Here is a 114,778-nt window from a genome sequence, read left to right on the forward strand (position 1 = left end):
CAAGGCCTGTCGCTGGCGGCCGGCACGGTGGTCAATGTAGTGGCCGTCTCGACGGGCCACATGCTGATGCTGTCGGGCAAGGCCATCGCCTATGTGCCGAATGCGGCCGGCAACGCCATCCTCCACCATTCGAAAGCGTGAACCCCATGAAACGCCTGACCGTCATCGTCATCAGCCTGGTCCTGGCCGGCGCCGCCCACGCGGGGCGCTCGTGCGAGGAAAAGCCAACGGACGCGACCACCCTCGTCAAATCGATGGACCTGGCGCAAAAGACCCTGCAGGCGCTCGACGCCTCGGGCGCGCAGGTGGCGCTGGTGGCGCGCGCCGGGCAGGACCTGTCGAAGTACAATTTGCGCTATTCGCACATGGCGCTGGCCTGGCGCGACCACCCGAAGGGCCGCTGGCTGGTGGTGCATGAACTCAATGAATGCGGCACGGCGCAATCGTCGCTGTACAACGAAGGCTTGGGCAATTTCTTCATGGATGATGTCTTCATGTATGAAACGCTGATCCTGATTCCCGGCCAGGATACGCAGCAGCAACTGGCGCGCCTGCTGACGTCGAACACGCCCAAGCGCCTGCATGAGGCCAACTACAATATGCTGGCCTACCCGTTTTCCACCAAGTACCAGAACTCCAACCAGTGGGTGCTGGAAACCCTGGCCGCCGCCAGCAACGAGCCAGGCAAGATCGAAACGCGCGCCGAAGCGCAAGCCTGGCTGCGCAGCGCCAGCTACGCGCCGCAAACGCTGAGCATACCGGCCGCCACGCGCCTGGGCGCGCGCATGTTCCGCGCCAATATCGCTTTCGACGACCACCCGTTCGAGCGCCGCATGACGCGCCAGATCGACGTCGTCACCGTCGACTCCATCGTGCGCTTCATGCGGCAGCGCGAACCGAAGGCGCAGGAAATCGTGGTGCGCGGCAACTAATCCGGCGCCAGACCGGACAGGATCAGGAGCGGCGGCTGCGCCAGCGGCGCCGCGCTGCACAACACGATGGACAGTTCAGCATGCGCCAGCGCCACGCAGCTGGCCGCCTCCACGCCCAGCTTGTAGCGCGCCTCCGCCTCGCTCCAGCGCCGGTAAAACGCCGCCCGGCGCTCTTGCGGCGGCAGCTGTTCCAGCGCCGCCGCCACGGCCGCGCCGAACGCCTGGCGCGCCAGCGCCAGCACGTCGCGCCGCGGGTCCTGCAGTTCGATATCGAGTCCCAGCTGCGTCGCGCCACTGAGCGCGCAGGCCACCCAGTGGCCGCTGTGCGAGATGCTGAAATGGACAGCTACGGCGGGGGCCAGCAGCCGCGGCGCCTGGCCTGGCCGCTCTTCCAGCGCGATGGCGGCCGGCGCCACCTGGAGCATGTCCCCCATGGCTGCGCGCAGCAAAGCACGCCCCAGCAGGAACTGGCGCCGGCGCTGCGGCCGCAGAAAGCCCGCGTATCGGGTCGCTTCAGCTGCACCCAGCCAGGCTTCATAGAGACCGATCTGCGCGAGATCAATGCGGCGGGAATCGAGCAGCCAGATGCTGGCGCCGGTACTGGGCAAGGCTGATGGCATGACAAGGTCTGGATAGGCAAAGGCGCAGTCTGCCACAAATTGCCAGCATGCATGCGGCAAAAAAATGGCAGCGCGGTTGCCCGTCGCTGCCACTATCAGCAGGCCTGCCAGCGCTTGCGCGCCGCGCCCGTCTTAGTTCGTCATTGCTGCTTCGACCGCTTTATTATCGGCGCCAGTCGGGCCGCCTTCGGCACGTACATAATTGGCCTTGATGTAAGCACTGGTCAGGTTGGCGATGCGGGTCAGCATCAGGTTATCGTGCACGCCAAACGTGAATCCGGCCGCCATCGCATCCGCACGCTGGAAGAACTCCGGCGTCGCAACCAGGGCGCCCTTGTTGTCGCGGATCATGACGCGCATGCGCACGCCCGAGCTGCCGGCCAGTGGGCCCAGCAGTACACGCTTGGCGCCGCTCTTGAACTGGATTTCTTCGACGATCGGCTCGATGATCAGCACGCGGCCATTGGCCGGGGCGGCATTCCAGCTGGTCAGCGATTCGGCCAGGTCCTTGCGGATATTCTCGTCGATCTTCGCCATGCCGGCCTGGTTGCCCTTGTAGCCTTCGGCAAAGACCGTCGGCTTGACTTCAATGCGGCCAAACGACGAGAAAGCCTCGCTCGGCGGCGGATTGGTCGTCGACGATGCCTTGATGCGCGTAGCGCAGCCTTGCAACATGGTCAAGGCCAGCACTGCGCCAGCCAGAATGACCGTTTTCGATACTTTTTGCATATTCTCTTTCTACTTTTTATTGAAATGGCTCCCTGACGCAATCGTTGCGTCTGATTGCGCCGCTTACCGATGTGGAGGACTACCCTGGTGCTTCCTGCTGCTTCTTGCTTACCGCTACTGCGCTGCTTACTTCGCTGCTTTCAACTTCACGAACTCCCCCTTCAAGGCCACGCCCGTCATCATGGTGCCTTCGTGGCACTCGAAGTCCGTGGCGCTGGAATTTTCCACGTTCTTGTAATTGCTGACGATATTGACGACGGCATCGGCGCCCACCGACTGGGCGCGCTTTTGCAGCGCCAGCATGGCCGACAGGAAGGCCCAGTTGCACGAGGTTTCCGCCGACTTGCCGACGCCATTGGTTTTCTGGCTCGTCTTGTCGCTGCTGATGCGCGTAGCAATCGGCGGCGTTGCCTGGTCGCCAAAATAGAATTTGACGGTATCGCCCAGGCGCGCCTGGGCATCGTTGGCGGTCATCGCATTGGCGATCGACATCATGTGTTTGGTATCGCCTGCCTGTGCCGGCAGGGCAACCGTCAGCACTGCGCTCATTGCCGCCAGGATAATCATTTTTTTCATGCTGTTTTCCTCGATTAGATAGAGATAGTACGAAAGGGGCCACACTTGCCGTTTGCGCCGGCACAAACGGGCGTCACGGCCGGTAGCGTTTAAAAATCAGCGACGTGTTGATGCCGCCAAAGGCAAAATTGTTTGACATCACATACTCGGATTCGATGGCCCGGCCTTCGCCGGCGATGTAGTCGAGCGGCGCGCATTGCGGGTCCACCTGCTGCAGGTTGATGGTCGGCGCAAACCAGCCTTCGCGCATCATCTCGATGCTGATCCACGCCTCCAGCGCGCCGCAGGCGCCCAGGGTGTGGCCCATGTAACTTTTCAGCGAACTGATAGGCGTACGGTCGCCAAACACTTCGAACGTGGCCTGCGATTCGGCAATATCGCCCTGCTGCGTGCCGGTGCCGTGCGCGTTGATGTAACCGATGTCGGATGGCTGCAGGCCGGCGTCGGCCAGCGCCAGCAGCATCGCCTGGCGCATGGTCGCGGCGTTGGGCTGGGTCACGTGGCAGCCATCGCTGTTCGTGCCGAAGCCCACCAGTTCCGCATGGATGGTGGCGCCGCGCGCCTGCGCGTGCTCGAATTCTTCCAGGATCAGGCAGCCGGCGCCCTCGCCGATGACCAGGCCATCGCGGCTGGCGTCGAAAGGGCGCGGCGTCGTGTGGCCGTCGTCATTGCGCGTGCTGGTGGCGAACAGGGTGTCGAAGACGGCCGCCTCGGTGGCGCACAGCTCCTCGGCGCCGCCGGCGATCATCGCCAGCTGCTTGCCGCCGGCGATCGCCTCGTAGGCGTAGCCGATGCCCTGGCTGCCCGAGGTACAGGCGCTCGACGTGGTAATGACTCTTCCCGTGACGCCAAAGAACACGCCGATGTTGACGGGCGCCGTGTGCGCCATCATCTTGATGTAGGTGGTGGCGTTGATGCCCTTGGTGGTGCGCTCTTCCATCATGCGGCCAAAGTCGCCGATGGCGCTCGGCGTGCCCGCCGACGAGCCGAAGGAAATGCCCATCTGCCCGCTCGTCACCATCGGGTGCCCGGCCAGGCCCGCGTGTTCCAGCGCCAGTTCACTGGCGCGCGTCGCCATCAGCGCGATGCGGCCCATGCTGCGCACGGCCTTGCGGTTGTACCGTTCCGTCAGCGCGAACGGCGCGGCCGGAGCCCCCAGCTGCGTATTCAAGCCTTCGTAATCGGCCCATTCCCCCATGCGCACGACGGCGTTGCGGTATGCTCCCAGGCGCTGGCGGATGGACGGCCAGTCGTTGCCTATCGGGCTGATGCCGGCCATGCCGGTCACTGCGACCCGGCGGCTCATGCCATGCCTCCATTGACGGAAATGACCTGGCGCGTGATGTAGCCCGCTTCCTCGCCGACAAGGAAACTGACGGCGGCGGCCACTTCTTCCGGCGTGCCGACGCGGCGCGCAGGAATCATCTTCAGCGCTTCGTCGAGCGGCACGTCGCTGATCATGTCCGTTTCAATCAGGCCAGGCGCCACGCAGTTGACCGTGATGGCGCGCTTGGCCAGTTCCAGCGCCAGCGCCTTGGTGGCGCCGATGATGCCGGCCTTGGCGGCGCTGTAATTGACTTGTCCCCGGTTGCCGATCAGCCCCGAGACAGACGCCATGGTGACGATGCGCCCCGGCTTGCGCCGCTGAACCATCGGCATGACCAGCGGATTGAGCACATTGTAGAAACCATCAAGATTGGTTTGCAGGACAATGTCCCAATCCTCGCCTGACATGGCGGGAAATGCATTGTCGCGCGCCACGCCGGCATTGCACACGACCCCGTAATAGCAGCCATGGTCGGCGATGTCCGCTTCCAGCGCGGCAGCTGCCGCGGCACGATCGCCGATATCGAACTGCAGCACGCGCGCCGCGCGTCCCAGCGCCGCCACCTGCTGCGCCACCGCTTCCGCTTCCGCGCGCGCGCTGCGGCAATGCAGCACCACGTCAAAGCCATCGCGGGCCATGCGCAAGGCGATCGCCTTGCCGATGCCGCGCGACGATCCCGTCACCAACACACTTTTACTCATGCTGCGCTCCATTCATACTCTCCTGCAGAAATTGCTTTGCATCCTCGGGCTGAAACACCGTGATCGTCGCCTGCGCCAGCACGACGCCCGCCCTCTCGATACGGCACTCGAAAGCGCCCAGTCCGTTCTCGCCTTGCAAGGCTTGCTGTACCTGCACCTGCAGCACGCTGCCAGCGGCAAACAGGGGCACCTGCGCTTCGTAGCGCCGCGCCCCCAGCAAGAAACCGATCTTCACGGGCGCGCCAGCCAGGCGGGCACGATAGCCCGCATGCGCGGCGATCGCCTGCGCCATGTATTCCATACCGACCCAGCTGCCGACACCGGCCGCCGACGCGTCATAAAACACACTGCCGGCATGGATGCGCACCTCGGCGCACAGGTTTTCAGCATCGGCCGAGAGCACCCGGTCAAGCAGCACCATGGCGCCGGAATGCGGGACAAGGTCGCGGATATCCGGAAAATTCATGCTCCCCTCCCGAACAGCAAGGCGGCATTTGAGCCGCCAAAGGCAAACGAATTGCTCAGCGCCCAGGCCAGCGGTCGCCCCAGACGCGCGCCGGGCAAGGCCAGGCGCAGCGGCGGCAGGGATTCATCAGGCACGCCGTCCCACAGGTGCGGCGGCAAGAAGCCCTCGGCGTTATCGTCCTGCATCGCCAGCCAGCACAGCGCCGCCTCGATGGCCGCCGCAGCGCCCAGCGCGTGGCCAGTCAGCGGCTTGGTGGAACTGGCCGTCACCGTGCCGCCGAACAGGTCGGACACCACGTGCGCTTCCATCGCATCGTTCTGCAGCGTGGCCGTGCCGTGCAAATTCACGTAGTCGACCTGCGCCGCCGTGATGCCAGCGCGCGCCAGGGCCTGGCCGATGGCCAGCCGCGCGCCGCCGCCTTCGGGATCGGGGGCCGACATGTGATGGCCGTCGGACGACTCGCCCCAACCACGCAGGGCCACGGCGGCACGTTCCGCCGTCATCAGGAACAGGGCCGCACCCTCGCCGATATTGATGCCGTCGCGCCCCGCACCCAGAGGATTGCAGCGTTGCGCGCTGACGGAGGCCAGTGCGGAGAATCCCGCCACGGTAAAGCCGCACAGGGTATCGACGCCGCCCGTCAGTACGGCGTCGCACAAGCCCATGCGCAGCAGGCGCGCCGCGCTGGCCATCGCCTTGGCGCTTGACGAACAGGCGCTCGAATGCACGAGGGCCGGGCCATCGATGCCCAGCTCTTCGGCCAGCATCAGCGCCGGCGATGCCATCTCCTGCTGACCATAGTGAAAGGCGTCCGGCAAACCGCCGTCCGTTACATGCCGGGCAATGGCATCTTCCGTCTCGGCGATGCCCGAAGTACTCGTACCGATCACCACGGCTACCCGGTCCGCGCCATAGCGCGCGATGGCATGTTCCACGGCAGGGCGGATTTGCGCCAGCGCCGCCAGCGCCATCCGGTTGTTGCGGCTGCGCGCCGCGATGGCGTGGTGCTCCACGCTGGGCAGGGCCACGTCGACCAGGCCCAGCGGCAGCACGCACCCTGGCGTGTACAACCCGGTGGGCACCACGCCGCTGTGCGCGGCGAACAGGCGTGCGCGCACTTCCGCGCGGCTGGCTCCCAGCGCGCAGACGATGCCGCAGTCATTCAAATACGCAGTCAAGCCAGCCATTCAGCTTCCTTCCGGGGCGTTCTGTATCGTCAGGCGATAGCGGTAGCGCAGGTTGTCGAGCACCACCGTGCCGCTCCAGCGCGGCATCGCGCTGTAATCGATCACCGTCACCGCTTCGTCATGCAGGAACAGGGTGCGGCGCAAGCCGCTGTCCTCGATGCGCCAGCCAGACGGCAAAGCCTGCTCGATGGCCGCGCGCGGCCACAGGGTCAGTTGCATGTCTTCCAGTACGTCTTCGGCGCGCACCTGTGCCGGCAGCATCAGGTGGCGCCAGGAACTCACTTCGTTGCCGTCGTAATGCAGCGACAGCACGCGCTGGCCGAAGGCCAGCCCCACCAGGTCGAGGTGCGACGGCTCCACTTCCAGCGCCGCATCGAGTTCGTCGATGCGCCCTGCCCGCTCCACGATCAAATGTTGCTGCACGCTGACGCTGGCGCCCAGCGCCTGCGGCGCCAGCTTCAGGCCCAGCCGCGCCGGCGCGGCGGGCGGCGCGCCGGCGCAGCCCGCCAGTACCGCCAGCATCAGCGTCGCTATCGATGATGTATATCGCAAAGCCATCAGGCCACTCCTGCGGCATCGGCCGCCTTTGTACTACGGTGATGGGAATCGGCTTCGGCAAAGCACGGCGACAACAGCCACACCAGCGCCGTGCCGATCAGCATGGTCAGGCCAAACGCCTGCAATGCCGCCGTCTTGCTCAAGGCCAGCAAGCCGAAAGACAGAATCGTATTCGCCGCCGACAGGCCCACGGCCAGCCATGGCGTGTCGTTGCGGCGACCAGGGTGCTCCTGCATGAAGATGCCGTAATCGACGCCGACGCCCAGCAGCAGCATCAGCGCCAGCACGTGGAACAGCTGCAGCGGCATGCCCAGGTAGCCCAGCAAGGCCAGGGCCGCCACGCTGGCCAGCGCCGTGGGCGCCAGGACGCGCCAGGTGCGGCGCCGGTAGCGGGGCAGCAGCAAGCCAAATACAACCAGGTAAGCGCCCAGCACCACCGCACCCATGTAGACGCGGTAGCGGCCCAGCACCGAGGAAATTTCACTCACCTTGTCGACCCACTGCACGCCGGGCAGACCGTCGGCCGCCTGCGCCAGCAGCGGGATGGCCGCGTACTGCATGCCTCGCAGGGCAACGATGGAGGCATAGCCGCCTTCTACCTTACCCAGCCATAGATGGCGCCATGGCTCGCTGGCCGGCACCTTCAGGAAGGCGTCGATCGACAGCGGCGCACCCGCCTGCGCCAGCTGCGCGCGCACTGCGCCGGCCCATTCCGGGCCCTCGTCAACGGCCTGCGCCAGCAAGTCGAGCGCGGCGCCCGGCTGCAGGATGGCGGTGTCGAGCAGCGTGCGCCGCGCCGCCTGCGTCTGCAGCGACGGCACCCAGTTCGACATGGCCTGGTAGCCGCTGATGTGCTTTTGCGCGATCAGCGGCAGCAGCCGCTGTTTCAACGCTTCCTCGCGCTGCAGCACGGCTTCCGCGCTGTCGCCACGCACCAGGTAGAACTGCACCGGCGTAGGCCCATCGAGCAATTTGCTCAATTTGATCTGGTCGCGTATCAGGTGCGCGGGCGGCGTTTGCAGCAAGCGGATATCGTCGTTGACACCCAGGCGGCTGATGCCGAAGAGCGCAAACAGGGCAAACAGCACGCCACCCGCCAGGGTGGCGCGGTTGGCCCGCAACAGCGGCCAGTGCGCGCGCGCCGCTCCATACTGTTTGACCAGCGCGCCGCTCTTCAAGGCGCCGCCTTTGACCAGTGCGGGGAACCAGAACACCACCGTCAGCCAGGCAAACACCAGGCCCAGGGCGGAAAAAACGGCCATATGGCGCAAACCGGGGAATGGCGTCAGGGCCAGGCCCATGTAGCCGATGACGGCGGCCAGCAGGGTCAGGCACAGGCCCGGCAGCAAACGGCGCAGCAAGGTGCGCGAATCGAGCGCCGGATCGGCCCCCAGGCGGTTGCACAAGAAATAAATGCCGTAGTCCTGCGCCACGCCGATCAGGCTGGCGCCAAACACCAATGTCATCAGGTGTATTTTGCCAAACAGCAGCCAGCACACGGACAGGGCACCCAGGCAGCCGATGCCGATCGACAGCAGGATCAGCGAGATAGGCTTGAACGAGCGGAAGGTGAACCACGTCAGCAGGATGATGCCGGCCAGGGACCCCAGGCCGATGGTCGACATTTCGCCCGCCGCCTGGCTGCTGGCCGCCGCCGCATGCAGGATCACGCCCGCGCTGATGATTTCCACGCCGGGCACGGCTTGCCGCGCCGCCGCTTCGGCTTGCGCCAGCGCAGGCAACACGCCTTCCTGCGCGCCCAGCGAAAAGGCGGGCAGGTTGAGGGTCATCGGCAGCAGCACATACTGGCGCTCGCCGTCGGCGACGAACAAATGGCCGTCGCGCGGACGCACGGGCGTTTCCTGTGCGCGCTCCTGCACCCAGCCGCCGAACAGGCCGAAGGGATCGTCCTGCCAGGCGCCCAGTTTCGGCCCGCCGAAAGGACTGTAGAGCTGACTCAACGCCGAATCGCGCCAGAACGCGGGCGCTTCCCAGCGCAGCTGCGTCTCCTGCGGCGCCGTCAGCAAGGTCAAGCGGTGCTGCTGGAACAGCGCCAGCCAGTCGTTCTGCGTCTGCTCATCGAGCGGCGTGGACTGGAACTGGCCCGCATGGCGCGCCAGCACGGCGCTGTAGGCATCTGCCGCGCGCCTGGCGTCGGCCCAGTCGGGCGCGCCGACCAGCACCACCAGGCGCTGCTGCGCCGCGTCGACCATGTGCGTAAACGAGGCCTGCAGCACCGGGTCGCGCTCCTGCACCGGCAGCAGGGCCAGGATGTCTGTTTCAGGCGCGATGCGCTTGCCCAGCCACAGGTAGGCGTTATGCGCGAGCAGCAGGGCCACCACCAGCGCCCAGGCGATGGCAAGCATGCGCCCGGTGTTGCGGCTGCGCTTCGTCAGCGCGCTCAAAACAGGGCCGCCTCTTGCGCCGTAATGGCAGCCGGTCCCGTCTCAATCGCCGAGAACACGATGCTCGTGCGGTCGCCGCTCGCCTCGCTGATGCTGATGTTTTTCACGAAGGCGCCGCCATCGAGGCGGATGTTGCCGATGGCCTTGGCCAGCGCCGGCTGGCGCGCCTTCAGCGCCACTTGCCAGGTGCCGCCGTCGATGCTGCCGTCCACCTCAAACAGGCTGTCGAGCTGCGCCAGGTCGCCGGCCAGCAGCGAAAACAGCACGCTGTTGATCATCTTGACCACCGGCTCCGTCTTCGCCTCCAGGCGCATGGCCACGCGCTCGCCCTGGAAATGCACGATCTCGTCGCGCGTCAGGCGCAGGGTATTCGGAAACGGCTGCAAGGTGCGCCACAAAACACCCTTGCCGGCGACCACGCAAAAGCGGCCATTCGACGCCAGCGGCTTCTTCATGCCGGCCAGCTGCTTGCTCTGGTCGAAGCGGCCGCACAGCTGCTGCGGCTTGGCCAGCATGGCTTCAATCTTCGCGACGGGCGCGGCCGCTTGCGCAGGGGACACCGCGGCCATGGCTGCCAGGCTGCAAGCAGCCAGCGCTTTACTGATGATGTGCTTCATACGGCTTCCAATCCCAATTTTTCAAACAGTACGGGCGGCGAGGCAAAGCACATCTCGCCGCTGGCGATATGCACAGCCACCTGCGTCGTGCTGGCGCGGTTCAGGCGCTTGCCCGTCAGGCTGTCGCTGACCATGTATTCGATCTTCAACCGGTTCTCCCACTCCACCAGGTCGGCGCGCAAGGTCAGGCGCTGGCCGAACGTGGCCGGCGCCACGTAACGCAGGTGCATGTCGATCACGGGCCAGGCATAGCCGGACGCCTTCATCTCGACGTAGTTGTAGCCGATGCTGTCGAGCAGCGCGCAGCGCACCACTTCCAGATATTTCACGTAGCGGCCATGCCAGACGATCTCCATCGGGTCGAGGTCGAAGAACTGCACCTGCATCTCCACTTCCGCGTGCCAGCGGCTGGGCGCGGCCTTCCTGCCGCGTACCTTGTGCGTCGGTGCCTGCATATCAGCCATGTTCGGCTCCGTACAGCGGCCATGCCTGGGCGCGCATGCGTTCGAGCAGCACGCGCAGTTCCGGATCGAGGCGGCGGTCTTCTTCCACGGGCGCGATATCGGCCGCCAGCGCTTCCATCATCGCTGTCAGCGCCGCTTGCGGCAGCACGTCGGGATTGGCCTTGCAGCGCAGCCAGACGCCCTGCCGCACCGTGATCAGCAGCGCCGCTGCCACCTGCTCGCACAGTTCCAGCACGCGCAGGCAGTCGCGCGCGGCGATGGTGCCCATGCTGACCTTGTCCTGGTTGTGGCATTCGGTCGAGCGCGAAAACACCGAGGCGGGCATGGTCAGCTTCAGTGCTTCGGCCGTCCAGGCGGAAGCGCTGATCTGCAGTGCCTTCAGGCCGTGGTTGATGGCCGCGCGCGGGCCGGTGGCGCCCGACAGGTTGGCCGGCAAGCCCTGGTTGTAGCGGCTGTCGACCAGCAGGGCCATCTGGCGGTCCAGCAGGTCGGCCAGGTTGGCCACCGTGTTCTTCATGCTGTCCATGGCGAAGGCGATATGGCCGCCATAGAAGTGACCGCCGTGCAGCACGCGCTCGCCTTCGGCATCGATGATGGGATTGTCGTTGGCGCTATTGAGTTCATTTTCGATCGACGAACGCAGCCACGGCAAGGCGTCGGCCAGCACGCCGATCACGTGCGGCGCGCAGCGGATCGAATAGCGGTCCTGCAGGCGCTTGCCGTTGCGCTCCCAGCTATCGGTCGGCAGGTCCTCGCGCAGCCACGCCGCCACCTGCTGCATGCCGGGATGCGGCTTGACGGAAAACAGCGTTTCGTCGAAGTGGTGCGCATTGCCATCGAGCGCGAACGAAGCCATGGCCGTGATGCGCGTCGTCAGGCGCGCCAGGTATTCAGCGCGCTCATACGCCAGACAGGCCAGCGCCGTCATGACGGCCGTGCCGTTCATGATCGCCAGGCCTTCCTTCGGGCGCAGGCACAACGGCGTGATGCCTGCTTCGCGCAGCGCCTGTTCCGCCGGCACGTGATCGCCATCGCGCCACACTTCGCGCTCGCCGCACAGCACCGCCGCCAGGTAGGACAGCGGCGTCAGGTCGCCGCTGGCGCCCACCGAGCCCTCCGACGGGATCAGCGGCAGCAGGCCAGCGTCGAGCAGGCGCGCGATCTGCGCCAGCAATTCCACGCTGACGCCGGAAAAACCCTTCGAGAGCGACGCCAGGCGCGTGGCCATGATGGCGCGCGTTTGCGCCGGCGTGAAGAATTCGCCCAGGCCGCAGCCGTGATAAGTGTACAGGTGGTGCGGCAGCTCGGCCACCAGCTCCGGGGGCACGGTGACGGTGCACGAATCGCCATAGCCGGTGGTCACGCCATAGATGGTGCCATCCTCGCGCAGCAGACGGTCGAGGAAGTCGGCGCCGCGCGCTATCGCCGCGCGAAAGACGGGATCGGTGGACAGTTCGGCGCTGGCGCGGCCATGCGCAATATCGGCAATGTCTTCAATGCACAGACGTTCGCGGTCGAAGCGGACGGCGCGTCGGGTGTTTTTCAGGTCAGCGAGATGCATCGGGTGTATCCAGTCTTGAAGTATCGGGGAGTTGCCAAAAATCGTAAAAATTGAACCATTCCAGCGGCGAACGCAGGCAGTGATACTGCAGGCGCGCCGCATAGTCGGCGGCCAGTTCGGCCAGCATCGCCTCGCGCGCCTTGCGCGGCAGATGCAGCGACTCGCGGAAAAGTTCGAAGTGCACCTCAGAACGCTGGCCGCTGCGCATCGAAAACAGCAGATACACCGGGCATTGCAGCACACTGGCCAGAACATAGGGGCCAATCGGAAACGCAGCCGGCTGCCCCAGAAAGGGCGCCACGGCCACGCGCGGCTGCGGCGAGACAGGGATACGGTCGCCGGCGATCACGACGAACTCGCCCTGCGCCACCTTCTCGGCCAGCAGCATGGCCGTGGCCGGCGTCATCTCCGTCACCTGCATGAGATTGAGCTGGCTGTCGGGGTTGAGCCGCTCCAGCATGCGGTTGAAGGCCTGCGCATGGCGCGTATGCACGAGCACCGTGAGCTTCAGGCGCGCATTGCGCTGCGACAGCACGCGGCACAGGTCCAGGTTGCCCAGGTGGGCGCAGATCAACAAGGCGCCGCGTCCCTCGTCCAGACAGCGGTTGACGCCATCGGCGCCATCGACGCCATGCAGACTCACGCTGTGCGTATCGAACAGGCCACCCCACAACAGCATCTTGTCGAGGATGGATTCGGCAAACGAGCCGAAATGGCGCAGCACCCTCAGGTCCTCCGCTCCGCCGCAGGCCGCGACGCGGCGCAGATAGGCGCGCGAGACGCGGCGCGCGCGGGCATTCGTCAGCACATACCAGGCCAGCACCGGGTACAGCACGACGCGGAACGGCCAGCGGCCAAACACGCGGCAGATCCAGAACAGCAGGCGCATGCCGGCCACGAAGCTCACTTCGTTGAAACCGGCCCAGTGGCTGCGCTGCCCGTTCGATGCTGCCGTCATCGCGCGCGCCAATGGCGGGCCAGCAGGCGCGGTGCGCGCCACAGCATGCCGAAAAACAGGCGCGCGTGCATGCGCGAAATGAGTACATTGTCGCGCCACAGCTCAAAATGCGAGACGCCGTCGCTGGGGTAACCCACGCGCGTGGGCAGATTCGCCATCGACAGGCCATCCCAATACAGACGCACCAGCACATCGGTGTCGAAATTCATGCGCTGCCCCAGCACGCCACGCTGCGCCAGCGCCGTCAGCGGCGTCAGCGGATAGACGCGGAAACCGCACATGGAGTCACGAATCTGCAGCGACAAGGTATTGATCCATACCCAGATATGCGTCGCATAGCGGCCGTAGTAGCGCGCATTGGGAACCGAGGCATCGTACACGGGGTAGCCGATCACCACGGCCGCCGGCGTGGCTCGCGCCTGCGCCAGGAAGCGCGGCACATCGTCCGTTTCATGCTGGCCGTCGGCGTCGATCTGCAGCGCATGGCTGTAGCCTTGCGCATGCGCGTGGCGGCAGCCCGTCAGCACCGCCCCACCCTTGCCCTGGTTATGCGCATGGCGCAGCAGAGTCACGCGCGACGGATGCGCGGCAGCCAGCGCGTCCAGGGTGCGCACGCCGGCGTCAAAGCTGCCGTCGTCGACGAGGATCAGCGGCACGCCATGCGGCAGCAGGCGCTGCACGACGGCGCCGATCGCGTGTTCATGATTGAACACCGGGATCACGATGCAGGGGTAAAAACGCACTTCAGTCACTGTGCGCTCCGGCGCGGCCAAAACGCAGCAGCGAATGACAATAGCCGATACCGTCGCGCGTGGTCAGCAACTCAAGGCCGGCGGCTTGCGCCAGGCGGATATAGTCGCTGCTCTGGTAAATCTTGCTGTTACCGCTGGCCATGGCCGTGAAATAGGGCGAGGTGTTGATCAGGCAGTAGGCCGCGATATCGTACTGCTGGCGGTCCCAGAAGGTATCCATGATCAGCACTTGCCCGTTTGGCCCCAGCGCTTGCGCCACGCGGCGCAGGATGCTGGCGATGGCAGCCTCGGAAAAGCAGCTGAGGAATTGGCTCATCCAGATCAGGTCCATGCCGGCCGGCAGGGGTGCCGCGTCGTCGAGCAGGTCGCAGGCATGCAAGTGCGCACGCTCGCGCAAGCCAGCGTCGGTCAGGGTACGGTCGGCTACCGCCAGTTGGCGTTCCAGGTCGACCAGGTGCAGTTCGACGCCCGCATGGTAAGCCAGCGCCGCAGTGGCGAACTTGCCCGTATTGGCACCGATGTCCAAGATGCGGCGTGGCGCCGTGGCGAAGACGTCCGGAAAGATCTCGGGAAACGAGGTATCCGAATAATGATGATCGAAGGCGAACCAGCTGCCCTTGGCCGGCTCCGACAGGGCTGACAAGCCCTGGTACAAGGTTGGCCAGTCGCCCAGCGCGGCCAGTCCCAAAGGCTGCTCGGTGTCAAGCGAGCGGTCCAGGTCGAACAAACCCTGGTAGCAAACGTCATGCATGAAGTCCAGGTTAACCTGGGTGATGCTGTCCGTGAGCATGCAAAAACCCACCTTGTCGAGCACATAAGCGCCGTCGCGCAGCGAAACGACGCCGGCCGACAGGCATGATTCCAGCGCCACCTTCAGTGCATATTCCGTCCATCGGCCGCTGGCGGCCATGTCGGTGATCGTCAGGCCGGTGTGGCCGGTATCGGCCAGCGCCTGCAACATGCCGCGCTTCCAGGCATAGCGCACGCATTGAAAGACGACGGGCCCGAAAGCGATTTTTTGCGCTTCAAAACGGGCGGCAAAAGCGGTCTGGCGTTCGGGTGAGAATTTTTTATCTAACATGCGCTCGCTGCTGGAGTGGGTGTATCGGAGCCGCCACCAGGAACGGCAGCGGCATTCGGGTGAAACAGGATGCGGCCGCTGGCATGCTGGCCGGCGTCCGACAGATAACGGAATTGCAGGCTGGCCTTGAGCGCGTCATACTCCAGCGCCAGCCGGACCGGCCGGTCCGGCAGCACCGGCTGCTGGAACTTCAAGGCATGCATGGCGCGAAAATGCGCGGGCAGCGCCAGATGCTGGCGCGCAAAGTGCAGTGCCCACTCCACCTGCACCACGCCGGGCAGCAAGGGTGCGCCCGTGAAGTGGCCATCGAAATAAAACAGATTCGCGGGCACGCGCAACTCGAACAGCAGCCGTGGCGTATCGCCCCCGGAAGCGCTCTCGATCAGTTCCACATGCGGCAAACGCGGCTGTTCCAACAGCGCGAGCAGCAAGGCCTGCGTCGTCTTGCCCTGCGCATTGATGGGCAATTGTTCCAGGTAGCGCCAGCGGCGCGGCAAGGCGACCGCTTCGACCTGCCCGCCCAGCGCCAGCTGCAGTTGGCGGTTCAAGGCCAGCTTGCCCTGCGCGGCAAGCAGCGCGCGGCCGGCGGCGCTGCAAACGATAAAGGCAGCCACTTTCTGCCGCTCGCCGGCCGGCGCGTCGCACAGCAGCACTCTTGCCTCGGCTACCAGCGGCGTGGCCAGCAAGGCCGCCTCGATGGCATTGAGAGAAATGCGTTTTTCTTCGATCTTCACGATGCGGTCGCTGCGCCCCAGCAGCTGGAATCGTCCCGCATCCGTCTGCCGCGCGTGATCCGCCAGGCGCAGCCAGCCATCGCCGGCCAGATGCGCCGAACGCACTTCCAGCGCGCCGTCATCCTGCAGGCGCCAATCCACGCCGGGAAAACCTTGCCAGCTCTCGTCGTCTGGCCGCTCAGGCGCACGCTGGCGCCAAGCCACGCCGCCCGTCTCCGAACTGCCATAGATTTCACAGGGCACGCGGCCAAGCAAACTCCCTGCCGCCAGCGCGCTATCCAGGGCCAGCGGACCGCCCGATGAAAACACGGCGCGCAGCTGCGCTCGCGCGCCTGACCAGTCCAGGTGTTCTGGCAGGCGTTTCAGGTGCGCGGGACTGGCCGCCAGCACGCAGGGACCGCGCGCCAGCAAGGCGGACAGCTGCTCCGGGTAGTCCGCGCTGTGCGCATGCACGGCACGCCCGGCGGCCAGCGGCCACAAGACCTTGAACAGCAAGCCGTAGATATGCTGGTGCGAGACCGTGGCAACAACGGCCGCGCCATCGGCATGGCTGCCAAACAGCTGCTCCAGCGTGGCCACTTCGCTGGCCAGTTGCGAGAGCTTTTTCGGGATGGCCTGCGCCGCCCCCGTACTGCCGGAGGTGTACACAACCAAAGCAGGGAAATCCTCGGCGAGCACTTTCCACGCCCGCGCCGGAGCACTGGCGGCCGGCGGCGACAGCGGCGCATGCCTGGCCGGGAACTGTCCCAGGAAGCCGTCCACCGACGCGGCCAGCGAGGCACAGCTGGCCGGCAATGTATCGGCTGTCAGCCAGACGGTTTTCCCCGCCTGCCAGGCTCCCAGCAAGGCGGCGCCAAACTCGATGCTATCGTCCAGATACAATGCGAAATCGTGGCCAGACTGGCACTCCAGCATGCCTGCCCAGGCTTGCATGCGTGCGGCAAAATGCCCGTGATCGAGCACGGCACCATCGCGCCAGCCCACGGCCAGGGCTGCCGGACGGGCATGCATGGCCAGCGCAAGGCGGGCCAGGGAAGCAACGGGAGAATGAGTTTCCGGCATAAGGACTTCAGACATGATGCAGACGCTTAAAACGCAGGCGGACCAGGTATTCGCCGCCAAATAACAGAGCCATCAGCACATACGCGACCACGCCCGTGTACAGCGACCAGACGGCATCGCTGGCCCACAAGGCGGTGGCCAGCGCAATGCTGCCGTTGACGATGAAAAAGCCGCACCAGACCTGCGTCACGCGGCGCGTATAGCGCACGGCGGCTGGCGGAAAGTCCTTCTCGCGAAGGCGCGCCAGGCGCTCCACCATGGATGGAGGCGCCCACAGACTGTAGGCAAAAGTGGCCAGCAGCACAGCATTGACCAGCACCGGATACAGCTTCAGTGGCAGCAGCAGATTGCTCCATAGCGCGATCGCCACCAGCAGCAGCGCGGCGGCCACCGACCAGCGTGCAGCAGGCTGCAGCTTCAATGCGGGCAGGCGGCAGGCGACGGCCAGCAACAACAGCAATGCCAGCCAGCGCGGTTCGACCAGGCCATGGCCGAACCAGATTGCCAGCGGATACAGTACTGTCAGCAGCAATGCGACGGCATTAAGCAGCACGCGTCATGCCGCCTGTTCCGACACCGACATCGCACGCAGCGCCTCGACCACGTCATCAATGGTGCGGATGGTCTTGAATACTTCCGGCTGCAGGCGCTTACCCGTCAGTTGCTTCAGCTTAACCGCCAGGTCGACCGCGTCGATACTGTCGATATCGAGTTCCGCATACAGATTCGACTGCGGCGTCAGCGCCGCCGGATCAAGCTCGAACATTTCGGCCAGCAGTTGCACTACCCATGCGTACAGTTCATCGCGGCTCATTGCGCTCATATCTACCATTTTTGCTGCTCCCTTACTTCTTTCTGTGAGTGTCAACCATGGCCGCCAGTGCCCGTACGGAGGCGAAGTGGCGGCGCGTATCGGCCGAATCGGCCGACAGGGAAATACCATATTTTTTCTGCAGGGCGACGCCAAGCTCCAGCGCATCGATCGAATCGAGTCCCAGGCCTTCAACAAACAGGGGGGCATCCGTATCGATATCGGCGGCGCTCATGTCTTCCAGTTGCAGCGCCTCGATGATCAGTTCCTTCACTTCTTGTTCAAGCATGTTGTTCCTGTTTCCCGCTAAAGTAATGTTGCAGATGATTGGTCAAAGTGCGCGCCGCGAGGACGTCGCTGGCGCCACCGCCGGTAAACTCGTCGATCGCCAGGTCGTCCTGCACTGCAATCTCGAAATGCGCGCGGCGGGCCGGTACACGCCACCACTGCTCGCCCTTGCCTAAAGTCCTGGGCAGGCAACGTATCAGCACCGGCGTCACGTCACGCCGCCCGCGCACGGCGATATTCGCCGCGCCCCGCTTGAGCAGGATCTCGCCGCTGCGAGGCGTGCGCGTCCCCTCCGGGAAGATGATCAGGTTGTTACCGCGCGCCAGCGATGCCAGGCAGGCCTCCACCAGTTCGGCACCGCCCGTATTGTTGATATAGCCTGCCGCACGCACAGGGCCGCGCGTAAACGGGTTGTTCCACAAATCAGACTTGACGATGCAATCGGCCTGCTTGACATATGCCATCAGGAAAATCGTGTCGATCAAAGTCGGATGGTTGGCCAGGATCAGCAAGCCGCCACGCTCCAGTTTATCCAGGCCGCGCAGGTCATAGCGCAGCACGCCGAGGAGTCGCATCAAGCCGATATAGAAACGAAAACTCCAGCGGATGATGGCGCGCGCGCCGGCGATGCGCGCCTCGCGCCGCCACACCAGCACATGCAGCATGGGAAACACCAGCACGCGCAGCAGCAAGCCGCCTACGCCGAAGGCGGCAAAACTGAGTCCGGTGGCGAAGATCCGCCAGCCCACGGAGACGCCGGTACGCACGTGCGCCAGCTTACGCATGGCGACTCCAGCACCAGACCTGGCGATTGGCGACGTGCTCGAACGTGCGGGCACCGCTCAGCATGAAGCGCTGTACGGCCAGACTGGCCGGCACCGCGGCGGCAGCGGCCGGCAAGGCATCGTCACTGCCACGGGTACGCCACGTCAGGCTGAAACCCTTATCCGGGGAAGATTCGGCCTGCAGCAGCCAGGCAAACGCATGCGGCTGCTCATGACAATCCTCGAAGACCTCGAAGGGTGCCGGCAAGGGACATTCCGCCAGCACCAGCAGGACCTGCGGCGCGCCATCGGCCAGCAAGGCACACGCTTCGATCACTGCGGCCTCAAGGCTGGCGGCGCCGGCAGCGATGGCCAATTGATTGGCCGTATCGGCGCGGGCGATGGAAAACAGGCCGGCACTGGCGTTATGCACGGCCATGCCAAATGCGGTCGGCGACAAGGGCTCGCCCTGGGCCAGCGCGGACAACAATTCGACGGCACGCGCCACTTCGCCATGACGCGAGGAAAAGACCAGGGGAACATCACGCTGCCCCGCCAGACAGGCATAAGCCACCTCGAGCGCCATCTTGCCCAACTGGCCGGCACGGCGGCGCAACAGCGGCGCCATCTGGCGCACACCAGGCTCGCCAATGACGTCGATCGGCGCGACGGACGGGCCGGCTTGCGCCCACACCTGCCATTGCTGCGGCGTTTCCATTCCCGGCGCCCAGGCAGCCTGTCTGACAATCGAAAAACGGACACCATCGGTGCGCATATACAATTTCCTGAGCTCAAAAAAAGGGCGAACTCACGTAAAAACTGCGCAAAAAGCCCAGCCGGCGTTCTTTTCAAATTATAAACGATGGAAGTAAAAATAACTAAAATAAATGGCCGCGTGGCAACTTTTTAAATACACACCCCAAAAAACCGGCATTCATAAAAATACGCCCACCGTTACTATTTGTAACACCCTACCCATTCTCTCCACATGGAAAAGCGGCATTCTTCCGCAAACTGGCGCGATTTTTCAAAATAAGAATTCTTTACCAACGCTAAAGACATGATGCCTACAATGACTGCAACAACGTTGTTTTTGGATAACATGTCTCGCACCGGCCCAGAGAGGCACGAGCGGGGGTGTGATGCCGGCGCCATGCATGACCGGAGAGTGCGCTAACGGAGGAAAATTCCAGCAAATATATTCCCGGACATACTCGCTCCACAGTGTGACGCAGCGCTGCGAACCGACTGCCGCCCGCATTAAATACAGCCATGGCGGAGGCAATTCAGAGCGTTTGCTTTATGCCTTTTTACGTGACGTGATTTAACGCTGCCGATGCCGGTTTTTCAACATGGAAAAGAATGGGCCAATCAACAATACCAGCACCACCATGCGCGCCACATGAAATGCCGTAACGATGGGCACGCCCAGGTGCAATGTCTTGGCCGTCAGCGACATTTCCGCAATGCCGCCCGGCGACGTGGCCAGGATGGCCGTACCCGGATGAATGGCCAGCCAACGCGACAGGCCCAGACCGAAGGCGGTCGCCAATAGCAGCATCAACAGCGTGCAGACGGCCACACTGGCCAGATAACGGGGAGCCGCATGCAGGAAGGCGGGGCTGAAGCGTGTGCCCAGGGCGATGCCGATGAAGAGCTGGCCCGCGCGTATCATCCACTCGGGCAGGCGTGACAGATGGATGCCGCACGCCGTCAGCAGCAAGGCCGCAAGCAAGGGGCCGATGACCCAGGCGTTGGGCAGCCTGCCCCGTTTCAAGGCGAGGGCCGCCAGCGCCGTGATGCCGACCAGCAGCGCCAGCCCGCCATAATCGACCAGCGCGGCACCCGGCACGAAGGTTTCATGCCCCGCCTCCAGGCCATGACTGCCCCAGTAGCGCACGCCGAAGGGAATCGTCGCCACCACCAGCATCATGCGCAGACTGTGCGCGGCGGCCACCTTGCCCACGTCGGCGCCATGGCGCTCGCTTTGCACTGCCATCTCAGAGGCGCCGCCAACGGCCATGGCAAAAAAGGCGGTGGCATGATCAGCGCCCGACAGGCGCCGCAGCAGCAGCGCGCCGGCAGCGCCGAGCGCCAGCGCGAACAGCACGGCGCCGGCGATCCACGGGATATAGGAAGACAGTGCGGCCAGCACGGGCGCCGTAAAGTACAGGCCCAGGGCCGTGCCGATGGCCCACTGCCCCGCTTCGCGCACGCGCACGGGGCAAGCCAGTTCGCGCCCCGCCAGGCGCAGCGCGGCCGTGGCGAACAGGGGGCCGATCATCCACGGCAGCGGCGTGCGCAGCCACAGGCTGATGGCGGCGCCCGCCAGACCGGCTGCCAGCGCGGCACAGACTGCGCGCCAGCGTGGCCACCATGGCACCGTTAAAACACCCAGAGCTTGTCAGCAGGCATATGCAGCCAGTACTTGCCCGCTTCAAGCTTGTGGCGCGAATACGCGCGCAGGTTGATGTTGTCCGCGCCGCCGCGCTCGAACAGGCATTCCCAACGGTCGCCCAGGTACATGCAGGTCAGGAGCGGCATCTCGATGGCGTTGTCCACCTGCGTGGCGCTGATCTTCACCTCTTCGACGCGGATCATCGTCGTCACTTCCGCGCCCACGTTCGCGCCGCGCGCCACGCCCTGCATGGAAGCGCCATCGACCAGCAGGCGCACCAGATTTCCCTCGCGCTGCACCACCTTGCCGGGCAGGCGGTTGTTACTGCCCATGAACTCGGCCGTAAACAGGGTGTCCGGCGTTTCATACATGCTTTGCGGCGTGCCCTGCTGCTCGATCTTGCCGTTATTGAGCAGCAAGATGCGGTCGGAAATGGCCATCGCCTCGCCCTGGTCGTGCGTGACCATCAGCGCGGACAGGCCCAGACGCACGATCAGCTCGCGCAGGAAGGCGCGCGCCTCTTCACGCAGCTTGGCGTCGAGGTTCGACAGCGGCTCGTCGAGCAGGATCACGGGCGGGTTATACACCAGCGCGCGGGCGATCGCCACGCGCTGCTGCTGGCCGCCGGACAGCTGGTGCGGGTAGCGTTCTCCCAGGTGCCCGAGACCCAGCTGCGTCAGCACTTCCTTGATGCGCGCGGCGATTTCCGTACTGCCCATCTTGCGCAGTTTGAGGCCGTAGGCGACGTTGTCGAAGACGGTCTTGTGCGGCCACAACGCATATGACTGGAACACCAGCCCCAGGTTGCGCTGCTCGGCCGGCATTTCGAAATGTTTCGCGCCGTCGAAGACATTGCGCTCGCCGATCTGGATGGTGCCCGCCTTCGGGCTCTCCAGCCCGGCCACGGCGCGCAGCAGGGTAGTCTTGCCGCTACCCGAAGGCCCCAGCAGGGCGACCACTTCGCCTTTTTGCAGGTGCATCGAGACGCCCTTCAGGATCTGGTTGGCGGATGGGCCGGTGCCATAGTCCAGGTGCAATTCATTGACGGTCAATTCATTCATGATGTGGTCTCAGTCTTCTATTAATTATGGAGTTTCACGCCAAAACGCAAGGCGATGCCCAGGCCGATGGCCACCAGGGTGATGTTGATGAAGGACAGCGCCGCCACCAGGTCGGTCGAGCCGCCCGCCCACAGCGATACCAGCATGGCGCCGATCACTTCCGTGCCTGGCGAGAGCAGGTACACGCCCGTCGAGTATTCGCGCTCGAAGATCAGGAAGACCATCAGCCAGGCGCCCAGCAAGCCGTATTTGATCAGCGGCAGGGTCACGTCGCGCGTCACCTGGCCGCGGCTGGCGCCGACGGCGCGCGCCGCCTCCTCCAGTTCCGGCCCCACCTGCAGCAGCGCGGTGGAAATCAGGCGCATGCCGTAGGCCATCCACACCACCGAATATGCAAGCCACAGGGCGAAGATGGTCGAACGCAGTTCGCGCAGCACGGGAATCACATGGCCGCTTAGCCACAGGGCCACGCCGTTGTCCATGCCTTTGAATATACCGTCAAGCCAGGCCGGCACGAACAGGAATACCCACAAAAAGGACAGGCCGGCCAGCAGCCCTGGCACGGCGCGCGGTACCAGCACGCTGTAATCGAGCAGGCGCGTGATGCCATCCTGCTTGCGGTGCATCGCCAGCGCGATGAAGCTGTAGCAGGCCACGGCCAACGCGCCGCCGACGACGCCGATCAGGATGGTGTTGACGATGCCGCGCACCAGCGAAGGCTGATCAAAAATGTCGCGGAAATGCTGCAAGGTCAATACGTCGGCCAGGTGCACGCCCTCGCCCCAGTACTGCACGAAGGAGCGCAGCACGATGCCGCTCAAAGGCAGGATGATGGTGAAGATCAGCCAGCCGGCCAGCAAGGCGAACGCCAGCCACTTCCAGCGGCCCAAGGGCATGGCCTTGCTGCGCGCACCCTTGCCCTTGATCGAGACATATTTGTTGGCCGATTTGAGCAGCCAGCGCTGTATCATCACCAGCGGCATGGTCACCATTACCAGGCACACGGCGACTGCCGCCATCAGGTGGTACGACGGCGTACCGAGCTTGTTCGTCAGCTTGTACAAGTAGGTCGGCAGCACCAGATGGCCTTCCGGATCGCCGAGCACCAGCACCAGGCCGAACACCTCGAAACCGAGGAAGAACACCAGCACGCCCGCATATGCCAGCGCCGGCATGATCATCGGCAGCGACACGTTCAGCATGACCTGGATCGGCGAGGCGCCAGCCACGCGGGCCGCCTCTTCCACGTCCGAACCCAGGCTTTTCAGGGCCGACGAAGCGTACAGGTAGACGTGCGGCACGTGCGTCAGGCCGGCGATGATCACGATACTGGTGAACGAGTAGATATTCCAGGGCACGAAGCCGAGCAACTCCTTGGCCCAGGTCGAATAAAAGCCCACGGGCCCCATCGAGACGACGTAGCCGAAGCCCATCACCATCGGCGAGACAAAGATCGGCACCAGCAGCATGGGGGCGACCCAGCCGCGGCCCGGCAAGTCGGTGCGCACCATCAGGAAGGCCAGCATGCCGCCCAGCGGCACGGCGATGACGGTCAGGCCGAAGGCCAGCATCAGGCCATTCTTGAAGGCCATGGCGAAATCGGGATCATCGAAGATGAAACGGTAGGAATCAAAGCCGAATTCGCGCACCGGCATGAAAAACGGCGCGTTCAGGAAGCTTTGGTAAAAAATCAGGAACAGCGGCAGAAAAATGGCGATTAACGTGATCGTCACGACCACGCCGCGCGACCAGTTCAGGCGCGACAAGGGAGAGCGCGACCGTGCTGGCGGCGGCAAGATAGCAGTTTGCATGATGAATCCAATGAATGAAGGGTGCGGCATCCGTCCGCGAACCGCGGTTCGCAGGCGGCCTGGGAACTCCGATAAAACCGTAGCGAGCGGCAGTGAGTTGTGGCTGAGAAGCGGAGCTGTGCGAATGCACAGTGAGCATCGGAGGCCGCAAATCGCGACGCGCAGTAGGTTTTTCGGAGGTCCCTATTTTTTGCCGGCTGTTTCTTTCCATTGCTTCAGGAAGGCCATGCGCTTGGCAGGTCCCAAAAATTGCAGGATGATCGGGTGCACGGGAATCGGCTTGACGTTGGCCGCGCCGATTTCCTTGATCAATTCAGCCGAGGTGGTCTCGCCCGTGACGTCGGCGCGGATGGCGAACAGCTTGGCGCCGTTCGAGATGATGGTCTGGCCGCGATGCGACAGGATGTAATCGAGCCACAGCTTGCCGGCGTTGACGTTCTTCGCGTTCTTGTTGATGAACTGCACACGCGACAGGATCAGCGTGTAATCCTTAGGCAGCACCACGCCGATCGATGGGTCGGTCTTGGCGCGCACCAGGGCGTAGGAGCCCAGCACGTTGTAGCCGATCAGGTTTTCGCCCGAGGAGATGCGCTCCATCATGGTGCCCGTCGACGACTGCACGCGCACCTTGGCAGTGCCAAAGGCGTTTTCCAGCGCCAGGAACTGCGGGTACTCCTTGGCATCCTGCGCCATGAACATGAAGCCCACGCCCGATTTCTCGATGTCGTAGGTGGTGACCTTGTCCTTGAATTTCGGCGTGGCGATCAGCTTGACGAAGTCGTCGTGGCTTTTCGGTACTTCCTTCGGGTCAAGCAATCGCTTGTTGTAGACAATGGCGGCCGGCTCGAACGTGGTGCCGTATGCCTGGTCGTCCCACATCGCCCAGCCGGGAATCTTCGCCGCTTCGACCGACTTGTACTTCAGGGCGTAGCCGTCCGAGGCCAGGCGCATCTGCAGGTCCATCGCGGACGACCACATCACGTCGGCCGTGTTGCCGCCTGCCGCCACCTCGGAAATGAAGCGGTTGTACACCTCGGTGGAATTCATGTCGTTGTATTCGACCGAAATGCCTGGATACAGGGCGCTGAAATCCTTGATCAGGGGTGCGGCCGCCTTGCTGTCGGTCGCGCTGTAAATTACCAGCTTGCCTTCCTTCTTGGCCGCGTCGATGATCTTCTGGTAGTCGGCAGGATAGCCGGACGGCACTTGCGCAAAGGCGGCGCCGGCCAGGCTGGCAAACGCGGTGGCAATGGCGACTTGAAGCAGGGTCTTGGTTTGCATGAGGTTGTCTCCGTCTATGAAATAGATATTTTTAAAGTGTGATGCCGTTCAGCGCATTAATCCGAGCTCGGTGGCCTGCCGCGCATATTCGTCGACCGCCTTCCTGACATACGCCGTCAGCTTCGCCCCCGTCAGCACGAACGGGTACAGACCGGCCTGCGCACGCCATTCGGCGAACTGCGGCGTGGCCATGGCCCGGTCGAAAGTGGCCACCCAGCGCTGGTAGTCCGCTTCGGGCACCTGCGGCCCCATCCACACGCCGCGGATGATGGGCCATACCACGTCGATGCCCTGCTCGCGCGCCGTCGGCACGTTCGCCAGCACGCCCGGCAAGCGTTTTTCCGACAGTACCGCCAGCACGCGTGCATGATTGGCGCTCGCGTTCAGGGTCGCTTCGGACGTATCGCCCGACACCACCTGCACGTAATCGGCCTGCATCGCCGTAAATACTTCGCCGCCACCTTCGAGTGCCACGAAGCGCAGTACTTTCGGGTCGATGCCGGCGTGACGCGCCACCAGCGCCATCTTCAGCCAGTCCTGGCTGCCGATCGTGCCCGAGACGCCGATCAGCACCGTGTCCGGATGCTGGCGCAATGCCGCGATCAGGTCGCCGAGCGTCTTGTAGGGCGAATCGCTGCGCACGGCGATCATGCCGTAGTCTGCGCCCAGCGCCGCCACCCAGCGCACGTCGCTTGCCTTGGCGTTGCCGAACTTGCCCTGCGCCAGATTGAGCAGCGAACCGCCCGAAAAAGCCACCAGGGTGTTCGCTTCCGCGCGGCGGCGCTGCGAGCCCATCGAATGCCAGGCCACCGCGCCGATGCCGCCAGGCAGATAAGTGATGCGCATCGGGCCTGCGACGCCCGCCGCGCTCCCCTGCGCCAGGCCTTTTTTCGCCAGCTTGCAAGTCAGATCCATGGCGCCGCCCGGCTTGGACGGCACCACGCACTCCGCTGGCGCGGACGCCTGCGCCCCGGACGCGGCCACGGCCACGGCGGGGAGCATGCACAACAGCGACAGGAACAGGGAGCGCGGCATCGTCATGGGCTTAGAAGCGATGCTGGATGCCGGCGATCACGCCGCGCTGCGTGTTGTCGAAACCGGCATCGTCGCGCGACAGGCTGACCAGCTGGTTATGCTTGGCCTTGGCGTAGGCGCCGGCCACGTACAGGTCGGTACGCTTGGACAGGGCATAGCGCACGCGCGCCACGTACATGATCGGATCGGCATCCGTATTGGCCGCCACGTTCTTCACGTCCTGGTAGTAGATGACGCCCGTCAGCGTGACTTGCGGCGTGGTCATGTAGCTGACACCGCCCCAGTACAAGGTACCGCGCACGTCAGCCTTGCCGGCGGCGGCCGGATCGAGCTTGTAGTCGCGGGCGACGGCCTGCACCTTCCACGGACCTTCGCTGTACATCGCGCCCAGGTGGTAAGAGGTCGTCTTGTCGCGCGCACCGCCGGCAATGGAATTGCCGTTGACGCGCTCATACGTGGCCAGCAGGCTCACGGGACCGGCCGTGTAGGTCACGCCGGAAGAGAACTTGGCGCTGTCCTGGGCGCCTGTCGCTTGCTCGCCGAAGCCATACGAGGCGCCGAACTTGAAGTCTCCGGCCTTGCCCGAATACTTGACCAGGTTGTCGAACGCGGTCGTCATGCCGTACTTGCTGGGGCCGCTGGCGTTGGCCGACGTGGCCCACGAGTAGTAAGGCGCATAGCCCATCGGATCGAACGGCAGCACAAAGTCGTACACGGTGGTGAACGAACGGCCCAGCACCAATCGGCCATAGCTGCCTTCCAGGCCGACATACGCCTGGCGCTTGAACAGCGCGCCATCGGCAGCGCCCGTATCCATCAGGATGCCGCCTTCCAGGTTGAAGACGGCTTTCAGGCCGCCACCCAGGTCTTCGCTGCCGCGGATGCCCCAGCGCGACGTATTCATGCCGCCGGAGCTGACGTGGCTGACCGAGCCTTTCGATGGCGAGGCATTGCTGGTATTGTCGACGCCGACGTCGAGCAAGCCGTACACGGTAACGTTCGACTGGGCGTGGGCAGCGCCGGCTGCGGCAAGAACAGCCATGGCAGCCAGCGAGAATGCGGTTTTCTTCATGTAGAGTCTCCCTCAGATATAGTTATTGGTGATAAGCCTGATCAATTTCATGAATCAGGATCACACTATATGAGCGCCATCCTTTCAATTGGCTTTCAGATGGACAGGTGTCGCTGGCCAGCCACAATGGACATCAACATATTCATCGCCTCCCCTGCCGCCAGGCTTACACTGCTTCATTTCAACGAATGGCGGAGACCATGCGCATATTATTAGTGGAAGACCATCTGGAGCTGTCGCACTGGCTGGCAAAGGCCTTGCGCGACGCGCACCTGACGGTGGAGACCGCCCACAACGGCGCCGATGCCGACGCCCTGCTGCACACGCAGGAATACTCGCTGGTGCTGCTCGACCTGAGCCTGCCCAAGATGGATGGCCTGGACGTGCTGCGCCGCCTGCGCGCGCGCGGCGGCACGCGCGGCAAGACTCCTGTCATGATACTCACTGCGCGCGGCGGCCTCGATGAAAAAGTGCAGGGCCTGAACCTGGGCGCCGACGACTACATGGCCAAGCCGTTCGAACTGGCCGAACTGGAGGCGCGCGTAAAGGCCCTGCTGCGCCGCAGCCAGGGAAACGAAGCGCTGGTGCATAGCTGCGGCGCTCTCAGTTTCGACACCGTCACGCGCATGTTCAGCTATGGCGGTGCGGCACTGGCCCTGACGCCGCGCGAACACGCGGTGCTTGAGGCCCTGATCACGCGCTCTGGCCGCGCCGTATCGAAAGAAAAATTGTTCGACGAAGTCTTCGCCCTGGCCGACGACGCCAACCTGGACGCCATTGAACTGTACATCCACCGCGTGCGCAAGAAGCTTGAAAGCGATGCGCCGGACGCCGCCGCCATCACCACCCTGCGCGGCATCGGCTACCTGCTGCAGCCGCGCAGCGCCATGGTGCCGGCAGCGTCAAAATGAGTGTGTCCCGCCTGCCGCTGGCCGAACGTCTGCGCCGATACTCCGCGCAGGGCCGGCCGCTGGGCAGCCTGCGCAGCCAGCTGCTGCGCTGGCTGCTCATTCCGCTGGTGATGCTGGTGCTGCTGGACGCCTTCTTCGTCTACCGCAACGCGCTCGATGCGGCCGACATGGCGTATGACCGCTCGCTGCTGGCGTCAACGCGCGCGCTGGCCGAGCGCGTTTCCATCGTGGGCGGCAAAGTGGTGGCGGAAGTGCCTTACGTGGCGCTCGACAGCTTCGAGACCGATACCCTGGGCCGCATCTACTACAAGGTCACCGGCATCAACGGCGAACTGGTCTCGGGCTATGGCGACTTGCCGCCCGTGCCGAAAAACGTGCCCCGCTCGCAGAATTACCCTGCTCTGGTGCGCTTCTACCACGCCGACTATCACGGCAAGCCGATCCGCATCGCCGCCCTGCTGCAACCCGTGTATGACGACTCGATGCGCGGCATCGCCCTGATCCAGGTGGCCGAAACGCTCGATGCGCGGCGCGGCCTGTCGAACCAGATCCTGTTCGACACCCTGAGCTGGCAGGCGGCGATGATACTGGTGATGGGCGCCCTCGTGTGGTTCGCCGTGCGCCTGGTACTGCAGCCGCTGATGCGATTGAAAACGGAAGTCGAGACGCGCACGCTGTCCGACCTGTCCGACGTCGACCCGGCGCTGGTGCACAAGGAGATGCGCCCGCTGGTGAGCGCCATGAACGGCTCCATGTCGCGCCTGCAGCAGCTGATCGCCAGCCAGCGCCGCTTCATCGCCGACGCCTCGCACCAGCTGCGCACGCCCCTGACGGTGCTGAAAACCCAGGCCGAACTGGCCTTGCGGGCCTGCGACCGCCAGAGCGGCACCTCTCCCGGTGCGGCAGACGTGGCCGCGCTGCGCGACATCGTGCGTTCCATCGCCGTCACCACCGATTCGACCGTGCTGCTGGCCAACCGCCTGCTGACCCTGGCGCGCATCGAACATGGCGGCGACAGCCTGGCCATGGACACCGTACCGTTACGCGACGTGGCGCAGCAAGTGGGCCTGGAAATGGCCATGAGCGCCGTCAGCAAGAATATCGACCTGTCGCTGGAAGCGCGCGACGAAGCCCCCGTGCATGGCCAGGCCTTGCTGTTGCACGAACTGGTGGCCAACCTGGTCGACAATGCACTGCGCTACACGCCGCAGGGCGGCAACGTGATCCTGCGCGTGCGCGTGATGACAATGAATGGCGATGGCCGTGAAACGGTGCTGGAAGTGGAAGACAGCGGCGCCGGCATCCCGCCTGCGGAACGCGAACGCGTATTTACACCGTTTTACCGGGTCGGCGCGGCGCTCGAGAGCAATCCTGGCGGCGCCGGGCTGGGCCTGGCCATCGTGCGCGACATCGCCGCCCTGCACGGCGCACGGCTGGAACTGGCGACGGCGGCCAATGGGCACGGCTTGAAAGTCAGCGTGCTTTTCAGCGCTGCCACGTGAAGCATTGCATCGATATGCCTTCGATATCGAACGTTGCTCAAAAACAACACGTAGTTTATTTCTAATATTTTTTAAATAATTGCCTTACGTAAACATATTCATCCCTATACAATTCGGTTCCCATTAAGCGGCGAGGCAGTCTCTCCGCATTAATTATCTAGGATCAATATGAAAAAGCAATTGTTTGCAGTAGTTGTTGGCGCCGCCCTGGCATTCCCTTTGTTCGCTCAAGCAGAAGGCGCATACATCGGCGCTAACGTCGGCCGTTCGGAATTGAAACTGTCTATCGATCAAGACGGTTCGAACAAGAAGAGCAACACCGGCTACAAAGCGTACGCTGGCTACGATTTCACGCAAAACTTCGGCGCAGAAGCCGGCTATGTCGACTTCGGCAAGGTAAACCGCACCATTGACGGCACGACGCTGGAAGCAAAAAGCCATGCATTCTACGTCGCCGCGACCGGCACCCTGCCGCTGAACGAACAGTTCTCGCTGTTCGCCAAGGCTGGTGTATCGCAAAACCGCACCAAAATCAGCATCAGCGACGCGAGCGGTAGCGAATCGAAAAACAAGACCTCCGCCATCTTTGGCATCGGCGCGGCATACAACATCAGCAAGAACCTGTCGGCTGTGGCGGAATACGAAAACTTCGGCAAAGTTGCCAGCGAAGGCGGCGACAAACTGAAAGCCGACCTGCTGTCGATCGGCCTGCGCTACAAGTTCTAATTCGCGCTTGCGCGAACCAGCATCCCGCCGTTTTGACGGCGGATAATAAAAACCGGCTGCAAAGCCGGTTTTTTTATGGGCGCGTGGCGCGTCACCGGTGCCGATGTTAAGATCGCGCCCTGAGATTTCAATGAAAGCCTGCCGCCATGATGACCAAAGAAGATGTAAGCGAACTGTTTGCCAATATCGCCGAGAACGCGCCGTGGGACCTGTCCCAGCCACTGCTGTGGGGCTATTACTTCACCAATCCCACGTCCGAACCGCTGGAGCAGGCCGCCTCCCTGCTGGCGATTCAGGGCTACCGCCCCGTGGAGCTGTACCAGCCGGAACTGGACGACCCGGCCGCCGCCCCCGTGTGGGTGCTGCACGTGGAAAAGGCCGAAGTGCACGGCGTCGACAGCCTGCATGCGCGCAATGGCGAACTGATGCAGTTTGCGCAGGAAAACCAGCTGGCCAGCTATGACGGCATGGATGTGGGGCCCGTCGGCGCGCCCGATGTGCCGCAGCTGTAAGACAGTTTAACGATAAAAAAACGGCGCCCACGGGCGCCGTTTTGCATGGATCGCCGCAAACGGTCAGCTGAGGTTTTCCAGGCGGATCTTGGTGACGGTGCCCACCACGCTGTGCAACGCTTCCATTTTCGCGATGGCGGCCGTGACGTTCTTTTCCTGCGTCTGGTGCGTCAGCATGATGATGTCCGTATGCGTCTCGCCTTCGGCCGGCTCTTTTTGCAGCATGGCGTCGATCGAAATGCTGCGCTCGGCCAGGATGCGCGTCAGGTCGGCCAGCACGCCCGGCTGGTCGGCCACGTGCATGCGCAGGTAGTAGCTGGTGGTGATTTCCGACATCGGCAGGATGGCGATGTCGGTCATGGCGTTCGGCTGGAACGCCAGGTGCGGCACGCGGTGTTCCGGGTCGGCCGTGGCCAGGCGGGTAATGTCGACCAGGTCGGCGATCACCGACGAGGCGGTCGGCTCGGCGCCGGCGCCACGGCCCGAATACAGGCTGGCGCCGACGGCGTCGCCGTGCACCAGCACCGCGTTCATGGCGCCTTCGACGTTGGCGATCAGGCGCTTGGCCGGGATCAGGGTCGGATGCACGCGCAGCTCGATGCCTTCCACGCCGTTGACGGTGGCGCGCTTGGTGATGCCCAGCAGCTTGATGCGGTAGCCCAGCTGCTCGGCGTAGCGGATATCGACGGCATTGAGGTTGCTGATGCCTTCCACGTAGGCCTTGTCGAACTGCACCGGGATGCCGAAGGCGATGGCCGACATGATGGTGGCCTTGTGCGCGGCGTCCACGCCCTCGATGTCGAAAGTAGGGTCGGCTTCCGCGTAACCGAGTTCCTGCGCCTGTTTCAGCACGGTGGCGAAATCGAGACCCTTGTCGCGCATTTCGGACAGGATGAAGTTGGTGGTGCCGTTGATGATGCCGGCGATCCATTCGATGCGGTTGGCCGTCAGGCCTTCGCGCAGCGCCTTGATGATGGGGATGCCGCCGGCGACAGCCGCTTCGAAGGCCACCATCACGCCCTTGTCCTGGGCGGCGGCGAAGATTTCGTTGCCGTGTACGGCCAGCAGGGCCTTGTTGGCCGTGACCACGTGCTTGCCGTTGGCAATGGCCTGCATCACCAGGGTTTTTGCCAGGTCGTAGCCGCCGATCAGTTCGACGACGATGTCGATCTCGGGGTCGTTGACGATCAAGTAGGGGTCATTGACGACCTTGCAGCCGCCGGCGACCAGCGTCTCGGCGCGCGCCACGTCGCGCACGGCGACGGCGACGACTTCAATGCCGCGGCCCGCGCGGCGCTTGATTTCTTCCTGGTTGCGTTGCAGGACGCTGAACGTGCCGTAACCGACATTGCCCAGGCCCAGCAGGCCGATCTTGATGGATTTCATAGTTGTGCTTGACTGCTCATAAGTGGCGCCCCCCTTGGGCGGCGCCAGGTTGATCGGTATGGTTGATCGAGATTGCTGCTGCTGGCCGGTTCAGCCCCGGCCGTGACGCTTGCGATAGCCTTCGAGGAAGCGGGCAATGCGGCCCATGGCCTCGGTCAGGTCATCGGAATTGGGCAGGAAGACGACGCGGAAATGGTCGGGCGCGATCCAGTTGAAACCCGTGCCCTGCACGATAAGGACCTTGGCCTCGGCCAGTAATTCATAGGCAAACTGCTGGTCGTCGGCGATCGGGTAGATCTCCGGGTCCAGGCGCGGGAACATGTACAGCGCAGCCTTCGGCTTGACACAGGTGACGCCCGGAATATCGGTCAGCAGCTTGTGCGCCAGGTCGCGCTGTTTCAACAGGCGCCCGCCGGGCCCCACCAGGTCTTGTATGCTCTGGTAGCCGCCAAGCGCCGTCTGGATGGCAAACTGCCCCGGGGCGTTGGCGCATAGACGCATCGAGGCCAGCATGTTGAGGCCCTCGATGTAATCTTTTGCGTGGCGCTTTTCGCCCGAGACCACCATCCAGCCGGAACGGTAGCCGCAGGAGCGGTAATTCTTCGACAAGCCGTTCATGGTAATGAACAGCACGTCGTCGGCCAGCGAGGCGATCGACACGTGCTCGGCTTCGTCGTACAGCACCTTGTCGTAAATCTCGTCGGCGAAAATGATCAGCTGGTGCTGGCGCGCCAGTTCGACGATCTGCAGCAGCACGGAAACCGGGTACAGCGCGCCCGTCGGATTGTTCGGGTTGATGACGACGATGGCTTTTGTTTGCGGCGTAATCTTGCGGCGCATGTCCTCGATGTCGGGATACCACTCGTTGCGCTCGTCGCATACGTAATGCACGGGATTGCCGCCGGACAGGCTGACGGCGGCCGTCCACAGCGGATAGTCGGGCGCCGGCACCAGCACTTCATCGCCGCTGTTGAGCAGGGCGTTCATCGACATGACGATCAGTTCCGAGGCACCATTGCCCAGGTAAATGTCGTCGATGGTCACGCCGGCGATATTCTTTCCTTGCGTGTAGTGCATGACGGCCTTGCGCGGCGCGAACATGCCCTTCGAATCCGTATAGCCGGCCGCGTTCTGCAGGTTGAGCATCATGTCGCGCACGATCTCGTCTGGCGGATCAAAGCCGAATACGGCAAGGTTGCCGATATTGAGCTTGGTGATCTTGTGGCCTTCTTCTTCCATTTGCCTGGATTTTTCCAGGACCGGGCCGCGGATGTCGTAGCAGACGTCCGCCAATTTATTCGATTTCTGAATCGGTCGCAAAATAAATCCCTGTCGTGATGCGGCGCTGCCGGCCTTACGCTTGCGGCGTAACACCCGCGCCAGAACTATGAACCCATGAGACTGCAATGCGAAAACAACCATTCTCGCCGAAAGCAGGCCATTTTATCAAATTAAACATGGCGAACTGCAGCATTTCGCGCCGATTCTGCCACGCCGGGCGCCGCGAACGGCCATTCCGGCCGGAGCACCTTCATCTTCTCTTAATCTTTACCCACTACCATGGCGCCAGCACCGTCTGCGAGCGCGGCGGCAAACATTGCAAATTGGAAAGAATGTTGCATTGCATTCGCTCTTTTCTGTCATTTATGGCATGCTTACGCCCTTCGTCGCAGCACGCATCCAGACGGCGCGCGCTCCGATCAACCGACACGACCATCCCATCGCCATGAAACTTCATGCCAGCAGCACCCAACAATACCAAACCGTCACAGGCTACGACGAAAATGGCGTTGAAATCAATGCCCTGCCGTACAACTACAGCCTGATCGTCATGCCGGAAATGCCGCCACGGGCGTGGGATGTGGACAGTTTCGAGCAGCTGAGCGAGGCGCATTTCGCGCAAATCCTGGCCGACGCGCCCGACGTGGTCATCCTCGGCACGGGCGAACGCCAGCGCTTCGTGCATCCGAAGCTGACGGCCGCGCTGACCATGCGCCGCATTGGCGTCGAATGCATGGATAGCCAGGCTGCCTGCCGCACCTACAACATCCTCATGGGCGAAGGCCGCAAAGTCACGCTGGCCCTGATCCTGGCCCCAGGCGCAGGCAAGAACGCATGAAAATCAACGTCAACGAACTGCACTCGTCACGGGTGCTGATGTGGTCCCTGCTGGGCATCTTCATCATCGTCACCCTGTACGCGCTGGGCATCCGCACCCTGGTGCCGCCCGACGAGGGCCGCTACGCGGAGATGGCGCGCGAGATGTTCGTCAGCGGCGACTGGATCACCACGCGCCTGAACGGCATCAAGTACTTCGAAAAACCGCCCCTGCAAACGTGGATGAATGCGCTCAGCTTCGCCGCCTTTGGCCTGGGCGAATGGCAGGCGCGCCTGTGGACTGGCCTGTGCGGCATCATCGGCGTGTGCATGACCGCCTACGCAGGCAGGAAAGTCTTCGGTCCGCGCGTGGGGCTGTATGCCGGCCTGGTGCTGGCGTCGAGCCTGTTCTGGCTCGCTTCCGGCCAGATCAATTCGCTGGACATGAGCTTGTCGGCCATGATGACCATCGTGCTGACCAGCCTGCTGATCGCCCAGCGTGACGAGGCCGGCCCCGCCGAACGGCGCAACTGGATGCTGCTGTGCTGGGCAGGCATGGCGCTGGCCGTGCTGGCCAAGGGCCTGATCGGCATCGTGCTGCCGGGCGCCGTGCTGGTACTGTACTCGCTGTGCGCGCGCGACTGGCGCATCTGGACCCGTTTGCACCTGGTCAAAGGCCTGCTCGTCTTCTTCGCCATCGCCACGCCGTGGTTCGTGCTGGTGGCCCTGCGCAACCCCGAACAGCCGCATTTCTTCTTCATCCACGAGCACTTCCAGCGCTTCCTGATGAAGGGCCACAAACGCGAAGGCGCCTGGTATTACTTCCTCGTGCTGCTAATCCCGGGCATCATGCCCTGGCTGGGTGTATTGCCACAAAGCATAGCGGCCGCCTTCAAGCGCCAGGAAGGCGCCTTCCAGCCCCGTTTGATGGTGCTGATCTGGGTCCTGTTCATCACTTTCTTCTTCAGCTACTCGACCTCGAAGCTGCCCGGCTACATCGTGCCCGTCTTCCCCGCCCTGGCGCTGCTGATCGCACTGTTCCTGGAGTCGGCGTCGCGGCGCCAGCGCATGCTCGCTGCGGGCTTGCTGTGCGTGCTGGGCGCGGCCATCCTGATCGGCGGCCCGATCGCCTTCGGCAAGGCCAGCGCGCGCGATCCGGCCGCCCTGATTGCACTCAAGGGCTACCAGCCCTGGCTGATGGCGGCCGGCTTCTTCGCCCTGGCCGGCGGCGCCCTGGCCTTGCTGCATGCGCGCCAGTTGCGCCGCGACATGACGATACTGACCATCGCCGGCGCCGGCTTCCTGGCCACGCACTGCATCCTGGCCGGTTCCGAACTGTATGGCCAGAACCGCGCCGGCACCGATATGCTGCCGCAGATCCAGGCCGAACTGAAGCCCGACACCAAGGTCTACTCCGTCGGCATCTATGAACAGTCGCTCACGTACTACCTGCAGCGCACCGTGATCCTCGTCGACTACTGGGATGAGTTCACCTTCGGCCTGAAACAGCAGCCCGAACTGTCGATACCGACCATTGAGCCCTTCATCGAACAGTGGACGCGCGACGCGGCTGCCGGTGTGCGCGACGTGGCCATCATCAGCCTCGATCGCTACAAGGAACTGCAGCAACGGGGCATCCCCATGCGCGTCGTGGCGCAGGATGCGCGCCGCATGGTTATTGCCAATCAGTAAAGAACAACGTGCATGACAGGGCGCGTACCGGAACGGTCCGCGCCCGCATCGGAAGCTGATCACCCCCAAAAAACGGCTGCGCCGCTCCGGCAATATAGATTTAGAATAAGCATGACGGCCCGCGGACAACGGTCTCGCTGGCGGCCTCGGCAACAACCCATACAGCATAGTCAACCCAAGAACAGCGCCCCATGACCTCTACCCTGCCCTTTTTGCCTTTTTCCAAACCCACCATCGATGAAGCAACCATCGCCGCCGTCGGCGAAGTGCTGCGCTCTGGCTGGATCACCAGCGGACCGAAAGTACAAGCCTTTGAAGCCCAGCTGTCCGAATACTTCGGCGGGCGCCCCGTGCGTACGTTCAATTCGGGTACTTGCACCATGGAAATTGCGCTGCGCATCGCCGGCATCGGCCCCGGCGACGAAGTCATCACCACGCCCGTGTCGTGGGTGGCGACAGCCAACGTCATCATCGAAGTGGGCGCCACGCCCGTGTTCGCCGATATCGACCCCGTCACGCGCAATATCGACCTCGACAAGCTGGAAGCGGCCATCACGCCCCGTACGAAAGCCATCATCCCCGTTTTCCTGTCCGGCCTGCCGGTCGACATGGACCGCCTGTACGCGATTGCCCAAAAGCACAACTTAAGAGTCGTGGAAGACGCGGCGCAGGCGTTCGGCTCCGAATGGAAGGGCAAGCGCATCGGTTCGTTCGGCGATTTCGTCTCGTTCAGCTTCCAGGCCAACAAGAACATCACCACGGGAGAAGGCGGCGCGCTGGTCCTGAACAACCTGGAAGAAGCGAAGCTGGCCGAGAAATACCGACTGCAAGGCGTCACGCGCAGCGGCGTCGACGGCATCGATGTCGATGTGCTGGGCGGCAAGTACAACATGAGCGACATCATGGCCGCCATCGGCCTGGGCCAGTTTGCCAACATCGATGCCATCACGGCCCACCGCCGCGCCCTGGCACGCCATTATTTCGCGCAATTCGGCAACGATTTCGAAGCGCAGAGCGGCGCCCAGCTGCCGGTGCAGGACTTTGAGAACAGCAACTGGCATTTGTTCCAGATCATCCTGCCCGACAATGGCCCCGGCACGCGCGCCGCATTCATGCAGGCGATGGCACAGCAGAACGTGGGAACGGGCTATCATTACGCACCGATCCACCTGTTTACCATGTACCGCGAACGCGGCTTTACCGAAGGCATGTTCCCTGTCTCGGAAAAGATCGGCCGCCTGACCGTGACCCTGCCGATGTTCTACGCCATGACGAAACAGGACGTGGAACGTGCCGTCGCCACCGTCAAATCCATCCTCATCAAATAAGTAACGCGCCGATGAAACCTGAACTGTCCATTATCATTCCCATCTACAACGAGCAGGATGGCCTGGCCGCCCTGTTTGCGCGCCTGTATCCGGCCCTCGATGCCTTGCAAACAAGCTACGAGATCGTCTTCATCAATGACGGCAGCCGCGACAATTCGGTCAGCATCCTGGCCGAGCAATTCCGGCAGCGGCCCGACGTCACGCGCGTGGTCTTATTTAACGGCAATTACGGCCAGCATATGGCCATCCTGGCCGGTTTTGAAGCCTCGCGCGGCCAGATCATGATCACGCTCGACGCCGACCTGCAAAATCCGCCCGAGGAAATCGGCAACCTGGTGGCGAAGATGCGCGAAGGCTACGATTACGTAGGCTCGATCCGGCGCAAGCGACAAGATTCCGCCTGGCGCACGCTGGCCTCGAAAATGATGAACCGCCTGCGCGAAAAGATCACGAATATCAAGATCACCGACCAGGGCAACATGCTGCGCGCGTATGGCCGCAACGTGATCGACCTCGTCAACCAGTGCGCCGAAGTGAACACCTTCGTGCCCGCGCTGGCCTACACGTTTGCCCGCAAGCCCACGGAAATCACCGTCGAGCACGAAGAACGGGCCGCCGGCGAGTCGAAATACTCGCTGTACAGCTTGATCCGCCTCAATTTCGACCTCGTCACGGGCTTTTCGCTGGTGCCGCTGCAGATCTTTTCCATGCTCGGCATGGCCTTGTCGCTGGGCTCGGCGATGCTGGTGTTCTTCCTGCTGGTGCGCCGCTTCCTGCTGGGCGCGGAAGCCGAAGGCGTGTTCACCCTGTTTGCCATCGCCTTCTTCTTCATGGGCGTGATCCTGTTCGGCATCGGCCTGGTGGGCGAATACGTGGGACGCATCTTCCAGCAAGTGCGCGCCCGTCCCCGCTATGTGGTGCAGACCATCTTGCAGGACGGCATGACCCAGGCGGAAACCGAGGCACAGCCGTACGTGCGCCTGGAACAACGCCAGGTGGGGCGCTGATGGGCGCCCCGCGCGCCGTCGTCTTCGGCTACCACAACGTCGGCGTGCGCTGCATCAAGGTGCTGCTGGCCGGTGGCGTCGATATCGCCCTCGTCGTCACGCACGAAGACAGCCCCACGGAAAACCTGTGGTTCGAGTCCGTGGCGGACCTGTGCCGGGCCGAAGGCATCCCCTATGTCACGCCGGGCGACGCCCGCGCGCCGGAGCTGCTGGCGCAGGTGCAGGCGGCCACGCCGGACATGCTGTTCAGTTTTTACTACCGTCACATGTTGCCGGCCAGCATATTGGAAGTCGCGCCGGCCTACAATATGCACGGCTCGCTGCTGCCGCAGTTCCGTGGCCGCGCCCCCGTCAACTGGGCCGTGCTGCATGGCGCCACGGAAACGGGCGCCACCCTGCATGAAATGACGGTCAAGCCGGACGCCGGCGCCATCGTGGCGCAGACGGCCGTGCCCATCCTGCCCGACGACACGGCGTTTGAAGTGTTTGGCAAGGTAACTGTTGCCGCAGAGCAAACTCTCTGGGGCGTGCTGCCCGCCTTGCTGGACGGCACGGCGCCGCGCCAGTTGAACGACCTGCGCCAGGGCGGCTATTTTGGCGGACGCAAGCCCGAAGACGGCCGCATCGACTGGAAGTTACCCGCGCAACAGGTGTACAACTTGCACCGGGCCGTCGCGCCACCGTATCCGGGTGCCTTCACCGAGGTCAACAATGTCGTTTACATCATCGAAACAGCCCGTTTAAGCAAGCTTTCAGCGGGAAGTTTGCCACCGGGCTTGGCGGTAGTGGATAATTGCATCTTTGGCGTCTGCGGTGACGGCCGCATGCTGGCCATTTCCGCGCTGAAGGCCGGTGAGGAGACGATTTCGGCCAAGCAATTGCAAGAAAGACTGACCACCCGCGTCAGCACACATTGAATATTACACTCGAGAATCTCACATGAAAAAAGTCCTCATCTTAGGCGTCAACGGCTTCATCGGCCACCACCTGTCGAAGCGCATCCTGGAAACCACCGACTGGCATGTCTACGGCATGGACATGAACACGGACCGCATCACGGAATTGCTGGACGACGAAAACTACAAGTCGCGCATGCACTTCTTTGAAGGCGACATCACGATCAACAAGGAATGGGTCGAGTACCACGTCAAGAAATGCGACGTGATCCTGCCGCTGGTGGCCATCGCCACGCCGTCGACCTACGTCAAGCAGCCACTGCGCGTGTTCGAACTGGACTTCGAAGCCAACCTGCCGATCGTGCGCTCGGCCGCCAAGTACGGCAAGCACCTGGTTTTCCCGTCGACCTCGGAAGTGTATGGCATGTGCCACGACGAAGAATTCGATCCGGAAAACTCGGAACTGATCTGCGGCCCGATCAACAAGCCGCGCTGGATCTACTCGAACGCCAAGCAGCTGATGGACCGCGTGATCTGGGGCTACGGCATGGAAGGCCTGAACTTCACTTTGTTCCGTCCATTCAACTGGATCGGCGCGGGCCTGGACTCGATCCACACGCCGAAAGAAGGCTCGTCGCGCGTCGTGACGCAATTCTTCGGTCATATCGTGCGCGGCGAGAACATCTCGCTGGTGGACGGCGGCGCGCAGAAACGCGCATTCACCTACATCGACGACGGCATCGATGCCTTGATCCGCATCATTGCCAACAAAAATGGCGTCGCCAGCGGCAAGATCTACAACATTGGCAATCCGACCAATAATTACTCGATCCGCGACCTGGCCGGCATGATGCTGAACCTGGCCGCCGAGTACCCGGAATACGCCGAAGGCGCAAAACACGTGAAAATCGTGGAAACGACCTCGGGCGCCTACTACGGCGCCGGCTACCAGGACGTGCAGAACCGCGTGCCGAAAATCACGAATACCTGCGAAGAACTGGGCTGGGCGCCAACGACGTCCATGGCCGATTCCCTGCGCAATATCTTCGACGCCTACCGCAGCCAGGTAGCCCAAGCCAAAGCCCTGATGGATTAATGTTGAGCAAGCCGTTCCTGACCCTGAAGATCGACGTCGATACCTATCGCGGCACCCGTGAAGGCATGGGCAATCTGGTGCGCATGTTGCAGGCGCACCAGGCCAACGCCACCTTTCTGTTCTCGCTGGGTCCCGACCATACAGGTTGGGCCTTGCGGCGCGCCTTGCGGCCCGGCTTTTTCAGCAAGGTGTCGCGCACCTCGGTGGTCGAGCACTACGGCTTGAAAACATTGATGTACGGCACCTTGCTGCCGGGACCCGATATCGGCAAGCAATGCGCGGCGCAATTGCGCGCCGTGCGCGATGCCGGTTTCGAGTGCGGCATCCACACCTGGGACCATACCCTGTGGCAAGACAACGTGGCCAAGCGCAACGCCGCCTGGACCATCAGCATGATGCGCAAGGCCGCCAACCGCTACGAGCAGGTGTTCGGCACCAAGCCGCACACGCACGGCGCGGCCGGCTGGCAAATGAATGTCAGCGCCTTTGTCGAGCATGACACGGCCGGCTACCGCTTTGCGTCCGATGGCCGCGCCATGCTCGACGCGCGCGGCGCCATGGAGCAGCCGGCGCAGGGTCCGCATCGCGTGCGCAACGGCAATACCATTCTCCAATGCGTGCAGTTGCCCACCACCCTGCCCACCCTGGACGAGCTGCTCGGTTGCGAAATCGATGGCAAAACCATCACAACCGGAAATGTTGCCGCGCATATATTGTCGCTGACGGCGGATAATCCGCGCGATCACGTGTATACCTTGCATGCGGAACTTGAAGGTCAGAAACTCGCCCCCATTTTCGAGCAACTGCTGGCTGGCTGGAAAGCCCAGGGCTACCAGTTTGCAGCGATGGGCGACTATTATGAAAAGATAAAAAATACGGACCTGCCCGTTTGCCCCATCACCTGGGATGAATTGCCAGGGCGTTCGGGACGCCTGATTGTGCAGGGCAAAGCGGCCTGAATGCTGTATCGTTGCACCTGGATGCGTTGCCAGATTAAAAACAGCGCTATGATCACCGTTCAGGAGAGAACCTGTGGCTGATAGCCAATCCCTCGTTAGCATTCCCGACTTCACCGCTGCCATGACCAGCGGCAAGACTTTTCAGTTGCTGGGCCGTCCGGCCAAGGCCACGGTCTTGTTTTTCTATCCGAAGGACAATACCCCAGGCTGCACCACTGAAAATATCGCCTTTCGCGACGCCTATGCGCAGTTCACGGCCGCCGGCGTGGAGATCTACGGCATCAGCCGCGATTCCCTGCGCTCGCACGAAAGCTTCAAGGCCAAGCTGGAACTGCCGTTCGAACTCATTTCCGACCCGGACGAAGCCGTTTGCCAGCTGTTCAACGTCATGAAGATGAAACAGATGTACGGCAAGACCGTGCGCGGCGTCGAGCGCAGCACGTTTGTGATTGACGCCCAGGGCCGATTGGTGAAAGAATGGAGAGGCGTGAAGGTCGCAACTCACGTGGAAGAAGTGCTGGAATTCGTAGCGCGTCTGAAGTGATCATCTGTTCTGATCGAATGCGCGTTGCCGGCATCCAGCCAGCTTAGTTCAACCGCAGTCCAGTTCACGGTACCTATCGCCATTTTGAGTCAACGAAGCGCCTCTACCCACTCCGCCAGGCGGGCCTGCAGCCCGCCCATGGCGTTCATGACCGGCCAAGCAGCCGGCCGTCCGGCAGTCACTCGTCCTGTTCCATTGTTGTTCCCAAGCATCCACCCCATGAGTAGTGCCGCCAGAAGCTGGCAGCCCATGGGCGATTCATTCCAGAAATTTTTTGATTGAGATCCTGATGCCACTGCCAAAATTACCGAGCAAGCCAGCCACCATCCTGGCCACCCAAGATTACCCAAGCGCAGGCGCAGCGCGCCCGGCCACCAAAACCCCGGCAGCCAAGAAAGTGGCTGCACCGATCATTGAAGCGGCGATCGCCGAAGTTGCCAAGCCGGTCCGCAATGCGGCCACGAAGATCAAGCAAGTGGCGGCCCTGATGGTCGCCAAGCCCGTGCCGGCGCCTGCCGCCGTAGCTGCACCTGCGCCCGCTGCCAAGGCCAAGCCGGCAATCAAAGCCAAGGCGCCCGCCGCCAAGGTCACGCCGATCAAGTCCGTCAAGCAGGCAGAGCAGCCGCACCCGGCCAAGCACAAGGCGGTCGAAGTGCAGCTCAAGTCATCCGCCAGCCGCGCCGCCGACCAGCGCGGCATCAGCAAGCTGTTCGTGCTCGACACGAACGTGCTGATGCACGATCCGTCGTCGCTGTTCCGCTTCGAGGAACACGATGTGTACCTGCCGATGATGACCCTGGAAGAGCTGGACAACCACAAGAAGGGCATGACGGAAGTGGCGCGCAATGCACGCCAGGTATCGCGCACCCTGGACGCCCTGATCAGCAACACGGACGACGACGCCATCGAGCACGGCATTCCCCTGTCCAAGCTGGGCAACAAGGATGCCAAGGGCCGCTTGTTCTTCCAGACGCGTCTGCAGAGCGCCGACCTGCCGGCTGGCTTGCCAGTAGGCAAGGCAGACAACCAGATCCTCGCCGTCGTGCGCTCGCTGGAAGCGGAACAGGATGGCCGCCCCGTCGTGCTGGTGTCAAAGGACATCAACATGCGCATCAAGGCGCGGGCCCTGGGCTTGCCTGCCGAAGACTACTTCAACGACCATGTGCTGGAAGACACGGACTTGCTGTATTCGGGCATCGTGCAGCTGCCGGACGACTTCTGGAACAAGCACGGCAAGGACATGGAATCGTGGCAGGAAAGCAAGAACGGCTACAGCTCCACGTTCTACCGCGTGACGGGCCCGTTCGTGCCGTCCATGCTGGTCAACCAGTTCATCTACCTGGAGCCGAAAAACGGCGAAGCGCCGTTCTATGGCCAGGTGAAACAGATCAACGGCAAGACGGCCGTGCTGCAAACCCTGCGCGACTTCAGCCACACGAAGAACAATGTATGGGGCGTGACTGCACGCAACCGCGAGCAGAACTTCGCGCTGAACCTGCTGATGAACCCGGAATGCGACTTCGTCACCCTGCTGGGCCAGGCTGGTACCGGCAAGACCCTGCTGGCCCTGGCCGCCGGCCTGGCGCAAGTGCTGGAAACCAAGCTCTACAACGAAATCATCGTCACCCGCGTCACGGTGCCGGTCGGCGAAGACATCGGTTTCCTGCCGGGCACGGAAGAAGAAAAGATGTCGCCATGGATGGGCGCCTTCGACGACAACCTGGAAGTGCTGAACAAGTCCGACTCCGATGGCGGCGAATGGGGCCGTGCGGCAACGCAAGACCTGATCCGCTCGCGCATCAAGATCAAGTCGCTCAACTTCATGCGCGGCCGCACCTTCGTCAACAAGTTCCTCATTATTGACGAAGCGCAAAACCTGACGCCGAAACAGGTCAAGACCCTGGTCACGCGCGCCGGTCCCGGCACGAAGATCTTGTGCCTGGGCAACATCGCGCAGATCGACACGCCGTACCTGACGGAAGGCTCGAGCGGCCTGACCTATGTGGTCGACCGCTTCAAGGGCTGGTCGCACAGCGGCCACGTCACCCTGGCCCGCGGCGAGCGTTCGCGCCTGGCCGATCACGCCAGCGAAGTGCTGTAAGTTGTAGCGGGCGGCGTCAGCCGTCCCAGTCATGCAAAAGCCCCGGCTGCAGCGATGCAGGCGGGGCTTTTTTCATAATGATAGCCTTTACGCTGTCCTGCTGTCTGAGTTCGAACACCTCACCATTTTTTTGCAGCAAGCCGCGCAGCAGCAAATCATCAATGCGTACGCGGATGGTGTCGCGCAACTGCGGGCTGGTGGCCTTAAAACCAAGCAGGCGCGCTACGTACTGGGCAATTTCGACCAATCCTGCGCCATAGTTTTTCTGTAGCGTATCAAGGATCGCCACATCGATTTCCTGCGGTGGTAGCATGTCGGGTTTACGCAAGGTATCGGAAACCACAGCGCCGCGGTCACGGATGCTGACGATGGTATCAGCCATGCTCAAAAAGCGCTCCGTCATGATCATGCCATCGAAGCGTATGGCGGCATGGATGGCGCGTTCCACCGCTGCCTGGATTCGCGCCCCGGTCCGTTTCAAGCCCCATGCAGCGCGCAGGCGCACCACGACTTCATCGACGTGCACGGGACCTTCCAGGGAGACAATCTGCTTGACCAAGTCGCTCAAGGCCGCTACCGGCATCTCATGCAACTCGTCGGCATAGGCAGGTTTGGCAGGGATCGCTTCGACATAGGCCGCCGGCCTGTTTGGTCCACTCCTTTCCAGGCCAATCTCTGCATGATCTTCTCGCGCCACGGTCACTACAGACACACCCGGCTTGCGCTCCTGCCGCCCATGGAGTTCAGCGCGCGCTGCCAACTCGGTCTTGGCGGCATCAATGGCCATCAGCAGGCGCTGCAACTCATTATTTGGCCTCTGAAACCAATCGAGTCCCCAAATGCGATGGATGATCCAGCCATGGTCTTCCAACACGGCCTGGCGCAAGCGATCACGATCACGCGCCGAACGCGAGCTATGGTAAGACTCGCCATCGCACTCAATACCCAGCAGGTAGCGGCCCGGATGCTGCGCGTCGGCAATACCCAGGTCGATAAAAAACCCAGCGATGCCGACTTGTGGATGGACTTCGTACCCACAGGCCTTAACGGCATCGGCCACTTGTACTTCAAACGGACTGTCATATTCGCGCCCAGATACGCGCGACAAGCCCAGCCTGCCCGTGCGCGCGAAATGCAGGAATAGCTTGAAGGCCACTACACCCCGTCCCTTGGCACGCTCAAGATCGATGTCTTCATCGGTAATTGAGGCAAAAACTTCGCAACGGCGCTTGGCGCGACTGATCAGCACATTGAGGCGCCGCTCACCGCCTTCGGCACTCAGTGGGCCGAAGCGCATGGCCATGTAGCCGAGCTTGTTGCGACCGTAGCCAACCGATATAAAAATCACATCGCGCTCATCGCCCTGCACGTTTTCCAGGTTCTTGATAAAAAACGGCTCGCTGGCATGCTGCTGAAAAAAGGGCTCCACATCCTGGTGTTCGCGGCGTAACAACTCCAGTTCATCCTGGATGGCTCGCCGCTGCTTGACCGAAAAAGTCGCCACGCCCAACGAGTGTTCCGGTGAGTTGCGCGCATGGTCGATAATGGCCATGGCAATGACCCTGGCCTCTTCCGCATTGGTGCCAGTGTTCCCGGAATCAAAGACGCCGTTAGCGACGTGATGAAACTGCAAGCCCATGCCCGCCTCTTGGGTGTAGGGACTGGGCACGATAAACAGCTTGTTTTCATAGAACTGGCTGTTCGACACTGCGATCAAGGACTGATGCCGGCTGCGGTAATGCCAGCGCAGCATGCGTTGCGGCAAGCCGCGTGCAGTAAACAACCCCAGGATGCTCTCGATATCGGCGACTTGCGCGTCATCGTCGCCATCTTCATCGGGTTCAGCGCTAGTCATCTTGGAAAAGAACTTGGTTGGCGGCAATTGCCGCTCATCACCCACCACAACCACTTGGCGCGACCGTGCAATGGCCCCCAGCGCATCCACAGGCTGGATCTGACTGGCCTCGTCCATCACCAGCAAATCAAAACTGAGTTGCCCAGGAGGCAGGAACTGGGCTACCGATAGCGGACTCATCATAAATACCGGCTTGAGCGCCTGAACGGCGGGTGCAGCGCGCTGCATCAAGCGGCGTATTGGCATATGCCCTTTACGTTTGGCCATTTCGCCGCGCAGCACGCCCAATGGGCCGATCGCACCGCCTCCGTGCGGGATGCGGCGGTGGTGTGCCAGCACTACTTCCAGACTGGATGCAGCAATGCGCTGACGGTCCATCTGCGCAAAATCTGCCGCTAGGCGGCTATGGAGGTGGCCGTCAAAATGGGCCAGCGCCTCGTCGCTGCGCACTTGGTCAGCAAAAAGCGCTTCGAAATACGCCATTGTGAACGTGCGCATAGCATCCCTCGGGATCAGCGCACCAGCTTCCAGTTGCGTCACAATTTCACCGATACCCAACTGGCGCGCCTTAGAGCAGCGATCGCGGTAGATCACCCACTTCGACAACTCTTCGGAAAATTCAATCCACACTGCCATGCGCCCAAGCAAAGCAAAGGCGGGTAAATCCAAGATAGCTGGCACCTGAAACAGCTTTTCGTTATTGGTGCATAACTCGCTATAGAGTTCGTCAAGTTCACTCACTAACTTATCCTGCACAGCTTCAAGCTCCAATGCGCGATGTAGCGGTACGGAGCGATTATCGTGACGCGAGACCATATAGCGCAGGCTAGACTTGGACGCCATCCATACTGTGCTGACGCGCAAATTCTGCCAGTCAGACAATAGGCCCTGCCAATGCGCGCCAAACGCAGCTCGGCCCAGTTCGCTACCCGCATCAATGCGTCGGCGCAGTTGCTGCGCTTCGATCAACAAGTCGAGGCGCGCTATTTTTCCTGAAAGATCAAGCGGTACATGTTGTATCACAGCTTGGCAGCCGGCTTGGCAAAATGCAAGCCGGGATACTTGCCCGACTACCGTTTCAAGGGCGGAGGCTTCCACGCTAGCCCATTCACGAAAAGCGGGTTCATCTTTCCAGCCGTTAAACCACATCGCGTCTAGCAAAGGCCGGATTTCCTGCAGCAGGCTCTCCAGCAGTGCAGCCCGACGGCTGATTTCCGGGCGGTCTGGCAACTTGCTGGCGATAATGCGCGGTTGCGCTCCCAAGCCACGCAAGCTACGCATCCATTCCACCAGCGCCAGCATGGGCGCCGCGCGCGATTGCCCCCCCTTCCAGTCGGCGCCAAACGCCCCGCTACCAAATGTGTTGTTTGACTCAATCCGCTCCAGCAGCTTTCTCGCTTCGCCCAAATGGTCGAGAATTTCAAGCTGTTCGGGCAGCGCTGTCTCCGGATTGCGCAACAGACCCTTGACCTGCTTGCTAGCCGCGCGCCACTCGCTGCTGACGAAACGCAGCAGGCTGTCGCCGTGGGCAGCCAGCGTCTGGCGCGCCCCAGACAGATCAAGCTGCCACGCATCGCTGCTGATTTTTCCTTCTAGTCGCTCCTGTAAGCCTTCCAACTCCAGCACGCATTGCGCAAGGTCGGCAGCCTGTTCCAAGCCTTGATCCCATACCGTCGAAACAAACACGTCAGGACTGACATCCGGTGCCGTCGCTACTTTCTGTGCCGTCAACGCTAGGCGGTTGATCTCGCTGTAGCTCGCCATTGGGCTGCCTGCATCGACACCGAGCAGCCGGCTGAGCAAAGCAACCTCCCCGTCGAGCCTGCTAAGCAGCGTTTGCAAGGCCACCGCCCGTTCGAATGCCTGGCCGTTCGCGTACGGCGGCAAGCCAACCAGTTGCTGGCGCAAGTCAAGCACGTCAATCTCCCACGCGTTTGCATGGATTTCGCCGATCAGAGCGGCCTGCACGGACTGAAATTGGAAGCCATCGTCGATCAGAGCCGTCAGGGCATGCGCCTGTTCGCTCCACTCTGGCGCCCGCAGGGCTTCATTGGCAAGATTGGGCGCCGCAGCAACGTCCCGCGCCAGCGCCACCAGATAAGTAAAGTCGCGCAGCACCGGCGGCGCCACCGTATCGAGCGACATGGCCAACTCTGCCTGTTGTTCAGCAAGTTCCTTGCAGCGCGCCCGCATGGCCGTGATGCGCAACACTAAGCGCTCCACGTCATTGGGAAGTATCATCTTGAGTGCCACGCCGCGCCATGGATGGTCGCCCGGCTCGCCAATATCAACGATGCGCTGCGCCAATTCCTCAACTACTGCCAGGCGCTGCTGCACCTCGTCGGGCGACCAGCTTTCAGGCTCTTGCAAACGGATATCCACCGGCTTGACATGCTCCAGGCGCAATTTGCTCAATTCGCCGATCACTTGGTAGGGCGTGAGCCTGGCAGCGGAGTGCTGCAGGTGCAGGCGCGCACTGTGTGCATTGAGTTGATCGCGCGCCACCAGCAACCGGCTGTTTAATGTGGTGGCCGCATCACCCTTGGGTGAGCCCAGTTCAGACGTACGGCGTAGCTCATCGAGAAACATTTTCTTATTAGCTTTATTACTGTGCAATTCAATGCAGGCATCGCCAACGCCGGCTTGATCCAGTCGCCGCTTGACCACTTCGAGCGCGGCCATTTTCTCCGCTACGAACAACACCGTCTTGCCATCGGCAATCGCCGACGCGATGACATTAGCAATAGTTTGAGATTTGCCAGTACCGGGCGGCCCTTGGATCACCAAGTTACGCCCAGCGCGCACGTCGTGCACGGCCAGCGTTTGCGAACTGTCGCAATCGACGATATGCAGCAAATCAGCCGGTGCGATATAGTCGTCTAGGTTGGCGTCTTCGGGAATGCTAGATGTACCGGCAGCAAAACCATCGGATAACAAACCGCGCATCAAGGGTTGATTCGTCAGCCCGCCTTCCGGCCACATGGCAGGATCGAGGTCGCGGTACATCAGGAATTTGGAAAAGGAAAAGAAACCGAGCACTATATCGTCAGCATCAACCACCCAGCCTTCTTTCGACTGCACAGCATTCCTTACAGCGTCGATGTAAGCCATGGGATCGAATTCATCGCCCGCCTCATATGCGGGCATTTTTAAATGGTGCACGCGTTCCAGAAAGGCTTCCAACGACAGATTCGATGAATGCTCTTCCTGGCGCCATTTCAATTTGAATTGCTCGGCGGCGTTGCCCCTTTCCAAGCTAACGGGAATCAGGATCAGCGGCGCGTATCGCACATTCTTCGCATTCAATGGATCCAGCCATTTCAAGGTGCCGAGCGCCAAGAACAAGATATTAACCCCCTGTTCTTCTTCCAAGGTCCGTGCATCGAGATACATGTCGAGCAGGCGCTTCTGCAGCCCCTTCACGGTCAGCCTAGTTTGCAGGCGCGTATCGGCATGCCGGTTCAGAACACCGCGCGCGTCGACACTGTCATCATGGGCTGGCGCCAATTCCGCAATTTCATCAGCATCAGCATTGTCAAGTTCAGTCTTGCTTGCTGCCCTTCCAGGCAAAAAGTTAAATGGGCGACTTTCAGATACCATCAACCGAAATATCTCGCTCGACTTCTCATCAACCACATCAATGGTGCGTGCAGTGGTAGATGAGCGTGGAATATTCAGCAGGCGGTTGCGTGCAGTCAGGTCCAGCAACTCCGTACGGGCGCGCTCAAGCTTTGCATCTGCAGACAGACTGCCTTGCAGAAAATCTGATTCAAAAGCTGGAGATACTATATCTGAGTCGTTCATTCTTGCCTCGCTACTTCATCATTAATCTTGGACTACTGAATTTTCACGCACAACTTTACTCCCTAATGTTCATTGACGAGCTTAAAGCGGCCGAATAGTACTGAATTTCTGTCAAGTCAATAAATATAGTTGCCAATCAGATACGGCTAAAGTTATTTACAACATTTATCAAGGATAAATTTCGAACTAGCGAGCGTATTGATTCTTTTAGCATGTTCTAATGTCGCCCCCTGCCCTTCAAAATATCAGCAATGTCTCCGGCCATACAATTCTTCCTAGCTATTGTCCTTTTCATGTTCCTCCACATTTCCGTCATGGCGGCCTGCGCCAGGCTGTTCGGCATCACGGTGCGCAGCATCAGCTACGGCGTGGGTCCCACCTTGCTGACCAGAGGAAAAGTCCACCTTAAGCTGCTGCCCCTGGCCGGCAATCTGGTGCTGAAAGATACGCGCGAGGAAACCTTGTATGACGACGATCCCGGCCTTGACGCCTACAACTTCCAGCCGCTGTGGAAGCAGGTGCTGCTGCCCCTGAGCGGCGTGACCGTGCTGCTGGCGCTGTCGCTGGGAATAGCGGGCGCGCAGGGTTGGGACAGCTTTAGCGCGGCATTCGGGCAGATATTTGCCGGCGCACTGGCGCCCTTGTCGACCGCGCAGGCACTGCTGGACGCGGGCGAGGCGTATGCCCGCGCGCACGCCTGTCCGCTGGTGTTCGCCGTGTTCTCGTTAAAACTGTGCGCCTTCAACCTGCTGCCGTTTGGCGGCTTGAACGGGGGCCAGGCGCTGCTGGCCATCGCGCGAGGCGGCAAGCCCTTTGTGGCGTGGGAAGAGACGGCGGCAAAATGGCTGTTGCTGCCGGGGCTGGCGATCTTGCTGGCATGGGCGGCGGCGTTTGGCCTGCATGCCTGGCAAGCCATGTCGTTGCAGGCCGGCTTGGCGCTTGGGCGCAAGCCGGCCTGCACACGTCAGTTCACCCTTTTGGCCGGCATGTCCTGCCCTTCCTGGCGCAGCATCAACTGATCGGTCTTGCCGCTGGCATCCTTGTTGAAACGCACCTCCGCATCGACTTCATTCGAAAAGAAGGCCGTCTCGCTCATCGGCAGCATGCTCAGTTTGCGGAAGCCCGTCACCTGGGCGAAGAACTTGTCGCCTTCGCGCGTCACTTCCAGGTAGACCTCGGGCGCCAGCGCATAGCGGCCCACGTAGCCGTCGAATTGCGCGGGCGTCATGGCAACCACGGCCCGCGCCGGCTTGACGGCGCTGGCCCGCTCATGCACGGACTTCGACTCGCCGCCATCGTTGAGGATCAGCTGCGCTTCGCCTTTCGGGCCACGCTCGAACTCGGCAGTAGTGAGCGTGTTTTCAATCAGAAAACCGTTGGGCGAGTAGGCCAGCATGCGCTGCGCCGGGTGTCCTGTACGCTGCAGCAACAGATTACCCTCGAAGTTGCGGATCGTATAGCCGGCCTTGTCATTTATGGCATACACGCCCGCGTAGGCGTCCAGGATGGCAGGCTTGAGCGTGATGAGCTTGATCTCGGGATACGGCCGGCCCACGGCGATGGCGGCCGCCTTGCGGGCCACCACGTCAGGGTCGACCAGGCCCGTGTCCGAGTTTTCCAGCACGGCCACGTAGACTTTTTCCTTCGGCAAGCGCATCGCATACGTGGCAAACCCATTGATGCCGCCGCCATGGTGGATGACGGGGGTGTTTTGCCAGGTGCCCACCTTCCAGCCCAGGCCGGAACGGGTCGCCTTGCCATCGTTCAGCCTGGCCGGCGTGAACGCCAGCTGCCAGGTGGCGGCCTTGAGCAGCTTGCCGTCGGAGATGGCCGCGTCCCAGCGCGCCAGGTCATCCACGGTGGAAACGAGGGCGCCGGCCGCATACGGCTGCGTCATGCTCAAAGGCAAGTTCGGCGCATAGGCCTCGCCCGAGCGGATATGCCCGGCCGCGCGCCTGGCCGGACGGCGCTCATGGCCTTCATAGGCCGTGTCGTTCATGCCCAGCGGCACGAAGATCCGCTGTTCCACAAACGTGGCATACGGCTGGCCAGAGACCTTTTCGATGATGGCGCCCAGCAGGAAATAGCCGGAACTGCTGTAGCGCCACTGCGTGCCCGGTTCAAAGTCGAGGGGATCGTTCTTGAAGAAATCGATCATCTGCGCCACGCTCACGTCTCTCGTGCTGTTGGGCACGAATTCCGGCTTGCGCGTGTAGTCGTGGATGCCGGACGTGTGCGCGAGCAGCTGTTCGATCGTGATGTTCTTGCCGTGGGTCGGATAATCGGGCAGGAATTTCGTGATGCTATCCGTGAGGGCCAGCTTGCCCTGGTCGGCCAGCAGCAGGATGGCGACGGCCGTGAATTGCTTGGAAATCGAGCCCAGGCGCAGCGACATGTCGGGCGCCAGCGGCGTGCCCTCCTTCACGCTGGCCAGGCCATACGCCTTGCGCAGCAGCGGCTGGCCATCCTTGACGACGATAACGACGGCGCCGGGATCGCCGGCCTTGTAATACGGCGCGATGCCGGCGTCGATTTGCGCGGCAAGCGCTTGCTGCTGCTGGCTCAGCGGCGCTGGCTGGCCGGCCCAGCCGGCGGGCGCTTGCAACAGGATCAGGGTGGCGAGGCAGATGCTGGAAGCTTTAAACATGCAGATCACTTTCACAGGAAGGATAAACAAGCTTGACCATGCCCCTGGCGGCGGCTATCGGGATGGTGTATTTGCTTTAGGAAATATTTCCAAATCGCTCACTCAGCGTAACAGAGGCGAGCTGAGCGATTCTATCCATTTGTCACATTGATCATTCATGCTGGCCCAGCGCTATGCATTTCGGCATAGCTGTCGTATGCTCGAAGCATTGCCTGACGGCCATCGCAAAGGATGCATCATTCTCACGCTCGATACCTGCGGCAAGCACCTGGCCCTGTGGGCCATTCGCGCCTACCGGCGCTACCTGTCGCCATGGAAAGGTTTTTCCTGCGCCTACCGCGTGCTGACGGGACGCGACAGCTGTTCCGCCTACGGCTACAAGGTCATCGTGCGCCATGGCTTGCGCCCGGGATGGGCGCTGTTGCAACGGCGCCTGCGCGCCTGTGGCGAACGCCACCGCCAGCACCTGGCGCTGCATCCGCAAGCGCGGCGCAGCCCGCGCCGCCAGGCCCAGGCCGGGTATTGCGACTGCGACGCGCCCTTGCTCGACTGCGCTTGCGATTGCGCCGACGTGGCCAATATGTTGCGCTGCGATTGGCCGGGCAGCAAGAAGAATCGGACATGGTTGCGTGATGAATATGCCTCCAGCGCCGAACTGAAGCGTCAGCAGGCGGAGCACCGCAAGAAAATCAGGCAGGGGCCAGGCAACTGACTCACGCGACATATCACAAATGAAATATTCATTCATGAAATGAATAATACCCATTATCACTGTGAATTGGCCGGAAGCGGATCGGCGGCCTATACTCATGCCGTCTCCCCTACACTGCTTCCCATGCACACCCAGCTCAGCCCGCACGCACTGCGGGCTTTTTGTTCCCGGCACCTGCCACTTCGCATTTCCCCATTTTTGATCAGTCACCGGGCCAGCATTTCCCCGCTTGCCCAGCCCCCTGCAGGGAGTCCGTCATGATCGTGCGCGAGCGCCCTTCGGCGCTACGGCTGTTTCTGGTGGTACGCGGCTCCGTCCTGCCGCGCATCCGCACCACCCTGATCGTCAATACCCTGATCGCCACCCTCGTCACCTGGTGCCATGGCACCTTGTTCGACCACAAGGTCATCCTCACCACCATCCCGTTTACCCTGATCGGCTTGCCGCTGGCCATCTTCCTGGGCTTTCGCAACACGGCCGCCTACGACCGCTACTGGGAAGCGCGCAAGCTGTGGGGCGAACTGGTCTTGCGCAGCCGCAACTTCTCGCGCCAGTGCCAGACGATGCTGCGCAGCGACACGCCGGCCCACGCCAGCCTGGGCCTCGATGACGTGCGCGTGCGCATGATTTACCGCACCATCGCCTTTTGCCATGCGCTGCGCCACCAGCTGCGCGACACGCGCGGACCGGCCGACCTGGAGCCGCTGCTGCGGCCCGGCGAGTGGGAAGCGGCGTGCCTGGCCGCGAACCCGTCCGACTACCTGATGCTGCAGATGGGCCACGACCTGGCCGACTGCGTCCGGCAAGGCCGCATCGACAGCATGCTGGCCGCGCAGATCGACAATTCGATTTCCGCCATGGTGGGCGCGGGCGCCTCGTGCGAACGCATCCGCAGCACGCCGATCCCGTTTTCGTATTCGCTGCTGCTGCACCGCACTGCCTATCTGTACTGTTTCCTGCTGCCATTCGGCCTCGTCGATTCTCTTGGCTTCATGACGCCCTTCGTCGTCGCCATCGTCGCCTACACCTTCTTTGGCCTGGACGCGCTGGGCGACGAGATCGAGGAACCGTTCGGCGAGGATGCGAACGATTTACCCCTGTCGGCCATGTGCCGCGCCATCGAGATCAGTCTGCGCCAGTCCTTGCAAGACGACAATGTGCCACCGCCCATGGAAGCCGTCGACTTCCTGCTGAATTGATCCGCGCGCCAGCTTTCCCCTTGACCTTACCATCGGGGGAAGGCTTACAGTGGAGACACTTAATCATTCAAGGAGTGCTTGCCATGTATCAGTTACAAGTAGAAAACATGAGCTGCGGCCATTGCGTCGGCTCGGTCACGAAAGCGGTGCAAGCCATCGATCCGCAAGCCCAGGTGCAGATCGACCTGGCCAGCAAGCGCGTCACGGTGGAATCGTCGAGTGAACTGGGCGCCATCAGCGCCGCCATCGTGGAGGCGGGCTACCCCGTTACCCGCGCGCAATAAGCGGCACGCAAAGCGACACGCACAACAGCCGGCCTTCGCGCCGGCTGTCTTTGCTTACCCGTCCAGTTCCGGATAATGGCGGAAGATGCCTTCTTCATTGAAGGCGATTCTGCGCTTCGACTGCAGGTAGCGGGCGATATTCGGCCGCGCCGCCACGACGTCGTGCAACTCAAGCAAGGCGGGGTATGCGGGCGCCAGGCGCGCCATGGCTTGCGGAAACGCAAAGCGCAGGCCGGCCAGCATCTGGAACAGCGACAGGTCGCCATACGTGAGCCGTGCGCCCACCAGATAGTGGCCGCGGCTGCGATTATTCAGCAGGACCTGGGTGAAATAATCGAGGAATTTCGGCAACCGTGTTTCGCGGAAATCCGCGCTGCGCAGCATGGCCGCCTGTTTCTGTTCCTCATAATATTGATTCATCGACAGCGGATGATGCGTGTCGTGCACTTCCGTCAGCCAGTCGGCCATCGTCAGTTGCAGCTGGTTCAGCCATAAACGGCCGCTTTCCGCGCGCGGCGCCAGGCCCAGGCGCCGGCCCAGGTAGAGCAGGATATTGCTGGTCTGGCCGATCAGCAAGTCGCCGTCGCGCAGCACGGGCGGCGCATAGGCCGCCTGTGGCGCGCTGCCGCCATCGAGACAGGCCAGCATGGCGGGAACGCCTTGCCCCTTGCGTTCAGGCAAACGGGCGATATCGCGGTAGTCGGCGCCCGCCTCTTCCAGGGCCAGGCGGATGAATTCGCCGCGCCCCTGTATCGTAGGCCAGTAGTACAGTTCGTAAGCCATACCCACCTCCGTTGATTTACCTCAATGGCAGCAAGCCTTCGCTTCCATATCGCCGGCCAGCCCCAGGCTTTGCAGGATGGGGCAATCAGGCTTGTCGTCGCCGTGGCACGATTGCGCCAGGTGGGCCAGCGTGTCGCGCATTTCCGTCAGTTCGGCGATGCGCTGGTTCAAGTCCGCGACATGGGCCAGGGCGATGCCTTTCACGTCCGCGCTGGCGCGCTGATCGTTTTGCCACAGCGACAGCAACTCGCGTATCTGCTCCAGCGAAAAACCGAGCCCGCGCGCGCGTTTGATAAAACGCAAGGCATGCAAGTCGTTCGGCGTATAAATGCGGTAACCGGCGTCGCTGCGCGCGCTGGGTTTTAGTAAGGCAATACTCTCGTAATAGCGTATCATTTTTGCCGATACGCCGGTTTCACTGGCGGCCTGGCCGATATTCATGCTCATGACTCCTTGGTATGCGCGTTGCCTGCATGACTGCGCGCTTTCCAGCGGCGCAGCAACAGGGCATTGCTGATCACGCTGACGGAACTGAAAGCCATCGCCGCGCCCGCTACCATGGGGTTGAGCAAGCCGAAGGCGGCCAGCGGAATGCCGATCAGGTTGTAAATAAAGGCCCAGAACAGATTCTGCCGTATCTTGCTGTAGGTGCGGCGCGAGATATCGATGGCGTCCGCCACCAGGGCCGGATCGCCGCGCATCAGCGTGATGCCGGCCGCATGCATGGCCACGTCCGTACCCGTCGACATGGCGATGCCCACGTCGGCAGCGGCCAGCGCGGGCGCATCGTTGATGCCGTCGCCCACCATGGCCACTTTCGCGCCCTCGCCTTTCAACACGACAATTTTAGCGGTTTTATCGGCCGGCAACATTTTCGCCGCCACCGTGTCGATGCCCAGGGCCTTGCCGACGGCGTCGGCGCTGCCCTGGTTGTCCCCAGTCAACATCACCGTGCGGATGCCCAGGCTGTGCAGATGGGCAATGGCCGCCTGCGCATTCGGCTTGACCTGGTCGCTGAAGGCGAACAGGCCCAGCAGTTCTGTTCCCGAGGCCAGCCAGGAAATCGTGTTGCCCGTGTTTTCCAGCGACGAGGCCTGTGCCGCCAGCGGCGTCATGTCGACGTGCAACTCCTGCATCAGCCGCGTGCTGCCCAGTTTCAGGTCCAGGCCATCGACATGCGCCGCCAGGCCGCGGCCCGGCAAGGCCGACAGGGCCGTGGCCGGCAAGGGGTCGATGTGGCGCGCGCCGGCCGCATCCAGCACGGCCGTAGCCAGGCTGTGCTCGCTGCCACGCTGGATGCTGGCCGCCAGCTGCAACAGCCGTGCATCGTCGATGCCGTGCGCATGCAGGGCCGCCAGGGCCGGCTTGCCCACCGTCAGGGTGCCCGTCTTGTCGAACACGACGGTATTGACGGCGTGCGCCACTTCCAGCGCTTCCGCATCCTTGATCAGGATGCCGTAGCGGGCGGCAACACCCGTGCCGGCCATGATGGCCGTCGGCGTAGCCAGGCCCAGCGCGCATGGGCAGGCGATGACCAGCACAGCCACGGCATTGATGATGGCGTTTTCCAGCTCGCCGGTCGCGAACCACCAGCCCAGCATGGTCAGCAGCGCCAGCAGCAGCACCACGGGAACAAAAACCGCGCTGACCTTGTCGACCAGATGCTGGATGGGCGCCTTGGCCGCCTGCGCATCTTCCACCAGGCGGATGATGCGCGACAAGGTCGTCTCGCCGCCCACGGCTTGCGTGCGCACCAGCAACAAACCATCGGCATTGATGGCGCCGCCCGTGACCTTGTCGCCCGGATGCTTATCGACCGGCAAGCTTTCGCCCGTGATCAGCGATTCGTTGACCTGGCTGGCACCTTCCACCACCACGCCATCGACGGCCACGCGCTCGCCGGGGCGGATGACCACCAGGTCGCCCACTTTCACCTGTTCCACGGGCAAGTCGAGCTCGACGCCGTCGCGGCGCACGCGGGCCGATTCCGGACGCAAGACTTGCAGCGCGCGGATGGCCGAAGCCGTCTGGCGCTTGGCGCGGCTTTCCAGCCATTTGCCCAGCAACACCAGGGTGATGACGACGGCCGACGCTTCAAAGTACAGGTGCGGCAGCATCTCGCCCGCCGTCAGCCATTGGTAGACAGACAAGCCATATGCGGCGCTCGTGCCCAGCGCCACCAGCAGATCCATATTGCCGCTGCCGGCACGGGCCGCCTTCCAGCCCGCCTTGTAGAAACGCGCGCCAAAATAAAACTGCACGGGCGTGGCCAGGGCGAATTGCGCCCAGCCTGGCAGCATCAAATGGATGCCGGCCCACTCGAGCAGCATGGGCAGCATCAGGGGGAAGGCCAGCACGGCCGCGAACGCCACTTTCATGCCGTCGCGGTTGGGGGCCACTGCGGGCGCGCTGGCCTGGCTGGCGGCGGGCACCGTGGCGGCATAGCCGGCCTTGTCGATGGCGGCGATCAGGGTGGCGGCATCCGCGCCGCCCGTGACCTTGATGCGCGCGCTTTCCGTGGCCAGGTTGACGCTGGCGGCCAGCACGCCCGGCACTTTCAGCAGGGCTTTTTCCACCCGGCCCACGCACGAGGCGCACGTCATGCCGGCGATGTTCAGGTCGATCTCGCGCTGCGCCACCGCATAGCCGGCCTTGTCCACCGCCGCCTGCAAGGTGGCCAGCGGAACGTTCTGGCTGGACGCCACCCTGGCCGTATCGGTGGCCAGGTTGATGCTGGCGCTGGTCACGCCCGGCACGGCCGCCAGCGCCTTTTCAACGCGGGCGGCGCACGAGGCGCAGGTCATGCCGTCGACCGTGAACGATTGCAAATAAGGGGAAGCTGGCTGCATGGCGCGGATCCTGTAGATAAGAGGTGATGTCTACAGGATCGTCCCTACCATGATGGGAAGGTCAAGCGAAACTTAGCGTACTTCGCAGTCGACGTTGTTCGACTTGCCCGGCGTGGTACTGCTGGCGGTCGGGGGCATGCTGGAATTGAACACGGGCGGCGGCGCAAACTTCATGCCCGGATTGGTCGGCAGCACCACCGGCGGCTGCCGGAAATTCGGCGTATAGCCGAACTGGTCGGCGGAAAAATTACTCGTACCCGATGGATTCGTCACATGAATCAGGCCATCGAGCACTTGCACATACAGGCCGGGAGCCCGTGGCGTCGACGATGCAGGCGCCGACACCACAGGCGTCGACAGTGCAGGCGTCGACGGGCCAATATACTCGGCAATAAATGTCGTGCCGCGAATGCCGATGGTGGCGGCCGGCGTCTTCATCTCGAAGCGCTCCTTGTTGCGCTTGCCCAGCAGCCCCGTGACGGAACGCAAGCCCCCCTTGAGCAGGCTGAAGATGGCGTGGTCGCCATCGGGCTGCTCGGCCGTGTAGCTGAATTGCTCGATCACGAAACTGGTATTCGGTTTCAAGGTGATTTCGCTATTGTCGATCAGCTTGATCAAGGCATAGGTCTCTTTTTCCGTCAGCAAGGTGTCGCCCTGCTCGACTTCGGACTTGATGGCCAGCAATTTCACCTTGCCGTCAGCCTTTTTCACCATCAGCGGACCGCTCAATTGCATGACGGTACCGGCCACCTGCCCAGCCCAGGCGTGCGCGCCCACGCACATCAGAGCCAGCCACAAAAAGGCATTAATTACAGTACATTTTTTTAGCAGCATCATTTTTTGTAAGTCCTGTTGAGTTACCTGTGGAGGCGGCACCATCCTTGTCGTCCGGTACCTTGTCATCCGGCTTGACTGGCAGCATGAAAGCGAGCGGGGCGTTGGCATGGTCGGCCTGCTTGATGACGTTCAATGTGCTATTGGTGATGACGATGATGACGGGCTGGTCGATGGTCGTGACGGGCAGGAAGATGGCATCCGCCATGGACACCGCGCCGTTCGGCGCCTGCAAGCTGACGTTGGCGCGCTGGCGGTTGATGCGCACACCGGAACCGCCCGTGATGCCGCCCGTTTTCGCCAGCACGCTCATGCTGGTCGCCGCCGGCAAAGTGAAGCCGGCCGTGTCCGCAAAGCGCACATTGCCTTGTGCGCTGGCGGAAAAATTACCGCCGCCGACGATCTTGGCGTTGCCGCCGACAAGGACGTCGCCGCCTGCCATCAGGCTGATGTCGCGCGCCGCCGCCAGCTGCGCGCCATCGCCCAGCACCACGTCGGTGCTGGCATTGAGCGCGATGTCATTGCCCGCGATCCTGCCGTTGACGGTAACGGGGCTGTGCGCCGTCACGCTGACGTTGCCGCCATTCGCATCGATATTGCCAGCCGTGACGCCGCCCGTATTGTCGATGGCGATATTGCCCGCGCCAGTGGTCAGCGTTCCCAGGGTCAAGATGCCCGGCGCCGAGGTATTGTTCAGCGCAATGCCGCCCCCGGCACGATTGCTGGCGCTAAAACTGCTGACCTGATTGCCCGCATTACTCAACACGATGCCGTCGCGCGCCTGCGCGGTCAGGCTGCTGGCGAGCACCGCACCGTCCTGGCCGATGGCGCCGTTCAGGGCGCTCAGCTGCACATCGTTGGCCGCCAGGCTGGCGAAGCGCAGGTCGCCAGCCGCTTGCGTGATGGCCAGCTGGCCCGCCAGCCGGATGGCGCCGGCAGTCTGATTAAAGCTGTTGGCGACGAGCAAGTTGCCGTTGCCGCTCAGCAAGCCGCCGCCTTGCGCGTAGCGGTCGGTCGACAGGCTGCCGTTCAGCAACAGGCTGCCGCCGTTGACTTCCAGGCTGGCCAGCAGGGAACTATCCGGCGCCTTATCACCGAGGGTCAGGCTGCCGCCCGTCAGCAGTAAGCCCGCGGACGCCGTCAGTTTTTTCAGAATGGTGTTGCCGGCCGCCGCGCTGTAGGTCACGATGCCCTTGCTGTTGCTAAAGTCGACAGCCAGCACGTTCGCGCCCTCCGGTACCACGCCGCCGTCCCAGTTGGCCGCATCGCTCCACAAGCCGCTGCCGCTGCCTACCCAGGTCGACAATTGTTTTTGCGCAATCGTCGCCTGCGTCGTACCGCCCGTTGAGGTCAGCAGGTAATTACCCGCATCGGCGCCGCCCAGGCTCAGGTTCGTCACGAATACCGTCTTGCCCGCGCCCGCATTCTTGTCGCTGAAGCTGGCCAGGGCCGACAGGTCCAGGCGGTCACCGGCAACCCTGTCATCGCCGAAACCCAGCGCGGCGCCCGTCGTGCCGTCATAGACCTTGTTGACGCCGTTAAATTGCACGTTGAGGGTGCGCGGCGTGATGGCGAAAGTCGTCGTGCCGCCCATGGTGATGTCGTACTTGGTCGACCACAGGCCCGTCGCAGCATAGCTGCCCACGTTGCGCGCGTTGCTGCCGTAGCCGAGGCTGCCATTCACGCCCGTGTCGCCGTCGATCAATCCCACATAGGCGATCGAACCGAGGAAGGCGGCCAGCTGGCCATCGTAGACCTTGCCCGTGGCATTGCCCGCGAGGTTCACTTGCAGCGGCTTGAGGAAAGCCTTCAGCATCGGCGTCGTGTAGCCTTCGTACATGCGCCACACGCTGCTGAAATTGTAGTCGCTGAAGCTGCCCTGCTGCCGCATCTGCGCCGTGCTGCGGCCGCTGGATCCGCCGCCACCGGTCTGCACCAGCGATGTTTCATAATTGAAAAAACCATAGCTGAACGGGGAACCGGCGGACACGCGGCCGGCCACCGCGCCCACGGACGCGTAGCCGTCGCCGCTCACGGCGCCGCTGCTGAAGACATGGCTGACGCTGCCCGTGCTTTCACCGACCAGCCCGCCCATGTTTTCCATGGACAGGATGGGATCGGCGGTAACGGCCCGCCCCACGGCGCCGCTGGCATATGCATCGTCGATGCTGCCGCCGTTCAAGCCCACCAGGCCGCCGATGCTGCGCGCGCCAGTGACATTGCCGGTGGCATAAGACTGGCTCAGCGCGCCCTGGTTGTTGCCGACCAGGCCGCCGATCATCTCGCGCGCGCCCGTCACCACGCCGGTGGCGTACGAAGTCGCGATGCTGGCGCCGGACGCATTCGAGCCCGCCAGGCCGCCGATGGCGCCGCCGTTGTCGGCATTGACGCCGGTGACGGCGCCGCTGCTGGCCGACAGCGTGATGGCGCCGCCGTTGCTGCCCACCAGGCCGCCGACATTGCGCTGGCCGCTGACGGCGACGCTGCTGTTCACGCCGGATATAGTGCCGCTGACGACCTCGCCGGCCAGCGCGCCCACGTTCGCCCTGCCGGTGACGCTGCCGCCGCTCAGGGTCAGGTTGCGCAAGGTGCCGCCCTGCACGGTGCCAAACAGGCCTGCCGCCGGTCCTGGCACCAGGCTGCGGTCGATTTTCAAATTGCTGAGTGTAAATCCGCCGCCATCGAACATGCCGGAAAAACCGATGCCGCTGCCGGCGATCGGCACGAAGCCCTGGCCATCGTTCCAGTTCGCCGTGCCGCTGGCGTCGATATTGCCGGCCAGGCGATAGCTGTTGCCCAGACCGAGGCTGGCGATGCCTTGCAAGCCATAGATATCGGCGAGCAGATAAGGTGTGGCGGCACCGTCGCCGCCGGCCACGCGCAGGAAACTGGCGCCGCTGCCGATGGTGAAGTTTCTGGCGCTAAATTCTGGCAGGGCCGCCGCGTTTTGCACCCAGACGCCGCCGTCGAGCACAAAGCTGCCGCCCACCGTCACGGCGCCCGTGGCCGTGATGGCGGAACCGGAATTGAGGTGCAGATCGCCGGTCCTGGCAAGCGCATCCGATATCCGCAAGCCGCCCGTATTCGTACCGTCGCCGATGGTCAGCGACGCGGCCGAGATGCCGGCCAGCTCAACCGCGTTCAAACTGAGGGCCGTACCCGATTTGGTGCCCAGGTCGATGCTGCGCGCACTGCTCAGGGGCTTGATGATGACATTTGCGCCGCCCGCCGTGCCGCCGACGTCGATGCCGCCGGCAACGGTGATATTGTCGGCCTGCAGGGTCACCGTCTGGCCGGCGATGCCGCTGCCAGCAAGCTGGCTGGCGCCGCCCGACAGATTGATGCCGCCCAGCGCGTCATTCGCGCGCAAGCTCAGATTGCCGTTACCGACATGGACCGTGGCGGCTCCTTCGATGCTGGCGCCGGATAGCGAAATGTTGCCGCCGTTGCTGGTGATGGCCGCGTTCAGATTGACGTTTGATCCCAGGCCATAGTTGCCGCCGGTGCTAGCAGGGTCATTCGCCGACAGGGTCACATTGCCGCCGTTGGTGGTGATGGCGGCGTAGACATTGATGGTTTCACCCGCCTGCGCCGTCAGGCTGACGCCGGAATTGAGCATGTTCACCGAACTGCTGAAATTGATGCGGTGCAGGGCTTGCAAGGTGACGTCGCTGGTGGCGCCGGAGATCGTATCGGCGCCGATGCTGGTGCTGCCGCTCGACGGCATGTCGCTGAACTGATCGACATTGGCAAGGCTGCCGCCTGCGCCCTGCACCACGTCGATATCATACGGATCGAGCAGCCAGTTGCCGCGCTTGCCGCGCGCCGCGCTGGTATTGACGCGGATGCCGTCGACGGCCAGGTAATGGCCGGACGTTTCCACGAAGCCGCCGTCGCCGCCCTGCGCCCCGCCGCGCGCGGAAATGCTGCCGTGCACCTGGGCCGATTCATTGCCCCAGGCGATGACCTTGCCGCCGTTGCCGCTGACAATCGCATCGGCATTGACGCTGGCATCCTTGCCGACGAGCACTTGCCGCGCATTTTGCACGGCCGCGTTCTTGCCCTGGTAATCGCCGCCCAGCAAGACCGTGCCGCCACCCGTGGCGCCGCTGGCATCGACGCGCGCATTGCCTTGCAAGCCCACCTGGTCGCCCAGCACGCGGATCTCGCCGCCCTTGCCCGCCGCGCCCGTGGCGCTGGTGATGCTGCCCGCCTCGAGCAACGCCTTGCCGCTGGCCTTGAGCACGATCTTGCCGTTCTCGCCCATGACGGCGCTGTTTGCATTGAGCACGCCGCGCTGGCTGACCAGCGCGCCGGCCATGCCGATGCTGCCGCCCTGGGCGATGATCTGGCCCAGGTTCAGGGCCTGGTCCGCCGGCGCCGACACCAGCACGCGCAATTCCGGGTTGCCGGGGTCGGCCAGCTGCACGCTGCGCCCGGCCGACAGGATCACTTCGCCATTCGGCGCCGTGATGACGCCGGTGTTTTCCACGTTCGGCGCGATCAGCAGTACCTGCCCGCCCTTGCCGGCATTGATCACACCCGCATTGCTGACACCGCCGGCCGCGCCGCCCGCCGTAAACTGGCGCTTGCCAGCCAGGAAATCCTCATTCGACATACCCAGGCTGGACGCGACCAGGCCGTTCACGTCCACTCTCGCCCCATGGCCGAAGACGATGCCGTTCGGGTTGATCAGGAAGACCTTGCCGTTCGATTCCAGGCTGCCGAGGATCTTGCTGGGGTCTTGTCCCGTAATGCGGTTGAGTACGGCGCTATTGCCGTTTTGCTGGATGAAACGCGTGATTTCACCCGCATGGATGGAAAAACTCTGCCAGTTGATGATGGTGTTGGGCGTGTTCGTAATCGAGAACACATTGCCCTGCTGGTTGAACGTGGCTTGTCCATTGACCACCTGCGGCAAGGCGGGGTTGGCTTGCGCTGCGCCGAAACAGCCGGCGAGCAGCAGCGCCAGCGCCGTGCGCCGCAACGGCGGACCGCAGGGCGGCAACGGCAAGGCGGAAAAGGTGGCGTTATTGTGCATGGTGTTCATCCTGATGCTAGTAAGCCAAGGCGAGTCGGAAATGCAGGCGGTTGGCGCCGCGCTGGCCCGTGTCGCCGCCGTTGACGACGTGCGCGTAATCGAGTTGCAGATTGGCGTAGCGGCTCAGCAGCAAACGCACGCCGAGTCCCCCGCTGGCGATGCCTTGCGAGGCGCTTTCGCCGGGCAGCGCATGGTTGCGGCGCAGCCAGGCCGTGTCATAAAACGCCAGCGCGCGGCACTGGTAGCCGAGGGCCTGGCCGCACCAGTTCGGCGTGTACAGCTCCAGATTCAGGCTGGCGCCGGAATCATTCGCTACCTCGCGCTCGGCGAAGCCGCGCACGGACGCGGCACCGCCGGCGCCGAACTGCTCGCCAGGCACCAGCGCGTCCGGCGTGACCTGGGCATTGAACAGGGCGCGCCATTGCCAGTCGTTGGCCAGCACGCGGCCCGAGCTGGCGCTCAGCCGCAAGGTATTGTAGGCGGCCTTGGCATGCGCGCGCACGCGGTCGAAATCGGCTTGCGCACCGTGTTTTCCACCAGGAATGTTATGCGTGAAGGTGACAGCCACGCTGGTCTCGCCTGCGGGCAGCGACCAGGCGCCGATATAGCTGACGCTGAGCGGGTGCACGGTAACATCGGCGCCCAGCTCCATGCCGAACAGCTGCACGCTGTTGCGGTAAGCCTTGTAATCGATGCCGTACACGAGCTTGGGCTCGAAATCGTCGCGGCGGGCGAAGTTCTGGTTGTAGCGGATGCCGGCCATGCTGCCCTGGCCGCTGACGGCCAGATCAAAAATGCCAGCCGAAACGCTGCCCGAATCGACGTTCGAATAGCTGGCGAAAAAGTCCATCGAATCGCCCAGCGCGTACAGCGGCAAGTGGTAGCCGGCGCCATACACGCCGACCTTGTCCGGTTTTTCCAGGCTGCTCGTGTATTGCAAACTGGCAACATGATCGCGCCCGAACAGATTGGCATGCTGCAGCACCACGCCCGCGTGCGTCTTGCCCGTTTGCGTATTGCCCGTATTGTCCACGTTGAGCATGGCTTTCCAGGGCTTCTCATCGGCTACCGTGACGCTGGCGTCGATGGCGCCCGCCGGTTCGTCGGCCTGCAGGCGCACTTCGATCTTGCGCGCCGGGTTTTCATTGGCCAGCTTCAGGCTTTGCGACAGGGCCGCCAAGTTCGGCGTCTCGCCTTCGCGGAGATGCGGCAAGGCGCGCCGCACATTGGCCTCGTCCACATAGGCATTGCCGCTGACGGCAACCTTGCCCAGCGGTGTTTGCAGCACGCTCAGGCGCACCACGCCCCGTTCCAGCTCCTGTTCAGGCAATTGCACCTGCACGGCGCCGTAGCCGCGCGCGCGATAGGCGTTTTCCAGCGCCTCGACGGCGCGCGCCAGGTAGGAAAAATCGCGCTGCGGCCCCGCAAACGGCGCCAGCAAGGCCTGCACGTGGACGTCGCTGAGCAAGGTGTTGCCCTGCACCTCAAAACGGCTGATGTCGAAGCGCGGCACGCCGTCCTCCTGCGCAGCAGGCGTGGTGTCATCCATGGAAACGGCAGCGCCGGCGGCGCCGACGGCGAACAGCAGCGCGGAACCCGCAAGCAGGTGCACCAATCGATATGTCATGTGAAGGATTTCTTGTGTAACCGGACAAGCGCGCGGTCCCGCGGGCGCCAGGGCACTGTATCCGGCAATGGATTGAAGACAAATTTTAGACGGCTTTTAGTTTCCAGTCAGAAATTTCTAACGTTTTCCCGCGATTTTCACGGCAGCAGCACCATACATCATGCATACAAGCGCGAAAAATGATGCAAGCGACAACATTTTCCGGTCACATCACGGCCTTATTTATTACGCAATACGGTCACGCCATCCCAGTGGACTGGCGGCGGCGCAAGGCGGTACTGCGCCAGCCGCCCCGCGTACAGGCGGTACAGACCGTCTTCGGGGAAATCCGTCTGCAGGCTGGCCACGGCGGCCGCGGCAGCGTCCCAGTCCCGCGCGCGCAACAGCGCCAGGGCCTCGCTCCAGCGCGCCAGCTGGGCCAGTTCCTGCGCATCCGCATCGTCGCGCATGCCGCGTGGCTCGAAAATGGCCACGGCCTCCTGCTTGCCCAGCACCCTGACCAGGTCCAGCTCGCGATACAGGAAGGCGGGAGCCGCCGCGCGCGTGGCGGCCCCCACGACGATGCCCACGCCATATTGCTTGCTGGCCCCCTCCAGGCGCGCGGCCAGATTGACGTTGTCGCCCATCACGGTATAGGCGCGGCGAATGCGCGAGCCCATGTCGCCCACATGCATGGCGCCCGTATTGATGCCGATGCCGATGCGCAGCGGCGGCCAGCCGCGCGCGCAAAACTGCTGGTTCAGCCGCGCCGCGCTGCGCTGCATCAGCAGCGCGCTGGCCACGGCCCGGCTGGCATGGTCGGCAAAGGCCACGGGCGCGCCCCAGAACGCCATCACAGCGTCGCCGATGTATTTGTCCAGAGTGCCGCCGTGGCTGTCGCGGATATCCTGCGACATGGCGGTCAGGTACTGATTGATGTATTCGCGCAGCGTGGCAGGCGCCAGCTGCTCGGAAATGGCCGTAAAGCCGCGCACGTCGGCAAACAGCACCGTCAATTCGCGGTTCTCGCCATCCATCGTGTAACGCTGCGGGTTGTCCGCCATCTCGGCCACCAGTTCGGGCGCCACGTATTCGCCGAAGCGGGCCACCAGCGCGCGTCCCTTGCGCACCTCGAAAAAATAGCCCCAGGCCAGGTTGACGATGAACAGCGCGACGATCAGCAGCAACAGCACGGCACCGCCCAGCACCAGGTCGTGCACGGCGTACAGGTACAGGTTGATGCCGATGGCGGCCGCCAGCGCGCCCACGGCAGCCAGCATGACGCCGGCCGGCGGCAGCACGGCCAGTGCGCCGGCCAGCAGCAGGCCAAACAGCACGATCTGCACCAGTTCGAGCGCCGGCGCGTAGTCGGGGCGTGCCTTGAAGCGCCCGTCGAGGATGGACTTGATCAGGTTGGCATGCACTTCCACCCCCGGATATTCCGCATTCACGGGCGTGGCGCGAATATCGTTCAGGCCAGGCGCGGTGGTGCCCACCAGCACGATGGCGCCCTTGAGCAGCGCGGCAGGCACCGTGCCGGCCAGCACGTCGGCAGCGGAGACATATCGGAAGGCGCCGCCGGCGGGGCCGCCCGTGCCGCGGTACTGCACCGTGGTGGTCAAGGCTTCGCCGACGGGAATCGCCATCGCGCCGCGCGGCGCAAACAGCACGACGTGTTCCAGGCCGCCATTCGCCAGTTCGCGTGCCGACAGGCTGTCGGCCGTGCCCGTGAAACGGGGGGCGATGGCGCGCGCCTGCAGGTAGACGGCGGCCGTGGCCAGCGACAGCGAAGGGTAATAGCCATCGCCGATACGCTGCAACAGGGTCGAGGAACGCACCACGCCATCGGCGTCGGTCAGCGCCGTGAAGATGCCGGCGCCGCGCGCGGCCGCCTGCAGGGGCGCGATATTGGCTTCGTAGCCGCGCGCCACGTAGGCCGTGAGCGTGCGCCCGTTCAAATCGGCGACGGTGAAGGCGGGCTTGGGCAGCACGCCCTTCCTTTGCTGCGCCGAGACGCTGTAGCCGAGCACCACGGGCTGGCCGCGCATGGCATCGGCCAGCAGGCCGTCGTAGTCCATGGCCGGACGCAGTTTTTCCAGCTGCGCCGGCAAGCCGGGCACGCCGGCCAGTTCGCCGCGCGCCAGCCTTTCCAGCACGGCGTAGCCGGAGCTGGTGTCAGGCTCGGGAAAGGAAATATCAAAGCCCAGCGCTGCCACGCGGTAATGGCCGGTGAGCTGGCGCACCAGGCGCGCCTGGACGTCGCGGCCCCAGGGAAAGCGCCCTATCCGCGCCAGGCTTTGTTCATCGATATCGACGATGACGATGCGGCCGTCGAGCTGCGGCTTTTCCGCGCGCATGCGCCAGTCGCCCAGCATGGCGTCCAGACGCGCGATGTTTTCGTTGCCTGCCAGACAGGCGATGGCGGCGCCCAGGATCAGGAGCACGCCCAGCAGCCAGCGCGCGCCATGCCTGCGCAAGGCCGGCGACAGCTTCAAGGGGTGTAGCCCGGGATGGACGCCTCGTCGACGGCATCGATCTGGCTCGGATGCAGGTGCTTTTCAGCAAAGGTCAGATACACCTTGCTGCGGATGAAGACGTCGAACAGCTCCGGGTCGATATGCCCGTTCAGGCTGAAATTGCCGAGGATGCGCAGGGATTCGGACAGCGGCTTGCCTTTTTTATACGGCCGGTCGCGCGCCGTCAGCGCCTCGAAAATGTCGGCGATGGCCATCAGCCGCGCCGGCACCGACATCTGCTCCCTGGTCAGCCCCCGCGGATAGCCCTTGCCGTCCATGCGCTCGTGGTGACCGCCCGCATACTCGGGCACCTTGCTCAGGTGCTTGGGCCATGGCAGCGCCTCGAGCATGCGGATCGACACGCTGATATGGTTGTTGACGATGGCCCGTTCGGCCGCCGTCAGGGTGCCGGCGCGGATGGTCAGGTTTTCCGTCTCGTCGGCGTCGAGGAAATCGCTCAGTTCGCCGTCGGCCGCGCGCCAGCGGCGCCGCGCGATCTGCCGCACTCTTTCCTGGTCGGCCGGCGCCATGCTTTCACCGCCCACATTGACGCGGCGGATGAACTCGCGCTCTTCGCGCAGCGCGGCCTGTTCCTGCGCCAGCGCCTGCATGATGGCGTCCTTCTGCTGCGGCTGCGCCGCCTGCTGGCGCAGGGCGGCGATCTCGGCGTCGCGCAGCAGCACTTCGTAGCGCGTGTCGATCAGGGCGATGCGATCAAAAATGGTTTCCAGCTTGGTGGCCTTGTCGACCACGTGCACGGGCGTGGTGATCTTGCCGCAATCGTGCAGCAGGCCTGCCAGCCACAGCTGCTTGCGCTCGTTCTCGCTGAGGCGAAACTGGGCCAATGGCCCCGTATCGACAGCATGGGCGGCGTCGGCCAGCAGCATCGTCAGTTCGGGCACGAACTGGCAATGGCGGCCCGTGTACGGCGACTTTTCATCGATGCCGATATTGATCAGGGTGACGAGCGACTCGAGCAGCTCTTCGAGCTGCGAAATGAGCAGCTGGTTCGTCAGCGCCACGCCAGCCTGCGCCGCCAGGGCTTCGATGAAACGCTGGTCGGTCGGCGAAAAGGCGCGCACCTGGCCCGTCTCGCCATCCTTGGCATTGATCAGTTGCAGCACGCCGATCAAGTCTCCCTCGTGGTCGCTCATGGGCACCGTCAGGATCGATTGCGTATGGTAGCCATGATGGCGGTCGAATTCGCGCATGCCGGAAAAATTGAAGGCCTCGTCGCGGTAGACGTCGGCGACATTCACGCAGCGGCGCAGGTTGGCGGCATACGCGGCCACCGATGCCAGGTTGGCCTGGCCGGCGGCGTCGAACAGGGGCACGCCGGGCAAGCCGATGTCCGCCCCTTGCATGATGCCCAGGCTGTCGTTGACGCTGATGTGGAAATCGAGCTGGCGGCCGTCCGCGGCGGGCCGGTACAGCGTGGCGCCGTCGGCGCCGCTCATGTTTTTTGCCAGCATAACGATGCGCTGCAACAACGGTCCGAGATCGCGCCCCTGGCCTCCCTGTCCATGGCCGAGCGCGACACTGAGCTCGGTCAATTGCTCCAGTCTGTGGGCGATTTTCTCAGGGTGCAGCTGAGGCATGTTGGCAGCGATCAGGTAATGGGCAAGCAAAAAAAGGGGAAGTCGGCAAGCGCCAGTGTAACGGCCGTCCCGCGCACTGTACATTACTTAGTCACAACAGAATGAAATAACTTGCCGTGTTGCAACACTCACAAATGTTGCCGCCAATCTCATTAATTAGAATAGAATCAACAATAATTACACTGTAACAAGGTACTGAATGAAATTCACGTTCAGGGGCGTACGCGGCTCTATCCCCTCCCCCGGTCCGCGCACGGCCCGCTATGGCGGCAACACCACGTGCATCGAAGTGCGCACCGACGACGACAGCCTGATCATTCTCGATGCGGGCAGCGGCATCTTTTCACTGGCGCAGCAGCTGCCGGCGGGCCAGCCCGTCGATGCGCACGTCTTCATCACGCACAGCCACTGGGACCACATCCATGGCTTGCCCATGTTCTCGCCCCTGTTCGTGGCCGGCAACCGCATGCGCCTGCATGGCGCCATGGACGCCATCAGCGGGCGCGGCATCGAGCATGTAATGGCGGTGCAGCTGCAAAACAGCTACTTTCCCGTCAGCGAAGCGGCCATGGCGGCCCGCATCGAGTACCGCACCCTGGCGCCCGGCGACACCGTCGAAGTGGGGAGCGCGCGCGTGCGCGGCGCGGAAATGAACCATCCGGTCGTCAACCTGGGCTATCGCATCGACTGCGCCGGCGCCTCGCTGTTTTTCAGCGGCGACCATGAACCGTTCTACAACCTGCATCCGCCCGGCCATGCCGAACACGCGGCCTGCGCGGCGCGCAACGCGCAGCGCCAGGCCGGCATCGATGCGCTGGTCGCCGGCGTCGATGCGCTGATCATGGACTGCTCCTACACGCGCGAGGAATACCCGGGCAAGCAGGGCTGGGGCCACGGCACCTTCGACGCGGCCTTCGACCTGGCCCTGCGCTGCGGCGCGCGGCGCCTGTACTGCACCCACCACGAACCGACGCGCAGCGACGCGCAACTGGAAGCCGTGTTCGCCGACGTGATGGGCCGCTATGCGAGCCGGCTGGGCAGCCTGCAGGTCTTCCTCGCCAGCGAGGGGCTGACGGTGGAACTGGCCGGCGCATAAAAAAAGGGAACCTTTTGGTTCCCTTTTTTATACATGCGCCCAGTTGACCCAAGGCCATCTGAAAACCGTAGCGAGCAAGCCCGATATCGGACTGAGTAGCGGAGCTGTACTTTAGTACAGTGAGCAACGGATATTCGATAGTGGGCTGCGCAGTAGGTTTGCAGAGGTGCCTTACATGATGTGGTGGCCAATCCACCAGGCGACTGCCGCGACAAACGCGGAAGCGGGAATCGTGAAGATCCAGGCCCAGACGATATTGCCAGCCACGCCCCAGCGCACGGCCGACATTTTTTGCGACGAGCCGACGCCGACGATGGCACCCGTGATCGTATGCGTGGTCGACACGGGAATGCCCAGCGCCGTCGAGACGAACAGGGTGATCGCGCCGCCCGTTTCGGCGCAGAAGCCGCCGACCGGTTTCAACTTGGTGATCTTCTGGCCCATGGTCTTGACGATGCGCCAGCCGCCGAACAGGGTGCCGAAGCTGATCGCCGTGTAGCACGAGATGATGACCCACATCGGCGGCATCTGGTCGTTCGCGCTGGAATAACCTGCGGCGATCAGCAGCATCCAGATAATGCCGATGGTTTTTTGCGCATCGTTGCCGCCGTGGCCCAGGCTGTAGGCGGCGGCCGATGCCAGTTGCAGGCGGCGGAACCACTTGTCGACCTTGCGCGGCGTCGAGCGGACGAATATCCACGACACGAGCAGCATCATGATGGAGCCGAACACAAAACCCAGCACGGGCGCGATGACGATGAAGGCCACGGTTTTCCACAGGCCGGCCGCGACCAGCGCGCCCGTGCCCGACTTGGCGACGGCGGCGCCCACCAGGCCGCCGATCAGCGCGTGCGAGGACGACGATGGAATGCCGTAGTACCAGGTAAACAAATTCCAGAAGATGGCGCCCATCAGCGCGCCGAAGATCACGTACTGGTCGATCACGGCCGGGTCGATGGTGCCCTTGCCCACCGTGGCGGCCACGGTCAGCTGGTGGAACACGAAGATGGCGACGAAGTTGAACGTGGCGGCCATGGCAACCGCGGTCTGCGGTTTCAATACGCCCGTCGAGACCACCGTGGCGATCGCGTTGGCGGCATCGTGGAAGCCGTTCATGAAGTCAAACAGCAGCGCGAGGACGATCAACAGGCCTAGCACGTAGATGCTGATTTGTATGGTCATTGTAGTTTCTTTTCTGATTCTGGTTCAGGACAGGCCCAACGCTTACGCGTTTTCGACGATGATGCCTTCGATAATATTGGACACGTCTTCGCAACGGTCGGTCACGGTTTCCAGAATTTCGTAGATCGCTTTGAGCTTGATCAGGTTGCGCACGTCCGGTTCGTCGCGGAACAGCTTGGACATCGCGGCGCGCATCACATGGTCGGCGTCCGATTCCAGGCGGTCGATCTCTTCGCAGATGGCGACGATCTTGCGCGAATTATCCATGTTGTGCAGCATGGCGACGGCGTCGCGCACTTTCTCGGTGCAGGCCAGCACCAGTTCAGCCAGGCGCTTGGCTTCCGGCGTGACGGCTTTCAGGTCGTACAGCGAGACGGTTTGCGCGGCGTCTTCCAGCAGGTCGAGGATGTCGTCCTGGCGCGTGATCAGCTGATGGATGTCATCGCGGTCGATCGGCGTGATGAAGGTCTTGTGCAGCATTTCCACGGTGGCGTAGGTGACTTTGTCCGCCTGTTTCTCGATGCTTTCGATCGCATGCACGCGGTTTTCCAGGTCGTCGAAATTGGTCATCAGGCCGAGCATCTCTTTTGCGCCTTTGACGCACAGTTCCGCGTGCTGGTTAAACAATTCAAAAAACTTGCCCTCAGTGGGCATCAAGCGTCCAAACATGTCATTCTCCGTTAAGCATTGAGTCGTGTTATTTACTACAGAAAGCCGCCCCGTATGAGGGGGCGGCCGATGGAATTGCCAGTGCTGCTGAGTCTTAGTCGCCTTGGTAAAGCGCCAGGCCACCACTGTAATTGCCAAATTTGGTGTACTGCCCCATGAAGGTGAGGCGGATGCTGCCGATTGGACCGTTACGCTGTTTACCGATGATGATTTCGGCCGTTCCCTTGTCCGGCGAGTCGGGGTTATACACCTCGTCGCGGTAAATGAACAGGATCACGTCGGCATCCTGCTCGATAGCGCCCGATTCGCGCAAGTCGGACATCACGGGACGTTTGTTCGGGCGTTGCTCCAGCGAGCGGTTCAGCTGGGACAGCGCGATCACGGGACAGCCGAGTTCCTTCGCCAGGCCCTTCAAGCCCCGCGAAATCTCGGAAATTTCCGTGGCGCGGTTGTCGCCCGGGGTATTGGCCGACATCAGCTGCAAATAGTCGACGATGATCAGGCCAAGCTTGCCGCATTGACGCGACAGACGGCGCGAGCGGGCGCGCAATTCGATGGAATTGAGCGCCGGCGTTTCATCGATGTACAACTGCGCGTCGTTCATCTTCTGGATTGCATTCGTCAGGCGCGGCCAGTCTTCGTCGTTCAGGCGGCCCGTGCGCAGGCGGTGCTGGTCCAGCTGGCCGACGGAGCCGAGCATACGCATGGCCAGCTGGGCGCCGCCCATCTCCATCGAGAACACGGCCACGGGCAAGCCGCTGTCGATGGCCACGTTTTCGCCGATGTTGACGGAAAACGCCGTCTTGCCCATCGACGGACGTCCCGCCACGATCACCAGGTCGCCCGGCTGCAGACCCGAGGTCATGCGGTCGAGGTCGATGAAACCGGTGGGCACGCCCGTGATTTCACTCTGGTTGTCGCGGCTGTACAGTTCGTCGATGCGCTCGACCACTTGCGTCAGCAGGGGCTGGATGGCGGTCCAGCCCTGGGCGCCGCGCGCGCCTTCTTCGGCGATGGCGAAAATCTTCGATTCGGCCTCGTCAAGCATCTGCTTGACTTCCTTGCCTTGCGGGCTGAAGGCCGTGCCGGAGATATCGTCGGCGACGGTGATGAGCTTGCGCAGCACGCCGCGGTCGCGCACGATTTCGGCATAGCGCCGGATGTTCGCAGCCGATGGCGTATTTTGCGCCATGGCGTTCAGGTAAGCGAGTCCGCCCACATCCTCGGCCTTGCCGAGCTGGGTCAGGGTTTCAAAAACAGTAATGACATCGGCTGGCTTGGAAGCGTTAACCATCTTGACGATTTGCTCGAAGATGATGCGATGGTCATAGCGATAGAAATCCTCCGCATGCATGAAGTCGGCAATGCGGTCATAGGCGGCATTGTCGCGCAGCAGACCACCGATGACGGATTGTTCTGCTTCGATCGAATGCGGCGGAATACGGAGGGAATCCAGTTGCGGATCAGAGGGGGCGTTCATGGCGCGAATTATACCCGCTTCGGCGTGCCGGCAAAAATAAAGGGCTGAAAATGAGCGAAAAAAAGGCCACAAAAAAGCCGGGCGAACCCGGCTTTTCATAGTGCGGCAGCGCTTGCGGGCCAGGCCCGCAGACGATTACGCGTTCGCGTCTGGAACGACAGCGATCACCACTTCCACGACCACGTCGGTGTGCAGAGCAACCGAAACGTTGTGCTCGCCAACGATCTTCAGCGGGCCGGTAGGCATGCGGATTTGTGCTTTTTCAACAGCAAAACCTTGCTTGGTCAGCGCTTCAGCGATGTCGAAGTTGGTGACGGAACCGAACAGACGGCCATCGACGCCAGCTTTTTGAGCAACTTGAACGGTCAGGCCGCTCAGTTTTTCGCCCTGGGCTTGCGATGCGGCCAGTTTGGCGGCAGCAGCTTTTTCCAGTTCGGCGCGCTTGACTTCGAATTCAGCCACAGCGGTTGCCGTGGCACGACGTGCCAGGCGTTGCGGGATCAGGAAGTTACGTGCGTAACCGTCCTTGACTTTGACGACTTCGCCGAGGTTACCGACGTTTACAACTTTTTCTAACAGAATGATTTGCATAGTTCTTCTCCAGGAATATCTGACCGATTAAGCGTGGTGCAGATCGGTGTATGGCAGCAGCGCGAGGAAGCGAGCGCGCTTGATTGCGGTGTCGACTTGGCGCTGGTAGTGCGCTTTGGTACCGGTCAGGCGTGCTGGCATGATCTTGCCGTTTTCCTGGACGAAGTCTTTCAGCGTGTCGACGTCTTTGTAGTCGACTTGCTCAACGTGAGCTGCCGTGAAGCGGCAGAACTTCTTACGTTTGAACAATGGGTTTTGCTGTTTGCGTTTTTCTTTAAGCTTGAGCTTATTTTTGTCGAACTTTTTACCGAATGCCATGTCAGGCTCCTGTATCTAAAATGCGCTAGTCGGGAATGACTGCACTAAAATCAATGATGTGAAACACCAAACTCTTGCTGTTGCGGCTCTTTCTGGCCAGGAAACCCGTGAACTGATAGACCCCGCCCAAGCTTGCCTGGCTGAACCGGCCTGAAATTTCGCCAGCGGCAAGCGCGGCAACATCAAACTCGGTCAAACGGGCAATTCCTGCTTCCATCTGCTGCGAACTGTGTTGCAATACTGCATTCACAATCGGCAGCCCTGCCGGGGTATAGCGCAATATTTCGCGCTCGGCAATGATGGCGGTAACTTGTAGCTGGTTCAGCGCACGATCCTGGTCAGAAATTAAGCGGCTGCGGCTGGAGCGGCTGCTGGTGCTTCGGTGCGGTGGCTTTTGGCCGCGTCTTCGCGTTGTACCGATTTCATCATCGGCGAAGGAGCTGTTTCAGCTTTCTTCATTTTAACGGTCAGGTGACGCAACACGGCATCATTGAATTTGAATGCTGTTTCCAACTCGACCAGGGTCTCGTTGTCGCATTCGATGTTCAGGCAGATGTAGTGTGCTTTAGGCAGCTTTTGGATCGAGTAAGCCATTTGACGGCGGCCCCAATCTTCCACGCGGTGAACCGAACCGCCGCGGGTGGTTACGCTGGCTTTGTAGCGTTCGATCATCGCGGGCACTTGCTCGCTTTGGTCCGGATGGACGATAAAGACTATTTCATAATGACGCATGCAAACTCCTTCAGGTCGGATTAATAATCGCCCACCCCGGCGTCAAGACGGGTGTGGGAAGGTCAGCCGAAGATTATAACCGCCTTTTGCGAACTATTCAATGATTGCTTGCGCCGCGCCCGCCAGCGACCGCCGTTCTTGCCCGAACAGCAGGTTTTCTTTCAAAATCGCTGAAAAAGGCCGAATTCCGCTTGCATAGTGGGCGATACTGTACAAAAATACAGACTGTTCATATAGACAGCATTTTAGTATGCACCCACCGCTCATGATCAAGCTGACAGCACGACAAGAACAAATCCTGAACCTGATCAAGGATGCGATTGAAAACACGGGCTTTCCGCCCACCCGTGCCGAAATCGCCAATGAACTGGGTTTCAAATCGGCCAACGCGGCCGAAGAGCATCTGCAGGCCCTGGCCCGCAAGGGCGCCATCGAGATCTCGCCGGGCACTTCGCGCGGCATCCGCCTGATCGGTGCGGCGGCCGAGGCGCTGCCGAAGGTAGCGCCGGCCCTGCTGATGTCGCTGCCCCTGATCGGCCGCGTGGCGGCCGGCTCCCCCATCCTGGCGCAGGAAAACCTGGAAGCGAGCTACAACGTCGACCCGGCCCTGTTTTCGGCCAAGCCGGACTTCCTGCTGAAAGTGCGTGGCTGGTCCATGCGCGACGCCGGCATCATGGATGGCGACTTATTGGCCGTCAAAAAGGTCGACAGCGCCAAGAACGGGCAGATCGTCGTTGCCCGCATCGGCGACGAAGTCACCGTCAAGCGCTACAAGAAGACGGGCTCCGTCATCGAACTGTTCCCGGAAAATCCCGACTTCAAGGTCATCACCGTATCGCCGGAAGACGAATTCGCCCTGGAAGGTTTAGCCGTAGGTTTGATGCGCAGCTGGCATTAAGTTGCACGCCGGGGTCAGACCCGCCGGGTCTGACCCCAGTTTTTAGTTGCCCCCGTCTCATGCCTGACACGCAAGTTTCAATGCCCGACAAAACCGTCGCGAGCGGAAGGGAAAGGTGGCCGAGAAGCGGAACCATACTCAGTACGGGGGCGCCGAGCCGGTGAGCATCGCAAGCCGCCTATACCGACGCGCAGCAGGTTTGGCTGGACATCATTCCTCAAGCGCGCTGCTGAAATCCTCGAGCAGATCCACCTCGTCCTCGATACCGACGGAAACGCGGATCAGCGACTCGGCGATGCCCATGCTGGCGCGCCGCTCGGCCCCCATCTCGTAGAAAATCGTGTGGGCGACGGGAATGACGAGGGTGCGCGTGTCACCGAGGTTACTGGCTGGAATGGCCAGATTCAGGCGATTCAGGAAATCGAAGCAATCGATGCCATCCTTCAACTCAAAACTGAACAACGAACCATAGCTGCGGAACAGGTCCGTCGCCAGCGCGTGCTGCGGGTGCGACGGCAAGCCCGGATAGTGCACGGCAGCGACGCGCGGGTCCGCCTGCAGCATCGTCGCCAGCGCCAGGGCGTTCGAGCAGGTGCGATCCAGGCGCAAGGCCATGGTTTCCGCGCCGACGGCGAGATGGTGCGCCGCTTCCGGGCCCAGCGAGGCGCCGAAATCGCGCAAGGCCTTGGCGCGGATCTGCGCGATGCCCCACTGGGCCGGCGCCGCCTTCTTGTAATTCTCGAAAATGTTCGGATACTGTGTCCAGTCGAACACACCCGTGTCCGTCAAGCTGCCGCCGAGCGCATTGCCGTGGCCGCCGATGGATTTCGTCAAGGCGTTGACCACCAGGCCCGCGCCCACGGCTTTCGGGCGGAACAGGTAGGGCGTCGTCATGGTGTTGTCGACGATGTACAAAATGCCCTTCTCGCGGCACAGGTCACCGATTTTTTTCAGGTCAGCGATTTGTGTGCGCGGATTGGCAATAGTTTCCACGAAAACAATCCGCGTGGCCGGCGTGATGGCGGCCGCCACATTCGCCACATCGGTGGCGTCGACGAAGGACACGGCCATGCCCTGTCCCGTTACCGTTTGCCACAGGCTGTTGGTATTGCCGAACAGAAAGGCCGACGACACCACGTGGTCGCCCGCGCGCAGCAAGGACTGCACCACGGCGCCGATGGCGCCCATGCCGGTGGCGAAGCACAGGGTCGCCACGCCGTCTTCCATCTTGTTGACCTTGTCTTCCAGCGCGGACACGGTCGGGTTACCCTGGCGGCCATAGCGAAAGCCCGGCTCCTTGCCCTGGAAGACGGAGGCGAGCTGGCGCGCGTCGCCGTAGCCGAAGGCAACGGAGGTGTGCACGGGCTTGTGCAGCGAGCCGTGCTCGATGCCCTTGCGGCGGTCGTTATGCAGGATGGTGGTGGTAAAGCCGTAGTTTTTTTTATCGTTCATGATCGCGGAGCAAAAAAAGCCCGGCGCTAGCCGGGCAAGATAATTACGCTTCTGTCGTTGCCAGGTTCAGGTTCAGCTGGGAACGGGGCGTATCTTCGGGCGCTGCCGCCTTCGGATGGTGGCGCGCATATTCGAGGCGGTCCAGGTATTCCTGCGACACGTCGCCCGTCACGTAGACGCCGTCGAAGCATGACGCCTCGAAGTTCGTCAGGGCCGGGTTGACGTCGGCAATCGCCTGCTTGAGGGCGCCGATGTCCTGGTACACCAGGTAATCGGCCGTGATTTCGCGGCACACTTCTTCCGTCGTGCGGCCGTAGGCGATCAGCTCGTCACGCGTCGGCATGTCGATGCCGTATACGTTCGGGTAGATCACCGGCGGCGCGGCCGAGGCGAAGATGACCTTCGTCGCGCCCGCTTCGCGCGCCATCTGCACGATTTCACGGCTGGTGGTGCCGCGCACGATGGAGTCATCGACCAGCAAGACCACTTTGTCCTTGAATTCCGATGGAATCGCGTTGAGCTTCTGGCGCACGGATTTCTTGCGCGCCGCCTGGCCCGGCATAATAAAAGTGCGGCCGATGTAGCGGTTCTTGATGAAGCCTTCGCGGTACTCGATGTTGAGCGCCATGGCCAGCTGGATGGCGGCCGGACGCGAGGAGTCGGGAATCGGCATGACCACGTCGATATGCACGCCAGGCAACTCGGTGCGGATTTTTTCCGCCAGGTATTCGCCCATTTTCAGGCGCGTGGCGTACACGGAGGCGCCGTCGATGACGGAATCGGGACGGGCCAGGTAGACGAATTCGAACACGCACGGATTCAGGCTGGCGTTATCGGCGCACTGAGCGCTATGCAATTGCTTGTCGGCATCGATGAAGACGGCTTCGCCGGGGCCGATGTCACGCACGAAGCGGAAACCCATGCCTTCCAGGGCCACGGATTCGGAGGCGATCAGGTATTCAGGCCCCTGCTCCGTTTCATTGATACCCAGGCACAGCGGGCGGATGCCGTGCGGGTCGCGGAAGGCCAGCAAGCCCACGCCGGCGATTTGCGCCACGGCGGCATAGCCGCCCTTGACGCGGCGGTTCAGCACGGTGACCGCCTTGAAGATGGCGTCGGGGTCCAGGTTCAGGCCCGTCGTCGCTTCCTGGATTTCATGCGCCAGCACGTTGAGCAGCACTTCCGAGTCGGAATCGGTATTGATGTGACGGCGGTCGTTCTTGAACATTTCCTGCTTCAACTGCTCCCAGTTGGTCAGGTTGCCATTGTGCGCCAGCGTGATGCCGAACGGCGCATTCACATAAAACGGCTGTGCTTCCTCTTCGCTCGACGAACCGGCCGTCGGGTAACGGCAGTGGCCGATGCCCGTAGTGCCTTGCAGCGAACGCATATTGCGCGTACGGAAGACGTCACGCACGAGGCCGTTGGCCTTGTGCATGGAAAACATACTGCTGTGATTTGTCGCAATCCCTGCCGCATCCTGACCGCGATGTTGCAAGAGCAACAATGCATCATAGAGCAATTGATTGACAGGTTGATGGGAAACGACGCCGACGATGCCACACATGGTGTGCTCCTAAACTGTGCTACTGATTTTAAAAAAAATTCAAAATTTCACATGCTGCGCGTAGGCGGCAGGCAGATAAGGCTTGATGGCGCGCGCGCCCTGCTCCGCGAGCGGGCTGAGCAGCGCGTTTTTCCAGAAGGGCTGCTGCGGTACGGAAGTCATGCCGCACAAGATGACGGCGGTCAGCACGATCACAAGGCCCCGCGCCAGGCCGAACAGGCTGCCCAGGGTACGGTCAGCCAGGCTCAGGCCTGTCACCTTGACCAGCGCGTCGACCGTCATGGACAGCAATCCCATCAAAATGCGCACGCCGATGAACAGCACGACGAAAGCCAGCAACAGACGGATGGCTTCGCCCGGCACGGCTTCCGGCAGGAATTTCGCCAGGGTGGCGCCATAGGCGTTGGCAATGACGAACGCCACGATCCAGCTGACCAGCGACAGTATTTCCTTGACCAGGCCGCGCATCATGCTGATCAGCACGGACGTGGCCAGCACGAACAGCACCAGGTAATCGAAGATCGTCACGCGCGTTCAGCCTTGCATCGTCACACCGGCACCAGGCTGCCGCCCAGGCCCAGTTTTTGCAGCTTGGCGCGTGTCTTTTCCGCATCGTCACGGCTGCCGAACGGCCCCACTCTTACACGGATGCGCTCGCCCGCCGGGCTGGAGACTTTCTGCGTGTACGACTTGATGCCTGCTTCCCGCAGCTTCTCCTGCAATTCGTCGACCTTGTCCTGCGTCGCCAGGGCCGCCACCTGCACCACGAACTTGCCATTGCCGGCATCGTGCGCTTTTTCCTGTGGCTTATCGAGCGGCTTGCCCTCCAGAATTGCCATGGCGCGCGCCGCATCGTCGGCCGACTGCGCCGGCTTGGCCGGTTTCGGCTCCGGCTTGGCTTCCGGTTTTACTTCATGTTTGGGTTCCGGCTTCGGTTCAGGCTTGGGCTCGTGCCTGGCTTCCGGCTTGGGCTCGTGTTTCGGCTCCGGCTTCGGCTCCACCTTGACAGGCTTGGGTTCAGGTTTCGGCTCGACATAGGCCGGCTTCACCGGCGCAGGCTCGGCAGCTGCCAACACGGGTGCCGGCGCCGGCTTGGGCCTGGCGACTGGCGGCAGCGGCGCATCGACAATTTCCTCGGACTGGTCCAGGCCAGTGTTTGCAGCCGCCTGGGCTGGCATGGCCGGCACCGGGGCCGGCGCAGGCGCAGCAGCCGCCTTTTCTTTCGAGGGGATGTCGATGGCGATGTCGTTGACGGGCGCTTTCGGTTCGGAATCGAGCAGCATCGGCAAGCCGACGGCGACGCCCAGGGCCAGGGCGATGGCCCCGACCAGGCGGCGGCGTGCGCGCTTTTTTTCAGGCAAGACCGGGTCCGGCGTTTCCTTGCCGCCACGGCGCGATCCGCCGCCACCGGAGGTGTTGGCAGCGCGTTTGCGGGTCGGCGACTGTGCTTCGCCAGGGACATAAAAGCCGCTGTCTTCGCCAGAGGATTCTTGCTTGTTTTTAAACAGTTTCGAGAACAAGCCCATGCGTGATTTTCAGTCGAGTGCGTTTCAGTGAAGTGAGGATTTTCGGGCCTTCATCACGCCGGCAACGGTGAGGAAAGAACCAAAGACCACAATTCTATCATTCTCACCGGCCCGGCTCATTGCATTTGCAAAAGCTTGTGCCGGATCATCGAAAATAGACACAGTATGCTCGCTGCTGTCGGGTTTATCTTCCAACATGATCTGCACCTTGGCGGCCAGCTCGGAGGCCGTGGCCGCGCGCGGCGACGGCAGGCCCGCCAGGCACCAGTGATCGACGTGCTCGCTCATGGCGGCGAGCACGCCATCGATATCCTTGTCGTGCATGGAGCCGAACACGGCATAGGTGTACGGGTGGAATCCCATATTGCCCAGGTTCTGGTTGAGGGCCGAGGCCGCGTGGGGATTATGCGCTACATCAAGGATCACGCTGGGACGGCCAGGCAAGACCTGGAAGCGGCCCGGCAGTTCCACCGTCACGAGGCCCGTGCGCACTTCCTGCGCGCCCACGGGCAGTTTCAATTTCAGCACTTCCAGCGCGGCCAGCACGGCCGTCGCATTGAGGATCTGGTTGGCGCCGCGCAAGCTCGGGTAGGCCAGCGAATTGCGGCGCTGTTCGCGCCCGCCATAGTTCCACTGCTGCTTGTCGCCCGAATAGTTGAAATCGCGGCCCATCAGCCACAGGTCGGCGCCGATGGCCTCGGCATGGTCGATCAAGGATTGCGGCGGCACGGGGTCGCTGCAGATGGCCGCCTTGCCCGGGCGGAAGATGCCGGCTTTTTCAAAGCCGATCGCTTCGCGCGTGTCGCCCAGGTAATCCGTGTGGTCGATATCGACGCTGGTGACGATGGCCACGTCCGCGTCGATCACATTGACGGCGTCCAGGCGCCCGCCCAGGCCCACTTCCAGGATGGCCACGTCGAGCTTGGCCTGCGACAGCAGGTGCAGGATGGCCAGGGTGGTGAATTCGAAATACGTGAGCGGCGTGTCGCCGCGCACGGACTCAACAAAGTTGAAGCTGGCGACAAGCTGTTCGTCGCTGGCCATCTCGCCCAGCACGCGGGCGCGCTCATTGAAATCGAGAAAATGCGGCTTGATGTACAAGCCCACTTTGTATCCGGCGCGCAACAGCACCGATTCCAGCATGGCGCAGGTGGAACCCTTGCCATTCGTGCCCGCCACCATGATCACGGGGCAAGTAAAAGCGAGCTGCATGCGCGCCTTGACGGCTTGCACGCGGTCCAGGCCCATGTTGATCTGGGTTTCCGAATGGCGGGTTTCCAGCAGGGCGAGCCAGTCCGGCAAGGTGGTGGGGAGGTTTTGCATGGGAGACTTCTTGATGAGGAGACAGTGCGCGCGGCGCGCAGACGGTGTGGCGTGGCAACCAGGCGGGTCCGCAGGACACCGCCCGGCCTGTAACTATTTACGATTAAGCAAGCACTTCAACGGCCTGGTTCTGCAACAAGGCCAGCAGACGGGCGATTTCTTCGCGCATCTTGCGGCGGTCGACGATCATGTCGACGGCGCCCTTGGTGACGAGGAACTCGGCGCGCTGGAAGCCTTCCGGCAGTTTTTCGCGCACGGTGTTTTCAATCACGCGCGGGCCGGCGAAGCCGATCAGCGCTTTCGGCTCGGCGATGACGACGTCGCCCATGAAGGCGAACGAAGCGGACACGCCGCCCATGGTCGGGTCGGTCAGCACGCTGATGAATGGCAATTTCTTTTCCGACAACTTGGTCAGCATGGCCGTGGTTTTCGCCATCTGCATCAAGGAAAGCAAGCCTTCCTGCATGCGCGCGCCACCGGTGGCGGTGATGCAAATGAACGGCACTTTCTGCTCCAGTGCGATCTGCGCGCCACGCACGAAGCGCTCGCCCACGACAGAACCCATGGAGCCGCCCATGAACTCGAATTCGAAGCACGCCACGACCACTGGCAGGCTCATGATGGCGCCGCCCATGACAACCATCGCATCGGTCTCGCCCGTCGCTTCCATGGCAGATTTCAGGCGGTCCGGGTATTTCTTGCTGTCCTTGAACTTCAAGGTATCGACAGGCAGGATTTCCTGGCCGATTTCATAGCGGCCGCCCGCGTCGAGCAGGCTGTCGAGGCGTTCACGCGCGCGGATGCGCATGTGGTGATCGCATTTCGGGCACACGTGCAAATTCGATTCCAGGTCCGTACGGTACAGCACGGCTTCGCACGACGGGCACTTGACCCACAGGCCTTCCGGCATGGTCTTGCGCGCGGCAGCATCAGAACGCTGGATGCGCGGTGGCAGCAGTTTTTCCAACCAACTCATATTTTCTCCTTGGGCCCTTGCAGGGGTAGCGTCGGTGGACGCCCCCCGGCAGACGGTCAACGGCGACGCCCCGCGGGGCGCCACCAAAAATTTTATCTATTGCACAATAACAGGCATTCAGTGGCCGAAGTGTAGCCGTTTATCGCCGGGCTGTCGAACTTTGCCGCCAACACATCTTACGTAAAAGGCAAGATTACTCAGGCATCCAGTGCGGCGCGGATGCCAGCTGTAAAGCTGCGCACGGCGTCGACGGCGCCCCCTTCAGGGGCATTTTCAATTTCCTGGATGATGCGGCTGCCGATGACGACGGCATCGGCCACCTTGGCAACGGCCCTGGCTGTGGCGCCATCGCGGATGCCGAAGCCCACGCCGATAGGCAATTTTACATGCTGGCGGATGGCCGCGAGGCGCTCCGCCACCTGTTCCGTATCAATGTTTCCCGCTCCCGTGACACCTTTCAGCGACACGTAATAGCTGAAGCCGCCACCAACCTTGGCCACTTGCGCGATGCGTTCTTCCGTCGAGGTAGGCGCCAGCAAAAAAATCAGGTCGAGTCCCGCCGCCCGCATGGCGGCCGCGAACTGCTCGCACTCTTCCGGCGGATAATCGACGACGATGGCGCCATCGGCGCCTGCAGCTTGCGCTGCATCAATAAACGCGGCGCTGCCGATGCGCTCGATCGGGTTTGCGTAGCCCATCAGCACCACGGGCGTCGTCTGGTTCGTTTCGCGGAACTGGCGCACGTAGCCGAAGACGTCGTGGATGCCGACATTGAATGCCAGCGCCCGCTCGCAGGCGCGCTGGATGACGGGGCCTTCGGCCATGGGATCGGAAAACGGCACGCCCAGCTCCAGCACGTCGGCGCCGCCCTCGACAAGCGCGTGCATCAGGGGCACGGTGGCGTCGGGGCCGGGGTCGCCGGCGGTGATGAAGGTGATCAGGGCGGTCTTGTTGCTGGATTTTAATTGGGCGAAGGTGGTGGCGATACGGGACATGGTTATCTTTCTTGACGGTAAATAAATGGAATATTTTTCAAACCCAACAGCAAATGCTGGGGTCGGACCCTGAGGGTCCGCCCCCGGTTCTTGCTTTCGGGTTAAGAGAAATTCAATCCCATGCGCTCCGCCACCGTATGCATGTCCTTGTCGCCACGGCCCGACAGGTTGGCCAGCACAATCTGGTCTTTCGGCAAGGTAGCCGCCAGCTTGGCCGCGTAGGCCAGCGCGTGCGACGATTCCAGGGCCGGGATGATGCCTTCGATATGGCAGCAGTCGTGGAAGGCCTGCAGCGCCTCGTCGTCCGTGATGGACACGTATTGCGCGCGGCCGGAATCTTTCAACCAGGCATGTTCCGGACCCACGCCCGGATAGTCGAGGCCGGCCGAGACGGAATGCGTCTCGATGATCTGGCCGTTTTCGTCCTGCAGCAGATAGGTGCGGTTGCCATGCAGCACACCGGGGAAACCGGCCGTCAGCGAGGCCGAGTGCTTGCCCGTGTCCAGTCCTTCGCCGGCCGCTTCCACGCCGATCAGCTTGACGTCTTTCTGGTCGATATACGGGTAAAAGATGCCCATGGCGTTCGAGCCGCCGCCGATGCAGGCCAGCACGTAGTCGGGCTGGCGGCCCGTCATTTCCGGCATCTGCACCAGGCATTCCTCGCCGATAACGGACTGGAAGTCGCGCACCATCATCGGATACGGATGGGGGCCGGCCACGGTGCCGATGATGTAAAAGGTGTTTTCGATGTTGGTGACCCAGTCGCGCATGGCTTCGTTCAGCGCGTCCTTGAGGGTCTTCGAACCCGATTCAACGGGTATGACGGTCGCGCCCAGCAATTTCATGCGATACACGTTCTGCGCCTGGCGCTTGACGTCTTCGCTGCCCATGTAGACCACGCATTCGAGGCCGAAGCGGGCGCAGATGGTGGCCGTGGCCACGCCGTGCTGGCCCGCGCCCGTCTCGGCGATGATGCGCGGCTTGCCCATGCGCTTGGCCAGCAGGGCCTGGCCGATCACGTTATTGATCTTGTGCGCGCCCGTGTGGTTCAGGTCTTCGCGCTTGAAGTAGATTTGCGCGCCGCCGGCCATCTCGGACCAGCGCTTGGCGTGGTAGATGGGCGACGGGCGGCCGACGAAGTGTTTCAGCTCGTAGCGGAATTCTTCCAGGAATTCCGGATCGACGCTGTAGCGCGCGTAGGCGTCCTTCAGCTCGGCCAGCGCGTGCGTGAGCGTTTCGGCCACAAACGAGCCGCCGTAGGGGCCAAAGTGGCCGCGCGGGTCGGGAAACGGGTAATCGGCGGCGTGGAACAATGCGGCGGCTGCGCCGGGCGCTGTAGTATGGTCATTCATGGTGGTTTCCTCTGGCAATGATGGCATCGGCATCCTGCACCGCGGCGACGAACGCGCGGACTTTGGATGCGTCCTTGATGCCCTTGGACGCTTCGACACCACTGCTGATGTCGACGGCGTAAGGGCGCACGCGCACCACTGCGTCAGTCGCGTTTTGTACGCTCAAGCCACCACTTAAAACGACCCGAGGCGCGAGTTCTTCTGGAATGAGGGACCAATCGAATACCTTTCCTGCACCGCCATACGCATCCACATAGGTATCGAGCAAGAGGCTCGAGAACAAGGGACTGGCGGCGCGATAGCGCTGTTCGTATTCTAGCAAATCTTCAAAGCGGGTGTCGGTTTTCACCCTGAACACTTGCGTAAACGGTGTATTGACTGCGCCGGCCAGCGCGGCGCTGTGTTCCGGCGTCTCGTCGCCGTGAAATTGCAACAGGGACAAGGGCGCCACGGCCCGGGTCGCCCGCACTTCTTCCACGGTGGCATTGACGAACAGGCCCACTGCCGTTACATACGGGGGAATGGCGGCGATCAGGCTGGCCGCCTGCTCGGGCGTCACGTAACGGGGGCTTTTCGGATAAAACACGAAGCCGATGGCGTCGGCGCCCGCCGCCACGACAGCCTGGATGTCTTCAACGCGGGTCAGGCCGCAGATCTTGATGCGTGTGCGTGGCATGCGATTCCTTTATTGATGCAGCTCAAAACCAGGGCAAGGCGCTGCTGCTGTCTTGCGGCAATTCCCATTTCGGATCGTAGTCGATCTGCGCCAGGTACAGGCCGTCGGGCATGAAGGTGGGCGCCGCCGCGTGGCGATCCTTGCTTTCCAGCAAATGCCCGAGCCAGTCCGGCTTTTCGCGCCCCGTGCCGATGTACACGAGCGAGCCGACCAGGTTGCGCACCATGTGGTGCAGGAAGGCATTGGCCGTAATCGTAAAAATGACGCAATCGCCGCGCCGCTCGATGCGGATGTCGTGCATCAGCTTGACGGGCGACTTGGCCTGGCATTGCGCGGCGCGGAAGGCCGTGAAATCGTGCCAGCCCAAGAGCGGCTGCACGGCTTGCCGCATCAGTTCCACGTCCAGCGGGCGGAAAAAGAAGCCGGCGCGCCCTTCCACCAGCGGCGAACGGGTAGCGTTGTTATACAACACATAATGATAAGTGCGCGCGCGGGCGCTGAAACGGGCGTGGAAGAAGTCATTGACCGTCGGATCGCCTTCAAGTTCCTTGGCCCAGCGCACGGCGATGGACTTTGGCAGGAAGGCGTTGACACCGCGCACCCAGGAATGCACGTCGCGGCTCAATTCTGTATCGAAATGCACGACTTGCTCAAGCGCATGCACGCCCGTGTCCGTGCGGCCGGCGCAGGTGGTGGCCAGGCGCACGCGGGCGAACTGCTCCAGCGCATTTTCCAGCTGGTCCTGCACCGTCTGCCCGTCTTCCTGTTTCTGGTATCCATGCCAGGCCGTGCCGTCGTACTGCAGACCGAGGACGATACGCTTCAATGGCGTTGCTGTCGTAATATTTTGCATCGAAGCATTATACCGGCGCAAAGGCGGCCCCGCCTTCCGGCCACACAAGCGCCTGAGACGGCGTTCAGGGCAAGGCGCGCGGTCGAAGACAGTACGAACAGTACGGCAAGACCGCGCAACGCAGCCATGGACATCGTATCTGGTGCTTGCAAGCGAGCGAGACGGCGTTCAGGGCAAGGCGCGTGGTCGAAGACAGTACGAACAGTACGGCGAGACCGCGCAACGCAGCCATGGACGTCGTATCTGGTGCTTGCAAGCGAGCGAGACGGCGTTCAGGGCAAGGCGCGCGGTCGAAGACAGTACGAACAGTACGGCGAGACCGCGCAACGCAGCCATGGACGTCGTATCGACGCTTGGCTTAGCTGAGCAGCGCGCGCATGGTATTCGCCTTGGCGACCTGCTCTTCGCTGCCGCCCTTGATGACCTCGTCGATCAACTCGCGCGCGCCTTCCTTGTCGCCGATTTCCTGGTAAGCGATCGCCAGGTCCAGCTTGGTATCCATTTCCATGTGGATGGCCGACAGCGGGTCGTCCACGCCCACGCTGGCCGGCTTGTTGTCGTGCAGGTCCAGATCGATGCCGGACAGATCGAGTTCGCGCGCGGGCGGAATGGCGTCCGGCAGCGCGGCGGGCGCTTGCGCATCGTCAAACAGGCTGTCGACGGATGGCTCGGCCGCGGCGAGCGGCGCCGCTGGCGTCGCGGCAGGCGACACCGGCTCGTCCAGGTCGAAATGCGCGAGATCCACGTCCTTCAATGGGTCGGGCAGGGGCGCCAGGCCGGCGCCCACGCCATTCACGGGGCCCGCTGGCGGCTCCAGGTCCAGGCCGAAGTCCATGCTGGCGTCGTACTGGGCCTCGTGCGCAGGCGCGGACGGGGGCGTTTCCGGCCCCGGCATGACGATAGGGTCGCTGGTGGAGACAGGTTCGAAATCGAGGCTGTCGAGGTCAAAATCGAGCGGCTCGCGCGTATCGCGGGCGGCAATGCTGGCCACCGGCTCGGCCGGCGCCAGGTCCGCCAGCGGTGCGGGCGCAGGTGCTTCGTCCGGCAAATCCATGCTCTGGCCGCGCAAGCCATCGTCCACGCCCTTGCTCAGGCTGACGACGGCGTCGTCTTCCGTGTCGCCATACAGGGGATTGGCGGGGTCCAGCGCCAGTCCCAGCGCGGCGGCCTGCGGCCATTCCTCGCCCTGGCCCCGCGTCATGCTGTACAGCTCGCTTGCCTGGTCTTCAAACGCGCGCGCATCGTTGCGGGCCGAATAGATTTCCAGCAGCTTCAGGCGCGCCGCGTGGCGCTCCGGATGGATGCGCAGGGCTTCCTTGAGGATATCTTCCGCCTGGCCGTCGCGGCCGTAGGCGATATACACGTCGGCTTCCGCGACGGGATCCGTTTCATTGCCTTCGAGCACGCTGGCGCCTGCCGCGGCGCCGATGCCCGCGGCGGCGGCGCCTGCGCCGAACAGGTGATTGCTCGCTTCGGACTGCTGGTCTTCCGGCGCCAGGCCGGACAGCGGCGTCACCGGCGCTTCCGGTTCAGATACGGGAGCCTCGCTCTGCGGCGCGGGCGGCGCATCCTTGCGGCGGCGCGCAACCACCAGTGCGGCCACGGCGGCCAGCAGCGCGGCCAGGCCGATGCCGATGGCGCCCAGGTGGTCGTTGATCTTGTCGGCAATCGTCGGTTCCAGCGGCGACGGCTTTTTGACCAGCGGCACGGGCTTGGCCTTGAGAACGGGCGGCTGCGCCTCGGCCGGCGCGCTGGCGACGGCGCCGGCCGCTGCACCTGCCGATGCGCTGGCAGCGGCCTCGGCCGGCTTGGCGGGCGCCGGGGCGCTCTTGTCGGCCATGGCCTTGCTCTTGACCGCCATCAACTTTTCCAGGTCGCTGACGTTCTTTTCCAATTCTTTTACGCGCGCGGCCGCTTCATCGACCTGTTTCGCCTTAGCGATCTTGTCTTCCTCGCTGGCGACGGCGCTCTTGCCGGCCGACTTGGCCGCCGGTTCCGCTTTCGACAGTTTCAGCTTGTCTTGCGACTCGCTCACGGCCGTCGGCTTTTCCTGTACCTTGGTCGCGCCGATCTTGCCGGCCGTGCTTTGCGCCGCCTGCGCCGCCTTGGCCGGCTTGCTTTGCGCGACCTGGCCCGCCAGTTTGTTGCGGTAGGCTTCAAAATCGATGGCGTGCGCCGTCACCACGCCCTTCGCTTCGGCCGCGTCCGTCGCACGGATGGCGTCCGCGCCCGGCACGGCCAGGATGCGCCCGGCCTGCATGCGGTTCATGTTCTCGCCCTTGAAGGCATCGGGATTGGCGCGGTACAGGGCGACGAGCATCATGTCGAGCGACACGCCCGACGGCTTCAATTCGCTGGCGATGCGGCTCAGGGTATCGCCCGGCCTGACCTTGTATTCGCCAGCGGCTTTTTTCTGCGCCGCCGGCGCGGCAGCGGCGCCCGCCTTGCCTTTGCCAGGCTCGGCCGGTGCAGCCACCTGCGCGCCGCGCGTCTGGCGCGCCTCGGGCGTATCGAGCACGAACGCATACTCTCGCACCTGGCGGCCGCTCTTGCTGCTCAGTTCCAGCAGCAGGTCGACCATGGGTTCGGCCACGGCTTGCGCCGAGCTGATGCGGATGAATGGCTTGCCGTTGCGGTTTTCCACGGCGAACGTCAGCGCGTTCAGCGCGGGATTGAATTCCACGTTGGCCTGGCGGTAGGCTTCCGGCGGCGCCAGCTTGGCAAGCAGGCTGGCTGCCTCGCCGGGTTTGATGGCCGACAGTTCGACCTCGGCGCGTAGCGGCTGGCCGGCGGCGGACAGCACCGTGATCTTGCCCAGCTCGGCTGCGGATGCCGCCGGTGACAATAACACCGCACAGGCGACAGCGCTGGTGAGTGTTTTGATGGCAAGGGAGGCGACCCGGGGACGAGTGTTTACAGGCATAGTTGGCGGCATCTTAGTTGACGAGGGAAAACAGTTACTTTTCCAGAGGTATCAACATATCATCATGCCCAGAGCTATGCAAGCTCCGCATGGTTGAGCCTTGACGGGCTCAGGACGAAAAAAAAGCCGGGAAAACAGCCCCGGCTTGATCTTGATCAGCAATATCTTGCCATTACGCATCCAACAAAATGCGCAGCATGCGGCGCAGCGGCTCGGCCGCGCCCCACAGCAGCTGGTCGCCCACGGTGAACGCGGACAGGTATTCGCCGCCCATGCTCATCTTGCGCACGCGGCCGACGGGAATCGTCAGGCTGCCCGTGACGGCTGCCGGCGACAGGTCGCGCACGGACGCTTCGCGCGTGTTCGGCACGAATTTCACCCATTGATTGTTGCTGGCGATGATGTCGTTGATTTCATCGAGCGGCACGTCTTGCTTCAGCTTGATGGTCAGCGCCTGCGAATGGCAGCGCATGGCGCCGATGCGCACGCACAGGCCGTCGACAGGAATTTCCTTGCTGCCAAAGTCGGTGCCGCGGCCCAGGATCTTGTTCGTTTCCGCGCCCGCCTTCCACTCTTCCTTCGACTGGCCGTTGCCCAGGTCCTTGTCGATCCACGGGATCAGGTTGCCGGCCAGCGGCGCGCCGAATTGCTTGATTTCATCCGGGGAATAGCCGTGCTGGGTGGCCAGCACCTGGCGGTCGATTTCCAGGATGGCCGAAGCGGGGTTTTCCAGCAAGGCCTTGACGGAGCTGTTGATGGTGCCAAATTGCGTCAGCAGTTCGCGCATGTGCTGCGCGCCGCCGCCCGAGGCCGCCTGGTAGGTCATCGACGTCATCCAGTCGATCAGGTCGTGCTGGAACAGGCCGCCCAGGCCCATCATCATGCACGATACCGTGCAATTGCCGCCGATATAGTTCTTGACGCCCTTGCCCAGCGCATCCTTGATGACGTGCAGGTTGACGGGATCGAGCACGATGACGGCGTCTTTTTCCATGCGCAAGCTCGAGGCCGCATCGATCCAGTAGCCGTTCCAGCCCGCTGCGCGCAGCTGCGGGAAGACCGCGCTCGTGTAGTCGCCGCCCTGGCAGGAAATGATGATGTCGCACTTGGACAGTTCGGCGATGTTGTTGGCATCCTTGAGGATGGTTTCATTCTTCGCCATGGCCGGCGCGGCGCCGCCCGTGTTCGACGTCGTGAAAAACACCGGTTCGATGTGGGCGAAATCGCCCTCTTCCTGCATGCGCTGCATCAGGACCGAACCGACCATACCGCGCCAACCTACCAAGCCAACTAATTTCATTACCATTCCTCAAGATGAGACGGCGACTGCCGTCATTGAAATATTTTATCCTAATGCCTTGACCACCGCATCGCCCATGGCCTCGGTACCGACCAAAGTGGTGCCCGCTTCGTGGATGTCGGCCGTGCGCAGGCCCTGCGCCAGCACCTTCTTGACGGCGCCTTCGATGCGGTTTGCCTGCTCTTCGCGGTTCAGCGAATAGCGCAGCATCATGGCGGCCGACAGGATCGTCGCCAGCGGATTGGCGATGCCCTTGCCGGCGATATCGGGCGCCGAACCGTGCGAGGGCTCGTACAGGCCCTTGTTGTTGGCGTCCAGCGAGGCGGACGGCAGCATGCCGATCGAGCCCGTCAGCATGGCGGCCGCGTCCGACAAAATATCGCCGAACATGTTGCCGGTCACCATGACGTCGAATTTCTTCGGCGCCCGCACCAGCTGCATGGCCGCGTTATCGACGTACATATGATCGAGCGCAACATCCGGGTATTCCTTGTGCACGTCGATGACGATGTCTTTCCAGAACTGGAAAGTTTCCAGCACGTTCGCCTTGTCCACGCTGGTGAGGCGCTTGTCGCGCTTTTGCGCGGCCTGAAACGCCACATGGGCGATGCGGCGGATTTCGCCTTCCGCATAGCGCATGGTGTCAAAACCTTCGCGCTGGCCCTTGAACGGCCCGTCCGGGCACTCGCGCACGCCGCGGGGCTGGCCGAAATAAATGTCACCCGTCAACTCGCGGATGATCAAAATGTCCAGGCCGGACACCACTTCCGGCTTCAGGGTCGAGGCGCCCGCCAGTTCCGGGTACAAGATGGCCGGACGCAGGTTGGCGAACAGGCCCAGGTTCTTGCGCAGGCCCAGGATCGCCTGCTCGGGACGGAACTGGCGCTCCAGGCTGTCGTATTGATAGTCGCCCACGGCGCCGAACAGCACGGCATCGGCCGCCTTGGCAAGGGCCAGCGTGCCTTCCGGCAAAGGATGGCCATGGGCCGCATAGCCGGCGCCGCCCACGGGCGCACTTTCCAGCTCGAACGATTCGCCCAGCACATTCAAGACCTTGACGGCTTGCGCGACGATTTCAGGACCGATGCCGTCGCCGGGTAAAATTGCAATTTTCATATTTTTATCGATTAAATGACGTTGGCGAGCCACGGTTGAGTGGCAAGGTGGCGCTCTTCGAAGGCGCGGATATCGTCGGCATGGCGCAGGGTCAGGCCGATATCGTCGAGGCCATTCATCAGGCAATATTTGCGGAAAGCATCGATCTCGAACGAGTAGGAGACGGAACCATTGCTGGTGCGCACGCACTGCTGTTCCAGGTCCACCACCAGCTTGTAGCCGGGGAAGGCCTTGACTTCATTGAACAGGTGCTCGACCTGGCTTTCCGACAGCACGATGGGCAGCAAGCCGTTCTTGTAGCAGTTATTGAAGAAGATGTCGGCAAACGAGGGCGCGATGATGGCGCGGAAACCGTACTGGTCCAGCGCCCACGGCGCGTGTTCGCGCGAGGAGCCGCAGCCGAAATTCTTGCGCGTGAGCAAGATCGAGGCGCCCTGGTAGCGCGGCTCGTTGAGCACGAACTCGGGGTTCAGCGGGCGGCGGCTGTTGTCCTGGCCCGGTTCGCCATGGTCGAGGTAGCGCCATTCGTCGAACAGGTTGGGGCCGAAGCCGCTGCGGTGGATCGATTTCAGGAATTGCTTCGGGATAATCGCGTCGGTGTCGACGTTGGCGCGGTCCAGCGGGGCCACCAGGCCTTCGTAAATCGTAAATTTATCCATGCTGTTTCTACTCGGTAAGACGGGCGGCGCGGGGCGCCGGCACGTCACGGTTTATTTTCCGCCGGCGCCGGTGACAACCTGGCCGACTTTCTGCACATCGCGGCCGATGCCGGAGACGGTGTTGCAGCCGGACAAGATAACGGTGGCGATGAGGAGGGCGAAGAGTTTTTTCATGATGATTTCTTGATAGTAAATAAGGGACGGGGAACGCTAGTGTAAACCAGCGGCGCCAGTCCCTGCCGTCATCGCAAAGCCCGCACGTCGACAAAGTGGCCGGCGATGCCCGCCGCCGCCGCCATCGCCGGCGACACCAGGTGCGTGCGTCCGCCCTGCCCTTGCCGGCCTTCGAAGTTGCGGTTCGACGTGGACGCGCAGCGTTCGCCCGCTTCCAGGCGGTCCGCATTCATGGCCAGGCACATGGAGCAGCCCGGCTCGCGCCACTCGAAGCCGGCATCCTTGAAGATGCGGTCGAGTCCCTCGCGCTCGGCCTGGTCCTTCACCAGGCCGGAACCGGGCACCACCAGCGCCAGGGTGACGTTCGAGGCGCGGTACTTGCCGCGCACCACGGCGGCGGCGGCCCGCAGATCCTCGATGCGCGAATTGGTGCAGGAACCGATGAAGACCTTGTCGATGCGGATGTCTTCGATGGCGGTATTCGGTTTCAAGGCCATGTAGACGAGCGCCTTTTCCATCGCATCGCGCTTGACGCTGTCTTTTTCCTGGTCGGGATCGGGCACGCGGCCATTGACGCCGATCACCATTTCGGGGGAAGTGCCCCAGGTCACCTGCGGCACGATTTCAGCGGCGTTGAGGGTAACGACGAGGTCGAAACGGGCGCCCGGGTCCGAATGCAGGGTGCGCCAGTAGGCGACGGCGCGGTCCCAGTGCGGGCCGGCCGGCGAAAACGGGCGGCCCTTGACGTAGTTGATGGTGGTGTCATCGACGCCGATGATGCCGGCGCGCGCGCCCGCCTCGATGGCCATGTTGCACACCGTCATGCGTCCTTCCATCGACAGGGCGCGGATGGCCGAGCCGCCGAACTCGATACAGTAACCGGTGCCGCCGGCCGTGCCGATCTTGCCAATGATGGCCAGCACGATATCCTTGGCCGTCACGCCGGCCGGCAGAGCGCCGTCGACCTGCACCAGCATGGACTTCGATTTCTTTTGCAGCAAGGTTTGCGTGGCCAGCACGTGCTCGACTTCGGACGTGCCGATGCCGTGCGCCAGCGCGCCGAAGGCGCCATGCGTGGACGTGTGCGAATCGCCGCAGACGACCGTCATGCCGGGCAGGGTCGCGCCCTGCTCAGGGCCGATGACATGCACGATACCCTGGCGCTTGTCGTTCATATTGAAGTAGGTCAAACCGTAGTGCCTGGCATTCTTGTCCAGGGTTTCCACCTGCAGGCGCGAGACGGGATCGGCAATGCCGTCGACCCGGCTGGTGGTGGGCACATTATGGTCGGCCACGGCCAGGTTGGCGGACACGCGCCACGGCTGGCGTCCCGCCACGCCGAGGCCGTCGAAGGCTTGCGGACTGGTGACTTCGTGCAGCAAGTGCCGGTCGATGTACAAAATTGTCGTGCCATCATCTTCGGTCCGAACAACGTGGGATTCCCAGAGTTTGTCGTAAAGCGTCTTCATCATGATTTATGCAGCGTTGCCACAGCCTGTAGTAAGTGATCAAGTGAACCAGGTCATACGGTGATCCACAAGGATTATGCCATATATTGGGCGATACAGAACCGAAACAGGCAAAAGCGTGGGATTGGCGATACAAAGTTCGGCGACTTTGTTGGATATGAGCTGGAAATTGCCGATATCGGCATATCGGCGACATGGCGACCCCATCTGCAGGCAGGCCGCCGAACGAGCCACGGCGCGGCAAGAAATCGATACTTTTTCTTTAATCTTTCGTGTATTGTATTTGACAACAATTTCAAGGAAGATAGCACTGATGAATCTGCGTTTTTTTGCGACCACCCTCTTGACCACCTTGGCCACTAGCCATACACAAGCCGCCACATCCAGCGAGACCTGCCTGCGAGACTTGCGCGCCCTTCCCGGCTTCTTGCTGGAAAACGATACCGGCGCGCGCCAGCACCTGGCGCAAAAGGGGCAAGCCTATTTCGACAATGCACTGGCCAGCGCCAGCGAGGCAGCGGCCAAAGCGAACGATGAGGCTACTTGCAACCTGGCACTGGGCGATTACCTGAGCAAGTGGCGCAAAGGTCATTTGCAAATTGTGCCAGGCAATGCATGGAAACATGAGCAGCCTGCCCCAGCACCTTCCTCGGCCGCCGCGCAGACGGCCGCCATTGATGACAGGATGCCATCACTACAACTGCTGTCATCGCAAACGGCGCTGCTGACACTGCCCAGTTTTTTCCCGGAGTACGCCAAAGTCATCGCCGATTTACTGGCAAGCAAGCGCGACGAGTTGGCCAGCCGAGCCAACTGGATCATCGATGTCCGGCGCAACAACGGCGGCAGCGACAGCAGCTATGCGCCTTTGTCGCCATGGATAGCTTCAGGCGAGAGCGTCAACGTGGGCGGAGAATGGCTGTCCACGCCGGCCAATATTGGCAATCAGGAAAACATCTGCGCGCTGTACGCCCCAGGCGATGCCACCTGCACGATCTACATGGCCCAGGCCGTCATCCGCATGCGCAGCGTACAGCCGGGCCAGTTCGTGGCGCAGAGCGCTGGCGGGCCTGTCAGCTATGCAAGTTTTCCCGGCCAGGCTGTACAGCCGGCACGGGTGGCAGTACTGGTCGACCGCGATTGCGGCAGTTCCTGCGAAGAATTCCTGCTGGAAGCGCGACAAAGCTTTCGTGTCAAACTGATCGGACGCAGCAGCGGTGGCGCGCTCGATTACTCGAATCTGCGCCTGCAAGCCCTGCCTTCAGGACTGCGCCAGTTGGCTTACGCCACCTCGCGCTCGGCCCGTTTGCCGCAGCTGCAGGTGGATCTCGGAGGCATCATGCCAGACATCTACCTGCCGCCGCCGAAGGACGAGGCAGAGCGCGCTCAGGAAGTACTGCGCGTGCAGCGCTGGCTGGAAGGCGGGACGTTACGCCCCGACGGCGTTTGATGACACCATGAAAAAAGCCCGCTATGCCTAGCGGGCTTTCCAAAGAATACAGCGATAGTTACAACGACCGGCAAAACCGTAGCGAGCGGAAGGGAGAGGTGGCTAAGAAGCGCAACCGTACTCCAGTACGGTGAGCATCGCAGGCCGCCTATACCGACGCGCAGTAGGTTTGGTCGGGCGTCCTCATGCAGCCATGCGCACGCTTCCCCTGCAACCATCCATCAGGAAAGATAGGCCCACGACCAGCACCAGCTCGCCCTCGGCCGAGCGGGCCGTGCCGGTAATGCCTTCCACGGTGATGGCCGTCATCGGCTTGATCACCAGGTCGGCCGTGCCGTCGACGGCTTCCACGGCGAGAATGTACGGCTGTGGCGCAGCGACAACAATGCCCACGCGTTCGCTGCACGATTCGTACCCCAGGGCGCCGGCCAGCGAGCGCACGGGCAATGGACGGCCCTGGTCTTTCAGCACGGGCGCGCCGCCCACCTCCATGAACGTTTCCGGCAACTCGACGACGCGCTGCACCACCGCCATCGGCAGCGCCAGCGCGGCGCCCGAGGTCGACACGAGCATGGTCGGCACGATCGACAGTTCGATCGGCAGGCGGATGGCGAACTTGGTGCCCTTGCCCAGCATGGATTCGATGTGGATGGCGCCGCGGTTTTTCTCCACGGCCGTTTTCACCACGTCCATGCCCACGCCGCGCCCGGACACGCTGGACGCCACTTCCTTGGTCGAGAAGCCCGGCAGGAATACCAGCTGGAAGCATTCGTCGTTGCTCAATTGGGCGTTTTCGCTGATCAAGCCTTTTTGCTGGGCCTTGCTGCGCAGGAAGACCGGGTCCATGCCCTTGCCGTCATCCTGCAGCACGATCATGACGCTGTTCGCTTCCTGCCAGGCTTTGAGCGAAATATACGATTTGGCGGGCTTGCCGGCGGCCAGGCGCGCTTCCGGCGATTCGACGCCATGGTCGAGCGAGTTGCGCAGCATGTGCACGAGCGGATCGTACAGGCTGTCCACCACGACGCGGTCGACTTCCGTCTCCGCGCCCTCGATGGTCAGTTCGACATCCTTGCCCAGGTCTTTCGCCAGTTCGCGCACCAGGCGCGGGAATTTCTGGAACAGGCGGCCGACCGGCTGCATGCGCGTGGCCAGGGTGGCCCGCTGCAGTTCCGTCGAGTAGCGCGAGGCGCGTTCCAGGGTTTCCGCCAGGGTCGCCATCAGGGTGGCGGCCTGGCCTTCGAATTTGAACTGCAGCAAGCGTTCGAGCAGCACGGCGGCCTGGTTGGCGGCCTGCACGGATTCGCCGGCCACTTCCAGCAGGGCGTCGAGCTTGACGGCGTCGACGCGGATGCTGTCTTCCTTGACGGGCGCGGCATGGCGCACGTCCGGGCGTTCTTCGCGGCGTTCCGCGCCATCCCAGGCCTTGGCGGCGGGCTTGGCGGCCGCAGCTGGCGCAGCGGCGGCAGGCGCGGCAGCAGCAGCAGCAGCAGCAGCAGCAGCAGGTGCGGCGACGGCGGCGGCAGCTGGCGCGGCGGCAACCTGGCTGCCCGCCGGCACGACGGCGTTGTACATGGCTTCCCAGTCCAGGCCATCGGCGCCGACGGTCGCGGCGGCAGCGGCGGGCGCGGCTACAACGACCTCGGCCACGGCCACTTCGGCAGCCACGGCGGCGGCAGGCGCCGGCGCATCCATGCCCTTGCCTTCGATGGCGTTGGTGAGGATGTGTTCCAGCTCTTCCGGCATGGCCGGGAGGCTTTCCGGCGCGGAACCGTTGGCCAGCTCCGTCAGCTGGTCAGCCACGAAACCGGACGCTTGCAGCGCCGCCTCAATGGCGATCGGGGTCACCGGCGCGGCGCCCGTGCGCAGGGCGTCGAACAGGTTTTCCGTCAGATGGCAGGCCGCCACCAGCGCGGGCAAGCCCATGAAGCCGGCACCGCCCTTGATGGTGTGAAAAGAACGAAACACGGCATTCAGTGTTTCCTTGTTGTCCGGATCGCGTTCGAGACGCAATAAGTGCTCTTCAACATTAACCGCAAGATCCATCGCCTCAACGACGAAATCCTTGAGCATATCGTCCATTAGAATCCCAAATCCGCAAGAAGGTCGTCTACATTATCCTGGTCCAGCGCCACCGACGGCACGGACGGGCCCTGCATCAGCGGCACCGGCTTTTGCGCCAGTTTTTCGCGCACTTCGGCCGGCGCGTTGTCCCGCAGCAACTGGGCCAGCTCGTTTTCCACCGTCTTGGTGATGTTGACCACTTTTTTGATCAGCTGGCCCGTGATGTCCTGGAAGTCCTGCGCCATCATGATTTCCAGCAAGCGCGCTTTTTCCGCTTCCGTCGCCTCGGCAACGGCTTGCGCGAACTGGCGCGAGTCGCCGGCCAGGGCCTTGAATTCCTCCAGGCTCAGCTTGCCGTCGAACAGGGCCGTCCAGCGGCCGTCCATGTCCTTGGCCTTCTTCGACAGCACGTCCTGCGCCGGCATGCCTTCGTCGAGCGTGTTCAGCACCTTGTTGGCGGCCTGCTCGGTGAGCGTGGCCACGTATTCCAGGCGGTCCTGCGCGTCGACGATCTGCGACGACGCTTCCGTCAGCGCCTTGTCGTAGCCCAGCTCGCGCAGGGAATCGTGCAGCAGGCGCACGATGCCGCCCAGGCGCTCGAACATCGGCTTGTCGGACTGGTCGACGGGGTCGGCCGCTTCGCCCGCTTCGCCGGCTGGCGCGGGCGCCGCTTCTGTGGCGGCCGGTTCGGCTGCCGCAGGCGGGGCTGCCGGCGCGGCTGCCGAGACGGAATCGAACAGCGCGTCGAAATCGTCCTCCGCAATCACGGCGGGAGCAGGCGCGGCGGCAGGCGCGGGCGCCGGCTCGGCCGCGCGTTGCGCAGATACTTCATCGAATAATGCATCGAAATCATCAGCGGCGTTGGTCATATCCCTGCTTCTCCATAATTTGTCAAAATTCCGCCTGAACTGTGCGTTTTACAGACTGATACCCACAATTTCTCGATTAAGATGATTTGAGGCAATACCGCTGCGATGGTGCGAGTGTAGCAGGGCGCTGCCCTGTTGGTAAATCTCAAAACGCGCTTCCTGGTGCAAAGCGGGCTTGCAAGAGCTTTTCCACCAGGAAATAATTGTTCCTGCCATTGTATTTTGAAATACTACCATTGACGTGCAGGCAAGACCACGCATCACTGAAGAAATCCTTGCGCCGTGCCACTCGCGCAACGCCGGCGCGCAGGCGTCATTGTGGGCAAAAACACGAGCTTTCTGCCAATGTTGTCTATACTGAAGGTGCAATAGTATTGATAATTATCAAGTCTTTACATGAATACAATGCTGCCGCCACGTCTACAATAGGGGATGTTGCGCGCGCCGGTCCACTGCTAAGGAGCTGCCATGTATAAGAAAATTCTGATCGCCACGGACGGCTCCACCGTCTCCAATCTGACCGCCTGCGCCGGCGTGGCCTTTGCCGAACAGATGCACGCAGACATCCTGGCCCTGTACGTGGCGCCCGAATACCAGTATCCCGTGTACATCGAAATCATTCCGCCCAGTTATCCCAGCGAAGAGGAATACCGCATCGCCATGCGCAAGGCGGGCGCCGATCACTGGCAGCCCATCCTCGACGCGGCTGCCAAACGGGGGCTGGAAGCGACGGGGCTGACGGCGTTTTCCGACAGCCCGGCCCTGAAGATCGTGGAGGTGGCGCAACTCCAGCATTGCGACCTGATCTTCATGGGTTCGCACGGCCGCAGCGGCTGGGGCCAGTTGTTGCTGGGCAGCGTCACCAACAAGGTGCTGTCGCATTCCAAGCTGCCCGTGCTGGTGCACCGGCTGATCAAGGAACCCTCGCCACAATGAGGGGTCACATGGCAACAGGAGCCGGCCGCGCGAGCACAATTAGAAACAGGCGGACATGCGGCCGTTTTCAGTTAATATGACAACCTTTCTCGTTTCTTAACATTTGGCCGTCCATGTACGGCCAGAGCTGATTGCACGCCTATGATACGCATTGTGATTGCCGACGACCACACCATCATGCGCGAGGGATTGAAGCGCATCCTCGACGGCGCGCCGGACATCGATATCGTGGGCGAAGCCATCGACGGCTTCGAAGTCCTCAACCACGTGCGCCAGGGCGGCTTCGACCTGCTGCTGCTCGACCTGTCCATGCCGGGCCGCAGCGGCGTCGACCTGATCCGGCAAATCCGCAGCGAAGCGCCCAAGCTGGCCATCCTGATCCTCACCATGCACGAGGAAGAGCAATATGCCGTGCGCGCCATCCGCGCCGGCGCGCAAGGCTATCTGACCAAGGAAAGCGCGGGCACGCAGCTGGTGGGCGCCATCCACAAGGTGGCCTCGGGACGGCCCTACATCAGCGCCGAGGTGGCCGAGCAGCTGGTGCTCAACATCATGATGCCGAATGAAAGCCTGTTGCACAAACAGCTGTCGGACCGCGAATTCGAAGTCTTTTCCCTGCTGGTGGCGGGCAAGTCGATCACGGAAATCGCCAACAACCTGCATCTGAGCGTCAAGACGGTGAGCACGCACAAGACGCGCATCATGCAAAAGATGGGCATGAGTTCGCTGTCGGAAATGGTCCAGTATGCCGTGGCCCACCGCCTGCTGTCCCCCTTCAAGACCTGAGCCAGACGGCGTAGGCCGCGCGTAGGAACAATCCTACGCCCGCTACCACAGCTCCTACTGCCATATTCAGCCACTGCTGATATTAATTCCATACGGTTGTTGGCATACTGAAACCAGTAATCAAGTTGCTGGGAAGTTATTTCATCACACAGCAAGTCTTCAGCGAATTGAGCATTACCTGCCAGGACGCGCGCCGCCGGCCCTCTGCCGTGCCCGCCGCCTTGCGCACTCCGTCAGTCAACTCTGAATTACCTGTTACCAGGAGATGAACATGCTGTCCACGCAAACGTCTGAAAACCGCCCCGCCTCACCAGCACTGCCCCCTTCCACGCCGATGGAAGCGGGACGCCAGCGCCAGGGGCGGCTATGGTCGAACCTGAAGGAAGTGTGCGACCTGCTGCATATTTCCAGCGCCTGCACCATCGCCGCCGACGAGCTGCTGTTCCAGCACGTGCAATTCAAGACGGGCCAGCGCGTGCACACGATAGGCCAGCCCTTCGACACCCTGTACATCGTCAATTCAGGCTTCCTGAAAACCGTGCTCATCGATGAATTCGGCAATGAACAGGTACTCAGCTTTCCCATGAAGGGCGACATGCTGGGCGTGGACGGCATCCACTCGCGCCACTACTCGTCCGAAGCCGTGGCCCTGTCCGACTGCGACCTGATCCTGCTGCCGTTCAAGAAGCTCACGGCGCTGGGCCGTGTCCACCTGGAACTGGAAAACGTCATGTATGGCGTGATGAGCCGCGAACTCGTGCGCGAACAGGCGATGATCGGCATGCTGGGCGCCCTCAGCGCCGAAGCGCGCGTGGCCCGCTTCCTCGTCTCGCTGGCCGACCGCTTCGGCCAGATGGGCTACTCCAGCAAACTGTTCAACCTGCGCATGACGCGCCACGAAATCGGCAGCTACCTGGGCCTGACCCTGGAAACGGTGAGCCGCACCCTGTCCGCCTTCAATGAAATCGGCCTCATCACGGTCGACCAGCGCACCATCGGCATCAAGGACCCGGACGCCCTGAAGACCCTGCGCCGCCTGCCGCCGTCGCGCTCGCGCGCCAAGCAGCTGGCCGCCGCCAAGCTGAAAGCCGATACGGCAGCGGCCGCCGACGCCTCGGCGCAATTGCTGGCCACCATTTAGCGCCCCCTTTCCTCAAGCTTGGCACAGGCTTGACCCGGCCGAGGCATGCTAGGCCTCGCCGGGTCTTTTTTGCTGTCCGCACCCTTCTTCAGCCCGCTGGTGCCACCTTGCGCCACGCCCCCGCCAGCCCCCTCCCCGTCAGTCAAAAAAAAGCCTGCATCCGGCACAAATAAGCCTTGCTTTTCGGGCCACATTCAACAATAATGCAAATACGAATCATTCTCAACTGAGACAAAGAAAGCCAACATGCAAAGCTCAAAACCCGCCTTGATCCAGGATGCCGCCAGCGCACACGTCCGCCCTCCCGTCAGCGTGGCGCAACCGGCGCGCCGCATCACCAGCGAAGCGCTGCTGCAGCAGGGGCGCGAAGTGGAGATTGAACACAGCGGCAAGATTTACCGCCTGCGCGTCACCCAATTGAACAAGCTGATCCTGACTGCCTGATACTGTCCCGCAGCCACCCCACCCGCCAGCCAGTCGCGCCCCGCGCGCCAGCCAGCCAAACCACCGCACAGGAGCGTTTGATGGCGATCGATCATACTGACTCGATGTTTTCTTCAGCGAAGGGGCAACAGCCGGCATTGATGCTGTCGGCCGTGCTGCACCTGATGTCGCACTACCATGCGGGCAGCCCCTGCGCGAAGCTGGCCGCCGTCATCGAACGCCATCTGCAAGTGCTGTCCGGCGTGCCCGACCTGGGTCCCGTGCTGCAGGCAACCTGCCAGCAGCTGTCGCAGCAGTGGGCCGCCCTCGTGGCCCAGCACCGCCCGGCGCCGCCCAGGGCCACCCTGCTCGCCCGCCTGGCACGCCTGCTGAGTCCCAAGCGTCCCGTCTCGCCCCTGCCGCAATAATTTCTCCAACACTGCCCACCGCCCAACAGGATATCGCCATGTGTGACAAAGACCAGTCCCTGCCCGTCATCAGCAATTGTTCCAGCGGCGAGGCCGACACGGCCGCGCTCGCCTCTCGCCGCCGCCGGCTGTGGGAACTGTCGCATACCTGTCATTGCCCGCTGGTCGGCGTAGGCTTGCCGCTGGGCTACCTGCGCAAGCTGGTGGGCAAGATGACGGGCGGGCGCGTGCTGGCCGACGACTACGAAGTGCATGTGGGCGCCGTGACGGAATGCGGCGCGCGCAACCGCCTGTCCGAAGCACTGCAAAAGGAACTGGAACGCCGCTACGCGCCCGTGATCCTGCGCTTTCGCGGCGCCAAGACGACGCAGCAGGTGGCGCAGCAGTGGCGCACGGCCGTCGCCAACGGCGACGTGGCCGGCGCCTTCTGGGCCGGCCTCACGCACCCGCGCTGCGACGCCGAGCTGGAAGAGCAGATGTGCCGCGACCTGCACATGATCCAGCACCAGGCCGGCGCCTGCGTGCGCGCCGACATGGGCAAGTTTACGGCCTTGCAGGAAGAAAACGCGCGCCTGGCGCAGGAACTGGCCAGGCTGCAACAGCGCAGCCAGGCCATGCTGACGGAAAAGACGGGCGAGCTGGAGCGCCAGGAAGCCTTGCTGCTGCGCGCGCGTGCCGAATCGATCGGCAAAGATAGCCTCATCGACGGCTTGCGCCTTGATCTGGCGCAATTGCAGGCCGCCGTCCCCGCGCTGGAATCGCGCACGCGCCTCGTCGAGCGCCTGGCGCAGATGGATGAGCGCGAGAAGGAATTGCGCCAGCAAATCGCGGAATTGAAACAGGCCCAGCCGCGTCCGGGCGCCGCCGTGCCGCCACCGGCAACCAAGCTGGAAGTGCCCACGGGCGGCAAGCTGAAAATGCCGATCCGCCTCGTCGACCAAAGCGTCTTGTGCGTGGGCGGGCGCAGCGGCAATGTCGCCACTTACCGCGCCCTGATCGAACGCGTGGGCGCGCAGTTCGCCCACCACGACGGCGGCCTGGAAGACAATGCCAACCTGCTCGATTCCAGCCTGGCGGCGGCCGACCTGGTGATTTGCCAGACGGGCTGCATCAGCCACAGCGCCTACTGGCGCGTGAAGGATTATTGCAAGCGCACGGGCAAGCGCTGCGTCTTCATCGACAACCCCAGCATCTCCAGCCTGGCGCGCGGCCTGCAGGAAGTGAGCGGCGAGATGGAGGCGGCGCCGCTGGCCGCGCTGCAGCCGTAAGCGGGCTTGCCGAATAAAAAAGGACTGGCCCGGCCAGTCCTTTTTTTATGCGCAGTCGATCAATACACGTCGCGCCGGTAGCGCCCCTGGGCCGCCAGCGCATCGAGCGCGGGGCGGCCCAGCATCTCCTGCAGGGCCTGGTCGACGCCGCCCGCCATGCCGGCCAGGCTGCCGCAGACGTAGATGGCCGCGCCCTGCTCCAGCCACAGCCTGACTTCGTCGGCATTGCCGCGCAGACGGTCCTGCACGTAGGTGCGCTGCGCCTGGTCGCGCGAAAACGCCAGGTCCAGGCGCGGCAAATCGCCGCTCGCGTGCCAGTGTTCAATTTCTTCGCGGTAATGAAAATCGTGGGCCGCATTGCGTTCGCCAAAGATCAGCCAGTTGCGGCGCTGCCCGGCCAGCACGCGGCTTTTCAGGTGGCCGCGCAAGCCGGCGATGCCGCTGCCGTTGCCGATCAAAATTAAAGGACGCTGGGCATTGTCTTCCAGACGAAAGCGCTTGTGCTGGCGCAAGCGCAGCTGTACCACCTCGCCGACAGCCGCCTGCGCCGTCAGCCAGCCCGACGCCAGGCCCAGGCTGCCGTCGGGATGCGCATGTTGGCGCACCAGCAGGTGCACGCCGCCATCGCGCGGGATCGAGGCGATCGAATACTCGCGCGCTTGCGCCGGGTCAAGCGGCGGCGCCACCTGCACCAGGTCGCCCGACTGCCAGTCGGGCAGACTGCCTTCCACGGGCGCCAGTTCCACGTGATAGATGGGGCCGCCCTCGCTGCCCGGGTTGAGCAGCTGCCTGCGGGTCAGGCGCCAGTCGCCAAAGGCGGGCGCGCTCCAGTCGGGCGCGTCGCTGGTGCCGGCCAGGTGGCTCAGGTGCTGGAACCATTGCTCGATGGCGGCGCCGGCGCTGCGGTCGACCTCGATGCGCTCGAACAGGCGCGACGCGCCCTGCGTCGCCAGCCAGGCGTCGAGCGCGCGGCCGAAGCCGCAGAACTGGCCATAGCTGCGGTCGCCCAGGGCCAGCACGCAATAATGCAATTGCGGCAGCGCCAGCTCGCCCGTCATCAGGTGGCCCATGAAAGCGGCCGCATTGTCGGGCGCGTCGCCCTCGCCATAGGTGCTGACCAGGAACAAGGCACGTTCGGCTTGTTGCAGATCAATGGCCGTCAGTTCTGCCAGCGCGCACAGGCGCACGGGAATGCCGGCCAGCTGCAGGCTGCGCGCCGTTTGGGTGGCCAGCTCTTCGGCATTGCCCGTCTGGCTCGCATACGCCACCAGCCAGGCGGGGTTGTTGGCCAGCGCCGCCGTGGCGGCAGCGGCGGCGCGGCGCCGGGCGCGCGCGCGCAGCCAGGGCGCCAGGCACACGCCCGCGTAACTGAGGGACAGGGCGGCCAGCAAAGCCAGCCGCGTCGTATCGTGCGTAAAAATCATGAAAGGTAAGGGTTCATTCGTCGAGCATGGCCAGCATGCGGCTGCTCAAGGTTTCGCGGTAACCGTGCCCGTCGCGCTGCAGGAAGCGCGCGGCCAGGCCCTGCTCCTCGGCCAGCGCCAAGCCGGCCTCGACGCCCAGCACGGTCAGGGCCGTCGACCAGGCGTCGGCCGCCATGCATTGCGCATGCACGACGGTGACGGAAGCGAGTTGATTGGCGATCGGCATGCCGCTGCGCGGATCGATGGTGTGCGAAAAACGCGCCGTGCCGTCTTCGAAGAAACGCCGGTAGTCGCCCGACGTCGCCACGGACAAGCCGTGCAGCGCCAGCAGCATTTCCGGCGGATGCTGCGCATTATCGGCATTATCGGCACTATCGGCGGCGCCGTCGACCTGTTCCAGCATGACCCACCATGGCTGGCCGTCGGGCTTGCTGCCGGCGCCGCGCAGTTCGCCGCCCACTTCGACCAGGTAATGGTGTATGCCCTGGCTGTCCAGGTAGCGGGCCAGGCGGTCCACGCCATAGCCCTTGGCCACGGCGGACAGGTCCAGCTGCAAGCCGCCCGGTTGGCGGATGCGGCGGGCCGGCAAGTCCAGCTCCAGGCGGCGGCGCTGGCGCTGCGACAGCAGCAGGGCTACCGTGTCATCCTTCGGCGGCAGGAAACCTGGCTCGTCGTAACGGTGGCGGGGGCCGAAGCCCCACAGGTTGACGAGGGCGCCCGCGCACGGGTCGTACGCGCCGCCCGACGCCTGCGAGACGTGCATGGCAAAGCCCAGCACCTCGCAAAACGCGGCGGGCAGGCTGTGCCAGCTGCCGGGCTCGGCCCGGTTGAAACGGCCCAGGTCGGACTCCTCGCTCCAGTGGCTCATTTGCGCCACGACCAGATCCAGCTGCTGCTGCAGGCCCTGCTGCAAGTCGGCGCTGCCGGCGCGTCCCGGCATGGCGGACTCGAGCAGGCGCACGGTCCAGCTGGTGCCCATGGACAGGCCGCGCAAGTCCCGGATCGCGGCGCCGGGCGGCGCGACCTGATCGGAAATATGCTGCGGCAGCAGGACCCGGCGCATCGGCGCTCTCGTGACGATGCCGCCGCTTACTGCGGCAGCACTTCCACGGTGGCCGCGTAGGTCATGCGGCGCTCCGGCATCGCCGGCGGCTGGCCTGCAACGGCCGGGGCGGCCGCGGGCCAGGTGCTGCTCAGGTAATACATGCCGGCGGCCGGCACGGTGAACGTGATCTCGCCCTTGGCGTCCGTGCTCTGGCGGATTTCACCGAGCACGCCACGGTAGCGCACCCCGCCCGGCACCAGGCTGAAGGCCTGGTTCGCGGCCGGCTTGCCGTCGACCAGGAAGCGCCATGTGGCTTTCTCGCCCGCGCGCAAGTCGTTCGGGTGCGTGACGGGCACGAATTCCAGGCCCACGCCCGTCGGCTTGAACACTTCCGTGCTGGTCTCGCCATTGCTGAAGAAGGTTTCCAGGCGGGCCGCCGTGCGCGTGACTTTCACGTCTTTCGCGTCGGCCGGCATGTCCTTCTTGAACGTCTCTTCGTTGCCGCGGAAGCGCTTCTGCTCGCCGTTCACCGTGTAGCTGGCCATCACGTTCTGCGACACGATGGCCGCCTTGTAGGTGCCCGGCTTTTCCATTTTTACGTCGAAGACGCTACGCAGACGGCCCGTGACGGCATTCGCCGGCGCGACCTTGGCGCCGTCCGGGCCGGTCACTTGCAGCGCGTCCAGGCGCAGCGGCTGGTGGTCGATCTCGAACAGGCCGTCGGACACGGCCGCGTCCACCGTCACCCAGGCGTCCTTGCTTTCCACCATCGTGCTCGACGGCACCATCCAGCCGCGGTGGGCGTGGGCGTTCATGGCCAGGCCGGCCAGGGCCAGGGCGAGCAGCGGTTTATTCAGTTGCTTCAACATGGTAGGGGCGCCTTAAGGTTTGAGTTGGACGACGACATTGCCGAGTTCTTCCTTGCCCTTGGCAGGCACGGACTGGCCCGACTTCGGCGGCCACTGGAAGGGCACGCGCACCAGCTCGCGTCCGCCCGCTTCGCGCGCCGCTTCCACCACCAGCTGGTATTCGCCGGCCGGCAGCTTGTCGAGCACGGCTTTCGAGCCGGGGAAGGTCAGATTGTGCTCGCCCGGCGCGCGCGTGGCGCCGCTGACGCCGTCGACAGGCATGGCCAGGTCGCGGCCGCTCTTGCGCCACCACTGGCGCATGTCCTTCAGCCATTTTTCGCCCGCCTTGTCCTTCTTTTTCACGTCGTACAGCACAGCCAGGTTGCCGACGACCTTCTGGTCCGCCGTTTCCAGCCATGCCGCCACGTAGGGGCGGTGGTATTCCGCCACGTTCAGTTGCGGAATTTCAATCTTGAGAGCCAGGTCGGCCGCCATCGCCGACGTACCGATCAGGGGAAGGCCAAGCGCCAGGGAGTAGCGTAATTTCATGGTGTGCCTGTAAAAAGGAAAAAGAAAAACGATCAATGGATAAACAGCAAGGCGATCGCGCAGGGTATCAGGATACCGAGGCCAACCATCGGCCAGGTAAATGGCCGGTTGGCCGCGTGGAACTTCAAAATCAACAGACCCGTCAGGCAAAACACGATGCAGGCGCCGGCAAAGATATCGATGAACCAGTTCCAGGCCACGCCCGTGTTGCGGCCCTTGTGGACGTCGTTGAGCCAGGATACCCAGCCACGGTCCGTCAATTCGTATTCGGCGGCCCCGTCATCCAGGCCGATGCGCACCCAGGCGTCGCCGCCCGCCTTGGGCAGGGGCAAATACACCTCGTCGGCGCTCCACTCGGCGGGACGGCCGCCCGCGTTGAGCGACCATTGCTTTTTCAACCACGTTTCGGCGGCGGCCGGCATGGGCGCGTTGGCGCCGTCATGCCGGGCGGCATAGGCGGCCAGTTCGGTGAGCAGAGGGGCCGGCAGCTGCGCCTGCTGGCGCGTGATCGACGGTTTCGACTCGATCTGGCTGGCGTGGTTCAGGGTAATGCCCGTGATGGCGAACAAAAACATGCCCAGCAGGCAGAGCGCCGAGCTGATCCAGTGCCATTGGTGCAGATTCTTCAGCCAGACGGCGCGGCTGGCATTGTTCCTGGCCTTGTCGGCGGCGCCCGCACTATGCATGGGCCGCTCCCGGCAAGGGGCGGGCCAGCTGGCGCGACAAGTCAGTGTGCTTCATTCCCATCCTTCAATCAAAGTTCAAGCTGATACATTCAAACAAATGATAATGATTATCATTTATTAAGTCAATACATGGAGCACCCCGCCGGGCCGGCGTTTTGTAACAGCGTTGAAACAAAGCGCCTCCGCTACGTAAGCTGGCGTACAGAGCCGCGCGCTGCGCCCGCCTATGCTGTTGTTCAGGACAACCATCACGGGAGCACACCATGCAACACTATTCCAGCGAACAACTGGCCAGCATCGCGGACAGGATCAAGGGCGTCAAGTTCGGCATGCTCACCACCAGCGACGACACGCGCACGCTGACCAGCCGTCCCCTCACGCAGCAGCAGGTCGACGGCGACGGGCATATCTGGTTCTTTGTTTCCGACGAGGCCGGCTATACGCGCGACCTGCTGAACAACCCGCAGGTCAACGTCAGCTTCGTCGACACGGGCGACAGCCTGTATGTGTCCGTCTGCGGCCATGCGGCATTGCTGAAGGACCGCGCCAAGGCGGAGGAACTGTGGAGCCCGCTGGTGCAAGCCTGGTTCCCCGGCGGACTCGACGATCCCAAGCTGTCGCTGATCAAGGTGACGATACAGTCGGCCGAATACTGGGACAGCAGCGCCAGCAAGATGATGCAATTTTATGCAATGGCCAAGGCCGCCATCACGGGCGAGCCGCCGAAAGACCTGGGCGAACACGGCCGCATCGACCTGTAACACGGCCGCCCTATTTTACCCGGGTGTTATTGACTTTCAATTTAACCCGGGTAAAATTGCCTGCATATGCACTCATAGGAGCAAGCCATGCACGCCCCCACCCAACTGACCGCCTTTGCCGGCCCACGCAAAGTGGCCGCCGGCACATTACATGCCGTGGCGCAAACACTGAAGGAACTGGTGACGCGCGATCCCGATGCGCAGATCCTGATCTTCGATGACACGAACGGCAGCCAGGTGGACCTGAACCTGCATGGCAGCCTGGACGAGGTGCTGCAGCGCCTGCCGCGCGAAGCCGCGCCGGCGCCGCAGGACGATACTCCCGCTCCCGCGCGCACGGCGGGCCGGCCCAGGCTGGGCGTGGTGGCGCGCGAAATCACCTTGCTGCCCCGGCACTGGGAATGGCTGGCGACGCAACCGGGCGGGGCGTCCGTGGCCTTGCGCAAGCTGGTGGAACAGGCGCAGCGCGGCAACAAGGCGCACGATGAACAGCGCCAGGCGCGCGAAGCGGCCTATAAGGTCATGAACGCCCTGGCCGGTGACGCTGCCGGCTTCGAGGAAGCGAGCCGCGCCCTGTTCGCGGGCCGGCAGGAAGCCTTCCTTGAAAACGTGCGCGACTGGCCAGCCGACGTGCGCGAACACGTCTTGCGGCTGGCCCGGCGGGGCTTGTCAGACAGTTAAGGAAACGGACGGGGAAGCTCAGACGCCGGTGCTGCCCGTGGTGTCGGGCGCATCGTCGGCGCTCTGCCGGCTCTGGCCGGCCACGCCGGACTGGTGATGCGGCAAACGGTCGGCGCGCCGCACTTCGCCGATGGAAAACAGATCGTCGCCGATATCGAGGCCCTGCTCGCTATCGACCAGCACAAAGCTTTCGGCCGCCTCTGCCGCGCTTTGCTTGCTGCCCGCCGTGGACGGCGTGCCGCCTTGGCTATTGCCTGGATTCGGCGTGTTGGAGTTGCCCATCATCTTCTCCCGGAAAGTTGGCTGCGGGCTTGACTACGCGCTAGCCTGCCATCACAGCCATTTCATCATAGTCCATGTCTGCTGCATTGCATCACTTTTTGGCGCCGCAGGAAAAACCCTGCACAGGGCCGGCGGAAAGCCCCGCTTCCCGCCGGCCCTGCCCACTGATGGGCTTCACCCTACGGCGCGCTGCTACTTGTTGCGCGAGCCGGAGCCGGAACCCGCACTTGAACCGGAACCGCCGCTTTGCCGGTTGTCGCTGCTGGCATTGTCGCGCGAACCGCCGGAGCTGGCGGCGCTTTGCCGGTTCGCATCGTTTTTATGGCTTTGGCTGCCTGCGCGGCGCGCTTCCTCGGACGTGAATTCATGCGCCGTGCCTTTTTCATGCGCGGCGCGCCCCCCTTCGCTGGCGATTTCGCGCTGCTGGGCCGGATCCATGGAAGCGAAACCGCGTTTGCTCGTATCGCTCTGCTTGCTTCCGCCGCTGCTGCCGCTACTGCTGCTACTGGTTTTACTACCCTGCTGTTTATTGTCGCTCGATGTGGCCATGATGATCTCCTTGATCGATAGAATCAGAAAACAGTGCAAACCATGCAATTCTTCCCCTCGCATGGCAAGGGAATCCTCATCTTAGTGCGGGCATGGGCGGCAAGAAATAGGAGGATGGCAAGCGCTGATGTAGGATGAGTCCCGCCACTGGTGGCGCGGTTACAATAAAAAATATACCAAAAGTATATAACCCGGACGGTCACGGTGGCAGGCGGAAGATCGCCGCGTCGGCCGTCACGTAGACGCGCTCGCCAATGCCCGGCCGCACGGCGTGGCCGCCCGTGAAGGCGCCGAACGAGGGCAGGATGGCACGCGACGGCCCCAGCAGGAAACAGGGCAGGCGCAGGCCGCCCCCGCCGCCCGCGCGCAAGCGATACACGGGATGGACGTGGCCGGCCAGCACATAGCCGGGCGCCGGCGTCTCCGGATGATGGCAGAACGACAAATTTCCCACCGTATGCGGCTCGTCCGCCATGGCGATGCGCAGCGCGCCGGCCGGGTCGCCCGCGTGCGCATCGTGGTTGCCGCGCACCAGGGTCAGGCGCAAGCGGGGATGGCGCGCGCGCCAGGCCAGCATGGCCGCCACGGTGGCGGCCGCGTGCGCGGCCCGCGCATGCAGGAAGTCGCCCAGGAAGACGATTTCCTCGCAGGCGTAACGGGCCAGCAAGGCGTCGAGCGCCAGCAGGTTTTGCGTCGTCGTGCCGCGCGGCACGGGCACGCCCAGCGCGCGGAAGGCGGCCGCCTTGCCGAAATGGATGTCGGCCACGACCAGCATCCGGCGCGCCGGCCAATAGAGCGCTCTGTGCGCCAGCAGCCAGACGCTTTCGCCGGCCAGCTCCACCGCGCAATGCGCTTGCTCCTGGCCCTTCATGCGGCCGCCTTTTCCAGCGCGCTGACCAGCCGCGCTACCCGGTCCGACAGCCTTTCCGTCGTCAGCTGTTCGCGGAAGCGCTCGACCATCAGGCCGAAGGCAAACGGCGAGGCGCGCTCCAGCGGCTGCAGGGAAATATTGCGTTCATGCAGCTCGCGCAAGGTGGCGCGCAGCCGCGTCAGTTCCAGTTCCTGCTCCAGCACTTCGCGCTGCGCCTGCGTGAGCAGCAAATTGGCCGCGTCATGCTTGCGGAACACCTCGAAAAACAGCGAGGACGAGGCCTGCAGCTGGCGCGCGCTTTTCGGCTGGCCCGGATAGCCCTGGAACACAAGGCCGGCGATGCGGGCGATTTCGCGGAAGCGCCGCTGCGACAGTTCCGTTGCATTCAGGCTGGCCAGCACGTCTTCCAGCAAGTGTTGCGTGCTGAATAAGTCCAACCCCGCGCCCGTGGCCCCGTCGAACAGGGGGACATAATCGAGCTCGCTTCCCCCCAGCAATTCAAAACCGTAGTCGTTGACGGCAATCGACAAGGTGGTCGGTTGCGCGCGGGCAATGCGGTAGGCCAGCAGCGAGGCCAGGCCCAGGTGCACGGCGCGGCCCGCGAACGGATACACGAACAAGTGCCGGCCTTCGCGGCTGCACAGGGTTTCCACCAGCAGGTTGGTGCGCGTGGGCAGGGCCGACCAGCGCGCCTGGATGGCCAGCAGGGGCGCCAGCGCGCGCATTTCCGGCCCCTTGGCACGGCCCTCCCGCGCCAGCTGCAGCTGGTCGAGCACGGCGTGCGCCAGTTCCGACGACAGCGGCATCTTGCCGCCCTGCCAGCGCGGCACGGCGCCGCGGCTGCCCGTGGCGCGCCGCACATAGGCCGTCATCTCGTGCACGCGCACGAATTCCAGGATGCGCCCGCCAAACAGAAAATGGTCGCCCTGTTTCAGGCGCGCGAAGACGTCCTGCGCCTGGCGCAGATTGCCCAAGGTGGCCGACAGGCCCCACGTCATCAGGTTTTCCTGCCAGCGGCGCAGCCGGGCCAGCGCCAGCTGCACCTGCACGCCGCGCTTACTGCCCATCAATTCATGCCACTCGTCGACGATCACCGTTTCCAGCAAGGCGAAGCGTGCGTGCGCATCCGCCTGGCTCAGCATCAGGGACAGGCTTTCCGGCGTCGTGACGAGCACCTCGGGCCAGGCCTTGGCCTGCCGCGCCCGCTGCGCGGCGCTGGTATCTCCCGTGCGCGCCTCGATGCGCCAGCCGGGCGCCAGCGTTTCGCCGGACGCCTGCAGCGCGCGCACCGTGTCGGCCGCCAGCGCCCGCATGGGCGTGATCCACAGCACGCGCAAGCCCTGCTTGCGGCGCTTGCCCGCCAGGCGCTCGGCGCGCAGCAGGGCGCCGAACCAGACGGCGTAGGTCTTGCCGGAGCCCGTGCTGGCATGCAGCAGGCCGGATCGTCCCTGCGCGCTGGCCCGCCAGATGGCGCGCTGGAAAGGGAACACGGCCCAGCCGCGCCCCGTGAACCAGGCAGCGACGCGCTGCGCCGGCAAGCTCTTGCTCATGGACCGTCCTTCATCCGGCACCGGCCAGCATGGCTTGCAGGGTGGCCAGAGTGTCGGCGTCGGCGACGGCCTTGTCTTCGCGGCGGCGCAGGATGCGGGGAAAGCGCACGGCGATGCCCGCCTTGTGGCGGCCGGAGGCGGCGATGCCCTCGAAGCCGATCTCGAACACCATGGTGGGCCTGACGCTGCGCACGGGGCCGAATTTTTCTATGGTGGTCTGGCGGATGGCGGCATCGACCTGGGCGATTTCCGCATCCGTCAAGCCTGAATACGCCTTGGCGAACGGCACCAGCCTGCGTTCGCCATCGTCCGCTTCATCCCACACGGCGAACGTGTAGTCCGTGTACAGCGAGGCGCGCCGGCCGTGGCCCGCCTGGGCGTAGATCAGCACGGCGTCGACGGCGTAGGGGTCGATCTTCCATTTCCACCAGGTGCCCACGTCTTTCGTGCGCCCCACGCCATACGCGGCCGACGCGGCTTTCAGCATCAAGCCTTCCACGCCGCGCGCGCGCGATTCCGCGCGGATGGCGGCCAGCGCTTCCCAGCTCTCGGCGGCGATGCACGGCGACAGGCGCAGCGCGGGCGCATCCACTGCGGCGACGACGGTTTCCAGCAGCGCGCGGCGCTCGTGCTGCGGCAGGTGGCGGATATCCACGCCGTCCAGTTCCAGCACGTCATAAGCCACCAGCACGGCGGGCAACGCTGCCAGCAGCTTCGGCGAGACCGTCTTGCGGCCCATCCGTTGTTGCAAATCTGCAAACGGCGCCGGCACGGCGCCCGGCTGCCAGACGAGGATTTCGCCATCGAGCACGGTACCTTCCGGCAAGGCCAGCTGCGCCAGTTCGGGAAACCTGTCCGTGATCAATTCCTCGCCGCGCGACCACAGCCAGTTCACGCCCTCGCGGCGCAGCAGCTGGGCGCGCATGCCGTCGTATTTCCACTCGGCCAGCCAGCCGGCGGGCTCGCCCAAGGATTCCGGCGCTGCCTGCAAGGGGTGCGCCAGGAAGAAGGGGTAAGGCTGGCCGCCGCGCAACGCCTGCTCGCCATCGGACTGCGCGGCGATCAGTTTCAAAAATCCCGCGCCCGTGGGGCTGACCTTGCCAT

At 63.1% G+C, this 114,778-nt stretch carries 104 protein-coding genes (2 of these 104 running past the window's edge); 30 read left to right on the forward strand and 74 right to left on the reverse strand.

Annotation, left to right across the window (positions count from 1 at the left end):
• Both AC07VI_RS00300 and AC07VI_RS00305 read left to right on the forward strand, forming a co-directional pair.
• Window positions 1–141, forward strand: the 3' end of a protein-coding gene (locus tag AC07VI_RS00300) for a hypothetical protein (RefSeq protein ID WP_492995274.1). It extends 270 nt beyond the left edge of the window; only the last 141 of its 411 coding nucleotides appear in the window; its start codon lies beyond the left edge, outside the window; its stop codon occupies window positions 139–141.
• A gap of 5 nt (window positions 142–146) precedes the next feature.
• Window positions 147–932 carry a DUF2145 domain-containing protein gene (locus tag AC07VI_RS00305; protein ID WP_492995276.1) on the forward strand — a complete coding sequence of 262 codons (786 nt, stop codon included), beginning with the start codon at window positions 147–149 and terminating at the stop codon, window positions 930–932.
• On the opposite strand, the gene AC07VI_RS00310 is transcribed toward AC07VI_RS00305, so the two are convergent.
• The 27 genes from AC07VI_RS00310 to AC07VI_RS00440 form a co-directional block, all read right to left on the reverse strand.
• Complete coding sequence (locus AC07VI_RS00310) at window positions 929–1,552, reverse strand: 4'-phosphopantetheinyl transferase family protein (RefSeq protein ID WP_492995278.1); 624 nt, start codon at window positions 1,550–1,552, stop codon at window positions 929–931. The two genes, AC07VI_RS00305 and AC07VI_RS00310, sit on opposite strands and share 4 nt — an antisense overlap.
• Before the next feature lie 132 nt (window positions 1,553–1,684).
• On the reverse strand, window positions 1,685–2,281 hold the full coding sequence (locus tag AC07VI_RS00315) for a hypothetical protein (RefSeq protein ID WP_086144158.1): 597 nt from the start codon (window positions 2,279–2,281) through the stop codon (window positions 1,685–1,687).
• A gap of 126 nt (window positions 2,282–2,407) precedes the next feature.
• Window positions 2,408–2,857: an excinuclease ATPase subunit gene (locus AC07VI_RS00320; RefSeq protein WP_086144157.1), complete on the reverse strand. Its 450-nt coding sequence runs from the start codon at window positions 2,855–2,857 to the stop codon at window positions 2,408–2,410.
• A 73-nt stretch (window positions 2,858–2,930) separates the two neighbouring features.
• Window positions 2,931–4,163: a beta-ketoacyl-ACP synthase gene (locus tag AC07VI_RS00325; RefSeq protein ID WP_086144156.1), complete on the reverse strand. Its 1,233-nt coding sequence runs from the start codon at window positions 4,161–4,163 to the stop codon at window positions 2,931–2,933.
• On the reverse strand, window positions 4,160–4,885 hold the full coding sequence (gene fabG, locus AC07VI_RS00330; RefSeq protein ID WP_492995281.1) for a 3-oxoacyl-ACP reductase FabG: 726 nt from the start codon (window positions 4,883–4,885) through the stop codon (window positions 4,160–4,162). The genes AC07VI_RS00325 and fabG overlap by 4 nt, the downstream gene beginning before the upstream one ends.
• The gene (locus tag AC07VI_RS00335) at window positions 4,878–5,351 is read right to left on the reverse strand and encodes a hotdog family protein (protein WP_086144237.1); all 474 of its coding nucleotides are present in this window, start codon (window positions 5,349–5,351) and stop codon (window positions 4,878–4,880) included. Before AC07VI_RS00335 ends, fabG begins: the two co-directional genes overlap by 8 nt.
• The gene (locus tag AC07VI_RS00340) at window positions 5,348–6,538 is read right to left on the reverse strand and encodes a beta-ketoacyl-ACP synthase (RefSeq protein ID WP_492995284.1); all 1,191 of its coding nucleotides are present in this window, start codon (window positions 6,536–6,538) and stop codon (window positions 5,348–5,350) included. Before AC07VI_RS00340 ends, AC07VI_RS00335 begins: the two co-directional genes overlap by 4 nt.
• Entirely contained in the window at window positions 6,539–7,096 is a 558-nt protein-coding gene (locus AC07VI_RS00345; protein WP_492995286.1) for a DUF3261 domain-containing protein, read from the reverse strand. It lies immediately after the preceding gene.
• Window positions 7,096–9,462 carry an MMPL family transporter gene (locus tag AC07VI_RS00350; RefSeq protein ID WP_492996362.1) on the reverse strand — a complete coding sequence of 789 codons (2,367 nt, stop codon included), beginning with the start codon at window positions 9,460–9,462 and terminating at the stop codon, window positions 7,096–7,098. Before AC07VI_RS00350 ends, AC07VI_RS00345 begins: the two co-directional genes overlap by 1 nt.
• A 35-nt stretch (window positions 9,463–9,497) precedes the next feature.
• Window positions 9,498–10,118 carry an outer membrane lipoprotein carrier protein LolA gene (locus tag AC07VI_RS00355; RefSeq protein WP_086144153.1) on the reverse strand — a complete coding sequence of 207 codons (621 nt, stop codon included), beginning with the start codon at window positions 10,116–10,118 and terminating at the stop codon, window positions 9,498–9,500.
• Complete coding sequence (locus AC07VI_RS00360; RefSeq protein WP_492995288.1) at window positions 10,115–10,582, reverse strand: acyl-CoA thioesterase; 468 nt, start codon at window positions 10,580–10,582, stop codon at window positions 10,115–10,117. Before AC07VI_RS00360 ends, AC07VI_RS00355 begins: the two co-directional genes overlap by 4 nt.
• Window positions 10,575–12,143 carry an HAL/PAL/TAL family ammonia-lyase gene (locus tag AC07VI_RS00365; protein WP_492995289.1) on the reverse strand — a complete coding sequence of 523 codons (1,569 nt, stop codon included), beginning with the start codon at window positions 12,141–12,143 and terminating at the stop codon, window positions 10,575–10,577. The genes AC07VI_RS00360 and AC07VI_RS00365 overlap by 8 nt, the downstream gene beginning before the upstream one ends.
• Complete coding sequence (locus tag AC07VI_RS00370; RefSeq protein WP_086144234.1) at window positions 12,130–13,101, reverse strand: lysophospholipid acyltransferase family protein; 972 nt, start codon at window positions 13,099–13,101, stop codon at window positions 12,130–12,132. The genes AC07VI_RS00365 and AC07VI_RS00370 overlap by 14 nt, the downstream gene beginning before the upstream one ends.
• Window positions 13,098–13,853, reverse strand: coding sequence for a glycosyltransferase family 2 protein (locus AC07VI_RS00375; protein WP_492995292.1), 756 nt, complete (start codon window positions 13,851–13,853; stop codon window positions 13,098–13,100). The genes AC07VI_RS00370 and AC07VI_RS00375 overlap by 4 nt, the downstream gene beginning before the upstream one ends.
• Window positions 13,846–14,934: a class I SAM-dependent methyltransferase gene (locus AC07VI_RS00380; protein ID WP_086144150.1), complete on the reverse strand. Its 1,089-nt coding sequence runs from the start codon at window positions 14,932–14,934 to the stop codon at window positions 13,846–13,848. Before AC07VI_RS00380 ends, AC07VI_RS00375 begins: the two co-directional genes overlap by 8 nt.
• On the reverse strand, window positions 14,928–16,730 hold the full coding sequence (locus AC07VI_RS00385) for an ApeI family dehydratase (RefSeq protein ID WP_492995294.1): 1,803 nt from the start codon (window positions 16,728–16,730) through the stop codon (window positions 14,928–14,930). The genes AC07VI_RS00380 and AC07VI_RS00385 overlap by 7 nt, the downstream gene beginning before the upstream one ends.
• Window positions 16,731–16,737: 7 nt before the next feature.
• Entirely contained in the window at window positions 16,738–17,283 is a 546-nt protein-coding gene (locus AC07VI_RS00390; protein ID WP_492995296.1) for a COG4648 family protein, read from the reverse strand.
• A gap of 3 nt (window positions 17,284–17,286) precedes the next feature.
• Window positions 17,287–17,544: an acyl carrier protein gene (locus AC07VI_RS00395; RefSeq protein ID WP_034750398.1), complete on the reverse strand. Its 258-nt coding sequence runs from the start codon at window positions 17,542–17,544 to the stop codon at window positions 17,287–17,289.
• 31 nt (window positions 17,545–17,575) lie between these two features.
• Window positions 17,576–17,830, reverse strand: a complete 255-nt coding sequence (locus tag AC07VI_RS00400) for a phosphopantetheine-binding protein (RefSeq protein ID WP_071322591.1) — start codon at window positions 17,828–17,830, stop codon at window positions 17,576–17,578.
• Window positions 17,823–18,614, reverse strand: coding sequence for a lysophospholipid acyltransferase family protein (locus AC07VI_RS00405; RefSeq protein ID WP_086144147.1), 792 nt, complete (start codon window positions 18,612–18,614; stop codon window positions 17,823–17,825). The genes AC07VI_RS00400 and AC07VI_RS00405 overlap by 8 nt, the downstream gene beginning before the upstream one ends.
• A complete protein-coding gene (locus tag AC07VI_RS00410; RefSeq protein WP_226935348.1) occupies window positions 18,607–19,311 on the reverse strand; it encodes a beta-ketoacyl synthase chain length factor in 705 nt (234 codons plus the stop codon). The genes AC07VI_RS00405 and AC07VI_RS00410 overlap by 8 nt, the downstream gene beginning before the upstream one ends.
• Before the next feature lie 606 nt (window positions 19,312–19,917).
• Window positions 19,918–20,976, reverse strand: coding sequence for an AbrB family transcriptional regulator (locus tag AC07VI_RS00415; protein WP_253251898.1), 1,059 nt, complete (start codon window positions 20,974–20,976; stop codon window positions 19,918–19,920).
• A gap of 2 nt (window positions 20,977–20,978) precedes the next feature.
• On the reverse strand, window positions 20,979–22,052 hold the full coding sequence (locus tag AC07VI_RS00420) for an ABC transporter ATP-binding protein (RefSeq protein ID WP_492995300.1): 1,074 nt from the start codon (window positions 22,050–22,052) through the stop codon (window positions 20,979–20,981).
• 20 nt (window positions 22,053–22,072) lie between these two features.
• Window positions 22,073–23,863 (reverse strand): ABC transporter permease, encoded by a 1,791-nt coding sequence (locus tag AC07VI_RS00425; RefSeq protein ID WP_086144144.1) that lies wholly within the window; start codon window positions 23,861–23,863, stop codon window positions 22,073–22,075.
• Between the two features lie 183 nt (window positions 23,864–24,046).
• Window positions 24,047–25,144, reverse strand: coding sequence for an ABC transporter substrate-binding protein (locus tag AC07VI_RS00430; protein ID WP_086144143.1), 1,098 nt, complete (start codon window positions 25,142–25,144; stop codon window positions 24,047–24,049).
• 48 nt (window positions 25,145–25,192) lie between these two features.
• On the reverse strand, window positions 25,193–26,146 hold the full coding sequence (locus AC07VI_RS00435; RefSeq protein ID WP_086144231.1) for a Bug family tripartite tricarboxylate transporter substrate binding protein: 954 nt from the start codon (window positions 26,144–26,146) through the stop codon (window positions 25,193–25,195).
• A 43-nt stretch (window positions 26,147–26,189) separates the two neighbouring features.
• The gene (locus AC07VI_RS00440; protein WP_086144142.1) at window positions 26,190–27,251 is read right to left on the reverse strand and encodes a porin; all 1,062 of its coding nucleotides are present in this window, start codon (window positions 27,249–27,251) and stop codon (window positions 26,190–26,192) included.
• A 200-nt stretch (window positions 27,252–27,451) separates the two neighbouring features.
• Here AC07VI_RS00440 and AC07VI_RS00445 point away from each other — a divergent pair, with 200 nt between their 5' ends.
• The 4 genes from AC07VI_RS00445 to AC07VI_RS00460 all read left to right on the forward strand — a co-directional run bounded on the left by AC07VI_RS00445 (window position 27,452) and on the right by AC07VI_RS00460 (window position 30,902).
• Complete coding sequence (locus AC07VI_RS00445; RefSeq protein ID WP_086144141.1) at window positions 27,452–28,162, forward strand: response regulator; 711 nt, start codon at window positions 27,452–27,454, stop codon at window positions 28,160–28,162.
• Complete coding sequence (locus AC07VI_RS00450; protein ID WP_086144140.1) at window positions 28,159–29,664, forward strand: sensor histidine kinase; 1,506 nt, start codon at window positions 28,159–28,161, stop codon at window positions 29,662–29,664. The genes AC07VI_RS00445 and AC07VI_RS00450 overlap by 4 nt, the downstream gene beginning before the upstream one ends.
• 168 nt (window positions 29,665–29,832) lie before the next feature.
• The gene (locus AC07VI_RS00455) at window positions 29,833–30,390 is read left to right on the forward strand and encodes an outer membrane beta-barrel protein (protein WP_086144139.1); all 558 of its coding nucleotides are present in this window, start codon (window positions 29,833–29,835) and stop codon (window positions 30,388–30,390) included.
• A 146-nt stretch (window positions 30,391–30,536) separates the two neighbouring features.
• Entirely contained in the window at window positions 30,537–30,902 is a 366-nt protein-coding gene (locus tag AC07VI_RS00460; RefSeq protein WP_086144138.1) for a ribonuclease E inhibitor RraB, read from the forward strand.
• 63 nt (window positions 30,903–30,965) lie between these two features.
• On the opposite strand, the gene AC07VI_RS00465 is transcribed toward AC07VI_RS00460, so the two are convergent.
• Together AC07VI_RS00465 and AC07VI_RS00470 are read right to left on the reverse strand one after the other, a co-directional pair.
• Window positions 30,966–32,288: a homoserine dehydrogenase gene (locus AC07VI_RS00465; RefSeq protein ID WP_086144137.1), complete on the reverse strand. Its 1,323-nt coding sequence runs from the start codon at window positions 32,286–32,288 to the stop codon at window positions 30,966–30,968.
• A gap of 90 nt (window positions 32,289–32,378) precedes the next feature.
• Window positions 32,379–33,608: a pyridoxal phosphate-dependent aminotransferase gene (locus AC07VI_RS00470; RefSeq protein WP_086144136.1), complete on the reverse strand. Its 1,230-nt coding sequence runs from the start codon at window positions 33,606–33,608 to the stop codon at window positions 32,379–32,381.
• Between the two features lie 406 nt (window positions 33,609–34,014).
• Between AC07VI_RS00470 and AC07VI_RS00475 the strand changes: the two genes are divergently transcribed.
• From AC07VI_RS00475 to AC07VI_RS00515, 9 genes are all read left to right on the forward strand, one after another.
• Window positions 34,015–34,407: an Mth938-like domain-containing protein gene (locus tag AC07VI_RS00475; protein WP_086144230.1), complete on the forward strand. Its 393-nt coding sequence runs from the start codon at window positions 34,015–34,017 to the stop codon at window positions 34,405–34,407.
• Window positions 34,404–36,077 carry a glycosyltransferase family 39 protein gene (locus tag AC07VI_RS00480; RefSeq protein ID WP_086144135.1) on the forward strand — a complete coding sequence of 558 codons (1,674 nt, stop codon included), beginning with the start codon at window positions 34,404–34,406 and terminating at the stop codon, window positions 36,075–36,077. The genes AC07VI_RS00475 and AC07VI_RS00480 overlap by 4 nt, the downstream gene beginning before the upstream one ends.
• Before the next feature lie 191 nt (window positions 36,078–36,268).
• A complete protein-coding gene (locus tag AC07VI_RS00485; protein WP_086144134.1) occupies window positions 36,269–37,405 on the forward strand; it encodes a DegT/DnrJ/EryC1/StrS family aminotransferase in 1,137 nt (378 codons plus the stop codon).
• An 11-nt stretch (window positions 37,406–37,416) separates the two neighbouring features.
• Window positions 37,417–38,412 carry a glycosyltransferase gene (locus tag AC07VI_RS00490; RefSeq protein ID WP_226935350.1) on the forward strand — a complete coding sequence of 332 codons (996 nt, stop codon included), beginning with the start codon at window positions 37,417–37,419 and terminating at the stop codon, window positions 38,410–38,412.
• Window positions 38,412–39,329: a formyltransferase gene (locus tag AC07VI_RS00495; RefSeq protein WP_086144132.1), complete on the forward strand. Its 918-nt coding sequence runs from the start codon at window positions 38,412–38,414 to the stop codon at window positions 39,327–39,329. The genes AC07VI_RS00490 and AC07VI_RS00495 overlap by 1 nt, the downstream gene beginning before the upstream one ends.
• Window positions 39,330–39,351: 22 nt before the next feature.
• The gene (locus AC07VI_RS00500) at window positions 39,352–40,404 is read left to right on the forward strand and encodes a bifunctional UDP-4-keto-pentose/UDP-xylose synthase (protein ID WP_086144131.1); all 1,053 of its coding nucleotides are present in this window, start codon (window positions 39,352–39,354) and stop codon (window positions 40,402–40,404) included.
• Window positions 40,404–41,363, forward strand: coding sequence for a polysaccharide deacetylase family protein (locus tag AC07VI_RS00505; protein ID WP_086144130.1), 960 nt, complete (start codon window positions 40,404–40,406; stop codon window positions 41,361–41,363). The genes AC07VI_RS00500 and AC07VI_RS00505 overlap by 1 nt, the downstream gene beginning before the upstream one ends.
• 73 nt (window positions 41,364–41,436) lie before the next feature.
• Window positions 41,437–41,907, forward strand: a complete 471-nt coding sequence (locus AC07VI_RS00510) for a peroxiredoxin (protein WP_301178797.1) — start codon at window positions 41,437–41,439, stop codon at window positions 41,905–41,907.
• Window positions 41,908–42,196: 289 nt separating this feature from the next.
• Window positions 42,197–44,008: a PhoH family protein gene (locus AC07VI_RS00515; RefSeq protein WP_086144129.1), complete on the forward strand. Its 1,812-nt coding sequence runs from the start codon at window positions 42,197–42,199 to the stop codon at window positions 44,006–44,008.
• 16 nt (window positions 44,009–44,024) lie between these two features.
• Here the strand turns inward: AC07VI_RS00515 and AC07VI_RS00520 are convergent, their stop codons facing one another.
• On the reverse strand, window positions 44,025–49,667 hold the full coding sequence (locus AC07VI_RS00520; protein WP_492995308.1) for a DUF3320 domain-containing protein: 5,643 nt from the start codon (window positions 49,665–49,667) through the stop codon (window positions 44,025–44,027).
• A gap of 251 nt (window positions 49,668–49,918) precedes the next feature.
• Here AC07VI_RS00520 and AC07VI_RS00525 point away from each other — a divergent pair, with 251 nt between their 5' ends.
• A complete protein-coding gene (locus AC07VI_RS00525) occupies window positions 49,919–50,686 on the forward strand; it encodes a site-2 protease family protein (protein ID WP_367301820.1) in 768 nt (255 codons plus the stop codon).
• Here AC07VI_RS00525 and AC07VI_RS00530 read toward each other — a convergent pair.
• Window positions 50,632–52,314 (reverse strand): serine hydrolase, encoded by a 1,683-nt coding sequence (locus AC07VI_RS00530; RefSeq protein ID WP_086144228.1) that lies wholly within the window; start codon window positions 52,312–52,314, stop codon window positions 50,632–50,634. The genes AC07VI_RS00525 and AC07VI_RS00530 overlap by 55 nt on opposite strands.
• 196 nt (window positions 52,315–52,510) lie before the next feature.
• On the opposite strand from AC07VI_RS00530, the gene yidD reads away from it, so the two are divergent.
• The 3 genes from yidD (at window position 52,511) to AC07VI_RS00545 (ending at window position 54,509) form a co-directional block, all read left to right on the forward strand.
• Window positions 52,511–53,026, forward strand: coding sequence for a membrane protein insertion efficiency factor YidD (gene yidD / locus AC07VI_RS00535; protein WP_086144127.1), 516 nt, complete (start codon window positions 52,511–52,513; stop codon window positions 53,024–53,026).
• Window positions 53,027–53,283: 257 nt separating this feature from the next.
• Entirely contained in the window at window positions 53,284–54,225 is a 942-nt protein-coding gene (locus AC07VI_RS00540) for a bestrophin family protein (protein WP_086144126.1), read from the forward strand.
• A gap of 83 nt (window positions 54,226–54,308) precedes the next feature.
• Complete coding sequence (locus AC07VI_RS00545; protein WP_086144125.1) at window positions 54,309–54,509, forward strand: heavy-metal-associated domain-containing protein; 201 nt, start codon at window positions 54,309–54,311, stop codon at window positions 54,507–54,509.
• Window positions 54,510–54,563: 54 nt separating this feature from the next.
• Here AC07VI_RS00545 and AC07VI_RS00550 read toward each other — a convergent pair whose 3' ends face one another.
• From AC07VI_RS00550 to AC07VI_RS00585, 8 genes are all read right to left on the reverse strand, one after another.
• The gene (locus AC07VI_RS00550) at window positions 54,564–55,292 is read right to left on the reverse strand and encodes a glutathione S-transferase (protein WP_492995312.1); all 729 of its coding nucleotides are present in this window, start codon (window positions 55,290–55,292) and stop codon (window positions 54,564–54,566) included.
• A 21-nt stretch (window positions 55,293–55,313) separates the two neighbouring features.
• Entirely contained in the window at window positions 55,314–55,733 is a 420-nt protein-coding gene (gene cueR / locus AC07VI_RS00555) for a Cu(I)-responsive transcriptional regulator (protein WP_086144123.1), read from the reverse strand.
• A 2-nt stretch (window positions 55,734–55,735) separates the two neighbouring features.
• The gene (locus tag AC07VI_RS00560; protein ID WP_099420249.1) at window positions 55,736–58,141 is read right to left on the reverse strand and encodes a heavy metal translocating P-type ATPase; all 2,406 of its coding nucleotides are present in this window, start codon (window positions 58,139–58,141) and stop codon (window positions 55,736–55,738) included.
• 72 nt (window positions 58,142–58,213) lie between these two features.
• Window positions 58,214–58,939, reverse strand: coding sequence for a FecR family protein (locus tag AC07VI_RS00565; RefSeq protein WP_319017118.1), 726 nt, complete (start codon window positions 58,937–58,939; stop codon window positions 58,214–58,216).
• 7 nt (window positions 58,940–58,946) lie between these two features.
• Window positions 58,947–64,016: a beta strand repeat-containing protein gene (locus AC07VI_RS00570; RefSeq protein ID WP_492995315.1), complete on the reverse strand. Its 5,070-nt coding sequence runs from the start codon at window positions 64,014–64,016 to the stop codon at window positions 58,947–58,949.
• 16 nt (window positions 64,017–64,032) lie between these two features.
• The gene (locus tag AC07VI_RS00575) at window positions 64,033–65,643 is read right to left on the reverse strand and encodes a ShlB/FhaC/HecB family hemolysin secretion/activation protein (protein WP_086144121.1); all 1,611 of its coding nucleotides are present in this window, start codon (window positions 65,641–65,643) and stop codon (window positions 64,033–64,035) included.
• Between the two features lie 218 nt (window positions 65,644–65,861).
• Entirely contained in the window at window positions 65,862–68,117 is a 2,256-nt protein-coding gene (locus tag AC07VI_RS00580; protein WP_492995317.1) for a CHASE2 domain-containing protein, read from the reverse strand.
• Window positions 68,114–69,736, reverse strand: a complete 1,623-nt coding sequence (locus tag AC07VI_RS00585) for a GAF and HD-GYP domain-containing protein (RefSeq protein ID WP_492995319.1) — start codon at window positions 69,734–69,736, stop codon at window positions 68,114–68,116. Before AC07VI_RS00585 ends, AC07VI_RS00580 begins: the two co-directional genes overlap by 4 nt.
• A 199-nt stretch (window positions 69,737–69,935) precedes the next feature.
• Here AC07VI_RS00585 and AC07VI_RS00590 point away from each other — a divergent pair, with 199 nt between their 5' ends.
• Window positions 69,936–70,832 (forward strand): MBL fold metallo-hydrolase, encoded by an 897-nt coding sequence (locus tag AC07VI_RS00590; RefSeq protein WP_492995321.1) that lies wholly within the window; start codon window positions 69,936–69,938, stop codon window positions 70,830–70,832.
• Between the two features lie 171 nt (window positions 70,833–71,003).
• On the opposite strand, the gene AC07VI_RS00595 is transcribed toward AC07VI_RS00590, so the two are convergent.
• The 7 genes from AC07VI_RS00595 to rpsF form a co-directional block, all read right to left on the reverse strand.
• Window positions 71,004–72,014 carry an inorganic phosphate transporter gene (locus AC07VI_RS00595; protein ID WP_099375062.1) on the reverse strand — a complete coding sequence of 337 codons (1,011 nt, stop codon included), beginning with the start codon at window positions 72,012–72,014 and terminating at the stop codon, window positions 71,004–71,006.
• Between the two features lie 42 nt (window positions 72,015–72,056).
• On the reverse strand, window positions 72,057–72,683 hold the full coding sequence (locus AC07VI_RS00600) for a DUF47 domain-containing protein (protein WP_010400015.1): 627 nt from the start codon (window positions 72,681–72,683) through the stop codon (window positions 72,057–72,059).
• Window positions 72,684–72,777: 94 nt separating this feature from the next.
• A complete protein-coding gene (locus tag AC07VI_RS00605; protein WP_071322553.1) occupies window positions 72,778–74,163 on the reverse strand; it encodes a replicative DNA helicase in 1,386 nt (461 codons plus the stop codon).
• A 135-nt stretch (window positions 74,164–74,298) separates the two neighbouring features.
• Complete coding sequence (gene rplI, locus AC07VI_RS00610; protein ID WP_034783456.1) at window positions 74,299–74,754, reverse strand: 50S ribosomal protein L9; 456 nt, start codon at window positions 74,752–74,754, stop codon at window positions 74,299–74,301.
• 27 nt (window positions 74,755–74,781) lie between these two features.
• A complete protein-coding gene (gene rpsR, locus AC07VI_RS00615; RefSeq protein ID WP_010400024.1) occupies window positions 74,782–75,072 on the reverse strand; it encodes a 30S ribosomal protein S18 in 291 nt (96 codons plus the stop codon).
• Between the two features lie 25 nt (window positions 75,073–75,097).
• The gene (gene priB, locus AC07VI_RS00620) at window positions 75,098–75,397 is read right to left on the reverse strand and encodes a primosomal replication protein N (protein ID WP_086144118.1); all 300 of its coding nucleotides are present in this window, start codon (window positions 75,395–75,397) and stop codon (window positions 75,098–75,100) included.
• A gap of 20 nt (window positions 75,398–75,417) precedes the next feature.
• Window positions 75,418–75,804 carry a 30S ribosomal protein S6 gene (rpsF, locus tag AC07VI_RS00625; protein ID WP_010400028.1) on the reverse strand — a complete coding sequence of 129 codons (387 nt, stop codon included), beginning with the start codon at window positions 75,802–75,804 and terminating at the stop codon, window positions 75,418–75,420.
• Window positions 75,805–76,069: 265 nt separating this feature from the next.
• On the opposite strand from rpsF, the gene lexA reads away from it, so the two are divergent.
• Window positions 76,070–76,702, forward strand: coding sequence for a transcriptional repressor LexA (gene lexA, locus AC07VI_RS00630; RefSeq protein WP_086144117.1), 633 nt, complete (start codon window positions 76,070–76,072; stop codon window positions 76,700–76,702).
• Between the two features lie 210 nt (window positions 76,703–76,912).
• Here lexA and AC07VI_RS00635 read toward each other — a convergent pair whose 3' ends face one another.
• The 16 genes from AC07VI_RS00635 to leuC all read right to left on the reverse strand — a co-directional run bounded on the left by AC07VI_RS00635 (window position 76,913) and on the right by leuC (window position 95,066).
• Window positions 76,913–78,154, reverse strand: coding sequence for a cystathionine gamma-synthase family protein (locus tag AC07VI_RS00635; protein ID WP_086144116.1), 1,242 nt, complete (start codon window positions 78,152–78,154; stop codon window positions 76,913–76,915).
• 43 nt (window positions 78,155–78,197) lie between these two features.
• Window positions 78,198–79,721 carry an amidophosphoribosyltransferase gene (gene purF / locus AC07VI_RS00640; protein WP_086144115.1) on the reverse strand — a complete coding sequence of 508 codons (1,524 nt, stop codon included), beginning with the start codon at window positions 79,719–79,721 and terminating at the stop codon, window positions 78,198–78,200.
• A gap of 39 nt (window positions 79,722–79,760) precedes the next feature.
• Window positions 79,761–80,249, reverse strand: a complete 489-nt coding sequence (locus AC07VI_RS00645) for a CvpA family protein (protein WP_086144114.1) — start codon at window positions 80,247–80,249, stop codon at window positions 79,761–79,763.
• Between the two features lie 20 nt (window positions 80,250–80,269).
• A complete protein-coding gene (locus AC07VI_RS00650; protein ID WP_099375061.1) occupies window positions 80,270–81,247 on the reverse strand; it encodes an SPOR domain-containing protein in 978 nt (325 codons plus the stop codon).
• A 24-nt stretch (window positions 81,248–81,271) separates the two neighbouring features.
• Entirely contained in the window at window positions 81,272–82,570 is a 1,299-nt protein-coding gene (gene folC / locus AC07VI_RS00655; RefSeq protein ID WP_086144112.1) for a bifunctional tetrahydrofolate synthase/dihydrofolate synthase, read from the reverse strand.
• Window positions 82,571–82,673: 103 nt separating this feature from the next.
• On the reverse strand, window positions 82,674–83,546 hold the full coding sequence (gene accD, locus AC07VI_RS00660) for an acetyl-CoA carboxylase, carboxyltransferase subunit beta (RefSeq protein WP_010400390.1): 873 nt from the start codon (window positions 83,544–83,546) through the stop codon (window positions 82,674–82,676).
• Between the two features lie 197 nt (window positions 83,547–83,743).
• Complete coding sequence (gene trpA, locus AC07VI_RS00665) at window positions 83,744–84,541, reverse strand: tryptophan synthase subunit alpha (RefSeq protein WP_086144111.1); 798 nt, start codon at window positions 84,539–84,541, stop codon at window positions 83,744–83,746.
• A 101-nt stretch (window positions 84,542–84,642) separates the two neighbouring features.
• Entirely contained in the window at window positions 84,643–85,893 is a 1,251-nt protein-coding gene (gene trpB / locus AC07VI_RS00670) for a tryptophan synthase subunit beta (RefSeq protein WP_099375059.1), read from the reverse strand.
• Window positions 85,886–86,569 carry a phosphoribosylanthranilate isomerase gene (locus tag AC07VI_RS00675; RefSeq protein ID WP_099420253.1) on the reverse strand — a complete coding sequence of 228 codons (684 nt, stop codon included), beginning with the start codon at window positions 86,567–86,569 and terminating at the stop codon, window positions 85,886–85,888. Before AC07VI_RS00675 ends, trpB begins: the two co-directional genes overlap by 8 nt.
• Window positions 86,570–86,591: 22 nt before the next feature.
• The gene (gene truA / locus AC07VI_RS00680; protein ID WP_086144108.1) at window positions 86,592–87,395 is read right to left on the reverse strand and encodes a tRNA pseudouridine(38-40) synthase TruA; all 804 of its coding nucleotides are present in this window, start codon (window positions 87,393–87,395) and stop codon (window positions 86,592–86,594) included.
• A gap of 385 nt (window positions 87,396–87,780) precedes the next feature.
• Window positions 87,781–90,273 (reverse strand): motility hub landmark protein FimV, encoded by a 2,493-nt coding sequence (locus AC07VI_RS00685; protein ID WP_492995328.1) that lies wholly within the window; start codon window positions 90,271–90,273, stop codon window positions 87,781–87,783.
• A gap of 244 nt (window positions 90,274–90,517) precedes the next feature.
• Window positions 90,518–91,645: an aspartate-semialdehyde dehydrogenase gene (gene asd, locus AC07VI_RS00690; RefSeq protein ID WP_492995330.1), complete on the reverse strand. Its 1,128-nt coding sequence runs from the start codon at window positions 91,643–91,645 to the stop codon at window positions 90,518–90,520.
• Between the two features lie 45 nt (window positions 91,646–91,690).
• Entirely contained in the window at window positions 91,691–92,761 is a 1,071-nt protein-coding gene (leuB, locus tag AC07VI_RS00695; RefSeq protein WP_086144105.1) for a 3-isopropylmalate dehydrogenase, read from the reverse strand.
• A gap of 11 nt (window positions 92,762–92,772) precedes the next feature.
• Complete coding sequence (gene leuD, locus AC07VI_RS00700) at window positions 92,773–93,420, reverse strand: 3-isopropylmalate dehydratase small subunit (protein ID WP_086144104.1); 648 nt, start codon at window positions 93,418–93,420, stop codon at window positions 92,773–92,775.
• Window positions 93,421–93,471: 51 nt separating this feature from the next.
• Window positions 93,472–93,594 carry an entericidin A/B family lipoprotein gene (locus tag AC07VI_RS00705; protein ID WP_010400408.1) on the reverse strand — a complete coding sequence of 41 codons (123 nt, stop codon included), beginning with the start codon at window positions 93,592–93,594 and terminating at the stop codon, window positions 93,472–93,474.
• Window positions 93,595–93,662: 68 nt separating this feature from the next.
• A complete protein-coding gene (gene leuC / locus AC07VI_RS00710; protein ID WP_492995333.1) occupies window positions 93,663–95,066 on the reverse strand; it encodes a 3-isopropylmalate dehydratase large subunit in 1,404 nt (467 codons plus the stop codon).
• 154 nt (window positions 95,067–95,220) lie between these two features.
• Here leuC and AC07VI_RS00715 point away from each other — a divergent pair, with 154 nt between their 5' ends.
• Entirely contained in the window at window positions 95,221–96,513 is a 1,293-nt protein-coding gene (locus tag AC07VI_RS00715) for a S41 family peptidase (protein WP_492995335.1), read from the forward strand.
• 183 nt (window positions 96,514–96,696) lie between these two features.
• Here AC07VI_RS00715 and AC07VI_RS00720 read toward each other — a convergent pair whose 3' ends face one another.
• On the reverse strand, window positions 96,697–98,595 hold the full coding sequence (locus tag AC07VI_RS00720; RefSeq protein ID WP_492995337.1) for a chemotaxis protein CheA: 1,899 nt from the start codon (window positions 98,593–98,595) through the stop codon (window positions 96,697–96,699).
• Entirely contained in the window at window positions 98,595–99,446 is an 852-nt protein-coding gene (locus AC07VI_RS00725) for a protein phosphatase CheZ (RefSeq protein WP_086144100.1), read from the reverse strand. Before AC07VI_RS00725 ends, AC07VI_RS00720 begins: the two co-directional genes overlap by 1 nt.
• A 468-nt stretch (window positions 99,447–99,914) precedes the next feature.
• Between AC07VI_RS00725 and AC07VI_RS00730 the strand changes: the two genes are divergently transcribed.
• The 6 genes from AC07VI_RS00730 (at window position 99,915) to AC07VI_RS00755 (ending at window position 104,428) form a co-directional block, all read left to right on the forward strand.
• Window positions 99,915–100,382, forward strand: coding sequence for a universal stress protein (locus tag AC07VI_RS00730; RefSeq protein WP_076566795.1), 468 nt, complete (start codon window positions 99,915–99,917; stop codon window positions 100,380–100,382).
• A 141-nt stretch (window positions 100,383–100,523) separates the two neighbouring features.
• A complete protein-coding gene (locus AC07VI_RS00735) occupies window positions 100,524–101,168 on the forward strand; it encodes a response regulator (RefSeq protein ID WP_034750556.1) in 645 nt (214 codons plus the stop codon).
• A 334-nt stretch (window positions 101,169–101,502) separates the two neighbouring features.
• Entirely contained in the window at window positions 101,503–102,309 is an 807-nt protein-coding gene (locus tag AC07VI_RS00740; protein ID WP_086144099.1) for a Crp/Fnr family transcriptional regulator, read from the forward strand.
• Between the two features lie 246 nt (window positions 102,310–102,555).
• Window positions 102,556–102,753, forward strand: a complete 198-nt coding sequence (hemP, locus tag AC07VI_RS00745; protein ID WP_071322532.1) for a hemin uptake protein HemP — start codon at window positions 102,556–102,558, stop codon at window positions 102,751–102,753.
• Between the two features lie 80 nt (window positions 102,754–102,833).
• Entirely contained in the window at window positions 102,834–103,160 is a 327-nt protein-coding gene (locus AC07VI_RS00750; protein WP_226935355.1) for a hypothetical protein, read from the forward strand.
• Window positions 103,161–103,198: 38 nt separating this feature from the next.
• Window positions 103,199–104,428 carry a DUF2325 domain-containing protein gene (locus tag AC07VI_RS00755; RefSeq protein ID WP_086144097.1) on the forward strand — a complete coding sequence of 410 codons (1,230 nt, stop codon included), beginning with the start codon at window positions 103,199–103,201 and terminating at the stop codon, window positions 104,426–104,428.
• 59 nt (window positions 104,429–104,487) lie between these two features.
• Here AC07VI_RS00755 and AC07VI_RS00760 read toward each other — a convergent pair whose 3' ends face one another.
• The 5 genes from AC07VI_RS00760 to AC07VI_RS00780 are packed head-to-tail and all read right to left on the reverse strand — an operon-like array spanning window position 104,488 to window position 108,980.
• A complete protein-coding gene (locus AC07VI_RS00760) occupies window positions 104,488–105,852 on the reverse strand; it encodes a sulfite reductase subunit alpha (RefSeq protein ID WP_086144096.1) in 1,365 nt (454 codons plus the stop codon).
• A 13-nt stretch (window positions 105,853–105,865) separates the two neighbouring features.
• On the reverse strand, window positions 105,866–106,915 hold the full coding sequence (locus tag AC07VI_RS00765) for an FAD:protein FMN transferase (protein ID WP_492995341.1): 1,050 nt from the start codon (window positions 106,913–106,915) through the stop codon (window positions 105,866–105,868).
• Window positions 106,916–106,941: 26 nt separating this feature from the next.
• Window positions 106,942–107,766, reverse strand: a complete 825-nt coding sequence (locus AC07VI_RS00770; protein WP_086144094.1) for a DUF4198 domain-containing protein — start codon at window positions 107,764–107,766, stop codon at window positions 106,942–106,944.
• 12 nt (window positions 107,767–107,778) lie between these two features.
• Window positions 107,779–108,294, reverse strand: coding sequence for a DUF2271 domain-containing protein (locus AC07VI_RS00775; RefSeq protein ID WP_086144093.1), 516 nt, complete (start codon window positions 108,292–108,294; stop codon window positions 107,779–107,781).
• A 32-nt stretch (window positions 108,295–108,326) separates the two neighbouring features.
• The gene (locus AC07VI_RS00780) at window positions 108,327–108,980 is read right to left on the reverse strand and encodes a PepSY-associated TM helix domain-containing protein (RefSeq protein WP_086144092.1); all 654 of its coding nucleotides are present in this window, start codon (window positions 108,978–108,980) and stop codon (window positions 108,327–108,329) included.
• A 263-nt stretch (window positions 108,981–109,243) separates the two neighbouring features.
• On the opposite strand from AC07VI_RS00780, the gene AC07VI_RS00785 reads away from it, so the two are divergent.
• Together AC07VI_RS00785 and AC07VI_RS00790 are read left to right on the forward strand one after the other, a co-directional pair.
• Entirely contained in the window at window positions 109,244–109,741 is a 498-nt protein-coding gene (locus tag AC07VI_RS00785) for a pyridoxamine 5'-phosphate oxidase family protein (RefSeq protein WP_086144091.1), read from the forward strand.
• A gap of 87 nt (window positions 109,742–109,828) precedes the next feature.
• A complete protein-coding gene (locus AC07VI_RS00790) occupies window positions 109,829–110,422 on the forward strand; it encodes a DUF2239 family protein (protein WP_086144090.1) in 594 nt (197 codons plus the stop codon).
• A gap of 18 nt (window positions 110,423–110,440) precedes the next feature.
• Here AC07VI_RS00790 and AC07VI_RS00795 read toward each other — a convergent pair whose 3' ends face one another.
• The 5 genes from AC07VI_RS00795 to AC07VI_RS00815 form a co-directional block, all read right to left on the reverse strand.
• The gene (locus tag AC07VI_RS00795) at window positions 110,441–110,707 is read right to left on the reverse strand and encodes a hypothetical protein (RefSeq protein ID WP_086144089.1); all 267 of its coding nucleotides are present in this window, start codon (window positions 110,705–110,707) and stop codon (window positions 110,441–110,443) included.
• 189 nt (window positions 110,708–110,896) lie between these two features.
• Complete coding sequence (locus AC07VI_RS00800; RefSeq protein ID WP_086144222.1) at window positions 110,897–111,253, reverse strand: KGG domain-containing protein; 357 nt, start codon at window positions 111,251–111,253, stop codon at window positions 110,897–110,899.
• A 199-nt stretch (window positions 111,254–111,452) separates the two neighbouring features.
• Window positions 111,453–112,124 carry a ligase-associated DNA damage response endonuclease PdeM gene (gene pdeM / locus AC07VI_RS00805; protein WP_086144088.1) on the reverse strand — a complete coding sequence of 224 codons (672 nt, stop codon included), beginning with the start codon at window positions 112,122–112,124 and terminating at the stop codon, window positions 111,453–111,455.
• A complete protein-coding gene (locus AC07VI_RS00810; protein ID WP_492995346.1) occupies window positions 112,121–113,674 on the reverse strand; it encodes a DEAD/DEAH box helicase in 1,554 nt (517 codons plus the stop codon). The genes pdeM and AC07VI_RS00810 overlap by 4 nt, the downstream gene beginning before the upstream one ends.
• A gap of 10 nt (window positions 113,675–113,684) precedes the next feature.
• Window positions 113,685–114,778, reverse strand: the 3' portion of a protein-coding gene (locus AC07VI_RS00815) for an ATP-dependent DNA ligase (RefSeq protein ID WP_492995348.1). The gene runs 538 nt beyond the window's last position; 1,094 of the gene's 1,632 nt are visible here — the last part of the coding sequence; its start codon lies off the right edge, out of view; the stop codon is at window positions 113,685–113,687.

The sequence above is a fragment of the Janthinobacterium sp. GW821-FHT03A03 genome (assembly GCF_059421435.1).

Excerpts from the sequence above, each read along its gene's own strand:
- AC07VI_RS00305 (WP_492995276.1), top strand. The coding sequence starts at position 147 with ATGAAACGCCTGACCGTCATCGTCATCAGCCTGGTCCTGGCCGGCGCC.
- AC07VI_RS00310 (WP_492995278.1), bottom strand. The coding sequence starts at position 1,552 with ATGCCATCAGCCTTGCCCAGTACCGGCGCCAGCATCTGGCTGCTCGAT.
- AC07VI_RS00315 (WP_086144158.1), bottom strand. The coding sequence starts at position 2,281 with ATGCAAAAAGTATCGAAAACGGTCATTCTGGCTGGCGCAGTGCTGGCC.
- AC07VI_RS00320 (WP_086144157.1), bottom strand. The coding sequence starts at position 2,857 with ATGAAAAAAATGATTATCCTGGCGGCAATGAGCGCAGTGCTGACGGTT.
- AC07VI_RS00325 (WP_086144156.1), bottom strand. The coding sequence starts at position 4,163 with ATGAGCCGCCGGGTCGCAGTGACCGGCATGGCCGGCATCAGCCCGATA.
- fabG (WP_492995281.1), bottom strand. The coding sequence starts at position 4,885 with ATGAGTAAAAGTGTGTTGGTGACGGGATCGTCGCGCGGCATCGGCAAG.
- AC07VI_RS00335 (WP_086144237.1), bottom strand. The coding sequence starts at position 5,351 with ATGAATTTTCCGGATATCCGCGACCTTGTCCCGCATTCCGGCGCCATG.
- AC07VI_RS00340 (WP_492995284.1), bottom strand. The coding sequence starts at position 6,538 with ATGGCTGGCTTGACTGCGTATTTGAATGACTGCGGCATCGTCTGCGCG.
- AC07VI_RS00345 (WP_492995286.1), bottom strand. The coding sequence starts at position 7,096 with ATGGCTTTGCGATATACATCATCGATAGCGACGCTGATGCTGGCGGTA.
- AC07VI_RS00350 (WP_492996362.1), bottom strand. The coding sequence starts at position 9,462 with ATGCTTGCCATCGCCTGGGCGCTGGTGGTGGCCCTGCTGCTCGCGCAT.
- AC07VI_RS00355 (WP_086144153.1), bottom strand. The coding sequence starts at position 10,118 with ATGAAGCACATCATCAGTAAAGCGCTGGCTGCTTGCAGCCTGGCAGCC.
- AC07VI_RS00360 (WP_492995288.1), bottom strand. The coding sequence starts at position 10,582 with ATGGCTGATATGCAGGCACCGACGCACAAGGTACGCGGCAGGAAGGCC.
- AC07VI_RS00365 (WP_492995289.1), bottom strand. The coding sequence starts at position 12,143 with ATGCATCTCGCTGACCTGAAAAACACCCGACGCGCCGTCCGCTTCGAC.
- AC07VI_RS00370 (WP_086144234.1), bottom strand. The coding sequence starts at position 13,101 with ATGACGGCAGCATCGAACGGGCAGCGCAGCCACTGGGCCGGTTTCAAC.
- AC07VI_RS00380 (WP_086144150.1), bottom strand. The coding sequence starts at position 14,934 with ATGTTAGATAAAAAATTCTCACCCGAACGCCAGACCGCTTTTGCCGCC.
- AC07VI_RS00385 (WP_492995294.1), bottom strand. The coding sequence starts at position 16,730 with ATGCCGGAAACTCATTCTCCCGTTGCTTCCCTGGCCCGCCTTGCGCTG.
- AC07VI_RS00395 (WP_034750398.1), bottom strand. The coding sequence starts at position 17,544 with ATGAGCCGCGATGAACTGTACGCATGGGTAGTGCAACTGCTGGCCGAA.
- AC07VI_RS00400 (WP_071322591.1), bottom strand. The coding sequence starts at position 17,830 with ATGCTTGAACAAGAAGTGAAGGAACTGATCATCGAGGCGCTGCAACTG.
- AC07VI_RS00405 (WP_086144147.1), bottom strand. The coding sequence starts at position 18,614 with ATGCGTAAGCTGGCGCACGTGCGTACCGGCGTCTCCGTGGGCTGGCGG.
- AC07VI_RS00410 (WP_226935348.1), bottom strand. The coding sequence starts at position 19,311 with ATGGAAACGCCGCAGCAATGGCAGGTGTGGGCGCAAGCCGGCCCGTCC.
- AC07VI_RS00420 (WP_492995300.1), bottom strand. The coding sequence starts at position 22,052 with ATGAATGAATTGACCGTCAATGAATTGCACCTGGACTATGGCACCGGC.
- AC07VI_RS00425 (WP_086144144.1), bottom strand. The coding sequence starts at position 23,863 with ATGCAAACTGCTATCTTGCCGCCGCCAGCACGGTCGCGCTCTCCCTTG.
- AC07VI_RS00430 (WP_086144143.1), bottom strand. The coding sequence starts at position 25,144 with ATGCAAACCAAGACCCTGCTTCAAGTCGCCATTGCCACCGCGTTTGCC.
- AC07VI_RS00435 (WP_086144231.1), bottom strand. The coding sequence starts at position 26,146 with ATGCTCCCCGCCGTGGCCGTGGCCGCGTCCGGGGCGCAGGCGTCCGCG.
- AC07VI_RS00440 (WP_086144142.1), bottom strand. The coding sequence starts at position 27,251 with ATGAAGAAAACCGCATTCTCGCTGGCTGCCATGGCTGTTCTTGCCGCA.
- AC07VI_RS00445 (WP_086144141.1), top strand. The coding sequence starts at position 27,452 with ATGCGCATATTATTAGTGGAAGACCATCTGGAGCTGTCGCACTGGCTG.
- AC07VI_RS00450 (WP_086144140.1), top strand. The coding sequence starts at position 28,159 with ATGAGTGTGTCCCGCCTGCCGCTGGCCGAACGTCTGCGCCGATACTCC.
- AC07VI_RS00455 (WP_086144139.1), top strand. The coding sequence starts at position 29,833 with ATGAAAAAGCAATTGTTTGCAGTAGTTGTTGGCGCCGCCCTGGCATTC.
- AC07VI_RS00460 (WP_086144138.1), top strand. The coding sequence starts at position 30,537 with ATGATGACCAAAGAAGATGTAAGCGAACTGTTTGCCAATATCGCCGAG.
- AC07VI_RS00465 (WP_086144137.1), bottom strand. The coding sequence starts at position 32,288 with ATGAAATCCATCAAGATCGGCCTGCTGGGCCTGGGCAATGTCGGTTAC.
- AC07VI_RS00475 (WP_086144230.1), top strand. The coding sequence starts at position 34,015 with ATGAAACTTCATGCCAGCAGCACCCAACAATACCAAACCGTCACAGGC.
- AC07VI_RS00480 (WP_086144135.1), top strand. The coding sequence starts at position 34,404 with ATGAAAATCAACGTCAACGAACTGCACTCGTCACGGGTGCTGATGTGG.
- AC07VI_RS00485 (WP_086144134.1), top strand. The coding sequence starts at position 36,269 with ATGACCTCTACCCTGCCCTTTTTGCCTTTTTCCAAACCCACCATCGAT.
- AC07VI_RS00490 (WP_226935350.1), top strand. The coding sequence starts at position 37,417 with ATGAAACCTGAACTGTCCATTATCATTCCCATCTACAACGAGCAGGAT.
- AC07VI_RS00495 (WP_086144132.1), top strand. The coding sequence starts at position 38,412 with ATGGGCGCCCCGCGCGCCGTCGTCTTCGGCTACCACAACGTCGGCGTG.
- AC07VI_RS00500 (WP_086144131.1), top strand. The coding sequence starts at position 39,352 with ATGAAAAAAGTCCTCATCTTAGGCGTCAACGGCTTCATCGGCCACCAC.
- AC07VI_RS00505 (WP_086144130.1), top strand. The coding sequence starts at position 40,404 with ATGTTGAGCAAGCCGTTCCTGACCCTGAAGATCGACGTCGATACCTAT.
- AC07VI_RS00515 (WP_086144129.1), top strand. The coding sequence starts at position 42,197 with ATGCCACTGCCAAAATTACCGAGCAAGCCAGCCACCATCCTGGCCACC.
- AC07VI_RS00520 (WP_492995308.1), bottom strand. The coding sequence starts at position 49,667 with ATGAACGACTCAGATATAGTATCTCCAGCTTTTGAATCAGATTTTCTG.
- AC07VI_RS00525 (WP_367301820.1), top strand. The coding sequence starts at position 49,919 with ATGTCTCCGGCCATACAATTCTTCCTAGCTATTGTCCTTTTCATGTTC.
- AC07VI_RS00530 (WP_086144228.1), bottom strand. The coding sequence starts at position 52,314 with ATGTTTAAAGCTTCCAGCATCTGCCTCGCCACCCTGATCCTGTTGCAA.
- yidD (WP_086144127.1), top strand. The coding sequence starts at position 52,511 with ATGCTCGAAGCATTGCCTGACGGCCATCGCAAAGGATGCATCATTCTC.
- AC07VI_RS00540 (WP_086144126.1), top strand. The coding sequence starts at position 53,284 with ATGATCGTGCGCGAGCGCCCTTCGGCGCTACGGCTGTTTCTGGTGGTA.
- AC07VI_RS00545 (WP_086144125.1), top strand. The coding sequence starts at position 54,309 with ATGTATCAGTTACAAGTAGAAAACATGAGCTGCGGCCATTGCGTCGGC.
- AC07VI_RS00550 (WP_492995312.1), bottom strand. The coding sequence starts at position 55,292 with ATGGCTTACGAACTGTACTACTGGCCTACGATACAGGGGCGCGGCGAA.
- cueR (WP_086144123.1), bottom strand. The coding sequence starts at position 55,733 with ATGAATATCGGCCAGGCCGCCAGTGAAACCGGCGTATCGGCAAAAATG.
- AC07VI_RS00560 (WP_099420249.1), bottom strand. The coding sequence starts at position 58,141 with ATGCAGCCAGCTTCCCCTTATTTGCAATCGTTCACGGTCGACGGCATG.
- AC07VI_RS00570 (WP_492995315.1), bottom strand. The coding sequence starts at position 64,016 with ATGCACAATAACGCCACCTTTTCCGCCTTGCCGTTGCCGCCCTGCGGT.
- AC07VI_RS00575 (WP_086144121.1), bottom strand. The coding sequence starts at position 65,643 with ATGACATATCGATTGGTGCACCTGCTTGCGGGTTCCGCGCTGCTGTTC.
- AC07VI_RS00585 (WP_492995319.1), bottom strand. The coding sequence starts at position 69,736 with ATGCCTCAGCTGCACCCTGAGAAAATCGCCCACAGACTGGAGCAATTG.
- AC07VI_RS00590 (WP_492995321.1), top strand. The coding sequence starts at position 69,936 with ATGAAATTCACGTTCAGGGGCGTACGCGGCTCTATCCCCTCCCCCGGT.
- AC07VI_RS00595 (WP_099375062.1), bottom strand. The coding sequence starts at position 72,014 with ATGACCATACAAATCAGCATCTACGTGCTAGGCCTGTTGATCGTCCTC.
- AC07VI_RS00600 (WP_010400015.1), bottom strand. The coding sequence starts at position 72,683 with ATGTTTGGACGCTTGATGCCCACTGAGGGCAAGTTTTTTGAATTGTTT.
- AC07VI_RS00605 (WP_071322553.1), bottom strand. The coding sequence starts at position 74,163 with ATGAACGCCCCCTCTGATCCGCAACTGGATTCCCTCCGTATTCCGCCG.
- rplI (WP_034783456.1), bottom strand. The coding sequence starts at position 74,754 with ATGCAAATCATTCTGTTAGAAAAAGTTGTAAACGTCGGTAACCTCGGC.
- rpsR (WP_010400024.1), bottom strand. The coding sequence starts at position 75,072 with ATGGCATTCGGTAAAAAGTTCGACAAAAATAAGCTCAAGCTTAAAGAA.
- rpsF (WP_010400028.1), bottom strand. The coding sequence starts at position 75,804 with ATGCGTCATTATGAAATAGTCTTTATCGTCCATCCGGACCAAAGCGAG.
- lexA (WP_086144117.1), top strand. The coding sequence starts at position 76,070 with ATGATCAAGCTGACAGCACGACAAGAACAAATCCTGAACCTGATCAAG.
- AC07VI_RS00635 (WP_086144116.1), bottom strand. The coding sequence starts at position 78,154 with ATGAACGATAAAAAAAACTACGGCTTTACCACCACCATCCTGCATAAC.
- purF (WP_086144115.1), bottom strand. The coding sequence starts at position 79,721 with ATGTGTGGCATCGTCGGCGTCGTTTCCCATCAACCTGTCAATCAATTG.
- AC07VI_RS00650 (WP_099375061.1), bottom strand. The coding sequence starts at position 81,247 with ATGGGCTTGTTCTCGAAACTGTTTAAAAACAAGCAAGAATCCTCTGGC.
- folC (WP_086144112.1), bottom strand. The coding sequence starts at position 82,570 with ATGCAAAACCTCCCCACCACCTTGCCGGACTGGCTCGCCCTGCTGGAA.
- accD (WP_010400390.1), bottom strand. The coding sequence starts at position 83,546 with ATGAGTTGGTTGGAAAAACTGCTGCCACCGCGCATCCAGCGTTCTGAT.
- trpA (WP_086144111.1), bottom strand. The coding sequence starts at position 84,541 with ATGTCCCGTATCGCCACCACCTTCGCCCAATTAAAATCCAGCAACAAG.
- trpB (WP_099375059.1), bottom strand. The coding sequence starts at position 85,893 with ATGAATGACCATACTACAGCGCCCGGCGCAGCCGCCGCATTGTTCCAC.
- AC07VI_RS00675 (WP_099420253.1), bottom strand. The coding sequence starts at position 86,569 with ATGCCACGCACACGCATCAAGATCTGCGGCCTGACCCGCGTTGAAGAC.
- asd (WP_492995330.1), bottom strand. The coding sequence starts at position 91,645 with ATGAAATTAGTTGGCTTGGTAGGTTGGCGCGGTATGGTCGGTTCGGTC.
- leuB (WP_086144105.1), bottom strand. The coding sequence starts at position 92,761 with ATGAAAATTGCAATTTTACCCGGCGACGGCATCGGTCCTGAAATCGTC.
- leuD (WP_086144104.1), bottom strand. The coding sequence starts at position 93,420 with ATGGATAAATTTACGATTTACGAAGGCCTGGTGGCCCCGCTGGACCGC.
- AC07VI_RS00705 (WP_010400408.1), bottom strand. The coding sequence starts at position 93,594 with ATGAAAAAACTCTTCGCCCTCCTCATCGCCACCGTTATCTTGTCCGGC.
- leuC (WP_492995333.1), bottom strand. The coding sequence starts at position 95,066 with ATGATGAAGACGCTTTACGACAAACTCTGGGAATCCCACGTTGTTCGG.
- AC07VI_RS00715 (WP_492995335.1), top strand. The coding sequence starts at position 95,221 with ATGAGCTGGAAATTGCCGATATCGGCATATCGGCGACATGGCGACCCC.
- AC07VI_RS00720 (WP_492995337.1), bottom strand. The coding sequence starts at position 98,595 with ATGGACGATATGCTCAAGGATTTCGTCGTTGAGGCGATGGATCTTGCG.
- AC07VI_RS00725 (WP_086144100.1), bottom strand. The coding sequence starts at position 99,446 with ATGACCAACGCCGCTGATGATTTCGATGCATTATTCGATGAAGTATCT.
- AC07VI_RS00730 (WP_076566795.1), top strand. The coding sequence starts at position 99,915 with ATGTATAAGAAAATTCTGATCGCCACGGACGGCTCCACCGTCTCCAAT.
- AC07VI_RS00735 (WP_034750556.1), top strand. The coding sequence starts at position 100,524 with ATGATACGCATTGTGATTGCCGACGACCACACCATCATGCGCGAGGGA.
- AC07VI_RS00740 (WP_086144099.1), top strand. The coding sequence starts at position 101,503 with ATGGAAGCGGGACGCCAGCGCCAGGGGCGGCTATGGTCGAACCTGAAG.
- hemP (WP_071322532.1), top strand. The coding sequence starts at position 102,556 with ATGCAAAGCTCAAAACCCGCCTTGATCCAGGATGCCGCCAGCGCACAC.
- AC07VI_RS00750 (WP_226935355.1), top strand. The coding sequence starts at position 102,834 with ATGGCGATCGATCATACTGACTCGATGTTTTCTTCAGCGAAGGGGCAA.
- AC07VI_RS00755 (WP_086144097.1), top strand. The coding sequence starts at position 103,199 with ATGTGTGACAAAGACCAGTCCCTGCCCGTCATCAGCAATTGTTCCAGC.
- AC07VI_RS00760 (WP_086144096.1), bottom strand. The coding sequence starts at position 105,852 with ATGATTTTTACGCACGATACGACGCGGCTGGCTTTGCTGGCCGCCCTG.
- AC07VI_RS00765 (WP_492995341.1), bottom strand. The coding sequence starts at position 106,915 with ATGCGCCGGGTCCTGCTGCCGCAGCATATTTCCGATCAGGTCGCGCCG.
- AC07VI_RS00770 (WP_086144094.1), bottom strand. The coding sequence starts at position 107,766 with ATGTTGAAGCAACTGAATAAACCGCTGCTCGCCCTGGCCCTGGCCGGC.
- AC07VI_RS00775 (WP_086144093.1), bottom strand. The coding sequence starts at position 108,294 with ATGAAATTACGCTACTCCCTGGCGCTTGGCCTTCCCCTGATCGGTACG.
- AC07VI_RS00780 (WP_086144092.1), bottom strand. The coding sequence starts at position 108,980 with ATGCATAGTGCGGGCGCCGCCGACAAGGCCAGGAACAATGCCAGCCGC.
- AC07VI_RS00785 (WP_086144091.1), top strand. The coding sequence starts at position 109,244 with ATGCAACACTATTCCAGCGAACAACTGGCCAGCATCGCGGACAGGATC.
- AC07VI_RS00790 (WP_086144090.1), top strand. The coding sequence starts at position 109,829 with ATGCACGCCCCCACCCAACTGACCGCCTTTGCCGGCCCACGCAAAGTG.
- AC07VI_RS00795 (WP_086144089.1), bottom strand. The coding sequence starts at position 110,707 with ATGATGGGCAACTCCAACACGCCGAATCCAGGCAATAGCCAAGGCGGC.
- AC07VI_RS00800 (WP_086144222.1), bottom strand. The coding sequence starts at position 111,253 with ATGGCCACATCGAGCGACAATAAACAGCAGGGTAGTAAAACCAGTAGC.
- pdeM (WP_086144088.1), bottom strand. The coding sequence starts at position 112,124 with ATGAAGGGCCAGGAGCAAGCGCATTGCGCGGTGGAGCTGGCCGGCGAA.
- AC07VI_RS00810 (WP_492995346.1), bottom strand. The coding sequence starts at position 113,674 with ATGAGCAAGAGCTTGCCGGCGCAGCGCGTCGCTGCCTGGTTCACGGGG.